Source organism: Pseudoalteromonas atlantica, assembly GCF_043641955.1.
Classification (GTDB): Bacteria; Pseudomonadota; Gammaproteobacteria; order Enterobacterales; family Alteromonadaceae; genus Pseudoalteromonas; species Pseudoalteromonas atlantica_A.
The window spans coordinates 115,343-230,685 of record NZ_JBHZRV010000005.1 but is presented as its reverse complement, the minus strand read 5'-3'; the positions used below and the strand labels follow the sequence as shown (position 1 = coordinate 230,685).

Genomic DNA, 115,343 nt, shown 5'->3' with positions numbered 1-115,343 from the left:
TTAATTGGAATTTCACGCAATACTGGAATACCGTAAATAAGCGCAACAGCAAACACATTAAACATAACATGCACAAGTGCAATAGTTAGCGCCACTTCAGCCATAGGACCAGTTATAGATGTTGCAGCTAATAAAGCAGTGATCGTCGTACCAATGTTTGCACCCAAGGTGAACGGGTAAATTTGGCGCGTAGTAAATACACCACTTCCTGCAAGTGGGATCATCAAGCTTGTCGTTGTTGACGACGATTGTACCATCACAGTTACAGCCGCACCCGATGTAATGCCCGCAATTGGACCACGGCCTATTGCGCCATGTAATATGTCTTTTGCCTTACCAACAAGTGCCTTTTTAAGAAGCTTACCTAACGTTGTTACTGCAAATAAGATTAAACAGATACCCGCAACAACCATTGCTGCGCCCAACATTTTTGTATCTAAGAAGCTAAATGCGTCTTTTATTACACCCACAGCAGGTTTTACTAAAGGTTTTACAAAGTTATAGCTCTTTAATGATAAGTCAGCGTCACCAACAAACAAATGCGATAACATGGCTGAAAGCTTTTGTAATAAACCAAACATTATTTCAAGCGGTAAGAAGATAGCAACCGCGAACAAGTTAAAAAAGTCATGAACTGTTGAGGCAGCAAACGCACGCTGAAACTCATCTTTTGAGCGAATATGACCAATAGATACCAAAGTATTTGTGATGGTTGTACCAATATTTGCGCCCATTATCATTGGGATAGCAATACTTAAAGGTAAACCACCTGCCACAAGTCCAACGATGACTGACGTTACAGTAGAAGACGATTGTACTAAAGCGGTTGCTAAAGCACCTAGTAATAAAGCGATAAACGGGTTAGTTGCAAACGCAAAAATTTCTTGTGCGCCTTGAGTACCACCTGACGCTAACTTAAAACCACCACTGACTGTACCTACGGCAACCAGTACTAAATAAACTAAAAAGGCAATGGCCGCCCAGTTAAGTGTTTTAATTAATAGCGTGTTCTGCTTTGATTCACTCATGTTTAAATCTCAATTGTTGTCTTGCCGATTGTGGCATTTTGATGACGTTTTTGTTTCAGAGCGCATTAGAACACCCCAATATTACAGAAATATTTCATTCAAATTAACAAGCGCTCGTAAAACAGCCACTCATGATATGAGAGTACTAAAATGAGATTAAACAGCTCTAAAAAATTAAATTTAAGCCATTATTATCAAACAGTTAAAACAGACATTGAGTTTTACATTGATTTACAGAACAACTGATAACGCGTTATTCTATTTATCAAATAAATTGTACTTTTTTATCTAAGAGGTATTGTAATTAGTCGGTGGTTTAATGCTATACGCACAACAAAATGGTAATAACAGGTAGGTAAAAAGAGAGGGGGTATTATACAAGGCACACACCATAAAACGCTTGTAATGAGGAAGGCACAGCTCTTTGGATATTTAAACCCGTTTAACGAGTGCGCCCCTTATGTATACCCAAACCACCTCAAGATGCGAGCGTCGTTGGAATTAAAAGCGATTTAGGCAAAGCATTGGTTGCAAGTAATAGTGATTCTATTGTTAAAATCAATAACGTAGTATAAATCGCTTTTAAACCAACCCTTTGGGCGTTTCATAGGCACTTACTCTCATCGTTGTTACTTCTTAAAAGGGACTGCCATTCTTGCAAAGTAACGCCTTGATATAAGCCCCTATGAAACGCTGAATTCTGCATCTTGAGGTGGCTTGGGTATATACACAACACTAACGGTGTTTATATTGGGTTTTACAGTGACTGCGCATAATGGCTGGATCACGTAACTTTAAATGCTTTGTAGTACGGCCACTATGTCGCTTGCGCCATACTTTAAATGAACCATTTGATACATTGCTGCGCATGAAGGAAACAAGTTGTGAGTGGTTTAAACCAAACAGATCTTCAATAGCCTCAAATGGCGTGCGGTCTTCCCATGCCATTTCAATAATCCGAGAGGTATCACTTTCATTAAATTGCATATTTCACCCAAATTACTTTAATACGCAGTCATTTCTACTTTAGCTCACCTTATTGAACACTTATATCCACTCGCCATGGTGGATTTAAACGGTTATGTCCTGCCCAATACAGCTTAATTTGGTTTCCTGATGGGTCTGTCAGTTTAGCTTCATGCCATAAGTAACGTTGAGCAATAACCTCAGTATTAAATTCAATACCTTTGGCTTTTAATGACGCGACCCACTTTTCTAGGTCTTCGCTTTCAAAGTATATTATCGCACCATTACTAAACGTATCATTGGTTAATAACAAAGAAAACGTGGCATTATTTGCACACTCAAAACGTGAATAATGGGGACTTTTAACAATTTGTGTAAAGCCTAAAGTAAGATAAAAGTGGTTGGCTTTTTCAATGTCAGTGACAGGTAAAGTGATTTGATTAAGATTCATAGTCGCTACCTAAATATAAAGTTAGATAACGAGTTTAAAACCTTAACCAAACATGAGGTCAATTAGTAATTTGCACCTAGGTATTAAGAAGCCTGATAGCGATTAGCTTGCTTAATACTAGCAAAGTCGTTAAAGCGAACGCCGTGTTTTTTCATTACCTCAAGTGCTTTTTTACTTAACATCTGGCGCAAATAAAACGGCTGATTCGGCACAAAGTGATGAATAGTATGGGTATGACCAAAGTTAAAGCAAAACAAATTAAATGGGGCAAATAAACGGCTGGTTATTACGTGGGTTTGCTCCAGCATGTTATTAACACCGCCGTAGTAGTGCATTGATGAAGTCACAAAGTTAAGTGAGCTTGAGCGTACAATATTTGGCACAATCAACACCACCATTAAAAACTCAAACACTGCCATCACATCTAACAGTAAAACCGGTGAGTTTGCTTCAAGTGGTACAAATAGATTAACTAAGTGAAAAATAATAACGGTGTATAAAACTGTAAAATATGCAGTAGTTACTGGGAACCCTGCATTGAATACTTTAAAAAAGCTAAAGCCTTTAATTTCTTTACTAAAACGCTTTGTGTTAATGAGTAAACCAAGTAAGCCATCAACAATCACTAAAACGCGTAAAAATGGATTTTTAATGCCGTTGCCGACTAAGCGCTCTTCTAAATCTTGCTCGGTGCCCGAGGTTTTATGGTGATGTAAATGCATCTTACGGCGATACCAAGGACTAATAGTGTTTGGTCGCATTAACCAAACTGTGAGCATCATAAAGTTATGTAAAAATGGCTGATTACTAAAATATTGTTTATGAATAAGGTCATGTTCTAGTTCATGAGAAATTGACGCAGCAATGGCCGCTAAAATAATGCATAACCAAGCGGGAATAATAGCAAAGTAATAAAGTGCACCTACACCTATTAACGCTGCCAGCGAGAGTAAAAGAATAGCCATTCCTAAGGTATTTTGATGGGCTAACAGCGGGTGTTTTTGACGAAGCCTCGCTTCTTCCGCTTTAATCGCATTCACAATGGCTTGAATATTTTCTTTGGCACTTAACGTGTTCATAAATAGCAACTGAAAATCAAAGTTGCGCAGATCATACCCGAATAAATAAAAAGCTGCTATAGCGAGATTAGCGCAAGCGCAAGCCAAAAATAAAAAAGTAGTAAATTTAAAACGACAGTCAGTTTGATCGACTTTAACTACATTTGCTTAAGGAAACAGAAGTTAAAAATTATGAAAAAAAGATAAGATACTTCTATTTTGATTTAATCGGATATTTCTATTATATGTGAAATACAAAAGTGAGCTTGCTTTTATTGGTGCTTGATCAGCTAATTACAATTGAGATGGATTGAGACCGTCACTCAATCCACCCTCTTAAGCTACGTAATTTTACTCTTGTCCCCCTTGAACACCGTAAATTGCAGGGCGTTTTAACTGGGCATTTAAAGGCAAATAACACGCCAGTGCGCCAAGGCAGATTACAAACAATAACGTTATAAATAACATAGCAAACTGCATAATTTGCGGTATGCCACCAGCAATGAGCTGTAATGGTTGCTGTAAAGTAAGCAATAACGCCATACTGAGTAGTATTCCTGTTACAATTGCGCTGCCATTTTGCTTAAACACTAACAAAAACAGCGCCATTGGTTTTGCGCCTACACACAAATGAATACCAATTTCAGCACGCCTTAAAAGTACTGAATAACGCATAATACCTATCAAACCAATACTAGTTAAAGCAATCGTAGCAATAATGATCATTAGTGTTGTGCCTGATACCACATATTGACGAAATAACGCATTATTTCGCTGATTACTTAATGGCTCCAATTGATGAACAGATAAGCCCGAATCAATAGATTGTAATAAGGTATTAAGCGTATTTTTTGTTACGTGCTGGGTATGTTTAAACTCTATGATAAATGAATTGTAACCTGCGCGAGTAAGATAAGCTTTAGGCTCAAGCGACGTTTTTCCCGGTATTGGCATTGCTTTAACTACACCAATCACGACTAAATCGTTTTCGCGCCCAGAAGTTATATCAAAACTTAAATGCATACCCAATGCATTACCATTACTTGACATTTTTCCTGCAAGTACTTCATTGATAATTATAACATTTGCATTACTTTCAACATCTTCACTTGTAAAACCACGCCCTTGTAATATGGGCTGTTTCAGGAGTGAAAAATAAAGTTCATCAACAGATTTCCCATAGGGTAATAGGATTTTATTACTCGCTACTTCAACCAATGACCAAGTAATTAAGTTATCATTAATGGGTGATGAGGACCGACTGACTTGCGCTACCCCTGGCAATAAAGCAAGCTCGTTAGCCACTTGTTTTAGTAATTGATTTACCTTGTCTCTATCTGCTGCTAGATGGCTTGCTAGATTAACTTTTAAACTCGTTAATTGCTCAAGTGGCAATGTGAAGGCCTCGTCAATATTACTTTTATTTACGCTAAAAACTAAAAAGTTAATAAACAATAATGTACACGCCACACTGACCTGAAAGGCGACTAAGCCCTGCCACACACGCTTACCTACCTGCACTGACATACCTTTACCCGCTGATTTTAAGCTAGTTATTAACTGTTGATAATTTATAATCCGCGTGCACAGAAATGCAAAAAGTGTTGTTAATATTAGACCACTAACCAATGTGATCAGCAGTGATACTTCATTGATAGCAAGCTCATTAGCGCGCGGCAATATCGCCATAGCAAAATCACTCAGAGTTACCAAAAAAAACGCAGCTAACGCAAGTCCTATCAAACTTGCCAAACCAATTAGTAAGGAAATTTCCTGCCAAAACTGTTTAAACAAAGTAAATCGGGTTGCGCCCAGTGCCGCACTGAGTGCTAATGTGTGCTTGCGCGATGCTGTTCTTACAATAAACACGTTACTAATATTTACGCAGGCAATAATAACCAAACCAGCTACGGCTAAAATAAGCCAATAAATATTTTTCGGTGTCTCTTTTAATATCACTTTTTGCAAGGAGTTAAGCTCAAGTTCGATATGCCAGCCCGCAAAGAACGCTTCATTCGTAATATGCTGTTGCCATACATTATCAACATACTGCGACAACTTTTTACTCGCCTGTTCAATACTTATATCGCTGGGTAGCTTAGCCACAAAATGGCTGCGCGAATAACGATTCCACCAAATTGGTTTTGCCTCTGCTGAGGTTAAATTGTAATCCCACGGCAACCACACATCTGTAATTTGGCCTGTTTTAATCAGTGCAGGCGATTTAAAACCTGCGGCAGCCACACCTATAATTTTGAATTGTTGGCCGCTCACACTCAGTGTTTGACCTATTATGTTTTCTTTACTGGCAAAGTCATTTTGCCAAGTTTGATAACTGATAACTGCAACGGGGTTAAAACTATCTAAGGTTTCAGTTTGCGTAAAACCACGCCCTAAATGCAGCTTAATGGCGAATATATCAAACCATTGTGGAGTAACAAATGAGGTGTTTACTATAGGCAAACCCGCTACATCATCGAGCCGTTGTTCGGCGTAATATACCAATGCAGTTTGTTCAAATAAATTATGGTTTTTATATAGGTCTATTAATGCTGGGTAATTAAAAGCACGGGTATTGAGTGAGCCTGTTTGGTCAATTTGAGCATATTCAGCTTTTACTAGCCGCCCTTGTTCAGGGTATGGCAATGGTTTTAATAGCATAATGTAAGCAAGCGTTAATACTGTAATTAACGCTGATAAAACAATGCTTAACGTTGTAACAACACTCAAGCTGTAAACTTTATGATTAGCTATATTAAGTAATGCATTTTTTAAATTATACGTCATTGCAATACTCCGTTAAGTTATATCTAAATAGTCGTCGGCACTTTATTACTTTTGGATATTTCATTTTACTCTCTCAACAAGTTATTTAAGCACTTAACTGCTCTTTTATACCCAAAGCACCTAACATCTCACCATCTAGCAACTTCAGCTTTCTTGTAGCCATATCACAGTAACGCGGATCATGTGTCACCATGCAAATAGTGGTGCCAGCGGCATGTAGCTCACTTAACACCTGCATTACCTGATCGCCCGATTTTGAGTCTAAATTACCCGTTGGTTCATCAACTAATAGTATTGCAGGCTCAGTCACCAGTGCCCGAGCGATCGCCACGCGTTGCTGCTGCCCGCCCGATAACTGGTTAGGTTTGTGACTCATACGATGTCCAAGCCCCACCTTTTCAAGGCACACCTTTACTTTTTCAGCAATAACTTGCTTGCTCGGTTTCGTGTGATGGTAACGTAGTGGCAATGCCACGTTGTCAAATACGCTCAGCTCGTCAATTAAATTAAACGACTGAAAAATAAACCCTATTTTTGCATTGCGAATGTCAGCAGCCTGATTAAGCGAAAGTGAAGACACGTTTTTACCTTCAATAAAATATTCACCGCTTGTTGGCATATCAAGTAAACCCAAAAGTGAAAGTAATGTTGATTTACCACAACCAGATGGCCCCGATATCGACAAATATTCACCGCGATAAATACACAAATCAATGCTACGCAGTGCATATGTTTGCAGCTCTTGTGTTTCGAATACCTTACTAATTCCGTTCATTGCTAATACGACATCCGTTTGAGTGTTCGTTACTTTTTGCTCTGTCATTACTTTCGTCCTGCTTATTAATTAATTAATTAATTAGAATTTCGCTATTGCGGCGAGTAAGGTTGGTTAAATCTGAAATAATCAATTGCTGATCTAACTGCGCACCACTGAGTATTTCGATGAAGCGCCCAGCCTCGCGACCAAACTTAATATCAACTAAATACGCACTTTGTTGCTGTGAGTTTACCTGATAAAGCGCGCTTACACTGTGTGGTTTAACGTTTGCAGGGCGCTCGATATAAGCAACATTTTTTAATTGCGCAATATTGATATTGGCATCAACTGTTAATTGCGGGCGCACATTTTCAGGGAGCTCTTTAGGCAAGGATAACTCGACCTCTACGGTATTGTTGACTACCACAGGGCTGATGCGCGCGACCTTTGCTTTAACAACCCCTCGACGGGTGTCGACATGGGCAAGCTGCCCTAATCGAATATCATCCACTTGATTTTGTGGTACTTGAATTATCGCAATGAGTGAATCAACCGAGCCGATAAGCGCAATTTCTTGCCCTGCGTTTACACTTTGCCCAAGCTCAACCGGTAAGCGCTGGAGTACGCCATCGATTCCCGCTGCAACAGATAGATTAGCTAGCTGTGTTTGTGCCATCGCCACAACCCCTTGTTGCTGTTTGATTTGCTCAAGCTGAATATTTTCAGATTCTATGTGCACAGACTCTAATTGCTCTGCACGTTGCTTCGCTATAGCTAATTGTTTACTTAGTTGTTGCTCGTCTAATCTGCTACGCTGATAGTTAAGTGTTGAGACGATCCCCTGTTCAACTAAACTGGTTTCAGCTTTTAATTTTAGTTTGGCATTTTCATAAGCGGCATGGCTTTGTGCCACATGAGAAAGTTCGTTTAATTGCTCGCGGGTATTGTTTAATCTTAACTGACGCAAATTAGCATTGAGTTTTTTAAGCTCTTGCTGCGCACTTTCAAGCTGTTGCTCAAGCGCTGGATTGGCTAATTGCACTATTACAGAATCACTAGTCACAATTGCACCGGGCTTTAATAAAATAGCCTGTACTGTGGCGGGAGTTTTTGCCGTTAACAATTGCTGCTGCGCAGATTTAAGCTCACCATAACCTGTAACCGTAATTGAAAGCGCACCTTGGCGTACATCACTAATAATTATATTACTGCGCGATACAGACACACTCCCTTGACTGTTGCGCTGATAAATCACTCCTACAATTAAAATAACAGCCAGTAATAAAATTAGCTTATGCCAAAGCGATAACTGCTTTACTACTTTTGTTTTTACTATGTCCATCTTGCACCGTATTATGCTTTGTATATATAAGCTTTAGCGAAACACGTGCCAATATTAAAAACCAATAAATACAATAAATTACAAGCATTCACTATTTAAAAAGCCTTATAAAGCGGCGATACCGGACTGCTCAGTGCCAGTTTGAAACTGCTCAGGCACTAACGATTTAAATACACTTAATACTGCAACTTCAAAATCGGACTCAAAGAGTCCGAAATCGGAATAAAACACCTTATACAACCACCTTTAAATAACTAACAAGCTGAAATACAATAATAAAATCACTGGCATAGAAATCGCTATACGCTACAATCATGCTGCGCCTACTCACCTATTTGGAAGTTTATGTCTGCCACTATTTTGATCATTGAAGATAGCCCTGAAATTCGCCTAAGCGCGCGTTTTATATTAGAGGATAACGGCTATCAGGTACTCGAGTGCGACTCGCCTTTTACAGCACAGACTCTGATTGAAGACAGCCTGACAATTGACCTTATTTTGCTTGATATGAATTTTACCCGCGACACCACCTCTGGTGACGAAGGTATGGCGTTTTTAAAGCACTTACATAAACAGCAATTAGATATTCCCGTCATTACAATGACGGCTTGGTCGAGCGTAGATCTAGCAGTGCGCGCTATGCAACACGGTGCGTGTGACTTTATTGAAAAGCCATGGCAAAACCAGCGCTTATTAAAACTAGTTGATCAACAACTCACGCTTAAAAAGTTAAATAAACAAAACCAAAAGTTGCAGCAACAGCTTAGCGATCATGACACGCCTGCATTTGTGTATCAGTCACGCGCTATGCAAGAATTAATAAGCCAGTTAGCTAAAGTGGCTAAAACCGATGCTAATATTTTACTGACAGGTGAAAATGGCACAGGTAAAAGCCAGCTAGCACAATGGCTTCATCAGCAGTCTTCGCGTCATACACACCCGTTTATCGCGGTAAATATGGGAGCAATTGTTGAATCGTTATTTGAAAGCGAAATGTTTGGCCATAAAAAAGGCGCATTTACCGATGCCAAAAGTGAGCGTATTGGGCGCTTTGAGCTGGCCGATAACGGTAGCTTATTTTTAGATGAAATAGCCAATATACCGCTGCCACAGCAAGCTAAGCTATTGCGGGTACTCGAAAGCCAAGAGTTTGAAATGGTCGGTTCGAGTCAAACCCAAAAAACTAATGTGCGTTTAATATGCGCTACCAATGGCGATATTGCCACACTGATAAATCAAGGCCAGTTTAGAGAGGATTTATACTATCGCGTCAATACCTTGGAGTTTGTGATCCCGCCGCTTCGCGAACGCACTGAAGACATAGTCCCTTTGTGCGAGCACTTTATAAATTTACATACTAAAAAATACTCAAGTACCGTACTTATATTGAGTGAATGCGCTAAACAGGCATTAAACCACTATTCTTGGCCGGGTAATGTACGCGAGTTAAGCCATGTGATAGAACGCGCAATATTATTATCAACAACCGATATATTAACTGCCGATGACTTAAACCTACAAAACAATCAAAACAGTAACGTGTTGCCACTTATGACACTAGAGCACGCAGAGCGCCAATTAATTGATCTAGCCCTTAAGCAAACTCAAGGACATATCCCTAACGCCGCTAAGTTATTAGGTTTAGGTAAATCATCTATGTATCGTCGCCTAGAAAAGTACGGTATTAGTGGATGAAAAACACGATAAAACCGAGTTGCCTTTATCAATCATCGCTTGAGCGCAGCTTAATCGGCTTTGCGCTATTGAGCGGTCTTTTTGCCACACTAGGCAGCTACTTGATTGCTCAGTATTTTGCTTTATCTATTGTTACTTCAGCTGGGTTCTCACTCCTATTTTTAGGTATTTACTTTAAGCTGTTTATTCGTACCTACAAAAAAGTAATCAACAGCTTTAACCGCAATCATGCCCACTTAGATGCCATTTTAAACGAAGATTATAACCAGCTCGTTAAACCCAGTTATCAGGCAGGGAGTATTCACCAATTACAGCAAAGTTTGATTTCACTAAGTGAAGAGTTATTTAAAAAGAAGTCGCGCTACGATCAGCATGTTTTTTTGGTGTACCAATTAATTGAGCATTTTAATGTGCCTATCATGGTGCTAGATCAACATAATAAACTCAGCTATGCCAATAATGCGTTTAGTGAATTTAAACAGACTCAATGGCAAACTTTACGCTATTCAAACGCTGAACAATTAGGGCTTACAAAGCAAGACGAGCATTGGCAATTTAGCGACGTTATTACAGCCCAGCAATGGCAAATACGCCACAGTGAATTTATAGAGCAAGGCAGCTGCCATCAACTTATTGTTATGATCGACATCACTTCTGCGCTTCGAGAAAGCCAACTGCAAGCATGGCAGCAAATTATTCGCGTACTCGGTCACGAAATTCGTAACTCACTCACCCCAGTCACTGCAATGGCTGAAAATCTCGCCGTGAAGCTCACCGAACCACGACAAGTACAAGCACTTAATGTAATAAGTGAGCGCTGTAATTATCTTAATGAATTTGTCACTCGCTATGGTGATATAAATAAACCACTGGCACTCAATATAGTTGAAATAGACACTGCTGCATTTTTAAAACAAGTCTGTGCAATTTACCCTGATGTTGTATTTAGCTGCGTAGCTAAAGCTACAACCTTTAAAGCCGATCGCACGTTTATTCATCAAGTGATGATAAACTTGATAAAAAATGCCATTGAAGCCAGCACTCCACCGATGAAAATTGCACTAAGCATTCACCAGCAAGGCAGAGTAAACTGCATCACCGTTGACGACAATGGACAAGGCCTTGCCAACCCTGACAATATTTTTGTGCCGTTTTACACTACTAAACAACAAGGACAAGGGATTGGTCTGAGCTTTTGTCGCAACGTGATAGAGCAGCATCATGGTAGTTTAAGTTTAGCCAATAAAGAAAAACACCAAGGCGTAATCGCAACAATATTGTTACCTGTTTAGCTCGATTCGAACAGAAGTACTTTGAAGAGCGATTAGCTTTATCAGTAAAAAGCTTGAATTAGGCATGTAAACATACCTCATTAACTTTAGTAAAAAGTCTAACTTAAACGGGAGTTTTTAAGTTAAGCACTCTCATTTCTGATCAGCGCTAGCTTTTCAATGCCGTGTTCTGGGGTCCATCGTTTAAACTCTACAAAGTCATATTTTTTATATAACCTAATCGCGGGTTCGTTTACTACAGCGGTTTCAACAACAATAGTCGTTGGCTTAATTGGAGCGGTACTCGCGAAGTCATTAAGTACAAAGTGCATTAATCTATTCGCAATACCTTTGCGAAAGTGTTCAGGGTCGACCACTAAGCTATTAATTTCTAATTGATTATCATTACTTTCCAGCTCAATAACCCCCGCAAGCTGCGTATCGTCATAAAATCCATAAAAAAGCGTTTGAGAATTTTGTATATCAGTAACAGTGCGCAATAACGGTGGGAAATTCAGCGTACCTATTAACTCCGCTTCAATCTTATAAGAACGTTGGAAAACACTGTGGATTTCCCTCGTAATTGTGTAACTTGAGTTATCTAGCTGCAATATCATTTATTTAGTCTCAGTTAATAGGTTATTAGGTACCTAATCTAATATTAACTAATAACAATTAATTACTAGCTTATACTTTATCTGACTTGAACTATACGCTACGACTTTATTCCAGACAAAAACTTAGCTGTAAGTACGAAGTATTAAACGCGCGATAAACAGACTGACTTAACTTACAACAGAACTACTTTGGGATGCTCGGATTCTAAATCACTTTTCTTTAGACATAAAAAACCCGAGCAATTTGGTCGGGGCTATCAAAAGTGGTACCAGCGAGCGGACTTTAACTCGTAACAGTGCCACATCTAGTGGCGCTCGAGTCCGTATTTCATTTTATTTCAGACATAAAAAAACCCCAACCAATTTGGTCGGGGTCATCAAAAGTGGTACCAGCGGGCGGGCTTTAACTCGTAACAGTGCCACTCCAAGTGGCGCTCGAGTCCGCATTGCACTTTTCTACAGGCATAAAAAAACCCTTGCTAAAAAGCAAGGGCTATCAAAAGTGGTACCAGCGGGCGGACTCGAACCGCCACTCCTTTCGGAAGGGGATTTTGAATCCCCCATGTCTACCAATTTCATCACGCTGGCATCATTTTTCTTTAACCTTCTAAACACGAGAAGATAAAGAAAAACCACTTTAGAGCTAGGACTTATAAAACTGTCTTCGTCTCTATGCCAAGCATTATACAAACAATGGCCTTAGCGGCAAGCCTTTTTTACAAAAGCGTGAACAACCGCTTAACAATTAAGCAACCATTAACATTCTGTGGTTTTGCGGTCCTAGTATTTGTCACCCTATTTGCTAAACTAGCGCGCATATCAACTTTGTGAGTATATTTATGTCTGGTGATTTTCCAAGTGCGGGCTTTTGGCGCCGCTTTGCTTCATTAATTTACGACTCATTAGTCGTTATTTCATTATCTATGCTAACGGCTATTTTATACTTTGCCGCGATACAAAGTTTTATTGCTCTGGGTATTATCGCGCCTACAGAAGACCCAGCAGCTTTAATTCAAGACTCTCCACTGTTGTATGGTATCCGCAGTGCATTATTTGTTGCTGTTAATATTGTGTTTTTTGCTTATTTTTGGACAAAGAGCGGTCAAACAATTGGTATGCGCGCATGGCGCTTAAAAGTTCAAACACGCGACGGTAATCTGATCAGTTGGCCACAAGCTATTATTCGTAGCCTTAGTGCATTATTAGGGTTGGGTAACTTGGTGGTGCTGGTTGATTTTAAAAATAAACGTGCGCTGCAAGATTACATTGCTAAAACAGAAGTTGTGGCATTATCAAAAGAAGAGAACAAACGAATTTATCGTTCTTTAGATTAACCCTACAAAAAATAAAGGAGCTATTATCTAGCTCCTTTATTATCAATTTCGTTTATTTAGTAGGTAAGTTGCAAAACCGATAAATATAACACTCGGTACTGTTGCACCTATAATTGCAGGTATTTGATACACCATCACTACTGGACCAAAAATTTCATTAGTTAAGTGAAACACAATTCCGGTCACAACCCCCATCACTATACGTGCTCCCATAGTCACTGTTCTAAGGGGGCCAAATATGAATGACAAGGCAACCAATAACATAACGGCAATAGACACTGGCTGCATAATTTTACGCCATAATGCTAATTCGTAAGTACTGGTGTCTTGCTCATTTTGTTTAAGGTAATCTAAGTATGACCACAGCCCAGTAAACGACAATGACTCAGGTTTAACAGACACCACCCCAAGCTTTTCAGTTGTAAGCTGTGACTCATAAAATTCTTCATCGAGCTGCTCGGTAATAATTTGCTCTTCGCCTATTTCTACCTTGCTTACATCACGTAATAACCAGCCATCATTCCTGCTCACAGCTTCTCGCACTTTGGTTATCTTAGTTAGTTGTAATGACTTGTCAAAGTGGTACATGTTAACGCCATGCAAAACACCATTTTGATCAACATCTTCAATATTGATAAAGTTATTGCCATCTTTTGCCCAAACACCTTGTTGTGCATTAAATACATCACCACCGTAAATTGCTTGATTGCGTATTTCTTTGGCTTTTTGCTGCGCCTCAGGTGCGCCCCACTCGCCAAGAGCCATCATGCAAATAGCCATAAAGACGGCGGTTTTCATTACTGATATAATAATTTGCAAACGCGACATACCCGCCGCCTGCATCACAACCAGCTCACTATTGGAAGCAAGCGCTCCCAAACCTGTGAGACCACCGATTAAGGCAGCCATTGGGAAAAACACCACTAAATCACCCGGTAGGCTGTAAAGAGTGTAAAGCAGCGCAGTTGCAATATCATAGCTACCACGACCAACCGATTTAAGTTGCTCAATAAACTTAATTAAAGTGCTTATGCCCACCAATACCATAAGCGCAAAACCGGTAGTTTGAATAATGCTTCGACCCAAGTATAAATCGAGAGTTTTCATCATGCGCCTAACTCCCGCTTAGTTACAATCGCTTTGAGCCAAGCCCCCACTGGTCGCCCTTTGATAATTAAAAACCCACCAATGAATAGGGCTGTAATATGAATCCACCACAAACCAATTGATGGCGGTATTTTGCCATCTTCAACCGCAAATTTTGCCGCATTAAGTAATATAAAATACCCCAAGTAAAGGCTGATGGCAGGCACTAATTTTGCAAATTTACCTTGTCGCGGGTTTACAACACTTAACGGAACTGCAAGCAATGTAAGTAATGGTATTGAGAGCGGAATTGCTAAACGCCATTGCCATTGCGCTACAGCTTCTGGCGTATTCATCGAGATTAAATTCATCGTTGGCACAGCCTCTAATTTACGGCGCTGGTGCTCTACCTCCTGCTCGCGTATTTGCACGCTGTAACCATCAAACTCTGTTAGATTTAGCGCTGGTGACTGGCCATCAGTTTCATAGCGTTTACCTTCGCTAAGCACGAGCTGTTGCTCACCGTTTTCTTGCTCAACAACAACACCACGCTGTGCATAAACCAAGCGAGCTAAGTTATCTTTTTCACTGTCTGGTAATTGTGCAACAAATACTTTATTGAGTTCTTTCCCGCCATTATCAATATTGTGAATAAACACCACGGCTTTTTCATTACCCGTTTGTTGAAAACGACCTGCTCTTAGCGCGGATAAGCCCGCATCTGCTTTGGCCTGCTCTTTTAATTGGTATTCAAGTTCGCTGGCCCAAGGCGCTACATAGAGTGTTAAAAATCCAGCCATTATTGCCAAGCCAAAGCTTGAAATAAGAGTAACACGAACAACATACCACTCACTGACCCCACAGGCTTTTAGGACTGTCATTTCACTGTCTGCGTAAATACGGCTATAGGCGAGGATAATCCCTAAAAAAATACTTAGTGGTAAAATTAATGAGGCTAGTTGTGGAAGTTTAAGCGCAATCATCGAGAGCACTAGCTTAGCGGGAATGCCACCTTCGGACGCATCGCCTAAAATAACCACAAATTTTTGCGACAAAAAGATGGTCATTAGGGTTAAAAATACAGCGACCTGAGACTTTAAGACTTCAGTGGTCAAATAACGGAAAATTAGCAATGCTTGCCCCTGTTAAACATCGTGTTTTACTTCAATAGCGGGAAAAACTAAGTAAACTTAGCATTTTACTCTATTTATTATATGCCATCAGTATCAAATATCATACCTAACAACACGATATATTGCCGCTTTAGTGGTATTAATCGAGTCAAAGGTATAAAGTTCAAAAACACATAATGAGTTAACGTTTTTAGACTAAGATTAAACATATAAAGTTGCTTAGCCCTAGAAATTTATTAAATTACCCATATTAAGGGTTCTATGACTCAAAATTAGGAGTGACAATGGAATTTAGCGTAAAAAGTGGTAGTCCTGAAAAGCAGCGTAGCGCATGTATTGTAGTTGGCGTTTATGAGCCACGTCGTTTATCCCCCATTGGTGAACAACTCGATAAAATCAGTGATGGTTATATCTCTAATTTACTTCGTCGTGGTGACCTTGAAGGCAAACCAGGACAAGTGCTGTTATTACACCATGTGCCAAATGTGCTAAGTGAACGCATTTTATTAGTTGGTTGTGGTAAAGAGCGCGAGCTTGACGACAAACAATATAAACAGATAATTTCAAAAACTATTAATACCTTGAATGAGACGGGTTCAATGGAAGCTGTTTGCTTTTTGACTGAGCAACACGTTAAAAGCCGCGATACCTATTGGAAGGTACGCCAAGCAGTTGAAACAACACAAGACTGCTTATACACATTTAACCAGTTAAAAAGTAAAAAGAGCGACCCACGCCGTCCACTGCGTAAGATTGTATTTAACGTACCAACACGTCGCGAATTAACCATTGGTGAAAGCGCCATTGAACATGGCTTAGCCATTGCCGCAGGTAGTAAGCTGTGTAAAGACGTAGCAAATATGCCACCAAATATTTGTAACCCTGCGTATTTAGGCGAACAAGCAAAAGAACTGGCAACCAGTTTTGACAACGTGAGCGTTGAGCTTATCGGCGAAGAAAAAATGGCTGAACTTGGTATGAACTCATACTTAGCCGTTGGCCGTGGTAGTGACAACGAATCGGTTATGTCGGTTATCAACTACCAAGGGGGCGCAAAAGATCAAGCCCCTATCGTTCTTGTTGGTAAAGGCCTTACTTTTGACTCTGGCGGTATTTCTCTTAAGCCAGGCGAAGGTATGGATGAAATGAAATACGACATGGGTGGTGCAGCCGGTGTTATTGGCGCAATGCGCTCTCTTGCACAAATGCAATTACCTATCAATGTGATTGGTATTTTAGCCGGCTGTGAAAACATGCCTAGCTCAAACGCTTATCGCCCAGGTGATATTTTAACGACTATGTCAGGACAAACAGTTGAAGTGCTCAATACCGATGCAGAAGGACGTTTAGTATTATGCGATGCCCTTACGTATGTTGAGCGTTTTGAACCTGAAACCGTGATTGATGTAGCAACTTTAACTGGTGCGTGTATTGTTGCATTAGGTGCTCATGCCACTGGTTTGCTATCAAACCATAACCCACTTGCTCATGATTTATTAAAAGCCTCTGAGCAAAGTGGCGATCGTGCATGGCAGCTACCATTGTGGGATGATTATCAAGATCAACTAGAAAGCCCATTTGCTGATTTTACTAACTTAGGCGGACGCGCAGCTGGCACAATTACCGCAGCCTGCTTCTTATCTAAGTTTACTAAAAAGTATAACTGGGCACATTTAGATGTAGCCGGTACAGCGTGGCGCAGTGGCAAAAACAAAGGTGCGACAGGTCGTCCTGTGCCTATGTTGACGCAATATTTGCTAAATCGTGCTGGTGTAAGCGATGCAGCACAAGACTAAGTATTCATACTTATAGTCATCTAAAAGGCGCTTGTTTAGCGCCTTTTTTGTTCCCCACTAATTAATGAGTAACGTAGTGTATTCATTGAAGCAAACCCTGTTTTATGGCAAAATCCTTGCTCTAATTTATGTGTGCTAAAAAGCCACATATGCAATGCAATGGGAAACCCCGATACAATGAGCATCAATGCCCAATTTTTTGTTCTAAAGCAACAAGATGAGTCACAAGCGAAAGCGGATGATCATTTTGCCTTAGCCGCACAAATTGCCGCAGAACAGTATCGCCTTGGTCACCGTGTTTTTGTTTTTGTTGATAACACAGAAACAGCCCATGCCATTGATGAAACGATTTGGTCATTTGACCCTGACAGCTTTGTGCCTCACAACCTCCAAGGTGAAGGGCCAAAAGGCGGTGCACCTGTTGAAATTGGTATGACACCTCCGGTCAGTAATCGAAAAGTTTTAATAAATTTGGCCGCACAGCTTCCGGATTTTATTCGTCGCTTTAACCAAGTTTTTGATTTTGTACCCGTAGAGGCAGTCGCTAAACAAGCTGCTCGTGAGCGCTTTAAAAAACTGCGCCAACTAGGTGCCAATATCACCACGCAAGATATTAATAGCTAGTCGCTCTTAGAAAGACTAACTAACCAACTCATTTAAGTACTTATTTAAGGTTCTGTGTAATGGATAAAACCTACAATCCGCAAGATATTGAACAGTCGCTATACCAAGACTGGGAAGAAAAAGGCTATTTTAAACCATCTGGCCAAGGCGACGCATATTCAATTATGATCCCACCGCCAAATGTCACGGGTAGCTTGCACATGGGCCACGCCTTCCAAGATACCATTATGGATACCTTAACGCGTTTTAAGCGTATGCAAGGCAACAATACGTTATGGCAAGTAGGTACTGACCACGCAGGTATCGCAACTCAAATGTTGGTTGAACGTAAACTGTCTGCCGAAGAAGGTAAAACACGCCACGATTTAGGCCGTGACGCATTTATCGATAAAATTTGGGATTGGAAAAATCAATCTGGTGGCACGATCACCAAGCAACTTCGTCGTCTTGGTGCATCAGTTGATTGGGATCGTGAACGCTTTACTATGGATGATGGCTTATCTGAAGCGGTTAAAGAAGTATTCGTGCGCCTGCATAAAGAAGACTTAATCTACCGTGGCAAGCGCCTAGTAAACTGGGATCCTAAATTACACACCGCCATTTCAGATCTTGAAGTTGAAAACAAAGACAAACAAGGCCACATGTGGAACTTACGTTACCCGCTGGCGGATGGTGTTAAAACTCAAGACGGTAAAGACTACATTGTTGTTGCAACAACTCGCCCTGAGACCATGCTAGGTGACTCAGGTGTTGCAGTAAACCCAGATGACGAACGCTATCAAGATTTAATCGGTAAAGATATTTTACTGCCAATTGTTAACCGTCGTATTAAAATTGTTGCCGATGAACATGCCGATAAAGACAAAGGCACGGGTTGTGTAAAAATCACCCCAGCCCATGACTTTAACGATAACGAAGTGGGTAAGCGCCATCAAATGCCGATGATCAATATCTTTGATAAAGATGCTGCGGTATTAGCCCAAGGTGAAACTTACACATTTGATGGTAAAGAACTTGAGTTTGACGCACCAATTCCTGAGCGCTTACACGGCCTTGACCGTTTTGAAGCGCGTAAAGTAATTATCGCTGAGTTTGAAGAACTTGGTTTACTTGAAAAAATCGAAGACCATGCGTTAACAGTACCTTACGGTGACCGTTCTGGTGTGGTTATTGAGCCACTTCTTACTGACCAATGGTATGTACGTGTTGCACCTCTTGCTGAGCCTGCAAAAGACGCTGTTAAAAATGGCGACATTCAGTTTGTGCCACAACAGTATGAAAACATGTACTTCTCGTGGATGAACGACGTACAAGATTGGTGTATTTCTCGCCAGCTTTGGTGGGGTCACCGTATTCCAGCTTGGTACGACAGCGAAGGCAATGTATTTGTTGGTCGTGACGAAGCTGAAGTACGCCGTGAAAACAACATCGCTGATGATGTCCCTCTTAGCCAAGACGAAGACGTACTTGATACTTGGTTCTCGTCAGCACTTTGGACATTCTCAACTCAAGGTTGGCCTGCGAACACTGATGATTTAAAAACTTTCCACCCGTCTGACGTGTTGGTAACCGGTTTTGATATTATTTTCTTCTGGGTGGCGCGTATGATCATGATGACCATGCACTTCATTAAAGACGAAAACGGTAAGCCACAAGTACCTTTTAAAACGGTTTATGTTACCGGTCTAATTCGCGATGAAAATGGCGATAAGATGTCTAAGTCAAAAGGTAACGTACTTGACCCAATCGACATGATTGACGGTATCGATCTTGAGAGCTTAGTGACTAAGCGCACCAGTAATTTGATGCAAGAGAAAGTCGCTAAAAAAATCGAAAAAGATACTCGTAAAACTTTTGATAACGGTATTGAGGCGCACGGTACCGATGCCCTGCGCTTTACTTTGGCAGCAATGGCGTCAACAGGTCGTGATATCAACTGGGATATGAACCGCCTTGAAGGTTACCGTAACTTCTGTAATAAGTTATGGAACGCAAGCCGTTACGTACTAATGAATACCGAAGATCAAGACTGTGGCTTTGCAAACGATGCAGCAAAAGAGTACTCGCTAGCTGATCGTTGGATTTTAGGTCAGTATGAAGCGACTGTTAAAACGTATACCGAGCACCTTGATAACTACCGTTTTGACCTTGCCGCTAATACGCTTTATGAATTCACATGGAACCAGTTCTGTGATTGGTACTTAGAGCTTACTAAGCCGGTGTTATTCAAAGGCAATGAAGCACAACAACGTGGTACGCGTCATACGCTAATCACTGTACTTGAAAGCTTACTACGCTTAATGCACCCAATGATGCCATACATCACGGAAACTATTTGGCAGCGCGTTGCGCCTCTAGCAGGCCTTGAAACAGAGAACACCAGCATTATGGTTCAAGCCTTCCCTGTTTATAATGCTGCAAGTGTTGATGCTAAAGCGATGGAAGATTTAGAATGGGTTAAGCAATTCATTGTCGCTATTCGTAACATTCGTGGTGAAATGGACATCAGCCCAAGTAAGCCGCTTTCAGTGTTACTTGCCAATGCATCAAGCGATGACAAACGCCGTATTGAAGAGAACGAAAGCTTCTTAGCGTCACTTGCTAAAATTGAAGCATTCACATTGCTAGAGAACAAAGATGATGCTCCAGCTTGTGCCACATCGTACGTTGGTAACCTTGAGATCATGATCCCAATGGCAGGCCTAATTGATGTTGATGCCGAGCTTGCGCGTATTGCTAAGCAACTTGAAAAAGCTGAAAAAGGCCTTGCTCAAGTGCAAAATAAACTTGCGAACGAAAAGTTCGTTATTAATGCACCTGAAGCAGTACTTGCCAAAGAGCATGAAAAACTGGCTGAGTACTCAGACGCTAAAGCCAAGTTGCTTGAACAAAAAGAAAAAATTGAAAGCTTATAAGCACTGACGCTTATTTACCTTCTTCAAAAAGCGAGCTTGATAGCTCGCTTTTTTTGTTTCTATTTAAAGTCCATCTACTTATACTTACTGTGAAAATTATAAATCACAGGAATCTTTAAACAGTGAAAAATAAACTATTTATTTTTGTACTATTGGCTTTATCATTTTGCTGCACTTCGGTTATGGCAAAAAATACGTTCTCTGCTGGTGCTGGGTTCTATGAGTTTGGCGGTCATGCTGGAGTTAAATACAAATATTCAATTGACGATTTACACGCTCTTTCTGCTGCTGTAGGTGTTGTTGGTTATTCAGTTGGTTACGAGTACTCTATGTCAGCATATACCACTGTTGGTTTCAGTGCTGGTCAACAAGTTGCAGTTGCTGAAGATGGCTATGTTGTTGCTAAGTTAAATTACTACTTCCAAGGTATTGATAATACGAGTTGGATACTAGGCTTAAGTGCAGGTGTAAAAGAGGAAGATGGGGACTGCTTGGTGTTTTGTGAAAAGAAAGACACTGAACAAATAGAAGGTACCGTAGGTATACATGTCGGCTATCAATTTTAAAAAAGGCAGCGAAAGCTGCCTTTAATCTTTATTAACTAACTTAAAAAGTGTAGTTGTATTGCGCACCAAATAAGTACGCGTGGCCATTTGACTCAAATCCCCACTGTTGCATTAATTTATCAGGCTCAGTGAACTTTTGCGTTTTACCACGTAAAATGCTCATACCGATATCTAAGTTTGATTGCTCGCTCATAGTGTAATTAACACCAAACGAGTACCAAAAACGGTCTGTATCTGGGATAGAGATAGACATGTGGTTTTTATCCGCAGGCGACTCATCATAGGCAATACCGGCACGCAATAATACAGCATCGTTGAACTGGTAATCAGCACCAATAGAGTAACGCATTGCGTCAGAGAAGTTCTCTTCTTTAGAGAATACAGGCGTATCACGACCTTCAACTTGCGCTTCTAACTTGTCAAAGCTTTCCCAACCTGTCCACATTACACTGTAATGTAAACCTGTTTTATCATCTAACTGATGAGAACCAGAAAACTCAGCAATCGCTGGTAAAGTGATTTCAACACTGCCAGGAATACTTGCCCCAGCAAGGCCATTGAATGGCGCTGACGCAGGCAGTTGATTTGAATATTGACCATCAAAAGTAATATCAGTTTCACTGCGGTAGTTAAACCCAAAACGGCTATTTTGGTCTAGTTGGTACATTGCACCCACGTTCCAACCAAAGCCTGTATCGTCACCTTCTAAATGAACCGCTTCTGTTTGAGCTGGCACACCAAACGGGTTAGCACCAAAGTTACGAATAATTTTTGCATCAGCATAAATATAATTTAAGCCTAAACCAACGCTAAATTGTTCGTTGATTTTATATGAACCACTTACGTTCATATTAACAGTGACAATTTCTGTTTCACCCGCTAATTGACCTGCAGGATAATCCGCATCAAATTCAGTAGCTAAACCAAAGTTAGAAAAGGCGCCAAAACCAACTGAAAACTTATCATCTACAGGCATAACAAAGTAGCCCGCTGGAATAACAGCTGAAGGCGCGATGCTGCTATCATTTAATTGATTAGGGTTTGTTGATGCATTGCTCGCTTGTGTGCCGCGTAAACTAACATCAGGAATTACCGCAATACCTGCGACACTGAGTTGTTTTTCTTTAAAAACTGACATCAACGCAGGGTTACGCGCTACAACCGATGCATCATCAGCAACAGACGCTTCACCTGCGTATGCGCGCCCTAGGCCTGACGCATTTTGCTCTGCTAACTGAAAGGCAGCGGCAAAGCTGTCGGCAGACACAACAGCAAAAGATGCTGCAATAAGAGTTTTAGTAAATTTCATTGTGTTTCCTTAACCAAACAAAGTTTGGATACCCATGTGTATTATTTTTAACCTGAGTACAGGTTGTTTAGGATCAAGTCACTATATTCAAAACTTTGCTACACTACCTTAATTTTTATCGAAAAACTGTAACAATTCGTTATAAAACCACATAAAACCTGTTTTTTAACACCTAAGTAACAGTTTTTTAAAACTCATCGGACAAGATGGACAACCACGCAAATACAATTAATTATCATTTGCGTTGACTTGAGGTTTTTAGCCTATTAGACTATTTGCAATGTTCTATTTTGAATGGAAAAGCAATGGAGATTGGATTTATTGCTGCGGCACTTATTTTTTGTGGTGCCAGCGTGTACTGCTTTTGCAAAGCCAATTTTTGCGCCTGCACGAGAGCCGGAGAATGCGATAATCCCGTTAACCATTATTGGTTAGGCGCGATTGCGGCTGCATTTGTCGCACTAATGTGTTGCTGCGCAGCTCTTCACTCTGAGCAAGGCACCTTGCTGTGGCTGGTATTGATGGTGAGTTGTTTTGGCGGAGCATTACTCTCGGCCAAGCATTCAGCCAAAAAGCGCTGCAAAAATACTAAGCGAGCAAATGCTCTTTTAACAAACGAGCCAAATTAAGCTGATAATCCAACGGCTTGATACTTGCTATGATTTTTAAATCATGACCTTCTGCCGATAAGTCGACGTCTTTTGGTGTAATATGGTGGTTATGTTTTGCATTATAAAATACTTTAACACTGGGTTTGATTGGATTTTCCTGATTTCCTTGGGTAACCAGACCTAACCGTTCATTGGTCAGTTTTACAACAGTGCCAACAGGGTGAACACCTAAACACTTTATAAAACGTTGCACCAATTCACTGTCAAAAAGATCTTTATTACTGAGTAAATAACGTAACACGTTGATTGGCTCAGTGCCAAGTTGATGAGGCCTATCTGAACTCATTGCATCATACACATCAACAATCGCCATGATCCGCGCCGGACGACTAAGCTTTTCTGCGCTGATCCCTCGAGGGTAACCGCTGCCATCAAGTCGTTCATGATGATTGACTATCATATCAAGCATCAATGGCGTTATGCCTTTTTCGCCCTTAACAAGCCCCAAGCTCTGCACAACATGCTTTTTGATAGCTTGCATTTCAAGGTCATTCACTTCTTCTGTTTTTGAGAAAATACCTTGAGGCAACTTTGCTTGACCCAAATCATGCAGTAATGCACCCATCGCAAGCTCTTGCACAATCGCTTCTTTGTAACCTAAGTACTTAGCAAAAACAGTGACTAAAATGGCGCAGTTGGTCATATGACGCCAATTATACATATCTTTATCTTTTATACGGGTAAGTATTGCCATGGCATTGTGATTACGAAAAACTGATGCCACGATATCTTTGGCAATATCGTCTATCAGCGCAAGGTTCATTTTTAAGCCTGAGGTCACATCGCCATATAAATTTTGTAACTTTCGATTGTGCTGCTCGTAAGTCACACTTGCCTTTGTAAACTCCTGCTCAACACTGATTGCTTTTTTTGCTTTTGCTGGCTTCGCTTTTACCGCAGGCTTTTTTTCGGGGGACGCTTGTGGCTTAGGTTGGTACTTAGCCGGAATCTTAACATCGCTTTGCGTGAAATCTATCACAAGCTCAGCAACACCTTCAGCGACTAATCGCTTAATAATCGACTTATCACGCACCAATCCACGTGTTTTTATTTTTATGCTATCGACACCCTCATATTGCTTGCTGACACTGTCTACAAACATACCTGGTACAAGCTCGGAAATAGGAAGGGTAATGAGCATAAATGTGGCTGTGTTACTTTTATAAAAACGAATATATTATTATCAACTAATAACAATAAATGTCTACAGGTAAAACACCGAATACGAATTATGGATTGGTTTTTGAATTGCGTGACAAACATAAAGTTCGTTGAAGTGGATTAAGTAGGTTGGTAATAAAGCGTACCTAGGCTCTTGTTACCAGAACCTAGGTGGAATCAATTTACTCTTGGAAGTAGGTGCCCCAGCCGTCGTACTCAACGCCTGTATCAATAGCGAGCTGTGCAAGCTTATCAACATCTTCCATGATTACATCAACATCAAGCTCAGCTTCAACAACAATGTCAAAACCCCAGATTTTTTCGCCATCTTCAAGCTCTAGCTCAGCAGGCTCTTCCACGTCATAGCCTAGTTTAAATGCCGCTAACGCTGCTTGTTCAAGCTTTACAAAGTCTTCACAAACAAAGTGGTGCTCTACTTCGTAAAGGATTTCAGGATCAGAGCCATCTTCTAATAAAGAAGATACGATGTCTTCACTAATTTCACGCCAATTTTCCATCACTTTTCTCTCACTTGGGCATCTAATTCGGTTATTCTAGCAGCCATCATAGTATGAATACGACTTGCGTGTTCACGCGCACCGATTTCTTTATCAAGGTGCTGAGGTGCTAACATGTCTATATAGATTGTACCATTGTCCCAACGATTTAGCTTAATGGTTTTATCGGTTGTGCTCATACAAACGGGTACAACTGGTACATCTGCATTCATGGCTGTATGAAATGCTCCCGTTTTAAATGGCAGTAAGCCGCGCCCATAGCTTCGAGTGCCTTCTGGAAACATCCAAATAGACAATCCTTTATGTTTAATTTTTTCAGCTGTTTTAGAAATTGTCCCTGCTGCTTTAGAGCGATTACCTCTATCAATGAGTATATTGCCAGATAGCCAATAAAGCTGACCAAAAAATGGGATCCACTTCAAGCTTTTTTTGCCCAAGCTAACACAGCTTTGCGGCACTGCACCGGGTATTGTGAATAAGTCATAGCTATTCTGATGATTTGCAACGTACACAGCTGGGCCTGTATTTTGTGCATCAGGGTGGCGCGTAATTACAACCTTTACACCCAACATTTTAGCCATTGAGCCAAACCAACTTGATATAACATGTACATTGTTTCTATGGAAGGGTTTAACTACACACAGTAATAAGCCACAAAAACAACTTACTAATATAAACAAAGCCATGATTAAAATACGAATAAAAGCTAACACAAATACACTCCAATAATAAAAGCGTCGGCATTATAACTTTATTTTAGCCGCTAAACGAGCTTTAAGCGCACACTTGTACGCTTAAATTCCTCATCATTAAAAATAAAACGGCCCGCATTGTGCGGGCCGTTTGTGAACAGATAAAAGTATCGCTATTCTGCCTGTGCCGGATCAGTACCTTCATCATTGTCAATCAGCTCGACCTCAGCCTCATCAACGCGCTGCAAGCCTCTGGGTAACTTATTACCTCTGCGCCCGCGCTCGCCATGATAATGCTCAAGATCGCTCGGTTTCAGTGTTAACTTACGCTTACCGGCATGTAGTGTGACACTCGAGCCTTGTGGGACAACGGCAAGCACTTTTACAAATTCTTCTCGGGCTTGTACCTTAGCACTAGGTATAGAGATAATTTTATTGCCCTTACCTTTACCCAACTTAGGTAAATCACGAAGTGGGAATAGTAGCATCCTGCCCTCGTTTGAAATCGCCATACAATAATCTGTAGCAACATCATTAACCCGAATAGGTGCTAATAACTGCCCACCTTTTGGCACACTAACTAGCGCTTTACCGTTTTTATTCTTACTGACTAAATCGATAAAATCAGTAATAAAACCATAGCCAGCGTCTGAAGCCATTAGTAAGGCTTGCTTATCTTCTCCCATTACAACGTGCTCAAAATTAGCACCTGTAGTGAGATTAAAGCGCCCTGTCATTGGCTCACCTTGACTTCGTGCTGAAGGCAAACCGTGCGCATCAGTGGCAAATGCACGCCCTGCAGAGTCTAAAAATACTGCGGGTTGATTACTCTTACCCCGTGCCGACGCTTTATATTCATCCCCTGCTCGGTAGTTAAGGCCTTCAACATCTATATCATGGCCTTTACCAACGCGTGCCCAGCCTTTTTCAGACAGCACTACAGTCACTGACTCTGACGGGATGAGATCTTTCTCACTAAGAGCTTTAGCCTCAATACGTTCAACTACTGGAGAGCGTCGATCATCGCCGTATAACTCAGCTGCTTCTTGGATCTCTTTTTTAAGTAACGTTGACATACGGCGATCTGAACCTAACGTTAACTCAAGCTTGTCACGCTCTTTTGCTAACTCGTCTTGTTCACCACGAATTTTAAACTCTTCAAGTTTTGCTAAATGACGTAACTTTAACTCTAAAATCGCTTCAGCTTGAATATCTGTGATACCAAAACGCTCCATAAGAACAGGTTTTGGCTTATCTTCAGTACGAATTATTTCAATCACTTCGTCGATATTTAAAAAGGCCGCTAATAAACCTTCTAAAATATGTAACCGAGCGAGAACTTTATCCAAACGATGCTGCAAGCGACGACGCACTGTTTCACGTCTAAATACCAGCCATTCAGTTAAAATACTGCGTAAGTCTTTTACTTGTGGACGACCATCAAGGCCTAGCATGTTTAAATTAACACGGTAATTTTTTTCAAGATCGGTAGTAGCAAATAAATGAGCCATCAGTGGCTCTGCTTTTATTCGATTTGACCGTGGGATAATAACAATGCGTGTTGGGTTTTCATGATCTGATTCATCACGTAAATCAGCAACCATTGGCAATTTTTTGGCATTCATCTGAGCTGCAATTTGCTCAAGTACCTTACTACCAGAGCACTGATGCGGTAACGCAGTGATAACAATATCACCTTGCTCCTGTGTATACACAGCGCGCATTTTTATAGAGCCACGCCCCGTTTGATAAATCTTTTGAATATCAGCTTTAGGAGTAATTATTTCAGCATCTGTTGGGTAATCAGGCGCATGAACAAGTTCTAGAATTTCATTCAGCTCTGTCTTGGGCTTATCAAGTAATAAACAACAGGCGCTGGCCACTTCGCGTACATTGTGAGGTGGAATGTCAGTTGCCATACCCACAGCAATACCTGTGATACCATTAAGCAATATATGCGGAAGACGCGCAGGCAGCACTTGCGGTTCATTCATAGTACCGTCAAAGTTTGGAGTCCAATCGACAGTACCTTGGCCTAACTCTTTAAGTAATACTTCTGAAAACTTAGATAAACGAGCTTCGGTATAACGCATTGCAGCAAATGATTTAGGATCATCAGCAGCACCCCAGTTACCTTGACCATCCACAAGCGGGTATCGATATGAGAATGGCTGTGCCATTAACACCATAGCTTCGTAACAGGCACTATCACCGTGTGGGTGGTATTTACCAAGTACGTCACCAACGGTACGCGCTGATTTTTTATATTTAGCCGCAGCTGATAAACCCAGCTCACTCATAGCATAAATAATACGACGCTGAACTGGTTTTAAGCCATCACCAATATGTGGTAATGCTCTATCCATGATTACATACATGGAATAATTCAAATAGGCGTCTTCGGTAAAACGCCCCATTGTTTGTTGCTCAATTCCTTGCATCAGCAAGGTATCTGTATCACTCATCAAAGCCTACCTAATTTTTTTTATAGCTTACACGGTAGATCACATTGGCATAATCATCGGAGATCAATAAGCTGCCATCGGCAAGTTCTGCAAACGCAACCGGACGACCCAACGTTTCTTCGTTTTTCATAAAGCCCGTTATAAACGGCGTGTATTTTATCACACGTCCTTGCTCAATAGTGGCAACAGCCACTTTATATCCTGATTTTTTACTGCGGTTCCACGAACCATGTTCAGCAACAAATAACTGCTGCTGATAGTTTGCTGGAAATTGTTTTGACTTATAAAAATGCATACCTAATGGAGCAACATGGGCACCAAGCGCTAAAGCCGGTGCTTTATAATCTGTAATACTTTTACCTATACCAAATTCGGGATCCAAGATTGAACCAGCATGAACATACGGAAAGCCAAAATGTTCACCCTCTTCGCTAACACGGTTAATTTCACAAGGTGGCAGGTCATCGCCCATCATATCGCGGCCATTATCGCTGAACCAGAATGCTTGCGTACTAGGGTGATAATCAAACCCAACTGAGTTTCGCACCCCTTTGGCAATGGTTTGAATCTCTTTTGTGTCTACATTTAATGAAAATATACGCCCATATTTTTCGTTTTCAGCACACACGTTACATGGTACGCCAACAGGCACTATCAACTCACCCGTTGGTGAAAAGCGAATAAACTTCCAACCATGGTGGCGATCTGTAGGAAATTTATCATAAACCACTTCATACGTTGGTTTTTTTAAGTGTTTATCGATATCTTTAAAACGGATGATTCGCTCAACTTCCGCAACGTACAAGTCACCGTTTTTCATTGCCAGACCCGAGGGCATATTCAAGTCTTTAGCAATCACTATTTTTTTATCTGCAACGCCATCGCTATTGTGGTCAATCAACGCATACACGTTACCCGCTTTGCGAGACCCCACATATACTATGCCTTTTTTTGATACCGCAAGTTGCCGTGCATTTTCAACATCATCTGCAAACAAGCTAATTTTAAACCCGTCAGTGACAGTTAGCTCTTTAAGTATGTCCATAGCAATAGCTGGCATACTTAGGCATCCTAGTATAACGAATATCATGCGTAATTTATTCATACACTTCTACCCTATTTCGGCCCTTTGTTTTAGCTGCATACAAGGCTTTATCTGCTTGCTTCAGTAAGTCTTTAAATGTGTCAGTTTGACTGCTTTTTTGAGTAACTCCCAAACTAACAGTGACTTTTGCTGTTTGACCATTTTCACAATCTATTGTCTCTTTTTCGATTGCGCTTTTGATGCGATATGCAATTTCAGTTGCTTCTATTTGATTTGTATTATTTAGCACAACTAAAAACTCTTCTCCGCCAATCCTTCCTAAACAATCATTATCACGAATAGCTTGTTGAGCTAATATCACCACTCTTTTTAAAACAAGATCCCCCACAGGGTGACCATATTCGTCATTAATTCTTTTAAAGTGGTCCAAGTCAAAACTAATAAGAGAGAAATGAGTGTCAGTTTTCGATAGCTCCTGCCATTGCTGCTCTGCTAAGTCCATTATTTTTCTACGATTTGCAACACCTGTTAAATAATCTGTATTAGCAAGTACGCTAAACTTTCGCTTAAGTCTGTATTGGCGCCATGCAAAAAGCAAAAACACCACGGATAGTAATAATACGCTTACCATGATTGTTTTTTGGAGTACTTCCTGTTGCTCAAACTCTGTTAGTCTTGCGTCTTTTAGCTCTTTATCTTTTTCTAATAGTTGATTTTCAAGTTCGGTTTTTTTCAATTCAAATTGTACTTTATAGCGAGAGCGCGACAACTCTCTCATTTGATTAAAATACTGCTCATTGAGGTTAATATAAGCTTGTTGAAAAGCGACGGCTTGTTGAAACTCTCCTGTTAAAATGGCATGTCTACTTTGTAACTCAATGAGCTGGAGTCTAAAAGTAATACTATTTTGGACTGGGATGCTTTTAATTTTTTCTTCAACGCTGTCAAATGTTTGCAACGCTAAATCTAGCTCATTTTTTTCAATTTCTATTTGGGCTTGAATTAACTGGTATCTAATAATGCTTTTAATATCTTCGATTTCTGGTAACCAAGAGGCACTTAAATTCAAAAAATGCTCGGCTTCTACCAAATTGTCCAATGCTAGATAACCTTGAGTCAGTATAATATAAGCATAGTAATCAAAACTGGGGGTATTTAACTTATCATTTATTGTTAAGATCTTATTGGCTAGGTCATTTGCATCGTCAGCTCGGCCAACATTTAAATACGTTTTAGCTAAGTAATAGTATGACACCATAATGTCAAACTTAAGGTCGTTTTCTAAAAAATATTTAAGCGCCTTTTCTTGTAGCTCTATCGCTTTATCATAATCAAACAACGCCTCATACGTCCGTGCAATACTACCATCAAGGTACGCTAACTTGAGTTTATTACCCGTTGTTCGGCGCAATGCGTAAGCCTTATAAAAGTAATCTATCGCATTAACTTCATCATGGTTATTTAAATAAAAATCACCTAAAGCCGCGTAAACATCTGCAATTAAAACGGTATCATTGAGAGGTTCAACCAGCTCCTTCGCTTTATTTAAGTTTGCTAATGCAAGTTCAGCATCCCCCAAATACATGTTTATATCTGATCTTATCATCCAGAAAGAAATCTGAGTTGTTATATCCAGCTCATCCAAATGCTCACTAATTTGCTGCTCTAAAACTTGAGCCTCGCTCAACTGACCATTAAAAAGGTAGTTTCTTGCGAGTTCAATTTGCAGCTTCGAATGTTGTAAATCAGTTAATTTCCCGGCATTTTTGCGAAGTAGATCCAGTAGGTAATCAATGGCTAAACTTGGATGTTTAATACTTTTTTTATCAGCCGTTACTATTTTTTCCTCTAACCATTTATCTTCTTGCATGGCGCCAATACTAGCGGCTGATACAAACAAACAGCAAACAAATAAGCAGCTTATTGTTAAGCGATATACACTAGCTAGTGGTAAACTGCCATTTTGTTTTCGATACATAATATACCTTCGAGTTTATACTTGAGCGCGGTTTCCATGATCTTCTAACCATTGGCGTCGGTCAGAGGAGCGCTTTTTAGCTAGCAACATATCCATCATTTCTAAGGTCTGCTCTTCTTCATCCAGCGTCAGCTGCACTAATCTGCGTGTATTGGGATCCATGGTTGTCTCACGCAATTGTAAAGGGTTCATCTCACCCAACCCTTTAAATCGCTGTACATTCACTTTACCGCGTTTCTTTTCTGCTTCAATGCGCGCTAATATGCCCGTTTTTTCATCTTCATCGAGTGCGTAATACACATCTTTGCCAATGTCGATTCTAAATAGGGGTGGCATAGCTACATACACATGCCCTTCTTTAATTAAGGTAGGGAAGTGGCGCACAAATAATGCACATAAAAGTGTCGCAATATGCAACCCATCCGAGTCAGCATCAGCCAATATACATATTTTATTATAGCGCAAGCCTGAAATGTCATTTGAATCAGGGTCAATTCCTAGTGCAACCGAAATATCATGCACCTCTTGAGACGCTAATATTTGTCCTGACTCAACTTCCCATGTATTTAAAATTTTACCGCGCAGGGGCATTATCGCTTGAAACTCACGATCTCGCGCCTGTTTAGCTGATCCTCCAGCTGAGTCACCCTCCACTAAGAAAAGCTCAGTACGGTCATTATCAGCTGCACTACAATCAGTTAATTTACCTGGCAATGCAGGCCCTGCTGTTACACGTTTACGGACTACTTTTTTCGCTGCGCGTAGGCGACGCTGCGCATTGGAGATACACAGTTCGGATAACAGCTCTGCGATATCTGTATGTTCATTTAGCCAAAGGCTAAATGCATCTTTAACTATCCCCGATACAAATGCTGAACAAGAACGTGACGATAGTTTTTCTTTGGTTTGACCGGCAAACTGTGGGTCTTGCATCTTAACCGATAAAACATAGCTACAACGCTCCCAAATATCATCAGGCGTTAGCTTTACACCTCGAGGAAGCAGGTTTCTAAATTCACAGAACTCACGCATTGCTTCAAGCAAACCTTGGCGAAGGCCATTAACGTGTGTACCGCCTTGTGCAGTTGGTATTAAATTCACATAACTTTCAGCAATTGATTCACCGCCTTCTGGCAACCATACAACCGCCCAATCAGCGCCTTCTGTCGAGCTTGAAAATTCACCAGTAAACGGGTCTTTAGGGATTACTTCATAGCCTTTTACAGCTTCATTTAAATAATCGCGCAAGCCTGTTTCGTAATACCACTCTTGGGTTTCTTTTGTTTGCTTATTGATAAGCTTAATACGCAAGCCTGGGCATAAAACCGCTTTCGCTTTCAATAAATGATGCAGCTTGGTCAGAGAAAAATTTGCCGAGTCAAAATAGCTTACATCAGGCCAAAACCTAACAGTGGTACCCGTGTTGCGTTTACCAACGGTACCAATCACGTTTAAGTCTTCAACTTTATCGCCATTTTCAAACGCCATCATAAATTGCTGGGCATCGCGACGAACAATCACTTCAACTCGCGTTGATAATGCATTTACAACTGAAATACCTACACCATGAAGACCACCAGAAAACTGGTAGTTTTTGTTTGAAAACTTACCACCAGCATGTAATTTGGTAAAAATGAGTTCAACACCCGGAATACCTTCTTCAGGGTGAATATCAATAGGCATACCACGGCCATCATCTGAGACTTCTAACGAGTTATCTTCATGCAGAATGACGTCTATTTTACTCGCGTGGCCCGCCATAGCTTCATCAACACTGTTGTCTATGACTTCTTGACCTAAATGATTCGGACGTGTGGTATCAGTGTACATACCCGGACGACGTTTAACTGGTTCTAAGCCATTTAATACTTCAATGGCTTCGGCGTTATAATTTTGCTGACTCATAGTTTTTATCTTTTTATGTGCTTAGCTATTTTTTACGTGATTTTAAGAAAGTCTACAATGCTTTCAAAGGTACTCTCAAAGTTTTTAAAACTATGATCACCTCCAAATTCAATATGTTGTTTGCATTGCAAATAATATTTTACTGCCTGCTCAAATCCGAGTACTTCATCACCCGTTTGCTGTAATAAATACAGTAACGAGGGCTGCTTCAACTGTGCTACAAAGAGTGCTTTTAACGCATTAATATGGCTTTTATTTAGTTCGTAATGGGTATCCTGATACGGATTATAATTCGCCCCTAAAAATGAACTTAACAATAAAAACGGCTTAACCGCAGGATTTATTAGCACTGCAGGAAGCTGATACCTTTGTGATAAATAAGTGGCATAAAACCCACCTAATGAGCTGCCTATTAAAACCGAGTTTGGCGTTAATAATTGCTCTAGTTGAATTATTGCATGCAATGGTTCGTGACTTAAACGCGGTACACAATATTCTACATTGTAGTGTGCCATATACTCGCCGAAGCGCACAGCTTTATATGACTTTTCACTGCTATTAAAACCGTGAATATAGATTACTCTTTTAACCATATCACATCCGTTTCACAACACACGCTACCTGTTTCAAGACTTTTAGACACTGTAATCAATCGGTACGCAGGCCCGAGATTTTGCTGTGACCACTGCGGAGTATTTTTTGTAAATTGCACTGAACTGGCCGGTGTGGCAACTACATTTATGTCTCGAAAATGAAAGTTATAGTCATTATGAACATGACCATGAAAAAGCCAATTAACTTGATTGCTGTTGTTTAATACATTGAGTAATTGCGGACCATTTTCCAACATATGTTTATCTAAATAGCCATTAATAGACAAAGGGTTATGATGGCAAAAAGCAACACTTTGGCACTGTGATGATGCCAAGTAAGTAATAATGTCGTCCAAGTGATGCTGAGTGACCCATCCCGCAGGTGTGGCACCTTTTGAATTAAGAAGCATAACATCAAAACCATCTGCGCTAAGAAGCTTAGCATTTGAAATCTGCTTGTTACTTAACTGTGTCAGTAACTCAATCTCGTCATGATTACCTGGCAACCAAACGACTGGGCAGTCTAATGCTGATTGCTCAATTAATTGAGCAAATAAGTTATATGACTCTTGGCTGTGATCTTGTGTTAAATCCCCGCCAAAAATTACACAATCTAGGTTTTTCTTGGCCATATGCGACAAGCAAGCGGCGAAATGTTCAGCGGTATTTACGCCAAAATATTCACCATCAGATTGTGCAAATAAGTGACTATCAGTAATGTGCGCAAGTTTTAACGTCTTTGTCTCGAACTTTAAGCTCTCATCAAACCAAGCCATTATTTACATCCCAATTAAGTACAGAACGCCCGCTTTCAACGCATGCCACTAACCAGTCATAAAGGAATGCATTAAGCTGATATTTTTCATCTTTTTGATGCATTAGTGGATTGGGGTAACCATAAGAAGGCTTAATTCTTTGATGGTAATCATGATGAATAATTTCAGCCACCTTAGCGTCGTGATAAAGTCTGACCGTTAAAAAAAGAGGATTCATCCCTTTAATAGTACCCGATAGTTGAGTAATTGAGATATCCATGGTGTATTTAGCACAACCATCTATGTTTATTTCAAACTGATGCTCACCTAATTGAACCTGGCGTTTTTCTGCTACCTCTTTTTTAGCAGGCAATAACTTTAATGCCCGCAAGTAGTTGTGCTCACATAAAGTAAGATACTTAGGTAAACTTTGAATGTATCGTTGTTTCACTGCTGTTGCTGTCAAATTTGCGCCCTAAAGTTAGAGGTTAAAGGTAGCTTATTAAGATTGATTTAGTATGCGCTCACGATTTAACGCCAACCACTGCAATGAAATTACAGTAGCGGCATTGTCTATTTCGCCATTATTTAAGCGCGTCATGGCATCATTAAAACTTATAATGTGTGTTTTGATATCTTCACCTTCAGTTTCAAGACCAAAAATACCACTTTGTAAATTACTTAAATCAGCAAACGCTAAATACAAATATAACCGTTCCGTTGTCCCACCAGGACTAGATAAATAAGATAACATATACTCTAGATGCTGTAATTCAAGCCCTGCCTCTTCAAGTGCTTCGCGTTTGACCACGGCTTCATAATCGGTGCTTTGGTCTGTCATTCCAGCTATACATTCAAGCAACCACGGCGAGTCTTTACTACGCATAGCCCCTATACGAATTTGCTCAATAAGTAAAAGTTGATCTGTTTTAGGGTCATATGGCAATACAGCCACCGCATCTCCGCGCTCTAAAATTTCGCGTTTGATGGTCTCAGATTCTCCACCTGCAAACAGCGCATGCTTAAACTGGTATAAGTTAATTTTAAAAAAACCATCATAGAGGTTTTCAATTGGCTTCAGTTTTACATCATCATTGCTAAACTGATTGATTGTTTTGATCGCCATTACAGCTCCATTATTTGTTGCTTAACTCAAAATGTTTGTGAACTATTATATTCTGTTACACTTGTTTGCGCTGTTTTACACAATTTTTTTGTTGTTATTTTACAAAACAGGTTAACATGCTTTTAGTACGCAAATTGTCTAAGGACTGAACGACCAATGAAAAAGAACATTTTATCTGCGCTGATCGGTTTATCATGTGCATTGACTGCTACAGCATCAAATGCTGAAGATCTATTACAAGTATACGAAATCGCCACTGCAAATGATCCCACTGTTTTAAAAGCAAAGGCCCAAGCTGATGCTCAAGCTTACAACAGTGACCGTGCTTTAAGTGCCCTACTTCCTCAAATCGGTTTCTCGATGGGTTATGAAAAAAGAGATGGCACGTCATATGATGGCACCGATGCCCTTGGTTATGCAAAAATAGATAGTGAATCTGACACGTTCAGTCGTGGCTTAAACTTAAATCAAACTCTTTTTGATTTAGGTGCATGGAACTCCCTTGGTATTGCAGATAAACAAGCTTTACAAGCAACAGCACAATATGACTTTGCACAACAAGACTTAATAGTACGTGTAGCTGATGGTTACTTTAACGTATTAAGCGCAATTGATAAGCTTGAATTTGTACAATCAGAAAAACGCGCTATTGAACGCCAGTTAGAACAAACAAAACAGCGTTATGCCGTCGGCTTAACAGCCATTACTGACGTTCATGAAGCTCAAGCACAGTTTGATAACTCAGTCGCGCAAGAAATTGTTGCAAAAAATGGCGTTGAAACAGCACGTGAGTTACTTCGTGAAATAACCGGTAAATATCATGCAAAACTTGATATGTTAAATACTGAAACATTTTCTACTGTTAAGCCAAACAAACAATCAGCTGATTTCGTAAAAATAGCTGAGCAAAATAATTTAAATCTTCAAGTTGCAAAAGTTACTGTTGATATTGCTAAAGATCAGATCGATTTAGCTCAAGCTGGGCATTATCCAAAATTAACCCTAAGCGCAAGTTATGGCGATTCATTAAGTGATACTGCTCGCAACAATATGAAGCCTCGTGGTGATAGCACAACGGTAGGGCTTAACTTTAGTGTACCGATATACTCTGGTGGAGCAACAACGGCTGCCACAGACCAAGCACGTGCGTTTTATGTCGCAGCAAGTGAAGATCTAGAATCTTCACTACGTGGCGTAACCCGCTCTGTGATTACATCTTACAACCAAGTTGTATCAGATATTGCGACCTTTAAAGCGCTTGAGCAAGCTGTTGTTTCTGCTGAAAGTGCGCTAAAAGCAACTGAAGCAGGCTTTGAAGTTGGCACACGTACTATTGTTGATGTACTTATCAGCACACAGAATCTATTTAATGCAAAAAGTAACTTAGCGAATGTTCGTTATCGTTATGTTGTTTCAACACTGCGCTTAAAACAAGCTGCAGGCACATTAACGAGTGAAGACTTAGTTGCTATTAACCAAGGGTTAAAAGAGATTTAATCTCAACCACTCCTAGTTAAAAGCCAGCATTATGCTGGCTTTTTTGTATTTTTTATCGCATACAGTTAAACTGCTTCTTTTAATTTTTGAGATGTGTTTTGTGGTTAACTCTTCCTCTTTTAAGCTATCTTTTTTAGGTCCCCGTTATTGGCTAACGTGGGTAGGTGTGTTTTTTCTTTACTTAATTTCATGGCTTCCGCAAAAGTTACAGTTAACCATGGGTAAAAATTTAGGTAGATTAGTTCATCGCTTTATGAAAAAGCGCAGGCATATTGCCGAAGTAAACGTCAAACTTTGTTTTCCAGAGTTATCAGCCCAAGAACAGCAGCAGCTTGTTTTAAAGAATATGGAAAATACAGGCATCGCGATGATGGAAACAGGGATGGCCTGGTGGTGGCCACAATGGCGAATAAACAAAGCATGCGGTTCTATCAAAGGCATTGAACACTTAGAGAGTATTCAGCGTTCAGGAAAAGGCGCGTTACTGTTAATACCTCATATGCTGCATTTAGAAATGACTGGCCGTGTAATGGGCATAAAGTGCCAAGGTGTTGGTTTTTACCGCCCCCACAACAATCCATTAATGGAATACTTTACTACAAAAGGCCGTTTACGTTCCAATGAGTATCTCGTTGGCAAACGAGATGTAAAAGGTCTATTACAAGCGCTTAAAAATAAAAAGGTTTGTTATTATTTGCCGGACCAGGATTATGGCCGTAAACGATGTGAATTCGTGCCATTTTTTGCTGTACCCGACGCAGCCAGCACGACTGGAACCTTACTTTTTTCAGCAAGTAAACATTGCGACGTTGTCAGCCTTACAAGTCGCCGTGATGAACAGGGTAAATATCATCTGGAAGTATTACCAGTGCTCAATAACTTCCCTAGCGGCGATAATAAAACAGATGTCACGCGGGTTAATCAACGCATAGAGCAAGCAGTAAATATAGCACCAGAGCAGTATATGTGGTTACACAGGCGTTTTAAAACTCGTCCTGATGAAAATGCACCGTCTTATTACAAGTAGCAGGTGACTTTGCGTTTTGAATATGATTTTATAAACAAAAATAAACAAGAGTATTAATTATGTGGTTTTGGGTTAAGCATTTATCATTAGCTGTTATTCTCATATTGGCTGCTCTTTATTTTTTATTTGGCCACGGCCCTGTCGTTAACGTAAAAGAATCGACCAATGCCGCTGCGCAAGGGCTGTCTCGTTTTTACGCATCATTACGCAACCAAATAAACAAAAGTAATGAGCGTGATAAATATGTATTAAAACTCTCTGCGCCTGACGTAAATATTGATGCTGCATTGATTGAGCGAGCCAAAGTTGTTGAGCCATCAACGCCCAATTGGTCTGGAGAGTTAATGCCAAGACGTTTTGAAAATGGATCTACATTAAAAAAAGTGCTTTCTGATTACGCCCGTGAAGAAGACATTGTTTTGTATTGGTATCTAAGTAAAGATTATGTTGTTAAAGATCATTTTCGCGTCGACAGTAATTTTAACTCCACCTTGTATCAAGTTGGCCGTGCAATCAACGATGACTTTGAAAATGAGGTTTACACGTTTTTTTGTTATAAACAAAGAGCAGCCGTTATTACCGAACTACCCTCTGAATATGTACGTGAAAACTGCCGCCGTTTAAAAAGTTAGGGTCTGTTGACCCTATTTGTCTAATGCAAAAATGCTGTGCCAAGCATTAACCACTAAATCAATATGTTGCTTAACATGCTCACGTTCAATACAACGCCCTTTTTGATCAAGACTTAGGACATGATAGTGCGAGCGATAATCAATATAGGCCGCTATCAGCCCTTCTTTAGTCTTTTGACTGATGCACCCTAATTTGGCGGCGTCAGTTAAAATTCTAACATTGTCTGAATAAGTTGTTAGCTGCTCAAATGTATGCGCATTTTTAAGTACCAAATATTGTGTTATGAATTCAATATCAGTCATTGCACCTGCATCCTGCTTTAAATCAAATAACAGACTACTGCCCTTGGCTAAGTGACCACGCATTTTTTCCCGCATTTTAATAACGTCATCGCGCAATAATTGTTGCTCACGCGCTTGGCATAATATTGCAAGACGAATTTGTGCAAACCGCTCCACCAGCTCAACTTGCCCAAAAATCATGCGTGAACGAACCAACGCCTGATGCTCCCATGTCCATGCCTGAGTTTGTTGATAGTGGTTAAAGCTTTCTAGATTAATCGCCATTAACCCTGACGCGCCTTCAGGCCTGAGTCGGGTGTCGAGCTCATAAAGAATACCCGATGCTGTGCGAGTGTTGAATAAGTGCATCAAACGCTGAGCTAACTTCAAATAAAATTGCCTAGAAGAAATTCCTTTATCACCATCAGTATGACTTGTGCCATCGTGATTATGAACGAAAACGAGATCTAAATCGGAATCATAGCCAACTTCAAAGCCACCCGTTTTACCATATGCAATCACCCCAAACCCTTTGTTTTCATCATTTGTATTAGGCGGGGTGCCGAATCGTAACGCCATTTGCTGCCAAGCTATATTTACCGCTTGCTCTACAATTGCTTCTGCAAGTGCTGTCAGGTGATCGCTCACTTTCATCACATCAAGTACGCCAGTTGCATCGGCTGCTGCAATTCGCAACTGATGAGTTTGTTTGAATTGACGTAACGCTTCCATTTGCTGTTCTAAATCTTCGTTATCGATACGTAAAAAGTATTGACGAATTTCATCTTTATAAGCGCTCAGCGATGTAGGTTTATAAAGCACTGCAGGGTCAATAAGTTCATCAAGTAAAATTGGATAACGAGAAATGTGCTCACCAATCCATTTGCTGTGACTGCATAAAGACACAAGCTGTTTCAATGCTCCTGGGTTTTCAAAAAGTAACTCAAGATATGCAGTACGCGAAATAATTTTATTAAGCACTTGGCTAATCATACTAAACACATCACCTGAAGCACTGCACTGCGACAGCTGCTTGAGCAACAATGGCATTAGTTTGTCGAGAATATCACGGCCTCGTAGACCTATTTTTGCCTTAGCTAACCGCCCTTTAAAGTCATTTAATGGTTGCTGCCATGCATCATTTGGCTCTGTAAGCAAACTTACATCACCATGTTCCCAGGCACTAACAAAAGCACTTTCACAGGGGTCGTCAGGCTCATTTTCACCCCCTATAACTAATTCGAACTCACCATGGATAGCGGTCATTTTGATATTTATATCTGCGAGCGTTTGCTCAAAATCGGGGCAGTCCGTTAAGAAATTTAAACGCTGTTGATTGACTTCATCATCAGGCAAAGTCTGAGTTTGCTGATCATCAAAAATCTGTAAGTACTGCTCTATCTTTCGTAAATATAAATAATTTTGCTCTAATAGCTGCGCTTCACTTTGCGCAATAACTTGGTTGTTACTCAGTTGAGCCAACGCTTTAAGTAATGATTGCGTTTGTAAATTCGCTTCTCGACCGCCTCGCACCATTTGCAGAGCTTGAACTACAAACTCAACTTCGCGGATCCCCCCAGCCCCCAGCTTTATATTATTTGTTAGGCCTTTACGGCGAACTTCTTGGGCTATCATTTGCTTCATTTTTCGTAATGATTCAATGACGGAAAAATCAATATATCTTCGGTATACGAACGGTTTTAACAATTGATAAAACTCGTTAGTGTAGTTAGTTGGTGCTCCAATCAAACGCCCTTTGAGCATGGCATAACGCTCCCACTCTCGGCCCTGCTCTTGATAATAATCTTCAATGGCATTAAAGCTCATCACTAAAGGACCACTTTCTCCAAAGGGTCGTAATCGCATATCCACACGAAACACTTGGCCATCTGCCGTGTTTTGATTAAGAGCTGCAATTAGTTTTTGAGCTACTTTAGTGTAAAACACTTGAGCTTCTAGAGAGCGCCTGCCACCTTGCGTCTTACCTGAATGAGGGTAAGCAAAAATCAAATCGATGTCTGAAGAGTAATTGAGTTCTCGTCCACCGAGTTTACCCATTCCTAAAACGAGCATAGGGATTGGATTGCCATCTTCATCTTCAGGCTGCCCATTCACTTTAGCTACCTGTGAAAATGCCCATTGATTAGCGCCGTTTATGAGGCTATCAGCCAATCGTGAAATATAGTTAATGCTATCGGCAATATCATTGCCACAGCATACATCTAAAAAGGCAACTTTAAGCCAATAACGTTGTCGGTATTGGCGCAAAATCTTAAATCCAGCGGCTTCTTCAAGTTCTGTTAAGTCATAATCTAAAAATGGACATGGGCAGTCACGAAGAGACATTTCATGCTCAGATAGTAACATATCAATGAGTTCAGGCTGAGCGTCAAGACAGCGCCATGCAAAGTCACTTAACCCCAATAATTGGACTATTTTTTTATTAATCGTCCGCTGCCCATAAAGCGCTGAAAACCGTTCTTCGCCAAGTTTTTGTAATTGCTGGGGGAATTGTGCACTCTTACTCATTAAAAACTCTCTTTTATATCAAGCATATCCATACTAGAATAACTAACATACTAAAACCAATTAGGTTAACCATGTCATATTTGTCTTTATCTAACACTAGTTTAGTGGCTATTGCTATTTGTTTTACAGTTATTTGTATCGCAGTCTTTAGTTTACGTGGATTAAACCATTTAAAGGCAAAACAAGCTTTAAAAGAAGAGCTTGCACAACATGATAACTTTGCAATGGGTATTAGTTTTGCCTCTGAGATAACTGTAGTCATTGCAACCATTGCCTATTTATTTGATGAAATAAGCCTCAGTACCGCACAATCGAATCCATTAAAGATTGTGACTCTAATCGTACTCTTGTTCGCGTTTATTAAAGTTGGTCACCTCATTCATCGAAAATGGATTTTGTACCGCTTTAATGAAGAAGCCGCAATTTTAAAACAAAATGTATGCGCTGCTATGGTTGATTCTGGTATGCTCATGGCTAACTGTATAATTACACTTGGTTTATATAACTGGTCTCACACCCAAGGGTTTAGTAGCTTATTAATTGCCTTTGTTAGCTTCTTTTTGCTACAAGGTTTTTTTGCCTTAGACAGCAAAATACGAGAATACCGTTTTGCAAAAGCAAACCAAGGAGCTTCATTACAAAGCAACTTTAACCTAGAAAATACCTCTATTGGTATTCGTTATGCGGGAAAATCAATTGGTCTTGCATTAGCAATGTACGCTGGTTTAGCAAGCGCTACTTTCCATAACGGCAAAATGGTCGAAAACTTATTCACATTAGCTTTACATTGCGGCTCGATGTGGTTATTACTGTATATATTAACGTCCATCATCAAGTACATCTCATTACCTAATATTGATACTGCGCTTGAGATTGATCACCAAGATAACATTGGGATAGCCTGCATTGAGTTTGCAGTTTTTTGCGCTATAGGCTATTTACTAATAAGTATGTTTTCAATTTAATTATTGAAAATACCCAAAATGCGGGGCCTTATGCCGTTTCAAGTAAGTAATTTTTTATTGATTGATAATGACAGTGAATTTAGTAGACGATTTACTGAGCACTATTTTGGCGCCTCAAAAAACAGTACATTAGTGACAGCTGGTGCAAATACTCGCCAGTTAGTTAGGCTGATGTTTGATCAACTTATCAAAGATTATTGTTACTGCGACTTCGCTAATGAAATTAGCGTCTCTGAATTGGCAACCTACCTACATGAACATCACGAAATTGTTGGTGTTTTATTCAACCAAACAGATTATCTTTTAGCTGATGACAATCAACGTTTTATCTATAACTCGCTTCATAGCGTGCGCTTCTTAGTCAGTGAAAATGAGCAAGGTTTTCAATTTACACCTGTCGCAGACGAGGCGCAAAACAACCACTTATCATGCCAAAGTGACATTGCAGAAACACCTCAAGATTTAGAGGCTCTAAGCGAAAAGCTCAACAGTTAGCTCTGATCCAGTAACAATAGTATTTGCACCTAAGCGCAGCCTTTCATACCATAGACCTATTAGCTACTTATCTTAAGGTTATCATGCGCGTTCCTCATATTTACCAAGCAAGCGATATTGCTTTATCAACCCCTGTTCAACTAGATGACGATGCGGCAGGACATATCGGTCGCGTGCTTCGAATGAAAGTTGGTGAGCAAGTTTCTCTATTTAATGGCCAAGGTGGCGAATATTTATGCGAATTGATAGAGGTTGGTAAAAAGTCTGTGGTTGCGATGCCAATTACGTTCAATGATATAGACGTAGAGTCACCGTTACGTATTCACCTAGGACAAGGAATTTCTCGCGGTGATAAAATGGATTTCACCATTCAAAAGTCAGTAGAATTAGGAATTACAGAAATAACACCTATTTTTAGCAAGCGATGTGGCGTTAAATTAACTGCCGAACGCTTAGCCAAAAAACACCAGCAATGGCAAAAAATAGCGATTGCTGCGGCTGAGCAATCCGGCCGAAACCGTATTACAACTATTCACCCGCCGATTGATATCAGTGATTGGCTTGGTCAAAAAAGCGAAGAAATAAAATTAACATTGCACCCACGAGCAGAACATTCGATAAAAACAATTACCGTGCCCGATAGCGGTGTGCGCTTTTTAGTAGGCCCTGAAGGCGGTTTTACCGATGAAGAAATCATACAAACTAAAGAGCAGGAATTTGTCGATATCCGTATTGGGCCACGAGTTCTGCGAACTGAAACTGCGGCTTTAACGGTCTTAAGTGCATTACAACTGCAGTTTGGTGACTTAGCGAATTGAAATTACTAAAACTACCCTCATATCAATAACACTGTATTTAGTAAGGTAACAACATGGCGATTAAATTAGGTATCATTTCAGACCCTATTAGCGGGTTTAATATTAAAAAAGACACGGGCTTTGCAATGATGATGCAAGCTCAAAGCCGTGGTTACGAAATCTACTACATGGAAATGGATGATTTATCGCTGCGTAAAGGCAAAGCTTATGCAACAGCCGCTAAAGCAACTGTATTTGATGATGAAAATCACTGGTATGAGTTAGAACAAAAGAGCACAATTGCATTGGCCGATTTAGACGTAATTTTAATGCGTAAAGATCCACCATTTGATACCGAATATATTTATGCAACCTACATTCTTGAACGCGCAGAGCTTGAAGGCACGTTAATTATCAATAAACCGCAAAGCTTACGCGACGCCAATGAAAAGCTATTCACAGCCTGGTTTAGCGAGCACACGCCAGATACTTTGGTAACACGCGATAAAAATCAAATTCGTGAGTTCCTCAAGGAACATAAAGACATTATTCTCAAGCCTTTAGATGGTATGGGTGGCGCATCTATCTTCCGCGTGACTGAAAATGATGCCAATTTTGGCGTGATCTGTGAGACATTAACAGAGCATGGAACTCGCTTTGCTATGGCACAAAATTTTATTCCAGAGATCAAACAAGGTGACAAACGCGTATTAGTCGTTAATGGCGAAGTTATTCCGTATTGTTTAGCGCGTATACCTCAAAATGGTGAAACACGTGGAAATCTAGCGGCAGGTGGGCGCGGTGAAGCTCGTCCGATTAGTGATGCAGATCTTAAGATTGCTCAGGCTGTGGCACCAACACTTAAAGCTAAAGGGCTTATTTTTGTTGGTTTAGACATAATTGGTGACAAACTTACTGAAATAAATGTTACCGCTCCAACGTGTGTAAAAGAAATTGAAGCAGCGTTTGATATTTCTATTACAGGGATTTTATTTGATGCAATTGAAGAAAAATTAGGCCGTAGTTAAATAAACTATGCCATACTTCAATTACTAAAAACGTGAGCTCTGGTGTTAGAGTTATTTCTAACAGCTTAATATTTCATTCTATTTGTTTGTGTATTTAATCCAGAGCTTTCGACATCACAAAAATCTTGATGCACTAAGCTTTCCTATTTAACTGAAATAAATGCAGCACACGTTAACGTGCTACTAAATTAAAGTGACTCCCTGCAATGGGGCAAAATAAGGGGTATCGTTATGCAATCATTAGAAAATCACTTTTTAATCGCAATGCCATCAATGCAAGACCCTTTTTTTAAACGTGCTGTTACATATATTTGTGAGCACAATGAAGATGGGGCTATGGGCTTGGTGATTAACCAACCTATTAATATCACCGTTGGTGACTTACTTGATAAAATTGAAATCGATAACGACAAATCAAATCAATCTGCACAAGTAGCAGTGTACGCGGGTGGACCAGTAAAAACTGACCGTGGGTTTGTTTTACACTCACCCAAACCTGGCTACTCTGCAAGCCAAGAGCTTAGCAGTGACATAATGATTACTACATCTAAAGATGTATTAGCCAGCCTTACAACAACACAAGCACCTGAACAATTCATAATTACTTTAGGCTATGCAGGTTGGGAGCAAGGCCAGCTTGAGCAAGAGCTACTGGAAAACTCTTGGCTTATAATCAAAGCTGACCCTGATATTATTTTTAATACTCCCGTGGAAAAACGCTGGGAAAAAGCGGTTGAAACTCTTGGTTTTAATATTGGCCAACTCAGCACTGAGGCTGGACATGCCTAAACACTCAAGCTTTATTGGACAAAATAGAAAATACAATGACCAAAAGACAACTCAAGCCCAAAGGTGAACGCACCGTAATGGGCTTTGACTTTGGCACTACCAGTATTGGTGTTGCCATTGGCCAAGAATTGACAGGCACGGCATCAAGCCTCAGTGCCGTGAAAGCAAAAGACGGCATACCAAACTGGGATTTTATAAAGAAACATGTTGATGATTGGCAACCCGATTTACTAGTTGTTGGCTTACCATTAAATATGGATGGCACTAATCAAGAGGTTACTTTCAAAGCTAAAAAGTTTGCAAATCGCCTCCACAACAACTTTGGCCTACCTGTAGAGACTCAGGACGAGCGTTTGACCACAGCAGATGCAAAGGCGCGTTTATTTGAACAAGGTGGCTACAAGCGCTTAGGTAAAGGCAATGTGGATAATATGTCTGCCGTTATTATTTTGGAAAGCTACTTTGAACAAGCTTACGGTTAAGCGGTAAGTTGATAATAACCTGATCGTTAAGCTGTGGTATAAACCCAGCTTGGCGGTACGCTTTTTCTATTGCGCCTTGCTCGCGTAAAGTTTTCAACCCTTTTTGCAGTGCTTTAAAAGCCCGCAAGCCATCAGGGTGTAGCTTAGATACTACAAAGTGACGACTGTCGTCTAGCAACACTAGCATATCAGGCACAGCGGTTAGTTTAATTCCCTCTAGTTCATATTCATTATTCATCTCAGGCATTAGTGGCATCAACATAAAATCAACCCATTGCATAGACACCATTCTAACCTGGCTCAGCCATTCATCTTCCCGAATTAACTCTTTTAGAGGTAATTGCGAAAGTGTATGCCAATCGGTTCGCCAGCGAGGTGTTGAAACACTAGTAAGGGTATTAAAATCAGACAGTTTTTTTATTTTAAATACGGCTTTATTATCAGGCGAGGCAAAGATACCAGCAAAATACTCCCCTTTACGGATCACCGGATCGCTTATATACACTTCATCATTAAGTGATTTAGTATCTTCATACCAATAGCTATCAAAGCTGATTAACAGCTCACCTTTTTCCAATAACCGTGTATTACGAAAGTTTATTTTGCCAACTTGATAATCAAAGTTTTTTGTAAATCCACCTAAGTGTAAGGCTTGCTGAGCGATGATCATATCAACCACATCACGACGGATAAACTGAGTATTAAAATCTTTAACTTGAATGGGCTTTTTACCAGCTAAAAAACGCTTATAGTCATTATAAACATCGTCTCGAAGGTAAATTGCAATGGATTCAGACTGAGAAACAGCAAAAAATGGTGCACACACACAATAAAAAAATAAGAAAGTACAAAACCACTTTTTGCCAAACTGCATACAGCTAACCTTTGTTGTCTAAGCCATCAATGGTCACGCCTTGTAAAAAGCCAGCTCCTTGCTGTTCATTGTTTCTAAGTTTAATCATCAAGCGTAAATCGTTCGGTGAATCTGCGTGATGAAGCGCATCTGCGTAATTAATGCGTTGTTGCTTATAAAGTTCAAACAATGCCTGATCGAACGTTTGCATGCCCATATCTTTGGCTTTTGCCATGGCTTCTTTAATTCCGCCAATGTCGCCCTTTTTAATTAGCTCGCCTACAATCGGAGTATTGAGCAGAATCTCAATGGCAGCAACGCGGCCATTACCATCAGAGGTTGGGACCAATTGCTGTGCAATAATCGCTCGTAAATTTAATGATAGATCATATTTAAGTTTGTCGTGTTTTTCTTTTGGCACCAAATGCATAATGCGGTCAATAGCTTGGTTGGCATTATTTGCATGTAATGTCGCGACACAAAGGTGACCCGTTTCAGCAAAACTAAGTGCATACTCCATGGTCTCTTGTGAGCGTATCTCACCGATTAGAATAACATCAGGGGCTTGGCGCAATGAGCTTTTTAAAGCAGACTCAAAGCTTTCTGTATCAAGACCGACCTCACGTTGAGTAATAATGCTCTTACGGTGCTCATGCACAAATTCGATCGGATCTTCTATTGTTAGAATATGTCCTCGTTGATTTCGGTTACGATAACCAAGTAGTGCAGCAAGTGACGTTGATTTACCCGTACCAGTTCCACCAACAAATAAGACTAGCCCGCGTTTAGCCATGATCACATCAGTCAAGGTTGAAGGCAGGCCTAGGTCATTCACGTCTGGTATTTGGGTTACGATACGGCGAATGACCATACCTGCACGGTCGCGCTGCCAAAAAGCAGAAACCCTAAACCGGCCTTCGTCTGTCGCTATGGCAAAATTACACTCTTTCGAGTTGTAAAATTCTGCTTTTTGCTTTTCGCTCATTGACGATTCAACAAACGCAAGAGACTCCTCATCAGTAAGTTTATCATCGCCTAAGGCAATCAATTCACCATTTATTTTAGCACTGACAGGTAGTTGGCTTGATACAAATAAATCAGACCCTTCCTTATCTATCATCAACTTTAAAAAGTAATTTAGAGAATGAGACATACTATTCCTTATTGCATGGGCAAAGGGCTAACCGCCAAAGTTAGCTTTATCTTGCGCTTTAGCGCGCGCTTCAGCGTTAGAAACAACACCATGATTCACAAGATTAATTAAACATTGATCCATGGTTTGCATACCATGAGATGACCCTGTTTGAATTGATGAATACATTTGCGCAATTTTATCCTCTCGGATTAAGTTTCTTATTGCTGGTACGCCTATCATAATCTCGTGTGCTGCAACTCGTCCTCCCCCCACTTTTTTAAGTAAGGTTTGTGATATAACTGCTCTTAATGATTCAGAAAGCATGGATCTCACCATGTCTTTTTCTTCACCCGGGAACACATCGATAATACGGTCAATAGTTTTTGGCGCTGATGTAGTATGCAAAGTACCAAACACTAAGTGGCCTGTTTCAGCAGCCGTCATTGCAAGACGAATAGTTTCTAAATCACGTAATTCACCCACTAAAATAACGTCAGGGTCTTCACGCAACGAACTTCTCAGTGCATTGGAGAAACTATGTGTATCGCGATGAACTTCACGCTGATTAATCAGCGATAGTTTGTTGTCGTGGACAAATTCAATTGGATCTTCGATAGTTAAGATGTGATGGTGCTTATTTTGATTAATGTAATCAACCATAGCTGCCAGAGTAGTTGATTTACCTGAGCCCGTTGGTCCAGTGACAAGCACCAAACCTCGCGGGTTATCTGAAATCGTTTTAAATATATCTGGTGCACCTAAATCATCCAGTGTGAGCACTTCACTGGGGATGGTACGAAATACAGCAGCAGGTCCGCGATTAGAATTAAAGGCATTAACACGAAAACGCGCTAAGTTAGGCACCTCAAAAGAGAAATCCACTTCCAGGTTTTGCTCATAATCCTTTCGTTGATTATCATTCATAATGTCGTAAACTAAGCTGTTTACATCTTTATCTTCCAGTGCTGGAATGTTTATACGACGCACATCGCCATCAACACGGATCATAGGGGCAACACCTGATGATAAGTGCAGATCCGATGCTTTATGTTGAACACTAAAGGCCAATAATTCGGTAATATCCATTTATGACTCCACAACCAACTGATAATTATATGGTTACAATACCAGAACGACTTAACGCCGCCTATGCAAGAATTGTAAATGCAGCAAAAAAAAGCCACCGTAATGAACACGATATCAGCTTACTTGCGGTATCAAAAACAAAACCTGCTGAATACATTTTAGCCGCTTATCAGCAAGGGCACAGAGAATTTGGTGAATCTTATGTTCAAGAAGCCGTTGATAAAGCCATTCAACTTGAAAAATATACAGATATTATTTGGCATTTCATTGGCCCTATTCAATCTAATAAAACGGCTTTAGTCGCTAAACATTTTGATTGGGTGCAAAGTATTGACCGTGAAAAAATTGCTAAACGTTTAAATGATCAACGCCCAGAAAATAGCTCTCCACTGAACGTATTAATTCAAGTAAATATAAGTCTAGAGTCGGCTAAATCGGGCTGTCACCCAGACGAGCTAATGGATTTAGCAAAATATGTTGATGATTGCGCAAATTTAACATTGCGTGGAATTATGGCTATCCCCGCAAAAACAGACGATTCACAGCAGCAAACACAATATTTTGAGCAATTAGCGACTTGCTTTGATAGACTTAAGGCCTTATATCCTCAAATAGACACCTTGTCGATGGGTATGAGTGGTGATGTAGAAGCAGCAATCGCTGCAGGCTCGACCATGGTACGGATCGGCACGGATATTTTTGGCCAACGAAGCTAAGGTGATAACTAAAGTATGATAGATAAAACAATTGCGTTCATAGGCACAGGTAACATGAGCTATGCCATTATTGGTGGCATGGTTAAAAACGGGTTTGCAGCATCGAATATTATTGCGACAAACAGAAACCAAGAAAAACTCGCTAAGGTAGCAGCAGACTTCGGGGTTAAAACCACCGCCGACAATAACGCAGCACTGCGTGATGCCGATGTAATTGTGTTATCAGTTAAGCCACAAATGATGGGCGACTTATGCCAATCTTTTCAAGATTCTGGGGTCGACTTTAGTGATAAGCTGTTTATCTCTGTTGCAGCTGGCTTAACAGTTAATCGGTTACGCGAAATGCTTGGCCAAAAAGTGAAGATGGTGCGCTGTATGCCTAACACTCCTTCTTTACTGGGTCGAGGTGTATCTGGCTTGTTTGGCGCAGATGAAACAGCTGAAGAGCATAGCTTTGTACAACAAGTATTTGAGTGTACAGGTATTGCGGTATGGGTTGAGCAAGAGTCACAAATTAACGATGTCATTGCCGTCACCGGTTCATCGCCTGCTTACTTCTTTTTATTCATGGAAGCCATCGAAGAAAAAGCAAAAGCCTTAGGCTTTAGTGACGAGGATGCACGCCGCTTAGTGCAACAAACTGCACTGGGCGCTGCTGAAATGGCATTATCACAGCCTGATATTAGTTTATCTCAATTGCGTGCTAATGTGACTTCGAAAGGCGGAACAACACATGCTGCTGTTGAGCACTTAAAAGAACAAGGCCTAACGGGTACTGTTGCTGATGCAATGGATGCTTGTATTGCCCGCGCTGAACAAATGGAACAAGAACTTTAATCAGGGTCTATTGACCTTTCAAGGTTAAATTTGCAGCAGCCTTTTGGTATTTAGACAACGCAGCGCCTATGTTGTGTGGTTGTTCCCTATAAATAGGTGATAACGCAGCATGAATACCAAACAGGCGCTGCCTGAAAGGTTCTGCCTAGGGGCGGATTTACTCTTTGTTGCCTACATGGATGTAGATAAGGGGCGTGAGCAGGACGCGCAAGCTTTGCTCGGTTTTTACTTAGTCCACTAGGTTACAAACCTCGCGCCGCGATTAAACCTCCCCTAGTTTGAATAAATTTTAATCCGCAAAGGTCAACAGGCCCTAAAGCGATAACGCTTATTTTTCGAGGTAAATTATGAATGCCATGCAATTTTTAGTCGGGATTGTATTTGATCTGTTTCTGATGGTGGTGCTGCTTCGCTTTTGGCTCCAAACAGCCAAAGCTGACTTTTACAATCCATTGAGTCAGTTTGTTGTTAAAGCAACCTCATTTGCTGTTAACCCACTACGCAAAATTATTCCCGGTTTTGGTGGCTTAGATTTAGCCTCATTATTGTTGGCATTCATTGTTGCAGTAGCTAAAATTTCAACCTTAATGCTTTTGTTTTATGGTGGTTGGGCTGCACAAACGGTTTTCGTATCAGCTTTTATAACGGTAATAAAAGAAGCACTTAACCTCATGTTTTGGGTCCTAATTATTCGTGCTTTATTAAGCTGGGTAAGCCAAGGTTACAACCCTATCGAGGCTGTTTTCCATCAGTTAACTGAGCCAATGTTGAAACCAATCCGTAGAATAATACCGCCATTGGGTGGCTTTGATCTATCTATAGTTGTACTCATTATTGCTCTACAATTTGGTCAAATCCTCTTTATGGATTTAATCGGTTAACACATTTGCATGTTCGAGGCCGTTAGGCCTCTTTTTTTAAAGGTCAAACATGAAAAAGCTAGTAAGTATTTTATTTTTTGCATTAGCAGGTATCACGTTTAGTGCGCATAGTGAACAGCAACAAGGAGGCCAATATAAAGAACTTGGGCCTTGGCAAGTTCATTACATTGCATTTCCCTCAACATTTATTCAACCACAAATAGCGAAAGCATACGGCTTAGAACGCAGTGATTACAAAGGCATTGTTAATATTTCAATTTTAAAAAACAATGCAGATAAAACAGCACAAACCGCTACTCTTACTGGCACAGCTAAAAACTTACTTGGCAATAAACAAACTCTCACATTTAAAGAAGTGATTGAAGGCGAGTCTGTTTACTACCTTGCACAAGTGAAGTTTACCAATGAAGAGATTTTACGTTTCGATATCGAAATAAAACAAAGTAATCAATTTCAAAAGTTACAGTTTCAACAAAAATTTTATGTAGATTAAATCATGACAAAAACCTTAGTTTTAGCCACAGGTAACCAAGGAAAGGTTAAAGAATTAGCACAGATGCTCACCCCCCTCGACATTAACGTAGTCCCGCAAAGTGATTTTAACGTTTCTAGCGTGCCAGAAACAGGCACGACGTTTGTTGAAAATGCGATAATAAAAGCCCGTCATGCAGCAAAAGTAACCGGATTACCTGCTATTGCTGATGATTCAGGTTTAGAGGTTGACGCACTAAATGGTGCTCCAGGCGTATACTCTGCTCGCTTCGCTGGTGACAACGCCACTGACCAAGACAACATAGATAAGCTATTAGCTGAATTAGATCAAAATCCAACACGCAGTGCTCGCTTTTGGTGTGTATTAGTTTTAATGCGCCACAGCGATGACCCTACTCCACTTATTTGCAGTGCGAGTTGGGAAGGTCAAATAACGCAAAGCCAAGATGGCGAAGGTGGCTTTGGTTACGACCCCATTTTTTATGTCCCTGAACTTAATTGCACAAGTGCGCAGCTAACGAAAGAGCAAAAAAATGCTATCAGCCATCGTGGCCAAGCATTAAACGCTTTGCTAGCAGAGCTTAAACTTAAAGGCGGCCTGTGAAATTACCCCCTCTAAGTTTATATGTGCATGTTCCTTGGTGCGTGCAAAAGTGCCCTTATTGTGACTTTAATAGCCATGGCCAAAAAGGCGATATTCCTGAAAAAGAATACGTACAACACTTAATTGATGATTTGAAAGCTGACTTACACCTTGTCCAAGGGCGTAAAATTCATTCAATCTTTATCGGCGGTGGCACACCTAGCCTACTGACAGGTAACGCGTATGTCAGCTTATTAAATGCGGTAGATTCATTAATTGGTTTAGCAGACAACTGTGAAATTACTTTAGAAGCAAACCCGGGAACCGTTGAAACAGGCCGCTTTAAAGAATATGTCGCGGCAGGTATTAATCGTATATCGATTGGTGTGCAAAGCATGCAAAACGATAAGCTCAAAGCACTTGGTCGCATTCACGGTGCTGATGAAGCAGTTTATGCTGCACAGCAAGCCCATGAAGCCGGTTTAAATAGCTTTAACCTTGATCTAATGCATGGTCTTCCAGGACAGTCTTTAGACGATGCACTTAGCGACTTAAAAAAGGTCATTGCATTAAATCCACCCCACATATCTTGGTATCAACTAACTATTGAAGCCAACACACAGTTTGCTTCAAAGCCGCCTATTTTACCGCCGGACGACACATTGTGGGATATTCAAGAGCAAGGCCAAGCCTTACTGGCTGATGCAGGCTATCAACAATATGAAATTTCAGGGTATGCGAAACCGGGTTATCAATGCCAACATAACTTAAATTATTGGCGCTTTGGCGATTACTTGGGAATTGGCTGTGGTGCGCATGGTAAAGTAACAGACGCAGCCACGGGGAATATCACACGTACCATGAAAGTAAAGCACCCTCGCGGCTATATGGACTTGGCTAAACCTTATTTATTCAAGCAATGGGCGGTTGAAAAAGACGACTTACCTTTTGAATACTTTATGAATCGTTTTAGACTTTTCGAAGCCTGCCCTAAAAGTGATTTACATGCACTTACAAATTTATCGTTACAAAGTCAGTCGCAAGCCTTGAACAAAGCGATAAATAAGGGCTTACTTATTGATATGGATAACCACTGGCAAGTAAGCCAAAAAGGTCACCGTTTTTTAAATGACCTGCTAGAATTGTTTGTGTAGTGGTGAGCATCTTACTTGCCGCCTCATACTAATAATAATTAATTTATAACCTTTATTGGTTTCTAACAACAAAAGGGAAAACATGCGTAAACTTACCTTTATCGCTGCCGCAGTGAGTATTGCACTGCTAGGTGGCTGCCAGCAAATGACTGAGCAAAAAAGCACTCAAACAGTTCAAGTGCAACCTGTTCAAAGCGAAATTGACAAAGCCAATGCGTTTTTCGAAGATACTTTCAACCGTGACGTGATGAGCAGCCCTGTTTATCAAACTTACATGGGTATCAAAAAAGATTACGACAAATGGGATGATGGTAGCGAAGAAAAAGCGCTTAAAGATCTTCAGCAAACTAAAGATGACTTAGTGGCATTAAATGCGATTAACCGTGACTTGCTCGATGAAAGTACAAAAGTAAGCTACGACCTTAAAAAGCAAGACCTTGAAAACAGCATCGCTGATTTTAAATGGCGCTACCATAACTACCCAGTAAACCAAATGTTTGGTGTTCACTCGATGATCCCTGCGTTTATGATTAACCAGCATCAAGTGTCTGACTTATCAGATGCTAAAGCGTATATCTCGCGTCTGAACGGTGTAACAACCGTAATTGATCAGTTAATTAAAGATTTAGAAACACGCGCTGACAAAGGCATTATTGCGCCTAAGTTTGTGTTTCCACATGTGATTGACTCAAGCAAAAATATCATTGTTGGCGCGCCATTTGAAAAAGGCGAAGATTCAACGTTACTTGCTGACTTTAAGCGTAAAGTAGCTGCACTAGAAATCGATCAAGCACAGAAAGATAGCCTGATCAGCGATGCTGAAGCAGCACTTAAGTCAGCTATAAAGCCATCATACTCTAAGCTTATTAATTACTTAGCGCAGCTTGAAAAACGTGCTGACGACCGTGATGGTGCATGGAAATTCCCTGATGGTGAAGCGTTCTACAACAACGCATTAGCACGAACAACGACGACTGACCTAACAGCAAAAGAAATCCACACTATTGGCCTAGCTGAAGTGTCTCGTATTCATGATGAAATGCGTGAAATCAAAGACAAAGTCGGCTTTAAAGGTGATTTAAAAGCGTTTATGCAGTTTATGAAAACTGACAAACAATTTTATTACCCGAATACAGCTGAGGGTAAGCAACGCTACCTTGACGAAGCAACAGCAATGATTGATAACATGAAGACGCGTTTAGACGAGCTATTCATTGTTAAACCAAAAGCTGATTTAAAAGTAAAAGCAGTTGAAGCATTCCGTGAAAAAGCAGCGGGTAAAGCATTCTATCAGCAACCTGCACCAGATGGTTCACGCCCTGGTATCTACTACGCAAACCTATATGACATGGAAGCGATGCCAACGTATCAAATGGAAGCACTTGCTTATCATGAAGGTATACCGGGCCATCACATGCAAATAGCTATTTCACAAGAGCTAGAGGGTGTGCCTAAATTCCGTAAATTCGGTGGCTACACAGCGTACATTGAAGGCTGGGGTTTATATTCTGAGTTAGTACCAAAAGAAATGGGCCTATATGAAGACCCATATTCAGATTTCGGCCGTCTTGCTATGGAACTATGGCGTGCATGTCGATTAGTTGTAGATACGGGTATCCATGAAATGAAGTGGACTCGCCAACAAGGTATCGACTACTACGTAAATAACACGCCAAACGCGACTTCTGATGGCGTAAAAATGGTTGAACGTCACGTTGTAATGCCTTCACAAGCAACAGCCTACAAAGTGGGTATGCTTAAGATTTTAGAGCTACGTGAAGCTGCGAAAGTGAAACTTGGTGACAAGTTTGATATTCGTGAATTCCATGACGTTGTGCTAAAAAATGGCGCAGTACCATTAAACGTACTAGAAAACTTTGTTGACCAATGGGTAGCGAGTAAATCAGCTGCTTAACAACACCTAAGTTAGTATATTAAAGGCCGCAATTGCGGCCTTTTTGCTGTTTGTAAACCTAGTTAACAGCTTGACCTGCAAATGGTTTCAGCTAGGATAGAATAAACGATAATGAGGGAATACCAATGGATACATGTATAAAACAACTAACACAACAATTACAGCACCACCAGCTACAAGCTGTTGTGGATGACTTCCCTACATTATCGTCACAGCAACAAAGCATGCAACTGGTACATTTATATCAAAGTGCACAGCGGATGGATGTTAAGTACAGCTACTTGCAAAATGTAGCGACCCGAATACTTACAGAGCATCCATTTCCTAAAGATTTGATTAGTGAATTTAAAAACTCTGACCTATTAAGTTTCTTTACTCCTGGGCTTAAATTTAACAATGGCTTTGCACTGCAAAATGACCAAAATAACAATGTGATTCACACATTATTTAGCCACTGCGCAGCTAATAAACTTCCCTTTAATTATGTTCGTTCATTAATGCTATTTGAAAGCAACGAAAGTCTCTTACTCGCACTTACACAAGCTAATAATGCAGGATTAACGCCTGTTGCATGTTACATCACGTGTAATGTTGAACAAGCCAGTTTACCTAAGCACGAATTTTCCGCACTGCTCGCGCTGATGGAGGCCCAGTTTAAACAGCATGAAGACATTAATACTGCTGCATTTCTAAAGGCGCTGATCATGCTAAAAAACACACTAAAAAGTCAAAACCTTAATGAGTACACAGTGCTGTTAGCAAGCGCTTACCTGCGCTGTAAGACAGACAAAATTGAAAGCTACTTACAACAACACGCCTAATGGCTAACAGTATAATGTATAAAAATTTCTTCTCGTTGAGTGCCTTTACAGCTCTTAATCATTTTAGCCGCATTATACTCACTTTATTTTTAGCGCGATTAATATCACCAGAACAATTTGGTACTTTTGCGGCCTTACTGGCCTTATGTGAAATTTTACTATTACCAGCAAGCATGGGATTTCCATCATCTTTAATGCGTTTGAGCCACCCTCTTTTTAAAAATCAGCAACATGATTTACTTCAAGGTTTAAAGCATACTTACCTAGCTGCATCGTGCTTATTCGGCGTATTATTTGTTGCCTGCGTAGTTACTATTTTTACGCATATATCACCCCATCAAAGTGCCAAAGAGCATGTATTCTATTTGCTGTTAATTGTTCCAATTGGTGCTGTAATGCAAAGCCAAGCAGCATTTTTAATTGCCTTAAATAAAACTAAACTTGGGTTGTTAACTCAGCAATGCCTGTTTGAATTGCTCACTACGGCTTTTTGTTTACTTGTTGTATTGTTTTTTAAAGAACTGTCACTTGAAGTGATATGCCAACTACTTTTTGCAGCTTTATTCTGTGTTGTTGTTTATCAATACTGGTTAATAAAACCGCTTCTTGTAACTACACCTGCAAGCTATAAAACTAAAAGCTGGTGTAAATACTCGCTAATTATGCTTGCAAGTGGGGCCGGTACTGTAATAGTAGCAAAATTAGACGTGCTTTTAGTGCATCATTGGTTTGGTGCCACTGGAGTGAGCGTATTTTTTCCTGCAATTGTGATCGTAGGCTTATTAACCATTCTTGCCAATGCTGCAAGCCAATACTTAAAACCTATTTTACTTAGTGAACAAGCTAACGATCAGCAGATAGTTGAACTTATGAGGTTATTATGGCGCGTAAATACTATTGCAATCATTTTCTTATCACTGCTGGCTCACCCTCTACTTTATTTATACGGTGAAAAGCAGCTTGAAGAAGGCCATCATTTATTAATTATTTTACTCATTGGTCAATTGCTATTACCCGCCAGAGTATTGGCAAGTAATATTATAAAGCTCAGGGGCAACCCTCTACATAACCTATATATTTTATTAGCAGCAACCAGCATCACACTGCTCTTGGCGAGCTGGCTTAAAAACGATTACGGTATTACCGGTGTTGCTGTTGCATTTAGTATCGGTTTTGCATTAGGCGCACTAAGTAGAATCAGCTTAGTGCTGTTTAAAATGAATACGCCTGTTGCCCTTTTACTCGGCAACAATATTCAATCTGATAAGTAGTATTCTACGCTCGTCACTACACGCACTTTTTTAAGCTGAGGTGTATTTGAATCTCTGTTCGAAATACTAAACTGCCCCTGACGCGCTGTTTTTATTTTACCTAGCTTAGATTTTGAGTCTTTAGCAAACTTAATAGCCACCTCTCGCGCTTTTTCTGTCGCTTCTTGCACCATCGCAGGTTTTACATCATTTAGGCCTGTAAACAAATATTCAATGCGGGTTTCGTAACTATCTTGCACTATTGCAATGCCTTGCTTGGCTAATTGGCTTACTTTTGCTAAAGCATTTTGTACTTTTGAGGGCTGCGATGAATAAACCGTAATATTGGCACGGGCTATGTATCTAAATTGTTGGTTTTCACCGCCGTATTCTCGCGCTTGTTTATCAACGATAGACTGAGCCCCACGACTTATTTCGTTATCATCAAAACCATGTAATTTTAAAAATGCGATAACTGCATCATTTTTTTGTTCAATTCGCTCAACTAACTTTTCAAGATCGTTATCCGCATCACTAAATTGTAATGGCCATATCACTGTATCAGCTTCGACCTCCATCTCTGCAAGGCCTTTAACCGTGACTGTACGCTCCATGCTTTTTACATCAATTGCCGCACTTTTTAAAATAACCCCCAACCCTAATAGACCAATTACAAATGCAACGGCTGCAATTGCAATATGAGTACTTTGTGTTTTACTCATTTATAACTCCTTGATATAGATCGCGAAAAATAGCACTAAAGCGTGTTTCATTAAAATTTAAATGCTAGAGTTTAAGTGATTAACCTTAACCGCCACTTTACAGCAAAGGAAAAGCCATGAGTGTTAAGCGTATTAGCCAATTTTTTAACCCAAGCTCAGTCGCCGTAATTGGTGCATCAAACAATGCATCCCGCGCAGGCTTTATTGTCATGCGCAACTTACTTCAGGGTGGCTTTAAAGGCCCTATAATGCCTGTCAGCCCAACACATAAAGCTGTGCACGGTGTATTGGCCTACCCATCAATCACTAAATTACCCATGGTGCCTGATCTGGCCGTTATTTGTACCAACAAACATACAGTCACGGATATTATAGTTGAGCTAGGTGAGTTCGGTTGCAAAAATGCAGTAATCATCGCCGCAGGATTGAGTATAGAACAAAAACAAGCACTGCAAAGCGCAGCGAAAGCAGCCAATGTATCACTGCTTGGGCCAAATTGTTTGGGCTTGCTCATTCCACATATTGGACTAAATGCGAGCTTTTCGCACACGGTAACTTCACCTGGTAAAATTGCTTTTATCTCGCAATCTGCAGCCGTATGCTCAACAATTTTAGACTGGGCAAAAAATAAAGAAATTGGCTTTTCGTACTTTGTATCTGTGGGAGACTGTTTAGATATCGACTTTGCTGAGTTATTGGACTTTCTGGGTCGAGATGCAAAAACCAAAGCAATATTACTTTACATAGATAACATAGAAAATATCAGAAGCTTTATTTCAGCTGCACGTGCAGCAGCATTTAGTAAACCTGTCATTGCAATTAAAACAGGCAAAACGGCTGCTGGCGCTCTCGCTGCTGAAATTCATACTGGTGGAAAACAAAGCTCAGATGCCGTTTATGATGCGTTATTTCAACGAGCTGGTATGTTAAGGGTAAGCGATTTAACAGAACTTTTTGCAGCAACTCAAACGCTAGCGATGCATCCTAAATTACTACAAGTAGAACAACTTACTATTTTAACGAATGGCGGCGGGCCTGGTGTAATGGCAGTTGATAGCTTATTACAAAGCTCAGGGAAACTTACTCAACTGAGCGAAGAAACTCGCGCAGCACTTAATAAAGTTATTCCACAATCGGATATGACATCTAACCCCGTTGATATTTTTGGCGACTCTTCCCCTGCGCGCTATAAACAAGCACTTGAAATTTTATTACACGCAAAAGAAGTTAAGAATCTTTTAATTATTCATACCCCCTCAGCGATTGCCCCAAGCGAAGAGTACGCGCAAATTATCGCACAAACCTTAAATACCTTGCCTAAAATGGCACGGCCCTATGTTATCACTAACTTTATGGGCGAAGATGCAGCTTACTCTGCAAGGAAACTATGTAGCACCCACGCAATTCCCACATACCGAACCCCGGAAGGCGCGGTAAGGGCGTATATGCACCTAGTTATTTACCGACGAAATCAAAAGCACCTAACTCAAACCCCGGAGTCAAATACCGACAATGCAAAAATAAATAAAAACGCTGCGAAAGAGTTAGTGCATCAATTTTTAGACGACCAACAAAATTACTTATCAACTCATCAATCGAGCCAAATCCTTGCTCATTATGGTATTGAGTGTATTCAAACTGAAGTCGCTTACACGCCAACAGAAGCAAAAGAACAAGCAATCGATTTAGGCTTTCCCGTTGCCTTAAAGCTTATAAGCCCAAGCATTCCCTCTAAATCAGAAGTTGGGGGAGTAGTACTAAACCTTAATGATGCGCAAGAAGTTGAACAGACCGCTTTTGCCATGTTATTGCGAATTAAAAACACTTACCCAGATGCTATTATTGAAGGCTTTTCATTACAAAAAATGGCGCCACGTGCGGGTGCTAATGAACTACGTATAGCGGTAAAAACTGAGCCTAATTTTGGCCCAGTTATATTGCTTGGAGAAGCCGGCACAGGACTTGAGTTTGCTCAGGCTGCTGTTGCGCTACCACCATTGAACATGAATCTAGCAAAATACTTAATTGCTGCCGCACATGATAAAGGTGTACTTAAAGATCGTATTTTGCCTGAAAAAGTTGATAAGTACCGTCTTTGTGCTCTACTGACGCGAATATCACAACTGGTCATTGATCAACCCGATATAACCTCGGTTGAGTTAAACCCTATTTTAGCGAGTAACGGACAGTTTTTGGTACTTGATGCAACCATCACACTGAGTCACTACCAAGTACAATCAAACCGTAAGCGCTTATCTATCCGCCCTTATCCAATTGAGCTGGTTAAAAATGTTACGTTAAAAAACAACACTGAGGCAGTGCTACGCCCTATAAAACCAGAAGATGAGCAAGCACATCAAGCATTTGATCAATCCCTAAGCAAAGAAGATCGTTATAAGCGTTTTTTTGGTGAGTTGCCACAGTTTAATCATGATCAATTAGCAAAAATGACACAAATTGATTATGACCGTGAAATGGCTTTTATTGTCACGCAAGAGCAAGCAGGCCAAAACCTTACTTTAGGTGTATCGCGAGTATTAATGGATCCTGATAAAATTCGAGCTGAATTTGCGATTGTAGTGCGCTCAAACTGCCAAGGATTAGGGTTAGGCGGTATGTTAATGCAAGCCGCAATTGAACACTGTAAAAGCCAAGGAGTGCAAGTTATCGAAGGCATTACGCTACCTGAAAATACCGGTATGATTGAATTAGCCCGTAAGTTAGGCTTTAAAATTAGTCGTGATTTTGAAGAGGGTAGTATCAATATGGTACTAAAAATATAAGGGGCTCTAGTTGAAAGTATCAAGCTGGAAGCACTGGCCTAATATCGACTTAGATGCTGACTTACTCGCAGAGTCAGTTATTAAATACCAAGATATTCATGACCATTTCTTTATAAAACTGAGCTGTAATAGTAATAGTGTATGTAGCGCGTTTGGTATTAAACGACACTTCAATTACAGCCCTTTAGGAACCGTTGATAAAAACAGCTCCCTCTATAACTTATCAGCTCTGTTGGATGATAAAAAAAGCCCAAAAGAATTAAATGATTGCCCACAACTGCTCATAAATATTGCAGCTCACAAACGTGTTAGCGAGCACTTTAGCAATGGGAATAAACTGTGTTTTGCAACTGTTTACTCCCCTCTTTACCATTTAAGCTCAATGCTTGCAGGTGCATTAACACCAACCAAGCTTGAGCACGAACCTTACAAAAAGATGTTATCTTTATTGAGCGATATAACAGCGCAGTATATTGACGCCTCACTTTCAATTAAGAATGTTAGAATTTACTATTGTAGCTTTCATGCGTGCAGTGCATTTTGCAGTTATGAGCAATTTAAAACACTTGTTGCTCCTTATGACGAACAATGCATTGCGAGGCTAACAACTCAGAGTCACCTTCTTCACTTTCATTGCAGCTCTACCATTTATTTGGATTACCTTAATAGTAACAAGTTCTCCTTACTATCAATTGATAACTGCTACGATATGATTGCTATCAAGAATTTACTAACTCGCTTTACTGATATTAAATTTGTCGGTTTATTGGATAAGTTATTATTACCGAATCCACTTACAGCGAAAGAAATTAAACAGCTTTTCGCAGACTATAATCATCACTTAGACCTTAACAGAATCATTATCGCACCAAGCTGTACTTTACCTTTAAGTATTAAAAACAATACATTATTAAAAACATGTTCTATTGTAAAAGGACTATGATTTAAACCTATGGCAACGGAAGATAATCAATTGAATACAATACATGCTAGGTTGATAAAGGGCATTGAGCTATATCAGCAAGGCCAATATAAGTTAGCGCAAGTGCAATTTGAATATGTACTGAGCAAAGATAACTCATGTTTGATTGCACATCGTTCTTTGGCTGAAATTGCACTGATAGAAGGCACAGCAAAAAATCACATAAAACCATTACAAGCGTGTTCGGCGATACATCCAGCCTCAAGTGAGGTTAGCCATACCTTAGCTATGTGCTACCAACAAGCACGTGAGTTACCTTTAGCCATTGAGCAATATCGTAATGCTCTGGATATTATTTTAAACACCCCACCGAGCCACAGCTATAAACCAAAGCCAAAAAATAAATTCGATACTAAAATACATGAAAATCTACTATGGAAAACGCTCGCCCTTTTTCGGCAAGCAAATATTAAATCATTTGCCACCGCTGGTAGCCTATTAGGCATAGTACGTGAAGGTACAATTCTCCCTTTTGATAAAGATATTGATATTGGAGTTGATTGGGGGCAAATGGAGCAAGCAATTGCACTTTTACAACGCCATGGCTGGCATGAACATATGCGTTCCTATGATTTGATTAACCCAAGGAGCTTTGCGCATCCTGATGGAGTGACCCTGGATCTTTGTGGCTTTGGAGTAGATAGCGCTAGCCAAAAAGCTATATGCGGGCTTTGGATGAGCGGCATTCCCTTTGGATGGAATAGAATTACAGAGTACCCAGCTATAAATTTAGTCGATAGAACAACCCCCTTTGGCAAGGTGTGGCATTTAGCTCAACCAGAACTCACTCTCAATGCGCTTTATGGAGACTGGCAAACACCCGACCCACTTTTTGATACTATTTTATGTGCAAAAAACATTCGTTCATTTTCGTTATTAACACAGTGCTTTGTGTATTCAAGACTTTATAAATTATGCCTCATGAACGAATGGAATAAATTAGAGCACACATTAAATTTACTTTCTTTTTTTGATAAGCACGACGTTTTAATAAATAAACTAACCGATAAAGCCAAGTGTATGCAGATATGACTCTAATTCCAGATTATACGAGTAACAACAATACACGCTGCTTAGCACTGGGAGTATTTGACTTATTTCATATTGGTCATTTAAATTACCTGGAGTTTGCTAAAGCGCAAGGGAACGAACTATTTGTTGCTGTTGCACCAGATGAATTATGCTTTGAAAATAAAAAGGCGTTTCCTACCATTAACCAACATGAAAGAATGACCATAATAAATGCACTGGCGGTAGTGGATTATGTTGCCTTAGTACCATGTCCCATTATTGAGACGAAAAACGCTTGTAAATGGATACAAGCGTGGGGAATAAATAAAGTGGTTGTTGGCGGACAATGGCAAAATAGTGACCGTTGGAATAAAGCTGCAGTTGCATTAGAAGCACAAAATATCGACATTATATTTGCACCACAAACAGCTAATATTTCAAGCTCGGATGTTAAACAAAAAATAATCTCATCCTACTTAAATAATTTATAAAATGCGTTTATATGCGCATCTAATAGAACAATATAAAATCTGGCATAACCGTCTATTTATAGACTTTGCTGTATATCTACACCTGTATCATTTTAAAAAGCACGGATTTAATTTGAATAATTTACGAAAACGCACAGCGCTATTTTTTGAAGGTAATGGGGCATACCGTAAGGCGGGGCATTACATTGATATATTTCTAATATCGCTAATTATGATTAATGTAATTGCAATTGTGCTTGAATCCGTTGCAAGTTTGGCTCAACAATATAAACATGAGTTTTTATTACTTGAGCTAGTCTCTGTTAGTATTTTTGCTATCGAGTATTTACTTCGCCTTTGGTCATGCGTCGAACGTGCCCAGTACAAAACTCTTGATTGTGGTAATTTCCAGCGTCGTTTAAAATATTTACTCTCTCCTTTAGCCTTAATTGATCTCGTAGCAATCCTCCCCTCTCTTTTAATGATGTTTATCACCTTTGATTTACGTTTTTTAAGAGTACTCAGGCTACTGCGTGTTTTTAAGCTTACTCGTTACTCTCGTGCAATGCAGCTACTCTTACAATCATTTCGTGATGAAAGCAGTTCGCTTTTAGCAGCATTTTTTATCATGTCAGTGGTGCTTATTTTAGCATCATGTGGAATATACCTGATAGAGCACGACATTCAGCCCGATAAGTTTGGTTCGATACCAGCAGCGATGTGGTGGGCAATGGCAACTTTAACAACTGTTGGCTACGGTGATGTTGTACCAGTGACTCCTCTGGGACGCTTTTTTGGTGGCATGATCACCTTAGTAAGCATGGGAATGGTCGCTATTCCAACGGGGTTACTCGCCTCCAGCTTTTCTGAGCAATTACGAAAACGTCGTTTACATTTTAGTGATGCTGTACACGAGAGTCTTCATGACGGTAAGCTCGACGATGAGCAAGTTGAATATTTAGAAACCCTACGCATTAAACTGGGGTTGAGTAAACAAGAGGCTAATAAAGTCATAAAAGAACAACTCAATGTACGAAATCAACACTTATATTGTCGTCATTGTGGTGCAAGACAAGATTAGCCTTGTTTAAATGATATACACAAAACAACATACTAATTTTGATTTGGAATCGAAACTAGCTGCAACTACACATACTAAGCTAGAGACTTATAAAAATTTTTATTATTTAGTAACACTACATCTATTAACCTAAATTCAGGTTCATAGATGTAGTGTTACAACTGTTCTAAAAAATAGTATAAATCAGATACCCGTCAAACGGCGTTTAATCTTCACTTAATAAAGACTGCCAATCTTTCTTTAATAAAGCTGTAACGTCATCACCAGGAATAGGCTTACTAAACAGATAGCCTTGGAACATATTACAGCCAAGTGCACGTAAAAAGTTTAACTGCTGCTTCGTCTCCACCCCTTCAGCAACACATTGTTTGCCTAAGCTTTTTGCTAATGCCATGGTGGATTCGATAATCGCCTCATCACCATTATCTATACCTATGTCTGCCACGAAACTACGGTCTATTTTTAACACATCAATGGGAAAGCGTTTTAAATAAGTGAGTGACGCATACCCAGTGCCAAAATCATCCATATATAAACGACATCCTATATCTTTTAATTTGAGCATGCTCTTTAACGCATCTTCTGAGTCATCCATTAATACTGACTCTGTTATTTCAAACACGACGGTATCAGGGTTAACACTCGCGCTTTTTAGGGCTGTGCTAATCTCATCAACAAGTCCTTTATACTCAAAGTCGAGTGCTGATAAATTGATCGAGACGTACAAATCAGGGTTAATCAACTGCCATTGTTTTAACTCAATAAGTGCCCGAGATAATGTTTGTAACATGATCTTCGTTATCAAACCTATGCTTTCAGCCACGAGTGCAAACTCTTGTGTTTCATACACATCATTATCTGGCCAGCGTAACAGCACCTCTAACCCTTCTACCTGCTGTTTGTTAGCATTTACGATAGGCTGATAATGATTGCAAAACTCGTGCTCTTTATAGGCTTTATTTAATTGCGATTCTAAATGTAATGCTCTTTGAACATGTACATTCATCTCCTGCTTATAAAATTGGTAACTTCCTTCCGCGCTTTTTTTCGCATGATAAAGTGCAACATCACTGGCTTTAAGTAAACTTTTACTGCAGTTCGCATCATCGGGATAGATAGCAACACCAATGCTTAAGCTCACATTTACGATTTGCTCATTAATTAATATGCCATCATTGACGCTATTCATAATCTTAGCACACAACAAAACCACTTCTTCAATATGCTCTATATCTTCTACTAAGAGCATAAACTCATCACCATTAAAGCGGGCAATACTGTCATTATTGCGCAATCTTGACTTAATACGTTGCGCCACTAATTTAATTATAGTGTCTGCTGCTTCATGGCCTAGAGAGTCATTAAAATGCTTAAAGCGCTTAATATTAACATTGAGTACGGCGACTTTTCGGTGATGTGATTGAGCTTGCTCAAGCGCATGCTCTACACGGTCATTAAAGAGTGTTTTGTTGGGTAATCCAGTAAGGCCGTCATAGTTAGCTAACAAGAACAATTCATTTTCTGCCAGCTTTTGGGCGTGTATGTCGGTTAAAATTACAACATAACTCTCAAGGCGATTATCATTGTCTGCAACAGCGCTTATTTTAATTAATACATGACGTAACTCGCCATTTGCTAACCTTACCGTATCCTGAGCACTGTAATGCTCTCCAACGTGCTGGTCTTTCATTATCCGTATATAGTTCATTCGCTCTGAACGGCTCATACCTAAATGTAAACTTCGGCTAGAGTTAAAATCTGTAGGAAAATCGAAGGCACTTTGTAATGCTTGATTCGTTGCTAATATGCGCAGGTTTTTATCTAAAATAAATACCCAATCACGGGTTTGCTCAAACGCAGCGCCAAATAAGCGCGCATGCTCTTCAAAAACAAGCTCTCTTGTCATATTGGTATAAGTACCAGCCACCTTCTCAGGAGTGCCACTTTGCCATGCCACTACTTTGCCAAAATCTTTATACCAGCGCCAGTTCCCAGCCTTATGACGAAGCCGATACGTGCAGTTGAAGTAACCTTTCTCAGTCGATAAAAACTCAAGCCACTCTAGCCTAAACTTTTGTTTATCTTGTGGGTGAATTTTAGCTAAATATTCATCTAAATTAACCGTATCAAACTCATAGCCCAGTTCGTTTTTCAATCTCGGTTGATAGATAATAGGGCTCGATGACTGCCAATCCCATACTCCAGAGTGACTCCCTTCAAGCGCTAATTTTAATCTAGCTTCACTTTCTTGGCTTTCTCTATGTGCTGCCATCAATATATGTTGAATACGATTTCTGCGCATAACCCAGCCCGCAATGACCGCAAATAAAGTAACGGCATATAAAGCCATAAACAGTGGCGATCGCCATAATGGGTATTTTACTTCAATATCTAATGTGGCGGGGCGAGTAAAATCACCTGTTAATGGATCTTTAGCCCAAATTTTTAGCTGGTAATTACCTGGGTTTAATTTTGGAAACAATACGCGGTTGTTGTTACGGGTATACGATTTTTGCCCATCTGAAAGTTGGTATTCATACACAATTCGCTCTTGATAATTGAACGCCATAGCAGAAAACGCGATTTCTAACCCTATGTCATCGTGCTCTAACGTAACCTTTTTAATAGGCTGCTTTAAATCAACAGATAATTCACGTGACATTATATCGATACTAGTCACATTAACACGATCAATTAAGCCATGTTTTGGACTGTTGTCGTCAGGAAAAAAATAAGTGATGCCTTTTAAAGTACCATATACAATTTGTCCTGTTTTTAACCGGGTAAATGCGCCACTATTAAACTCAGTAGAAACGACACCTTCAGAATCCGTAAACTGCTGAAAATGTTTATTTTCAGGGTTTAAACGCCAAATCCCTTTATGGCTGCTCATCCAAATCATACCTGATTCATCAAGCACCATATCGTACAATAAAGTACCCAATTGGTTTTTATCTAAATCAATGGTGTATAGAAGCTTGTATGTGCTGGCATCAAGACCTATCAAGCCAAAGTTTGAAAGCGAAATCCACAATACATTATTTTTATCAACAATATAGGACATGACATTAACAGCTACATTTTCATGCTGCTCAGGAACCGTGTATATTTTTGAAAGCGCATACGTTTGAGGGTCCACATGGTACAAAACTCCAGCATTATAAAACAAAGGAGAGTCGGGTTTAGTGGATAGTGGTGGTAAAAAGCCATACGCTAAAAATGGTTCAAAATTCTCAAATTCACCTTTTAAAGGTGTAATAACCTGACTTTCCACATTGTACATAAATACCCCATATTCTGGGTGTACATAAAACAGCTCACCATTGGGCATAAGTACAGTCCCATGCACCCAACCTTGAATCAAGTGTTGTTGGCTGGGGTCGTTTGTTTTGGCAGGTAAAATTTCATAACTATTGGGGTCAAAACTGAAGACCCCGCGATTAGTGTGTAACCATAATTTATCTTTGTGTGCTTTAATTTTGTAAACGCTAAATTCAGTTGTAAATAAATCAACCTGATAATCTTTTAAAAACACTTCACTTTGCATTGTCGTTAAATCTACGGCAGTTAAACCATTATGGGTGGCTAACCAAACGCGTTCACCATACTCAGCAATACCCCAAATGGATGGGTGCGACAACCCATCACCTTTAATTTTACTGGCGTCTAAATTTTCAAAGTTATAGTTATCAAATGGCAAGTAAAAGGCACCATCACTTTTGGTTGCTACCCACATAGAGCCGTTTTCATTTTTTACAATATCAATGATACTGGTGTCGGATAAGGCATAGTTACTTTGTTGAATACGGTTATTCTTTTCAAGTTCACCGGTTTTTGCATTATATTTAAATAGCCCTTTATCGGTGCCCAAGTCATACATGCCTTCGTGGCTAATAATTTTCCAAATATTAAGGTTTGGCAATAATGTTCTATTTTTAAACGGGGTGTCTGGGCGCTCAAACATGCTGGGTAAGTCACTAATATCTACTTCATATAAACCGCGAACAGCCCCCACTAATAGTTTATTATTCTCAGCTAAAGCAAATGACTTAACGTAATTTTGATAAATATGATCAGGCTCGGTACTTAGGTGCTCCAAAGAACGGTATTGGCCTGTACTAATTTTGTAAACATAGGCGCCATCACTTGTTGCGATGAAAATATAATCTTGGTAATGAAATAAATCACGAATGACACTACTGCGAGTTCGTTCTGGCAGTTCAAATATAGTTTCAATTTTACTTGTTGCTAAGTCTAATCGGGCAAAGTCCCAGCCACGGCCAATCCATAATGATTTATCATCGGTGGCAAGCATACTGAAAACTGATTGGCTTAAAAATTGCTCTTCACTGACAGGCTTTGATAAAAATTGTTGATAACTATCGGTCACTGGATCATAGCGAAATAATCCAGCTAATAAGGAAGCGATCCAAATATAGCCGTCAGGATCTTGATAAATACGGTCAATAATAACCTCATCCAGCTCACCATTAGGGCCTGCAATATTAATAACTTGGTAACCATCATATCGATTCAGTCCCCCTTCAGTTGCTAGCCAAAGGTAGCCGTTATTGTCTATCAGCATTTTGCTAACGTAGCTTTGAGATAACCCTTCGCTGGGCGATAAACGTTTTACTTTGGCGCCCGCATCAAAGGCCACTCCAACGCCAATAGCGAACACTGTAAAGAGACATACTTTTAACCAGTTACCCATTCACTAACTCACATATTATAAATCTTTATCTAGTCAGCACTGCAAAGGGACAATATTGCGCTGCTCATATGCCTTAAAAAGAACCCTTAATGGCGCGGGTAATGTTAACACAAAGTTAAAGCCAATTGACTGATAGAAATGAATTAAATTTTCATAAGCAAATGTATACACAACATCATGTTGCGAAGAGGTTGCCCGCTTTATTAAATCAGATGCTATACCTTGCTTACGCCAGTGTGGCGCAACCAATACGGTGGATAAAAATAAATAACCATCGCGATTTTGCATACGACAAGCTGCTATAATGTCAAAGCCATCATAAGCAACCCAAACCGCATCCTGTCGGTTTGCTCGTCCTCTTGCATTATGTTGAGCATAAAATTTATTTACCAGAGGGGTTTTTATCGTATTTAATTGCTCAAACCTTGGCATTGCTAGCTCTGCATTAGTGCTAAATATTGTTCGAACTTTTGTTTTAAAAATGCCTGTTCGGCATTCGGTCGACTGTTTATAGTTGAATAAACGTTCTCACGAGTCTTCTTACCTCTTTTAATTTGGTATGCCCAAAATGAGGCCTCATAATCGAGTTGAATTTGATATTTTTGATCACGCGGTAAAGAACACAAATTATATGCCATGACTTCCAACTACTTTAAAACCTATATTGGCCCTGAGTATATCAAACTATTATAAATTAGTAGAAAGAGTCGCTCTCAAACTTGCACTTACGTTAATTTAAACGTAGATTGATGGCGATTTTCCGCCCTATATTGGAAACATATTGTTAAAATTTTATACTATTACAATAATGGCGTGTTGCATGCTTTTTACTGCAGTAAGCTCAGCAACTGTTCGTTCATTACAATTTAATCGCCCAGCGGACACCCCTCAAGCACGTTATGTCATTGAGTTAATGTCTATCGCTTATGGTAATCTCGGTTATGAACTTAAGATAATCGACTTTAACCACCAAAGCGCTTTAACTGCTGCAAATAACGGAATTCTTGATGGGCAGCTAGGCCGAATTAGTACTATTTCTCAGCAATATAAAAACTTAAATTTAGTTAACTTCCCATTATTTGAGTTCAATTTGATCCTGTTAAAAAATTGCGATAAATGCAGCTTTGAGCAACTAAAAAACATTGCCATACAAGCGGGATACCCTGCCGCAAGAAGCTATTTAGTTAATAACCCCTTCATTGGCGAAGTAATCAGAGTAAAAAGTGTCACTGCACAACTTAATTTATTAGCTCAAAAAAAGGTTGAAGGTGTACTACTGTTGGATTTCCTTCTAAAAAGTAAACACCCTAGATTTGACTTATCAACATTTTCATCTGAAGTATTAATGCCTATTTATAGCTTTCACTTTTTACATAAACAACACAAAAATTTAATCCCGTTACTAGAACAGCAGTTAATATTACTTGAACAAGATGGTACGGTTAAAAAGTTAAGAAAAAAGCACCTAAGCCACTAAAAATCAAACCCCTTTTGCTCAGACTGTGGCGTTTTAGTGTCAGCACGTTGCTTTTGTAAATAACGCTTATAACGTTGCTGACATAGCTCTATCACTTTCTTTTTTTGTGTATTGGAAAATGAGTTCCAAGAAAAGCGCTCATCACGGCTGCGATAACACCCCTTACAATAACCCCTGTTATTGACCTCACATATTCCTTTGCAAGGGCTGGGAATTTCAAATATTTCAATTTGTTGCATTCGCAATACACTATTAATTCAATACTAAGTTTAGTATAGCTCGTTTTTCAACCAAAAAAAAAGCCGCTTAATTGCGACTTTTCTCTGGTTATTTAACCTGAGCTCTGGTTAAGAGATATACCCAAGCCACCTCAAGATGCAGAATTCAGCGTTTCACAGGGGCTTAATATCAAGGCGTTACTTTGCAAGAATGGCCATCCCTTTTAAGAAGGAACAACGATGAGAGTAAGTGCCTGTGAAACGCCCAACGGGTTGGTTTAAAAGCGATTTATACTGCGTTATTGATTTTAGCAATAGAACCACTATTACTTGCAATCAATGCCTTGCCTAAATCGCTTTTAATTCCAACTGAAACTTGCATCTTGAGGTATTTTGGGTATTTACTAATGTATTGATATTAAATCACAAATATATTTATTAGTCTCCAGCCGGAAACTTTTAGCGATAACAAGGCGAATTTACGCGTCAATAGCTGGCCTATTGCAAGTAAATTCAACGCAGTTAGCGTTGAAAGTAGCCGCTGGAGATAGATTTATTATCCAGAGTTCAGGTTATTTAGTTATTTGCAGAGCTCATCATTATTAATTTCAGTCTTTCGATGAAAAGGTTTTGCGTACATGGCTGTAACTAGCGCTCTTAGTTCTTCAGGAACACGCGCCAGCCGTTGTTCAAACGCTTGCGCATCTTGTTTATCTATCACGGCTTGTTTGCATCCACCAGCAATGTAATTACCAGGGTGTAAAAAGAATGAATCGACAATTTGTTTATCGATAGTTTTAGCTAATTGCTCTGGAGAATCACACTGTTGTGTTATAGGTTGCCCAAAAGCTAAATGTACATGTCCTTTTGCAGTACTAAACCCTTCTACAATACTGGCAATATCTTCTCCAGCAGATTTTACATATTTGCCATGATGCTGTTTGTGGTAGAGTTCTTTCGCTTTGGCGATTGCGCAAGGCTCATATTGGTAAGAAATGGATACAGGGACTATTTTTAGTTCGCGTATATAATCCGCAAACTCTTTCTTTTGCTTTCGCCCTTGTAACTGTAACATCTTTAATAAAGCTGGATCGGTTTGATCAAACCCATCTTTTGCACGTCCTTCTTTTTGAGCAATCCAAATGGAGTGACCTTCATTCAACGAGTCATAAATATAGGCTGACAGCTGAGAGAGTGCTTTAAGCATTTCTTTGGGTGCTTTTGCAGAGCGTTTAACTATAAAGCTTTTATTGAGTCGCATTAGCTCAGTAATATAAGGTATTTGTAATAAATTATCACCGATAGCAATGCGAACCGTTTTCATATTGTGGCTAAAAAGCCCCCAGTTCACTAACGCAGGATCGAGCACAATATCCCGATGGTTGGATATAAACAGATAGGATTGATTAGGATCAAGTTGATCTAAACCTGAAAAAGTCACTTTAGACGTTGTGCGCTTTACCAACATTTCCAAGTAATAAGCAACTTCTTGCTGAACTTGTTCTACAGAGCGCACATCTCCCCATTTTTTTTGCAATTGACGTTTAACTAAAAAGCGAGCAACAAATGGAATCGTAGATAAAAATCGCGGTAGATTGTATTTAGCTAACACATCTAAAAATGCATTATCATTAATTAAGCGCTCAACAGAAGCAGCTACTTCATCGTCATTATAAGGTCTTATATCGGCGTACTTGTCCACTAATTCACTCATTACTGCATCATATAAAATTAAAAAACTGCGCGTAAAAATACGCACAGTTTAAATCAGAACTGGATTATAACTCAGGCTAACGAAAATGCGAACCAACTCAATATGTCACACTAGGAGCTGCTGAATAATATGCACATAAAAGTACATTTATAACAAACAATTAAGTAATCCTCTTACCAGTTGTGGTGAGTCTGGATATCGTTGCTTTTACCACTAAACGTAACATTAACACCATTAATATCAGGCCACAAACTAGACTAAACCAATAAGGCAGAATTTCATGCTCATGTCCCAACATAGGGCTTACTACAAAACCATATTGCGCCACTAGGTAGTCAGTTAAGAAACCAAAAGCAATTGCAACACCCATTACACCGATTAAGTACGCAGCAACGGCTCGTTTGCCAAGTTCACTTGCTACTACCCCCAAGGTTGCCACATTTGTTGCAGGCCCCGCTAACATGAAGACCAAGACCGCACCAGGTGCAACACCACTAAGCAATAAACCTGCTGCTATTGGCGTAGAGGCTGTTGCACAAATATACATAGGGATACTAATTAAGATCACCACGGTCATGGCTAAAAGTCCGCTCCCCCACTGACTTAAAAACGACTCGGGAACAAATGTTTGTACTAAAGCCGCAAAAAACAATCCAATCATTAACCATGTCATCGTGTCTGACAGTAGTTTATTACAACTAAATTTAATAGCTTGCTGGATTTTCTGCCATTGTGTCGGCGCTGTAACTTGTTTACTTGCACAACAACTAGACTGTTTAGGCTTCGCTGAAGGCTGTGATGTTGATGAACAACAAGAGGTAGTTTCTGGCTTCGGCTTATCCTTGCTTGCACAGCAACTTGCTTGTGAATTTGGCTCTGCAGTGACGTTATCAACTGTATTGCTGTTGATTTTAGTTTCGCGCCCGACTAAAACCCCAGCAACAATAGCACTAGTAATAGCCGCTATAGGGCGGATAATTGCCATAAACGGGCCTAACAACACATACGATACAGATACTGAATCAACGCCAGTTTCAGGGGTTGACACTAAAAATGCAGTGGTCGCACTTTTTGACGCACCAGCTCGACGTAAACCAATAGCTGCAGGGATCACACCACATGAACACAGTGGCATAGGTGCACCAATAAGTGCAGCTTTTACCGTCGTCCAAAAGCCCTCTTTACCAAGGTGTTTATTTAAAAAATTAGCAGGTAAGTAAACATTTAACACACCAGCGATAAATAACCCCAACATGAGCCAAGGGGCTGACAAAAGAAATAGTTGCCAAAAGTTATTAATTAAGTCCATCTAAATCCTCCAAAGTCGATAAGATTGAGCAATTATCTGCAGGCTCTTGCCCTCCACAACATGTTTCAGCCAGTATCGTTAACGATTGATGAAACCGAGTAAGTTCATCAATCCGTGCAGCAACTAGATCACGCTTTTGAACCGTTAACTCTTTTACCTCATTACACGAATGTTGCTGTTTGTGAAACTTTATTTGTAATAACTCTTTTATTTCGGCCAAACTAAAGCCAACATTTTTAGCTCTTAATATAAACCTCATTTGCCTGAGATCCGAATGCGAATAGTCTCGATAGCCTGCACTGGTTCGCTTAGAAGGAATTAACAACTTATGTTTTTCATAGTACCTTAGCGTATCTGTACTTACACCAAGCTGACTTGCAAATTCGCCAATTTTCATCATTGTCTCCACAAATAATTAGTGGGCTGAGCTAGTATGATTACACTATAAACCTTAGAGTACACACTAAGGTCAAGCATTTAAATTGATTAAAAGGAAAATATATGAAAATAACATTACTTGACTCAGCCACACTGGCTGAAACTCCTCTAGCCCCTTTTGAATCACTTGGGAATTTCACTCATTATCCTTTAACAACACCCGATCAAGTTTTACAACACAGCGCTGGCGCAAATATATTAATCACCAATAAAGTAAAATTGAATCGTGAATCAATGCGCATGTTGCCTGACCTAAAATTAATTTGCGTAGCAGCAACAGGCACTAATAATATAGATCTCAATGCAGCAAAAGAGCTAGGGATCGCGGTGACAAATGTGGCTGGTTACTCTACCCCCTCAGTCATACAACATACATTTACACTCATTACCAACTTACTAGGACAAACACATCGCTATGCTGCAGACTGTAAACAAGGACTGTGGCAAAAAAGCCAAATGTTTTGCCGGCTTGATTACAGCATTAATGAAATTGCAGGTAAAACACTGGCAATCATTGGTCATGGTGCGCTAGGTGAAGGTGTTGCAAACGTTGCCAGAGCATTTGGTGCCAATGTTATTGTGAGCGAACGCAAAAATAGTTCACCACGCGAAGGAAGGGTTGAGTTTTACCAAGCAATCAAAACCGCTGACATTATCAGTATTCATTGCCCTTTGAATGATGACACTCTCAACCTAATCGGCACTGAAGAGCTCATGATGATGAAACCTAACGCACTCTTAATAAATACAGCACGAGGCGGGATTGTAAATGAAGCACAGCTTTGCGAGGCACTTGAAAACAATGTAATAGCAGGAGCAGGTTTTGATGTATTAACTAATGAGCCTGCACAATCAACTAACCCGTTGGCAAATTACAACAAAGATAACCTTATTCTTACCCCGCACATCGCTTGGGCAAGTAAGGAGTCAATTATTCGCTTAGTGAATGAAATCTGTTTAAACATTAACGCATATCGAGAAAATGAACATAGAAACAGGCTAGTGTAATTAACCAAACTTTAGCTGTTTATACCAAAGCGAATAGTGTGAATACTCACTTATTATTTCTTAAAATTACAATCAGTTGATTTTAAAGGAAATTAAAAATTGGCCAACTATTTGCTTTAACTAACCAAATTAAAGAAAAACGTAGTTAAATTCAGGATTTTAAAAATGAAAAAGTTAATGTTAATTGCCGCTTTGAGCGCTCCATTTCTTACAGGTTGTGTTATCGCTGTGTCAGACGGCGAAGCCGAAACCCATTGGGCAGGTGATTCGTCGAGCAGCTGGGAAAAACACCATAAAAATAATCGTGAAACCATCGCTAACTTAGCACTCGATAGCAGCTACCAAATGGTGCTAAACCGCCTTAAAACTCCAAATTTCACTGAGCTATTAAAAAAAGATGACGACGTTTACCAAGTGTTATTCTATGCCACACACAGTATTCATTCTGATGGAAAAATGACTAAAGATGAATGCACACCCTTGGTATTTAAAAATGACAAGCTAATCGGGGTAGGCGATACACTATATAAATCATTAAGTAATAACTAGTTTCACCCTCGTTTAACGGACAAAGCTGCGGGCGATGATTTTATCTCTCCCGCAATTTTTTGCTTCATACAAACCAGAATCGGCTTCTTCAAGAAGTTGCTTTTCAATGTTTTCTACCAGTAAGGTCTCGGCTTGAGGATTTTCAATCTGTGTTGTTGCAACCCCTAGACTTATAGTGACGTGATCAGCGTTAAGCGACTCATTGTGAGCAATGTTAAGCAACTTAATAGCATCACGAAGTTTATTGGCAAATGCTAAAGCTTGCTCTTTATTTACACCCGGCAAAACAGCGGCAAACTCTTCTCCACCGTAGCGTGCAACAAATTCCCCACCCCGCTGGCACTGATTAGCTAATGTTTGCGCCACTTTTTTAAGGCATTCATCACCAGCCCTATGGCCATAATGGTCATTATAACGTTTGAAGTGATCTATATCGGCTATAATAACTGACAACGGTGTATGGTTTCTGACACTGCGGCGCCACTCACTGCTAAGTGTTTCGTCTAAAAATCGCCTATTTGGGATCTCCGTTAAGCCATCAATAGCAACCAGCATTTCTAACAAATCGTTTTTTTGTTTAATCAACAATTGGTTCTTAACTCTGGCTTTTACTACTACGGTACTAAAAGGTTTTGTTATGTAGTCCATCGCACCTAACTCAAACCCTTTTGCTTCATCATCATGGCTGGTATTGGCAGAAATAAAAATAACAGGGATAGCTTGCGTGGCTTGATCTTCTTTTAACCGAACCAACACTTCATAGCCATTTAAACCCGGCATGACAATATCAAGTACAATCAAATCAACAGTATTGGATTTTAAAAAGGTAAGCGCCTTTTCACCATTTTCTTCAGAAAATACGTCGTATTCATTGGCCAGCGTTCTTTCTAATATTAACCGATTAAGCGGAGCATCATCGACGATGAGTATTTTCGCTTTTTTCAACATGTTATATATTCCTTACTTGAATAAACGCATAGACCTGTTGTAGCTCTATTATAAGCTCATTATAAAGATTATAGTCAACTTCTGACGTTTTCCTTAGTGCGGCCTCTAACCGCTGTGCTAAATCAGATAAACGTACAAACCCTAAATTCCCAGTAACACCTTTAATATTATGTACAACCTTTCCTATATCTGCAGGTGGTCTATCCCTATTTAAATTTGCTAAGTGACTTTCACATAAATCAGCTAATTTATTCAACATCACTTGTAACAACTCCCTATCGCCAGCAAATTGAGATAAAGCAAAGGACAAGTCAAAAAATGCTGGCTTGCTCACCTCTACTGCACTAATAGCCTGTAAAAGCGAATTGGCAACTATGGGTTTGGTCAAATGCTTATTCATACCAGCCGCAATTGATCGCGCTTCATCTTCCGCTTCACAATGAGCGGTTAACGCAAAAATAGGCAACTGCTGTGAGGAATAGTTTTGTCGTAAAATCTGTGTCGCTTGTAAACCATCTAGCTCAGGCATTTGTACATCCATTAGGATCAGATCAGGTTTTACTTTTTCTACGAGCTCAATCCCCTCTTGAGCACTAGTGGCAAATAATACGTTAATGCCTGCCTGAGAAAGTATATTGTTGATTATATCGAGATTAAGCGGATTGTCATCGACAGCAAGAATAAGTAAACCATTAAGCTCAACTTGCGAGGCATGCTCGACTGATGTGCTTTTAGTTAAAACATGTTGAGAGGCTAATCGCTGGATGAAGGCTGAACGCTTAATACTGATAACACAAATTGACTCATCCTCTAAGGTAGCTATTTGCTGATTGTTTTTTATTGAGTAAATAGGTGTTTTAGATGCTTTTAATTGCATTTTAATAGATTCAATTGCTAATAAATGCGCTAAATCATAGTCATTAATAATGATGTATTCGCAATCGGTTAATTCACTGTCCGTCTTCACTTGAGTTAACGTTTTGCACTTAATATCTGATGATAATAGTTTACAGGCTTGATTAAACTCATTGCTTTTTTCAACATCCGTTATGACTAAACCGTTACACCAATCTATTTGACTTGCTTGGTTATTTTCAAGGCTATTAAAAGTAACGTTAAAAGAGAATTCACTGCCATTGTTCTTACTACTATTAACCACTATCTGAGCTCCCATAAGGGCAAGTTCATGTTTAACGATAGCAAGTCCCAAACCTACACCTTGATGCTGGCGGGTTAACGACTCATCTCCCTGTGTGAACGCATCAAACAAACGCTTTTGATCCGCATCATCAATTCCAACGCCGGTATCTATCACTTTAAAGGCGAGAGTCTGTAAGCCTCCTTGCTCGTCAACTTTTTCTATTTTTAATGTAATCGACCCATGATGCGTAAACTTAGCAGCATTCGTTATTAAGTTACCAAGTACATGCTGTAAAAGAATATAATCACCCACTAACTGGGCAGCAATTGCAGGGTCGACCTCTATGTAAATGTCTATCGGCGTATTTTGGCATAAACCTAACAGCAGGCTTTCGCAGCTATCAACTAATTCAACGAAGTTAAATGGCTTTAGTTGCAGCTGTGCTTGATTACTTTCCACTCGGGCAAAATCCAACATGCGATTGAGCATAACCAGTAAGTTCTGTGCTGCGTCTTTAGCCTGATTAGCATGCTGCACCTGTTGTACTGATAAGCCTTGCTGCATCACCATATCAATTAAGCCCGTAACAGCATTTAACGGCGTGCGTATTTCATGGCTCAAATTTGCAATAAATCGACTTTTCGCTTGAGTCGCTCGCTCTGCATCCTGCTTAGCTTGTGTCAGTGCGCTAATATCTTGAATATGAATAGTGTAATAGTAAGGTGCCAACTGCGCATCCCACACTAACGATATACTTAACTGCCACCACCTCTGCTTTGCTTCTTGTTCAAGAGTAAGGTGATAAACCTTCTGTTTTTCAGTCAGCAAGCGCGCTAGGGTTGTGTTTATTTGTTGCCACTGAGACTTAGGAAAGAGCGTGCTAAAAAGCAGCTTAGATTCATTTTTATCAATATCAAATAGCTTTCTAGCAGCCCTATTTAACTGAAGAATAGTGTGTTCTAAAGAAAGTAATATCACACCGTTAGCGGCGTACTCAATAGCACTTCTAAATTTTGACTCAGAGCTTTTTAAGGCGTTAAGCGCGTACTCTTGCGCAGTAATATCTCTGCCAATTGCCATCGAGCCTAACAATTGATTTTGCTCATTATAAAAAGGCGATATGGTCAGTTGGTAAACATGACTATCGTTTTCAATACGCTGCTCTGCACGACTTTTATTCTTAAGGACCTCTTGCTCTAATTCGCTTATTTTTCCACTGTCATCACTAATATCACATAGCTGCAGGCCAACCAACTGCCCTTGTTCAACACCGATATATTTTTCATACGCTCGGTTACAACCCAAAAATGAGCCATCAATGTTCTTAAAATAAATTAGATCTGGAACACTGTTTAACATAGTGTTCAATAAAGCGAGATGGCGCTCTTTGGCTTCATAGCTTCTTGCAAGTTCGCGCGTTTTTATTTTTACTTGTGAATCCAACTCGGCATTTGCTTGCTGCAATGAATCTACCAACTGCGCATTCTTATTAAATATTTTTTTTATTCTGCTGAACCAAGGCTGCCAATTTTTCGGTATTTGATAATGTGACGGCTCAGAGCTTTGCGTTTCATTATGCTCAAGGTACGCCATTAAGTGGGTAATAGGTTTAACAAATATACGTTGGCTTAACCAAAAAACAGCACTGAACATAGACACTAAAAATACACTAAGAAAAACAAATTCAATCAACACTTCATATCGAATAGCCGCTGTTAGTTGATCATTTGATTCATAGAAAGCTAAGGTGACTGGTTGCTTATTTGCTTGCTGAAAAAGAAGTAATTGACTGTCATTATCTTGCTCTTGAAAAGCGCTACCGGTCAATAAAACCTGAGACCAGTAATGCTCAAGAAGTTGTGTTGATTGTATTGTCTTTGTAGAACTGGCAATAACGTGACGTGACTCTGTTAGAAAAATATATTCCCCTCTATTAGAAGAAATTTTATTTAACCAAGCAGATACCGCCTGCAAATCATAAATTAAAATAACATAATCATTGCTGTTCGAACTTCGCCGCTGCCCCAAAGCAAAGTATGCTTTATCATCGAGCTGAATAATTTTGCTGGATGCCAGCATATTATCTCTAAATTGAGGTCTAAATTGGTTATCCAGTATCTGAGTAAGGAAAAAACTCCCATTATCATTACGCCGTTTTACATAAGCAAAGCCTTGCTCATTAACATATGCGATCGCCGATAACGATTGAATGAGCGATAAAGTAGTACTAAATGCAGGCCCAAGTGCAGTAACTTGTTGCCACTGAGCTATAGCTCGCGGACTCGATGAAAAGCGCCCTTGCCCTACAATTTCTCCGCCTTGTGCGGGTATTTTGCGGTAGTAGTAGTCATTAAACTGGTTTACATCATTTAGCCATTGACGATCAAACCGATAAAAAAGTGGCTGCTCGTATTGTGCTAATAAGGTGGTCACTAAATTTGCGGCGGCGTCCATTCTATACGCCAGTTGAGCAGATAAATTACTAAACTCCGCTTGGCGTTGAGTGATTGCTCGGTCAAATTTAATATTATAAAGGTGCAGGCATAGAAGGAAAGCAACAAGTAAAGGTACAACCAAAGCAACGGCAAGTGAGCGGTAATAATGTTTTAAGGGTAAAAATTCCAACCTAAAATCCGTTGTATGGCCCAATAATCTTTTCTAGACTATCGAGCCAAGCACTCGGACGCAAGTTATAAATTCTCTTCTGCAAATGATGCAAGACGACTGCGGACCACGCCATTTAAGTTAACCGTTGCACTGCCTTCAAAATCTTTAAAACGCTCTACAATATAGGTTAAACCTGATGTTACAGGCGTTAAGTAATTACTGTCTATTTGCGCAAGGTTACCTGAGCAAATAAGTTTAGTACCTTCACCGCAACGGGTAATAATAGTTTTAAGCTGCGATGCTGTTAAGTTTTGGCTTTCATCGAGAATCACCACTGCATTTTGAATGCTCCGCCCGCGCATGAAATTGACCGATTTAAACTGCATGTTGGCTTTTTCCATGATGTAGTTACGGCTTGATACGGGGTTTTCATCGCCTTTATGTAGCACCTCTAGAGTATCTGTTATTGCAGCAAGCCAAGGCGCCATTTTTTCTTCTTCTGTGCCTGGTAAAAAGCCTATAGATTCTGCTATCTCCGGCGTATTACGAGTCACAATGACCTTATCGTAAATACCTTTTTCAATAATCATTTCAAGGGCACTGGCAAGTGCAAGTAAAGTTTTACCGCACCCCGCAGGGCCCGTTAATATAACGAGTTCAATACTGGGGTCCAGCAATGCATCCAACGCCATGCCTTGATAAATATTTTTAGGCTTAACCCCCCATGCTGATTGATGCATTAAACGCTCAACGCCCATGTCTTTGAGCATGATGTTGTCATCGTCATAAGATTTAACACGCGCAGCAAAATGACCACTATCATCCAACAAGTATTCATTGCAAAATACGTCAGGTATTAAACTTTTAGCTACTTTATGAAACGTATCTCGGCCATGCTGCTGTGTTTCACACTCACCCACATGTTGCCAAAAGTCACCTTCAACTTTTTTATAGCCGGTGCTTAATAATTCAATATCATCAATAAGCTGATCAGTTCGGTAATCTTCAACAAATTTAAGCCCCGCGCCTTTTGCTTTTAAACGCATGTTTATATCTTTTGTCACAAGTACAACTTTGGCATCGCTGTGTTGCTTTTGTAGATGAACAGCACAATTGATTATACGGTGGTCGTTTTCGTTGCCGGGTAACCCTGAGATTGAATCCGCAAAAAGGTGATCATTAACAATAATTAAGGTACCCGTGGAAGACACCTTAGCTTTTTTGTTTGTTGGCAATGCAACCCCTTTTAGCATTTGCTCTGGTGTTGCATCTCTTAGCACATCATCTAGTCCGCGAATCGCAACACGCGCATCACGACTAACATCATGCTTGCGGTCTTTGATGTGATCTAATTCCTCCAACACCGTCATAGGAATAACAACATCATGCTCTTGAAAAGATAAATAGGCGAGAGGTTCGTGAAGTAGTACGTTGGTATCTAGCACATACATTTTACTATCAAGGTTCGAAGCTTTTTCCATAGCACTTTCCTTACGTTTTATGATTTTTATGCTATACCCAACTAATCAGGTTTAACGGGCTAGCTATTCGCCCTGTAAAACTTAATTGCTAAGGTATATTCTAAGTTTAGCTTAGATGTCATAAAAGTCTGTTTTATGACAAACCTTTTTTTGTTTTGAATTAGTCTGCTCAGTCACCACTGAAACAAGAATAATTCACAGTTATAAAATTAATTAAAAGTGAGCTAGTTAGCGCCTTGCAGTGGTGTTAGGTAACAGGTAACATAGCCGCCTTTTTCTTCATAGACGAGACATACATGAATTTTTCCTTAGGTCAGCGTTGGATCAGTGATACAGAGTCAGATTTAGGATTAGGCACAGTCGTTGCCCTTGAAGGCCGTCAGGTCAGCATATTATTTCCCGCCAGTGGCGAAAACCGCGTTTATTCGATGACAGAAGCGCCGGTGACTCGCGTGGCATTTAATCCTGGCGATGTGATCAAAAGCGTTGAAGAATGGGAACTTGAAGTCGAATCTATTGAAGTTCAAGGTGAACTACTGTGTTATCACGGCACCCGTGTTGATAACGGTGAGCAAGCACAACTAAAAGAAACCTTTCTTGATCACTTTATCAAGTTTAATAAGCCACAAGACCGCCTTTTTGCAGGTCAAGTAGACCGTTTTGATCGTTACACATTACGTTATCAAACGTGGCAACATCAGTTTGAACGCCAGCAATCACCAATTAAGGGTTTAATAGGTCAACGTGCAAGCCTGATCCCTCATCAGTTATACATAGCCCAAGAAGTGGGTAAACGTTTTGCCCCTCGCGTATTACTTTCTGATGAAGTAGGCCTGGGTAAAACCATTGAAGCAGGTATGATATTACACCAGCAAATTATCAGTGGCCGCGCTAGCCGTGTTCTTATTGTGGTGCCTGAAAACCTGCAGCATCAATGGCTTGTTGAAATGCTACGCCGCTTTAATTTACATTTTTCTATTTTTGATGAAGAACGTTGTGATGAAGCCTTTGCTGACTCACCAAATGTATTTGAAACTGAGCAGTTAGTACTTACTAGCCTTGAATTTATCACCAAGAAAAAGCGTTGGTTCGAACAAGCCACTTTGGCCGATTGGGATCTACTGATTGTTGATGAAGCTCACCATTTAAGTATCAACAATGGTAAACCTAGCACTGAATATCAACGCATGGCTGAACTAAGCCAAGATATTCCGGGGCTTATTTTATTAACCGCAACACCAGATCAACTGGGTCATCGTAGCCACTTCGCTCGCTTACAATTACTCGACCCAGATCGTTTTTATGATTACGATGCATTTGTTGAAGAAGAAAGTAATTATAAGCATGTTGCAGAAGCAGCAAACCAGTTATTGCAACATCAAGCACTTGACGACAGCTCCAAAGCAACCCTTATTGAATTGCTAAAAGAAACCGACATCACCTCGGTATTAGCACAAGCACAAAGTGGTGATGACGCAGCCCGCAAAGAAATTTTATCTATGCTGCTTGACCGTCATGGCACAGGCCGTATTTTATTTAGAAATAGCCGTAGCGGTATTGATGGCTACCCAAGCCGTAAGTTACACGCCTATTCAATGACAATGCCTAAGCAGTATAAAACGGCAATCTCAGTATTGGGTAATATGAGCGGTATTCAAAGCGCTGAATTAAGTGCACAACGTGCTTTATTCCCTGAGAAAATATTCCAAGAGTTTGAAGGTGAAAGTGCCAGCTGGGGCGCATTTGACCCGCGTGTAGATTGGTTAATCGACACACTTAAAACACTTAAGCACGAAAAAGTATTACTGATTTGTGCAAAAGCAGAAACCGCAATTAGCCTTGAACAAATCCTGCGCGAGCGTGAAGCGATCAAAGCCTCTGTATTCCACGAAGGTATGTCGATTATAGAACGGGACCGCGCAGCTGCATTCTTTGCCGATGAGTACGATAATGCGCAAATCCTACTTTGCTCTGAAATTGGCTCAGAAGGACGTAACTTCCAGTTTGCTCATCACTTAGTGTTATTTGACTTACCACTTAACCCTGATTTATTAGAGCAACGTATCGGTCGTTTAGACCGTATTGGTCAAACGCAAGATGTGAACATTCATGTGCCATACTTTGAAAACACAGCACAAGAAGTACTGCTGCGTTGGTACAATGAAGGCCTAGACGCATTTGAAACAACGTCAACCACTGGGCAATTGCTGTATAAAGAATTTAGCGAAGACTTGCTTGAATTTATTGCCGCGCATAACTGTGATGAAGACGAGTTAGACCCACTTCTTGAGCAAGTTGCCAGCCAAAATACGAAGTTGCGTAAGCAAATGGAAAGCGGTCGTGACCGTTTACTAGAGCTACATTCATCAGGTCAAGGCGCAGCTGATTCATTAGTCACTGATATTGAAAAGCTCGATAATCAGTTTGAATTACCAAGCTACATGATCAACGTATTCGATACATTCGGCGTAAGCCAAGAAGATAAAGGCGAAAACACCATTATTTTAAAGCCAACGGAGCACATGCTAAACCCATCGTTCCCAAGCTTAAAAGATGATGGCATCACCGTTACTTTTGACCGCGACACCGCACTTTCACAAGAAGACGTGCACTTTATCAGCTGGGATCATCCAATGGTTCAGGGTACGCTTGATATGATTTGCGATGATGACTTTGGTACTGCCTCTGTCGCACTGTTGAAAAACAAAAAGCTACCTGCTGGTACTTTCTTTGTTGAGCTTATTTTTGTTGGTGAAGCCATGGCACCTAAATCCCTACAGATTGGCCGTTTCTTACCTCCGACTCCGATCCGCATATTGCTTGATAAAGCGAGCAACAACCTAGGTGATAATGTCGGTTTTGATGGCTTTAATCAGCAACTTTCAGCGGTGGGTCGTCAAACGGCCAGTAAACTTGCGGGTGCACTGCAAAGCGCGATTCACCCAATGATTAAGTCAGCACAAGAGATGGCGCAAGCTAAATTGGAAGTTATTCGCACCGAAGCTCTTGAGCAAATGCAACAATCATTAGCACTAGAGCAAGCGCGTTTAGCAGCCCTGAAGCAAATTAACCCGAATATTCGTGAAGAAGAGCTAACTTTTTACGATAAGCAACGCAGTGAATTAACCACGCATATTGAAAAAGCCCAGTTAAAGCTCGATGCGATTCGCTTGATTGTGGTATCACACTAGGGGTGTAGCCGTTAGTTAGATATTATTAAACCATTTCAAAAAGCGCGGTATAAACACCGCGCTTTTTATATTTAATTCTACAGTTTGGCTCACATTACATACTTATCTTGTAGGTATTTGCTACCTCAAGTTATAGATTTACAACCATTCATCAGTATCTTGGCCGCCTAATATTGCCATTATTTCAACATCAGTTTCTGTCATTTTGTAATAAATGCTGCCTGAGCCGCAAACAGCGCGCCGATAGCCTGTACGTATATGGTCAACTGATTGGTAGGAATAAGGATTTGCAGCTAGTTTTTCAAACATAGCGAAGAAACTGTAAAAGTAAGTATCTGCTTGTTGCTGTGAAAACTCTTAGCAACCGTATTGATAAATACGACGTAAGTCTTCTTTCGCATCATTTGAGAGCTTAAATGTTCGCATTACTTAGTCTTTGATTTGAATTCTGCCAACATTTCATCGGCGGACTGAGCGCTAAAGCCACTTTGTTCTGACTTAGCAAGCTTACTATTTATCGCCTCAGCCCTTCTTGCACGGCGTATTAAATCATTTACCAGTTCACTTTTATTTGCGTAGTCACCGATATTTTCTACATGATTACGTAGCCATAAATCATTTTTTTCAGTAAGAGAAATACTTTGTCTTGCCATAATAAACTCCTGCAACTTTGATCTGATGTAACTTTACACCAGTTCAAAAAGCATGCAATTAAACTTTTACCTTTTTCCTTGAGCCTAATGACTCACTCAACTAAAATAACGCACTTAAAAATCACTAAGGTCTGCCGTGCTAATTAATTACAATCCCCCGCTCGATCCGTATTTGACTATTTTATATCAAGATGACGATTTACTGATTGTAAATAAGCCCAGTGAATTATTAACTGTTCCCGGGAAAGATCCTAAACATGCCGATTGTTTAATTGCACGCGTGAACCGTGTATTCCCAACCGCTAAAATTGTCCACCGTTTAGACATGGCAACTTCTGGGATACTCTGCTTAGCTATGAATAAAGCCGCGCACCGCCATCTGAGTATGCAGTTTCAGGAACGTCAAACCGCAAAACGTTATATTGCACGCGTTTTTGGTAAATTAGCGCAAACAACAGGCTCTGTTGATTTACCGCTTATTTGTGATTGGCCTAATCGCCCAAAACAAATGGTTGATCATGAAAACGGCAAACCTTCTTTAACGCATTATCAGGTGCTTGACTACGAGCAACATGCGACCCGTGTAGAGCTAACACCTATTACGGGGCGATCCCATCAGCTAAGAGTGCATATGTTGTCACTGGGCCACCCTATTTTAGGTGATCGCCTTTATGCTCACCCTGATGCATTAGCAGCAGCTTCACGCTTACAACTACATGCGCAAATGTTACAGCTCACTCACCCTATTACTGAGCAGCTAATGACTTTTGAAGCGCAACCTTACTTTTAGACGACATAAATCCGTTAAACTTTTGCGCCTTATTGCCGATATATATTTATTAGTTTTAATAGGCCATGATGATATATGTGTTCAGCAACTTCTCTTTTGCAGCTTCTACATGCAGGTTTAATTACTTGCACAATAAGTATTTGCATAGTAAGTCAATCTATCAATGCAGCTGAACACATTGCCCCCACTTCTTGGTCGAGTATTGTTAGTAGCGACTTATCGCGATTAATGCCCAAAAGCGAAATAAGGTCATTAAAAGTAGGTGAGACTGAATTTGTCAGTTTACATCGTGAATACATGAGTGCCGCGCAACGTGCGGTGGTTTTAATTATTCCTGATTGGCAAAACCTGCCCACCAACAACGCGGGTATTAATTTTTTACGTACCCATCTAAATGACTTAGGTTATACAACACTAGCAATGACAGTGCCTGATATTGATTGGCAAGCAAGTAAAAAAGATTCCCAAACTGAAAGCTCTGAAACTGACACAACAGCAGCAGATAGCCAACAAAACACAGATACGAATGAAGAAAACTCCACCTCAGAGCAAGCCGCTACGAACGCAGACGATATGGTAAAACATGTTGATGTGATTGAGTATGTCAGTAATGATGTAATTGATGACTACAAAGAAAACTTAATTGCTCGTTTTGAAGTGCTCTATCAAACAGCACTTAATGATGGGGACAAAATCGTACTGGTTGCTCAAGGAGCCAGTGCTGGAGTGCTTTTAGAGCACTATGCCAGCTTCCCTAATGATGATTTAGAAGCATTTATTAGCTTGAGTAGCTACTTACCAAACAATGAGCGTAACCAACAGTTAAATACCCTTGTATCAACTATAAGCCCACCTTTATTAGATGTTTTTTACAGCAATGATAACCCTGACTTATTGATGAGCATTACTGACAGAAAACGCTGGGTTAAGCGCCACAGCAAGTATGACTATCGTCAGAGGGAGTTATTCGGCCTTCGTTCAGCACCTGAGCAACATGCGCGTTTAACTAAGGAAATTGACGGCTTTTTACGCCGCCTTTTTTAAAAACTCATATGCAGATTGAATATCCTGGCTTTTTTTAACTGCTAGCTCCATCATATGTTTAGGTAAACCTTGCGATACTAGTTTATCAGGGTGATGCTGAGCCATCAGTTTTCTGTATGCCACTTTTATATCGCGTGCACTAGCTTCATTGTTAAGCCCTAATAATGCTAAAGCTTGAGTACGACTCATACCATTATTGTTAGGCGGCACATGGTGGCCTGAACCTTCACGGTAACTGCTGCTATGGCCTTGCTGGCGTTGTTGCTGTTGATTAAAGCGCTGTTGTTGCTGGCGAAAATTAAATTCAGCTTGATAGCGTTTTAGTACGAACGAAAAATGAGTCTTTGAAATACCTAATTGCTTACTCACTAATTGTAGCAGCTCTTTTTCTTGAGTCGCTAACACGCCATCAGAAAAGGCCATCTGAATCTGGATCTCTAAAAATAACTGGATTAAATCATGGCGCCGAGCAAACCGTTCTTTAAAGTCATATACTGTTTCTTTTAATGAAAAGTCAGCGTCTTTACCTGCTTTGAATGCATCTTGCGCTTCTTTTCGATTTTCACCGGTTAAGCCCATTTCATCCATAAATAGACTGGCGGCGCGGATATGCGTTTCACTGACTCGTCCATTTGATTTTGCTATGTGACCCATAACAGCAAAACAGCTAGTAAAAAATAACGCTTGGCGCTGATCAATATCATCATCACCATTAAACAAGCTTGAAAAGCCACCTGCTTTATCAAAGTTTTGCTTTAAGCTTTTATCAAACATATGGCCTAAATACAGACCAATAAACAACCCAATAATGCGCCCAAACATAAAGCCAAAACAGGCACCTAAGATTTTACCCCACATGCGATACTCCTTTTAGCATTTCATTTAATTGTGATAGTCGCTCAGGTGTACCAATATCATTCCACATGCCTATATAAAGCTCTGTTGATACATCAGCCGAAGCTAAGCGCTCGCGTAATAGAGGCCCCAGCGGTAATACACCATCTGGTATGCCTTGGAAAAAAGACGCTTTAAACCGACTAATACCAGAAAACGTATACTTTTGGCTTTGTGGCCCAAGGTGGCGCAACGTAAAGTCACCATTTGGATTATGCTCTGGGTTTTCAACAAGCACGATATGGCCTTCACCATCATCTAAATGTAGTGCCTTTAATGCACTCACATCATAATCGGTAAATACATCACCATTAATTACAATAAAGTCATCACCTAAAAGTGATAACGCACGAATTATCCCACCAGCCGTTTCAAGGCCTTGTTCGGGCTCTTGGCTATAATGAATTTGAACGCCAAACGCTTGACCATCTGCAAAGTATTCTTTGATCTTATTACCTTGCCATGCAAGGTTAATAACTATTTCTGTAATACCCGCAGCTTTTAAGCGTTCAATATGGTGTTCAATTAATGGTTTATCCATTATTTTTAACATAGGTTTTGGCATTGCTGCGGTCAATGGCATCATTCGTTGTCCACGACCTGCGGCTAATATTAGTGCTTTCATATTAATCACCTAGATGTTCGCTTATAGCATTTGTCATAGCCGGTATGACATCAGACTCAACCCACTGACCTAATTCACTTAGCTCGTTATATTTTTTAGCTATTTCTACAACATAACTTAGGGTAGGTAAAATATTTTTTATGTATCCTGACTTACCATCTCGCAGATTAAGACGACAAAATATTCCCGCTGCTTTAAGGTGGCGCTGAATGCCCGTTAAATCAAACCAACGAGTGAACTGAGCATAATCACTTGTACTGATTAACCCTTGTTTAGAAAACTCAGTAAAAGCGTAGTTGAGTAAACTGTTTAACTCATCATCTGGTAACTTAAAGTAGCAGTCACGCAATAATGACACTAGGTCATAACATACAGGTCCCGTGACTGCATCCTGATAATCAATAATTGCCCATTGGTTATCACTGCGCATAATATTTCTGCTATGGAAATCACGATGCACCGTTACTTTGGGCTGCATTAAAAAATTATCAACGAGCACAGCGCAGCTGTTTTGCCATAATGTTTTTACTTGAGCATTGAGTGGCTGTTGTAAAACACCTTCAACTAACCACTCGATAAATATATTCAGTTCAAATTGAATAAATTCAGCATCATAGTCTTTCATGTGTTCAGTTGCAGGCACTTTTGCCCATTCTGAGCTCAAAGTAATCAATTGCTGGTAATACGCTTTTCGTTCAGTATCTTGCAGTAAATCGGCTAGATGTATATTACCCAAATCATTTAAGATAAAAAAACCTTGCTGTTCATCTGAATTTTTTATTTTGGGAAGTATAAAACCATGCTTTGCAAACAGGTGATTTAGCTCAACATACGGTGTGTTGTTAACCACTTGAGGATCCGAGTCCATTACGATGTAGTTTTTAGTACCAAAACTTACACGATAGTAACGGCGAAAACTCGCATCCCCTGTAATCAACGAAAGCTGGTATGGTTCATTATTGAAGTGCTGGTTTAAAAATTGTTGTAAACATTTATAACGGTTCATTGGGTACGATATCTATTTTTCACTAAGTCAAATACTGTATTTGCCATTAATTTCCTTTATTATGTCAGTCCTATATTCAAAGACACCATATAAAGGTTACTAAATGAGCAAAACCTGGGGCATTATGATGCTAAGCGTTCTGAGCGCACCATCGCTTGCCGAAACTGAACTGGCACACAACTTTTGTGGCAATTCAATGCAAACCAGTGCTTGGCAACCGCTTATTGGCCTTGATTTTGGCATGGTCGATATCCGTTCAGATGATATAGAGCTGCTTGGTACCCAAAGCGCTGAATTTACTGGTAACGTTGATATTAACACCCTTAATATGAGTTTGTCCGCACAAAGTGCATTAATTGACAAACAACGTGGCTTACTAAATGCTACGGGACCTATTACCTATCGCGATGCAATTAGTGAAGTTAATAGCGCAGGGCTTAATGCCGATTTAAACAACTCAGAGATTAGCCTGCTTGGTGCTGATTACAAATTAACGGAGCAACAAGGTCACGGTGGCGCTGAGAAGCTTACTGTTAATCAGTCTGGCTTAAACTTACTGAATGCAAGCTTTACTACTTGTCCAAACGAAACTCCTTTATGGGCAATTCAAGCCGAAGAAATTTTATTATCGAGTGAAAGTGGCTGGGGTGAAACACATGATATGGTGTTGCGTATAATGGATACGCCTGTACTTTATCTACCCTACTTTACTTTCCCTATTGATGAACGCCGTAAATCAGGTTTGTTAACTCCTAAAATTTCTAGTTCAGACCGCTACGGTGTAGAAACTATAACACCCTATTATTGGAATATTGCCCCTAACTTTGACGCCACAATTACACCGCGCTATATGTCTAAAAAAGGGGTTCAGCTCATTAATGAATTCCGCTACTTAACTGAAAATAGTAACGGTTTGTTAGGGTTGGAGTTTTTACAAAAGGACGATTCTGAGCCTGAGCTTAAAGAACGTTTCTTATTTCACTGGCAACAACAAAGTTATTTTGGTGATAAATGGCGCGCTAATATTGATATAACAAATGTAAGCGACGATAACTATTTAACTGATTTAGGTTCAGATTATGCGACGCGTACTGACACTCAGCTTTATCGTACGGGGTCATTATCATATTTAGGTGAGCGTTGGCGCACAGACATAAAAGTACAAAACTTTGAAGTACTCGGTAACCATTTAGACTCCTATGCTGCGTGGCCACAAATTAGCTTTTCGCAAACAGAACCATATAAATTGAGTAATGTTGAATTTACGCTTGATGGTGAAATCAGTCACTTCACAAATAATGATGCAGTTATTGATAAAGCCACCCGCCTTCATCTAGAACCAAAGGCAAGTTATGGCTATCAAGAATACGCATGGTCATTTTTGTCTGAGTTAAGTCTATTACATACCAATTATAAGCAAGAGGGCGACTTAACGGGCAGTGACTATGCTGATTCAGTATCAAGAACATTACCTAAGCTACGCTTGTATAGTCAGTTAAACTTTGAGCGTGACACCTCACTGGTTAAGAGTGGGATTCAAACTCTTGAACCCCAACTGCAATATTTATATACACCAGATAAAGATCAATCCGACATAGGGCTGTACGATACAACAAAACTGCAAGATGACTTTTTTGGTTTATTTCGTGATAAACGTTTTTCAAGTGTAGACCGTATTGCAGCTGCCAATCAATTTACATTGGGTGCAACCACTCGTTTGTTCAGTGAAAGTAATGAAGAGCTATTCAACTTCAGTGCCGGACAAATATTTTACTTAAATGATTCAGCCAAACCTTCGGCGCAAGGGATAAACCCTAATACTAACTATAATGCCTTGTTTGCAGCACAAACCATGGTACATTGGCACCGTCGTTGGTATTTATCAGGTGGGATTCAATATGACGCTGATGGTAAGCAAATTATTCAGTCAAATGTAACTTTAGACTACAAAGGTGACAATAATCAGCTAGTCCAATTGAACCATCGCTATGCAAATGATGTCTCAGGCAATACAATCGAACAAGTTGGCTTGTTTACTAGTTTTCCAATTAGTGAGCAATGGCAATTTGTGAATAGCTACCACCGCGACCTTGATACCGGACGTAGCATTGAGATATTCAGTGGATTGCAATATGAATCGTGCTGTTGGGCTTTTCAACTCACAGCCCGTCGCCAAATCGAAACTGATTTAAATCAATCGATAGGCCAAGAACAAGCTACATTTGACTCAAGCATTGGATTTAATATTGTCTTGAAAGGATTAGGTAGTAAAAGCCGTTATGATGCACAAAAATTATTACAACAAGGTATTTTTGGCTATCGTAGACCGTATTTTCTTAATAACTAGTATTAGCAGAGTATTAGAAAAAGTATGAATTTAAAAAAATTATTAGCATCAGCATTATTAGGTTTTGGTTTATGCCAAAACGTTATCGCAGCACCTGTAGAAATTGACAAAGTAGTCGGCATCGTTAACCAAGGTGTAATTTTACAAAGTGAAGTAGACACCATAGTTAACCGCGTTAAAACGCAAGCAAAAGAGCAAGGCCAAGAACTTCCATCAGATGAAACGTTACGTATTCAAGCGATGGAACGTCTAGTTAACCAAACGCTTATGATGCAGCTCGCTGAGCGTATGGGCCTTGAAATTTCAGATAGTCAACTTGATCAAACATTAGTTGGTATGGCAAAAGAGCAAGGTGGTTCTATTGCTGATTTGCGCCGTACAATTGAAGAGTCAGGCGAAAGCTTTCAATCGTATCGTGAAGAGATACGCAAAGAGATTACGACACAGCAAGTAATGCGTGCCAATGTAGATCGTCGTATCTATATAAGCCCGCAAGAAGTAGATAACTTATTAAAAATAATGGAAAGCCAAGGGCAAAACACTGAAGAATTTGATATTGGTCACATATTGATTGATATTCCAAACAATGCAACGGCCGATGAAATTAGCAGCGCAAAAACACGTGCAGATAAAGTTATTGAATTCTTACAAGACGGTAAAGAATTTAAACGTATTGCCATCTCTTCATCAAGTGGCTCAAAGGCGCTTGAAGGCGGCCAGCTAGGTTGGATGAGTATCAATGAAATGCCATCATTGTTTGCTGAAGCAGTAAAGGGCACTAAAAAAGACGCAATCATTGGGCCTCTTCGCTCTGGTGCAGGTTTTCACATTGTTAAAGTTCAAGATATCCGTGGACGTCAGGTTGTTGAAACAACAGAAGTTCGCTCACGTCATATACTAATCAAGCCGTCAATTATCCTAAGTGAAGAGAAAGCCCGCTCAATGCTTAATGGTTTTGCCAAAGAATTACGTGAAGGCACAGCCGACTTTGCCGAGTTAGCTAAAGAGCACTCAGAAGATCCAGGCTCTGCACTTAAAGGCGGTGAGTACGATTGGACAGATCCAACAACATACGTTCCTGCCTTTAGAGATACATTACTTTCACTTGATCAAAATGAAATCAGTGATCCATTTAGAACTACATTTGGTTGGCATATTGTACAGCTGCTAGATAAACGTGTAGCTGATAAAACTGAACTTGCTAAGCGCAACCGTGCTCATGGCATGTTGTTTAACCGTAAATTTAAAGAAGAAAGCTTTAACTGGCAGCAAGAGATGCGCGAACAAGCCCATGTTGATATTTTCCCAATTGAAGATTAACCAATGACGTTACGTATTGCGATTACCCCCGGCGAACCCGCCGGGATCGGCCCTGATTTATTACTCAAGCTAGCTCAACATGATTGGCCTGCACAGCTTGTAGTGATTGCTGATGGTCAGTTATTAAAACAACGCGCTAAACAGCTGGGTTTATCTATTAACTTAATTGCATTTGATGAATCAGCGCCTGCAACAACCTGCCCAGCTGGAACTGTGTATTTACATCAGGTTGATTTGGGTGCACAGGTCGAATTGGGCATACTCGATGATGCTAACGGTCAATATGTTCTCGATACACTGCGCATTGCTTCTGAGAAGAATATGGACGGCACATTTGATGCCGTTGTAACCGGGCCCGTACATAAAGGCATTATAAATAAAGCCGGTATTTCATTTAGTGGTCATACAGAGTATTTTGCTCAGCAATCAAATACTCCTGATGTCGTCATGATGTTGGCTACAGAAGGCCTGCGTGTTGCTTTAGTTACTACGCATATTCCTCTTGCTTATGTGTCACGTGCTATCACTGTCGAACGGTTATCTAAAGTTGCAGGTATTTTGCACCACGACCTAAAAACAAAGTTTGGTATTGAAAACCCACGAATTTTAGTCTGTGGGTTAAACCCGCATGCAGGTGAAGATGGACATTTAGGCCGCGAAGAGATTGAAACAATCACGCCGACTCTTAAGTTATTAAACAACCAAGGCATGAACCTAATAGGCCCTCTTCCTGCTGATACACTGTTTCAAGATAAATATTTATCTCAAGCAGATGCCGTGCTTGCAATGTATCACGATCAAGGTTTACCTGTGCTAAAATACAAAGGATTTGGTAAGTCAGTAAATATCACTTTAGGTTTACCTTTTATTCGCACGTCAGTTGATCATGGTACAGCGCTAGATTTAGCCGGTACAGGTGATGCTGATGTTGGTAGTTTTGAATTAGCGATCCGCGAAGCAATTAAGCTCGCCCATGAAAAAGCACAGAATCAATGACAGATAAAGTACACTTAGGTCACCGCGCCCGTAAACGTTTTGGACAAAACTTTTTGTTCGATGAGTCAATCATCGATAAAATAGTTACTGCAATCGATCCGAAACCTGAAGACAACCTAGTAGAAATCGGCCCTGGTTTGGGCGCTATTACTGAACCTGTCAGCGAGTTAAGTGGTCACTTAACAGTTGTAGAACTCGATAAAGACCTTGCACAACGTTTAACAGAGCACCCATTTTTAGGTCCTAAATTAACCGTGCATCAGGGTGATGCGATGAAGTTTGATTTTTCAAGCTTGGTTCGTGATGACAAAAAATTAAAAGTATTTGGCAACCTGCCTTACAACATTTCAACGCCATTACTATTTCACTTGTTTGAGTTTGCAGACAACGTTGAACATATGCACTTTATGCTACAAAAAGAAGTCGTAAAACGTATGGTTGCAGGCCCTGGCAGTAAAACATTTGGTCGCCTAAGTGTTATGACACAATATTACTGTAATGCAATGCCTGTTGTTGAGGTGCCGCCTGAGTGCTTTAAACCTGCGCCAAAAGTTGACTCTGCAGTAATTCGTCTCATCCCAAAAAAACCAGAACAGCGCACTGCCAAAAGTGTAAAAATACTCAATACTGTATGCTTAGAAGCGTTTAACCAACGCCGAAAAACGCTTCGTAATAGCTTGGGTAATTTATTAACTGCTGATGAGCTAACAAGTATTGGCATTGATATTACTCTTCGCGCTGAAAGTCTTTCATTACAACAATTTATAGATATAGCTAACTGGATTTATGACAACAAGCAGTAATTTGGGCTCTCCCATAAAAGTGTCGGTTGAAACTTTCTATGTCGAAGGACAATCTCAACCTGAACTTGATAAATACGTTTTTGCCTACTCGGTAACCATTAAAAACCATAGTTTGTGCAGTGCAAAATTAGTAAGCCGCTATTGGTTGATAACTGACGCTAACGGTAAAGAAATTGAAGTACAAGGTGAAGGTGTGGTTGGAGAAAAACCAACTATAGCTCCTGGTGAGAGCTACAAATACACCAGTGGTGCTGTAATTGAAACCCCAGTGGGTACCATGCAAGGTTATTACACATTAAAGAATGAATTTGGCACTGAGTTTGATGCGCCAATTAATGTGTTTAGATTAGCTCAACCTAATATTCTGCACTAAGCTATATGGCTGACTATGCTATAGGTGATTTACAAGGCTGTTATGACGAATTTCAAGCCTTGTTAAAGTTGGTAAATTTTAACCCAGCTAAAGACCACCTATACTTGGTCGGCGATATTGTTGCAAGGGGCCCAGAATCCCTTGCCTGCCTAGAATATCTTTATAAAAACCAAGACAGCGTTACTATTACATTAGGCAATCATGATTTACATATGATTGCATGCTATTTATTAGGCAAGCCTGTTAACCCTAAAGATAACCTAGGTGCTGTATTTAGCTCTGAAAAACTTTCTCACTATATTCATTTTTTACGCCAGCAACCACTTGCCTTATGGTTAGAAAAATATAAAACCTTCATTTCTCATGCTGGTTTAAACCCCGATTGGTCAATATCTAAAGCACTTAAACATGCTCAGTTTGCCACACAATGCTACCAAAGCGATGAAGTAAACTCTTTTTTGGAGGGGATGTACGCACAGCACCCACCACAAATGAGTAAACAACTAACAGATATTGAACGATTTCGTTTTATTGTTAACTATTTTACACGAATGCGCTTTTTAACTTTAGATGGGCAGTTAGAGCTGAAATCTAAAGGCGCAATTAATGATAAAAATACAATAGTACCCTGGTTTTCTCATCCACGTTTTCAATCATTAGATTGTGAGATTGTTTTTGGTCACTGGGCCGCACTTGAGGGGAAAACACCCTTATCAAATTTACATGCACTGGACACAGGCTGTGTCTGGGGTGGGGAAATGACACTAATGGAACTTAAAAATAAACAATGCTTTAGTGTTAATTCTAATCAATTCATCTAAATTAACTGAAAAAAAAGCCATTCTCTGTTAGATTTAGTATAATAAATGTTAAAAGTAATTAAATTTAATTACTTAACTTATCTGCAATTAAGCCGATAAAGTCTAATCATTACTCTTTTATGGAAATTCATATGAACTTAACTGTTAGCCAACGCATCTGGGGTGGATTTATCTGCATCACCTTATTGCTTCTCTTAATTGGTGGGAACTCTCTGTTCAGAATTGCAAACATTAATAACTCTGCGCAACAGGTCAACCAGTTATCTTTACCTGCTTTGGAAGAAAGCTCAGAGCTTCAGGTTGAGTTCATCCTTATGAGTAAGGCTGCACAAGCTAGTTTTTACACTACATCTAATGCAGAGTTGGAACCAATAAAAAAATCGCTACAAGAGCGTAAAGTACTATTCGACCGTTCTCAGTCTCAACTCAAACAAGTGGTTGCTAACAATGCGCAACTTAGCAAAAGCAGTCGTGATGTAGAGCAAACCTACAATGGGTTTATCGCGTCAGTGGAAGGCCTATTAAACGATAAAGCAGCTGAACTAAGGCTCAATAAAGAGCTAAAAATGCAGTTGGAAACAATTGAATTAGCGGCTGAAGATGCTAACTCTGTTGTCCTTGATATCATTGATATTGATGGCCTAGAAGAAAGTGACTCTCGCGCATATCAAGCTGCAAATATGCTCGAGAACAACTTTTTATCATTAGTAACAACCAGCACTGACATGCTAACAGTAAAAACACAGAACACGCTTGATATAGTAAAAAATGAACAAGTTTACTTCCTTGAAGAAATTGAAAGAAGCATTAGCCTATTAAAGCCAGCGGTTGAAGCAAATGACCCTGACCTGTTTGATGACTTAAATAATTACTTTGTATCAATAAAAGATAATGTTAAAGGTAACAACAGCCTATCAGCTAACAAAAAGCGCTTAATTGACACAATTGCACTGACTAAATCTGAGCTGGCGGAAGCTGAAACAGCAACAACGAAAGCACTTAAACAACTTAATGAACTGGTGAGTCAAGCTAGTAACGTTGCTTTTGAATTGCAGAAAGGCGTTAGCAGTGATGTAACCTCAGCAAATTTATGGACATGGGTAGGCATGATAAGCGCCACCTTACTTGCTATTATCGTAGCATATATTACGGTTAGCCGAATTACCAAACCATTAGCTGAAGTTAACCGTGTACTTGATATTGTAGCGAGTGGCGATATGACACAACGCCTTGACGATTCAGCACAGGATGAATTTGGTGAACTATCTCGCAGCTGTAACACACTTATTGATAGCTTGAGAAGCTTGATAAGGGGCATTATATCGCGTTCAACTCAACTTGCCGCAGCTTCAGAAGAAACATCAGCAATTACTGGCGAATCTAGCCAAGCAATTCGTAATCAACAAGCGCAGGTTGAACAGGCTGCAACTGCAACAACCGAAATGAGTAGTACATCTCAAACTGTAAGCATCAGTGCCCAACAAGCACTTAAAGAAATAAAAAATGCAGATAAAGAAGCTGACCGCGTCAAAGGGATTTCAAGCCAGAACAAAGCAACAATCGAACAGCTTGCCCGCGAGGTAGACGATGCTTCGCAAGTTATTAATAAGCTTCACCAGGACAGTGCATCAATTGGTAGTATTCTTGATGTTATACGTGGAATTGCAGACCAAACCAACTTACTCGCACTTAACGCTGCTATAGAAGCTGCTCGTGCAGGTGAGCAAGGTCGTGGCTTTGCCGTTGTAGCTGATGAGGTACGCTCTCTTGCCAGCAAGACGCAAGAGTCGACTCAAGAGATTCAAGCTATGATTGAGTCTTTACAAAGCGGTGCTGAGGCTGCTGTTTCTGCTATGTCTAAAGGCAAGCAACAAGCTGAGTCATGTGTTGAGCAATCTGATTTAGCAAACACAGCCCTAGACTCAATTACTGCCGCGGTGGCACAAGCTCATGATGTCAGTGAAGAGATTTCAACAGCAGCGCAGGAGCAACAACAAGTATCTCAAGAGATCAGTGAGCGACTTGAATCGATTGTTGCAATTGCAGAACAAACTGCTGAAGGTGCGAATCAAACCAACATATCAAGTTCAGAAGTTGCAAAACTAGCTGAAGAGCTACGTTTATCTGTTGATGAATTTAAAGTGTAATTTATCAGTTAAATAGAATAGCAAAAAGCCGCATTTGAGCAATCAAATGCGGCTTTTTAATACCTAATTTACGCACCAAATAATAGTTGAATATAGCTCAATAACACTACAGCGGTTATTAAAGTTAAAAAACTGATGGCGCAAAGCCGGTGTGGAATGGTGTGATATAAAAGCCCGGGCATTTGCTTTAGGTTCGCAAAGCTTGGAATAAAGAATAAGGAGTAGGATTCAAACTTACTGAGTTTGTTGAGCGTGTTTTTACATGCTAACCTTAGCCCCGAAAAATACATTAACACAAAGCTGGAAGCGCCCATTACCTCTACTAATGCCATTAGTTCCATACTAATTAATACCTCTGGCCCAGCAACAAACATTACAATTATAATTGCTAATGACCGCCATAGCCCCTTACTAGTATATCCCTTTAATTTATTTAGCATTTTATAATCTTCCCTTATTTTATGCATACCTCACTTTAGCGTAACGTTAGATTAAAATATAGATACAGAATAAGATAACAATTCACGTGACTTACTAACTTGCATGTAATCAACTGGGTCAGGTCCTTAAAAGATTTCACTCAAAGTTAAAGTAATAGAAATTAAGCTAATATAAGTAGTAGACACAAAAAAACCACGACTAGCGTGGTTTTTTTTCAAAACAATGTAGGTGTATTATAAACCTGCACGGTCCTTGATAACAGCGATCAATGCTGAACCACCATGGCCATTAGATTCAGCCCATGAGATATCTGCACCATCCTCTAAAGAGCTTTTAGAAAGGTTTTTAACAACATACTCACCTGCATCAACTGCATTGCTCGCAATTGCGTGACGTAGTAAATTGTTTCCATTACATTTTACTGCATCGTAAATGTTACGAATTTTAACTCGTGAACTTTTTAACTTGCTGCGTAAACGATTTTTATCATCTGCAGCTATATACTCACAAATAGACACAGCTAACTGATCATTCGCTTTAGCTGGTGCACTAAAAGCAAGAGATCCAGAAACAACCGCAGTAACAACTAGTAATGTTGATAATTTAACCATGAAAGACCCTTAAGTAATACTTTTTACCTATATCGATTGTTTAATATTGTACCAATCTATAAGATTAATCGCAATAATGTTACTCAACTTTATCTAAAGTTACGAACTTATACTGATGTAAATTCTTATCATCGGGTGTATTTACTTGCTCTTCAACAATCTGCCAATTGGCTACTTTTTCATAATCGGGAAATTGAGTGTCGCCAGCTACATCCAGCTCAATAAACGTTAAGTAAAGTGTAGTCGCTTTCTGTAAAAACTGCTGATAAATATTTCCACCGCCAATAATCATTACCTCATCAGTATTATTAACTAATGCTAATGCTTCATCTGGTGATTTAACTACCTCAATACCAGGTGCACGATATGCTTCATTACGACTAATGATAATATTTTGCCTGCCAGGAAGTGGGCGCCCAATAGACTCAAATGTTTTTCGTCCCATGATCACCGGCTTACTCATAGTTACACGTTTAAAGTGCTGTAAGTCAGCAGGTAAATGCCATGGCATTTTATTATCATTACCAATAATTCGATTATTCGCCATTGCTGCAATCATTGAAATTTTCACAAAACCACCTAATGCTTTTTTACTAACCAAGAAAAAAGGAGCAAAAGCTCCTTTTTAAAATTTATTTTGTATTAACGCTCGTAAACAACTTCTACGTCGTAATCATCTTCGTCCCAATCTTCCCAATCATCATCATCGGTATTCTTAGTTGCGTCCTTATGGTATGTATCCCATTTAAACTCAACTTCCTCATCTTCAATTGGAACAAACTTTTCTTTAGGCATACTATCAAGTAATGCCATAATGTCATGGCAAAGAGCTTGCGTATTTTGCTTATTAACTGCAGAAATACGATAGATATTTGTCTCTTCACCCAACTCTTCTGCTATTTCCTCACACAATGCTTGTGCTTCGTCTTCTGGGAGTAGATCAATCTTATTAAATACTAACCAACGTGGCTTTTCAGCAAGCTTTGGACTGTACTGATGCAACTCGTTGATAATAGCAAACGCATTTTCAACAGGGCTTGAGCCATCGACAGGCATAATATCGATAATATGTAATAACACGCGGCAGCGCTCAAGGTGTTTTAAGAATCGAATACCTAAACCTGCGCCATCAGAAGCACCTTCAATTAGCCCCGGTATATCAGCAATTACAAAAGACTTATTTGCATCAGGTCTAACAACCCCTAAATTAGGGATAAGTGTTGTAAACGGGTAATCAGCAACTTTTGGCTTTGCAGCAGATACACTGCGAATAAAAGTAGATTTACCTGCATTTGGTAACCCAAGTAAGCCAACATCAGCTAATAACATTAGCTCAAGCTTAAGCATACGCACTTCACCTGGTGTACCTAATGTTTTCTGGCGTGGTGCACGGTTAGTACTTGATTTAAAACGTGCGTTTCCTAAGCCATGAAAACCACCTTTAGCAACCACTAAACGCTGACCATCTTGAGTAAGGTCGCCTAACGACTCTTGCGTATCAACGTCAGTTACACGCGTGCCCACAGGCACTTTTATATAAAGGTCTTCACCTTTTTTACCAGTACAATTACGGCTTTGACCATTCGTACCACGCTCAGCACGATGGAAGCGCTCGAACTGGTAATCAATTAAGGTATTTAAGTTTTCATCTGCTTGTAGATAAACACTGCCACCGTCACCGCCATCGCCGCCATCAGGCCCACCATCCGGCACATATTTTTCACGACGGAAAGACACGATGCCGCTGCCACCGTCACCAGCTTCTGCGCGAATTTCTACTTCATCTACAAACTTCATGATTACTCACTTTAGGATTGGCTTGTTAATAACTCTATTATATACCTAAGTGGCCTATTGAGCACACTATGCATAAAAACACTTGGATATATAGTTTGATGGGCTTAAAACAAAAAACCCCGCAAAGGCGGGGTTTTTTAAGAACCGGCTCTGATTACTCAGATACGATGCTTACGTATTTACGGTTTAAAGGACCTTTTTGTTCAAACTGAACTTTACCATCTGCTTTCGCGAAGATAGTGTGGTCTTTACCGATACCTACGTTTGAGCCAGCGTGAAAACGAGTTCCACGTTGACGTACAATGATGCTACCCGCTAGAACTGATTCGCCACCAAAACGCTTAACACCTAGGCGTTTGCTTTCTGAATCGCGACCGTTACGAGTACTACCAGCTGCTTTTTTATGTGCCATTTCTAAGTACCTCTAATTAAGCGCTAATGCCAGTGATTTTAACTTCTGTGAACCATTGACGATGGCCCATTTGCTTACGAGAATGCTTACGGCGTCTAAATTTAACAACCTTAATTTTCTCACCGCGACCATGTGAAACAACCTCAGCTGTTACTTTACCACCGTTTACGAACGGTACACCGATCTCGATTTTCTCACCATCAGCAACTAAAAGTACTGAATCAAATTCAACTGCTGCACCAGTCTCAACGTCTAATTTCTCAAGACGAATTGTTTGACCTTCAGTCACACGGTGCTGTTTACCACCACTTTGGAAAACCGCGTACATAATTAACTCCGTCTGTGCGCCCTCAAATCGACGCAACTAAAATATTCTTCAATAGGGCGCGAAGTTTACGCTAATGTGCAAAAACTAGCAAGCCCGTTTTTTAATTAAATGAATAAAAAATAGCTGCTTTGAGAGCAATTCAATATTTTCACCTATTTTATATTAAATTAGCATTATGCCAAGTGCTTTTTTGTCCACGATGACAAATAAATTACAGCAACTAAATATCGCTTGATGAATAAAAAACAACCGCGTGAATTATCACCACTTTTAAGTTATCTCTCGTAATAAAGGCTAAATTTAGTATTTTAAACCTGTTTTTTCAGCGAATTGTCACAAAATATCGAGCAAGCGCGTTTTTTGTTGTACAATCGGCACCGTATACCCATTAAAATTGGCTCGGAGATCAATGGATATAAAAGCTATCCAGGCGTTAATCGAAAACGATATGAATGACGTCAATCAACTTATTCACGCACAAATGCGCTCTGATGTGGCATTAGTCAATCAACTTGGCTTATATATAGTAAATAGTGGTGGCAAGCGAGTTCGCCCTATGTTGGCTATTTTAGCAGCTAAAGCACTTGGCTATAAAGGGTGTGATCATATTACACTGGCAACCATTGTAGAGTTTATTCATACAGCAACCTTGCTGCATGATGACGTTGTTGATGAATCTAATTTACGCCGTGGTACACCAACAGCAAATGCTGAGTTTGGTAATGCTGCAAGTGTACTTGTTGGTGACTTTATCTACACACGCTCTTTTCAGCTAATGGTTGGCATTGGCAAAATGCAAGTCATGCAAATACTTGCTGATGCAACCAACGTAATCGCTGAAGGTGAAGTCCTGCAATTGATGAATTGCAATGACCCTGATACGACTGAAGACAGCTACATGCAGGTTATCTACTCAAAAACAGCTAAGCTATTTGAAGCAGCAACAGGGCTTGCTGCTGTTATTACTGAACAAGACGAAGCAACGCTAAAAGCGCTCAATCTGTACGGCATGCATTTAGGCACCGCATTTCAGTTAGTAGATGATGTACTTGACTACAATGCTGATGCTGAACAATTAGGCAAAAATATTGGCGATGATTTAGCGGAAGGTAAGCCTACCCTGCCACTTATTTATGCAATGCAGCAAGGCAATGCAGAGCAGGTTCAGTTAATCCGCGATGCGATAGAGCACAGCAATGGAATGGATCACTTAGAAGCAATTCTATGCGCTTTACGTGAAACAAATGCACTTGAGTTTACTATGAATAAAGCAGACGAAGAAGCAGATAAAGCCATTGCCTGTTTATCTGTGTTAGCTGATTCGCCTTATAAAGAAGCGCTAGTTAGCCTAGCCCGTATTGCGGTTGATCGTAGTCACTAAAATTAATGATTTGATTTCGAGCATAAAAAAAGCCTGCTTTTGCAGGCTTTTTATTACCGCCAACTACTTGGCAGTAATAGCAAGATTATGCGTTGATAAAATCAACACCTTCTTGAATGTCTTTTTTCAGTGTGTCTAGCATGTCGTTTTTAGCTTGTTGCTCAAACGCACTTAGTTCACCGTAAGAAAGAATTTCTTCTACGCCGTTTTTGCCTAAACGTACTGGGTGTGCGAAGTATTCTGCATCGCCATCTTCAACAGCTACGTATGCATAATCTACAACGTCTTCACCTTGTAGGCCTTTTACTAAAGACATACAGAAGCGTGCTGCTGCTGCACCCATTGATAATGTAGCTGAACCACCACCCGCTTTAGCATTTACTACTTCAGTACCCGCATTTTGGATACGTGGAGTAAGTGCCGCAACTTCTTCATCAGTGAAAGTAACACCTTCAACTTGAGAAAGTAATGGAAGGATTGTTGTGCCTGAGTGACCACCAATAACAGGTACTTTAACTGAAGCAACATCAACACCTTTAAGCTCAGCGATGAATGCTTCTGAACGAATTACGTCAAGTGTTGTGATACCAAAAACACGGTTTGCATCGTAAGTACCCGCTTTTTTGAATACTTCAGCAACAATTGGTACTGTACCGTTTACTGGGTTAGTGATGATACCTACTAATGCTTTAGGACAGTTAGCAACAATACCTTCAGCTAATGTTTTAATGATACCAGCATTTACGTTGAATAAATCAGCACGGTCCATACCTGGCTTACGTGGCATACCAGCTGGAATAAGTACAATGTCACAACCCGTTAATGCTTGATCAAGTGCATCAGCACCGAAACCAGCAACTTTAACATCAGTTGGGATGTGAGAAAGGTCAACAGCAACACCAGGAACAACTGGGGCAACATCATAAAGTGATAACTCAGAACCTGCTGGTAAACCTGTTTTTAGTAATAAAGACAACGCTTGACCGATACCGCCTGCAGCACCTAATACAGCAACTTTCATTGGAATTCTCCGTAATTTAAGGTAGAAAATATTTGTGGCACTAAGATAAAGAAATTAACGGCTAAAGACAAATTTATCCTGCTTATTTTGCATATAATTTCGACCATAGTTGTAAATAACTTGAGCAAGAGATAATAAATCATTCTCAAGCAGCTATTTATGCCTTTTATTCAGTAATAAAAACAACTACTGCATAAGTATGCATTTTTGTGTAGAATTTAGAGCATCAAATAACAAAGCAGACCACAACATGCAACCACAAGATAAACAAGAAGCGCTAGTTAAAGCTTTTAAATCACTTTTAAAAGAAGAAAACTTTGGGTCCCAAGGTGAAATTGTTGACGCATTAAAAGACCAAGGTTTTGATAACATAAGCCAAAGTAAAGTGTCACGCATGTTAAGTAAATTTGGTGCCGTACGAACTCGTAATGCTAAACAAGAGATGGTTTATTGCTTACCGGCCGAGATGGGCGTGCCGACAGCAAAAAGCCCACTTCGTCAGTTAGTCATTGATATCATGCATAATGAAATGATGATTATAATCCGTACAAGCCCCGGTGCTGCACAGTTAATAGCCCGTTTATTAGATTCATTAGGTAAAGCTGATGGCGTACTAGGAACAATTGCAGGTGATGACACCATTTTTATTGCACCCGCCAAAATATCTGAAATTGACGTGACATTGGAACGTGTGCGAATCTTATTTGATACAGTTTAAAGCTGTTTTAAAAAGTTAATCGATGGGGCAAAAAATGCGGATCCCATGTCTGCTTGAGTAAAATCAAGCCAGTGGTCATAACATTCCCCCTGCCCCAATCGGCTTTGCAGCACCTTTTCAAATACACTACCATTTGCAGCACAGTGTATTGCTAAAACGCCCTGCTCATGAACATCCCCATATGGCATACTTTGGTTAAGCAATAATGGATGTCCTTGCTCATCTTTGAGCTCCGTTCGTACTGCATGACTAGTTTGAACTTCAGGATTCAATGGCGTATTTTCGAGGCGGGTTCGCCCCATTATTTGCTCTTGCTCATGTAACGATAAATGCTGCCATACAGTCAAATCATGTTTATAACGCTGGACATGTATATAACTCCCCTGATCTTCGAAGTTATCAGCCTTATGAACCAATGCGGTGGCTCGCTTTTGTCGCCCATGTGGTGTGTCGCCACCAAGTATAAAACCATTAAAATCACGGCCATCTAAAAACCTAAAATTACGAACTTGCTCAACCAACTCAACATCAGGTGAAAATAGCTTTAGAATCTGTAACGCAAATAAGTGATTTACATCCTCTCTATCTGAGCGGATCTGAACAAACAAATCGAATGGCTGTGCTGCCATAACATGATCATTATGAGTAATATTAGGAAAGCTTTGTAGTTGACTAGGAATAAACTCAGGGAGTATGTGGGGCCAATATTGCGCACCTACAGCAACAAAACTTGAGAGCATTGATTCTGAAAACTGATCTGAGAATTCATCTTGAATAATGCTAACACGCTTTAGCTTTTTACGTAGTGACTCGTCATGACCATCAAATACATTAAAAAACAAATGCAAACCGTGTAAGTTTGCTTCAGCACAAATCCCTGATTGCGCTTGCGCCATGGTGATTCCTTAACTCTAGGTTGTACACAGCATTACACTTTGATAATTAATCAGCGAAAAAATTTACCGTGTGTGGTTTTATTTTTATTGTTACCTGTTCATTTATATTAAATGACTGGCTTAGCTCGGCAGCAACTTCTATCTCTTGACCACATAATGCCACTTTAAACACATTAGATGAGCCAATAAAGCGCTGACTTAATATAGTCACAGGGTGGCTATCCGATTCTGAAACAGCAGATAAAACTAAATGATGTGGGCGAATATATAACTGCCCTTCATCTGATTTATGGTTATGTGCTTGCAAGGATTTAACCTGCCCAAAACAAGTTGAATACTCTGTTGCTGTAACTGCTTTCGCATCTAAGTATATGCCCTGACCGAGAAATTCCGCAACTACCTTTGAATTTGGCATACTAAAAAGCTGTTCAGGCGAGCCTTGTTGCGCAATTTTACCTTCGTGCATGACAGCTAAACTATCTGAAAATGCAAATGCCTCTTCTTTTGAGTGAGTAACAAATACCGCTGAAACTTGCTGATTTTTTATTATACGGCGAATATCTGCGATTAACTCAAAGCGTACCTGCGTGTCGATATTAGAAAATGGTTCATCCAGCAACAATAAACTAGGTTTGTACGCGAGTGCTCTAGCTATGGCTACACGCTGCTGTTGCCCACCAGATAATTGATGAGGGTATCGTGCAGCACAGCCAAGTAAATGAACTAGCTCTAGCATTTCAGTCACACGTTCTTTTTTTTGCGCTTTAGTCATGTTTGTTAGGCCAAAAGCAATATTATCAGCAACCGTTAAGTGTGGGAATAACGCATAATCTTGAAACATCATGCCTATATTACGATGCTCTGGTGCTAAAAATGACTGCTCATCCGACACTAACTTTGAGTCAATAAATACTTTTCCCTGCTTCGCTTCAATAATGCCTGCAATAGCTTTTAACGTGGTCGTCTTACCACAGCCACTGGCACCAAGCAGGCAAACAATCTCATCCTTTGCAACAGTTAAGTTTAAGTGTTCAATCACTGAAGTACCGTTATATTGGTACGATAAATTTTCTAAAACTAAACTACTCATTTAACTACGTTGCTCCATTGAGCGGTTAACAAGGTACAATGGCACAAGCCCCACTAAAACAATCGAGAGCGCTGAAATTGAAGCAAGCTCTAACTGTTCATCACTCACATATTGAAACACATGCGTTGCAAGGGTTTCAAAATTAAAAGGCCTAAGTAACAATGCAGCGGGGAGCTCTTTCATACACTCAATAAATACCAACAAACCAGCGGTTAGAATACCACGGCGCAACAGAGGAATATGCACCTTTGTTAACGTTTGTCCTTGGCTTTTTCCCATTGATTGGCTAGCCATATCTAACGAAGGGCTAATACGCATAAAGCTCGCTTCAACAGCGCCATGGGCTATAGCATAAAATCGTACAACATATGCAAAGATTATGGCAAATAAAGTACCGCTAAGTAGTAAGCCTGGCGAAAACCCAAATGGTTCCAGCCAAATATTAAGGCGATCATCAAGCATTGTTAAGGGTAATAACACTGCAATAGCTAAAACAGTGCCAGGTAATGCGTAGCCCGTACTGGCCAGTCGACCAGGGATGAGTGGATATTGCTGCTTTGCGATGCGTTGATAAAAAACAACTAATAGGCTTAATACAATGGTGATAACACACACAATCGCAGCCACTTTAAAACTTTGCCAAGCATATAAGAAAAAAGCATCATTCCATGCTTGGTCAGCATACGCAAAAGCATAATTGAGCAGTACAGCAACAGGTAATATAAAAGCAAAAAATAACACGGCACAACAAAACAGCGTTGCTAACCAGGCGTAAAACCCTTTTAAACTATACAGTGTTTCACTATTAACACCTGACTGACGTTCATAAACAGCTTGCTCACGGCGACTAAAGCGCTCTAACATTAACGCTAAAAATAGCATTAATAACATAATACCTGATATTTTAGCGGCCGCTGTTAAGGAATAATAGCCAAGCCATGTATCGTAAACAGCCGTTGTAAGTGTACTCACCGCAAAGTAATTAACTGTGGCGAAGTCAGCCATTGTTTCCATGCTAATTAACGCAAGACCTGCAACAATAGCACCACGTGCTAACGGCATACTGACACGGTAAAAACTTTTAAACGGTGATAACCCCATAATTTGGCTAGCTTGTACCAACTTAAATGATTGTTCACGTAAAGCGGTTTTAAAAATTAAATAGAGATATGGATATAAAACAAGGGCAATCATAATAATCGCGCCGGGTAGCGTTCGAATATCAAAAAACCAATAATCACTTGGGGATTGCCAACCAAACCAATCACGAAGCGCAACTTGTATCGGCCCCGCATAATCAAATAAATCGGTATATACATAGGCAATTATATAGGTTGGCATAGCAAGGGGCAGCATAAGGGCCCATTCAAACTGTTTTCTACCGGGGAAATCACAATAAGCGGTGATCCAACCTAGCGGTAATGCTATTGCGCTACTGACAATACACACACCCAGGATCAACAATAAAGTATTGCGTACGTAATCCCACAACACGGTATCCCAAAGGTGGCTAAAAACATCTGAATCGCCTTGCAGCGATTCAAATAAAAGAAAGCATAGCGGAGTTACCAATACAACACCGATAACCCACGCAAATAACTGCCATCGAGACAGTGAAAATTTTAAACTCATTAAAGGTCGAACTTCACCTCATCAATCAACTTAAGCGCTAACGGACGATATTTGCTAATTTCATCCAGTGGTAAACTGTCTTCCGTAAAGTTACCCCAAGATGCCACTAAACTTGATAATTCCACACCTGGTTTAACCGGATATTCCATATTGACCGAGGCATACATATTTTGCGCCTTATTGTCGGTCATAAACTCGATGAGTTTCAAGGCATTTTCTGGATTTTTAGCGTATTTGGTCATTACCACACCAGATACATTAATATGTGAGCCACGATCACCTTGATTTGGGAAGTTTATATTTACAGCATCAGCCCATGTTTTTTGAGCTGGATCTTGAATCATTTTGCCAAAATAATAACTGTTGCCTAAAGCCAAATCACATAATCCCTCTTTTACAGCTTTCACTTGAGCACGATCATTACCTTGAGGCTTACGGGCTAAATTTGCTTTCACACCTTCAAGCCATTGCTTTGTTTGAGCTTCGCCATGATGCGCAATCATAGAAGCAACAAGGCCTAAATTGTAAGGATGTTTACCCGAACGAGTACACAGCTTTCCTTTATATTTTGGTAAGGCTAAATCTTCATAATTTAAATCAGCCAGTGGTCCCATTCTATCTTTAGATGAATAAACATTTCGCACCCGCTTGGTTAATGCAATCCACTGTCCTTCATTATCACGGAACTTTGCAGGAACATTTTCATTAACTGTTTCACTGTTAATCGCTTGTGTTAAATTAAGCTCGTCTAACTGGACTAAGTCACTAAAATTGGACGTTAAAACTAAATCTGCTCGACTGTGTTTACCTTCGCGCTTAACTCGTTCAATAAGCCCTTTTTTAGCGAAAACGACATTGGTTTCAATGCCCGTCTGCTTAGTAAAATCATCCAGAATAGGCTGGATTAAAAATGGCTGACGAAAAGAATAAATATTTACTGCATCATCAGCCAAGGCAGGGGCTGATACTGTAAGTCCAATCAAAACTGCTAATGTTTTTTTCATAAATCGTGCTCGCACAAATAGTAATTATTATCAATCAATAATACCTTTTCCCCACTTAAAGTGCACCTAAAATCTAGTTTGAGGGCATATACAGAAGTTGGCTGTGAGACATCTCTTACGCTACTGGCAGCTATTGAGTATAAATATAACGAATTATCACCCAAATAAAAAATAAGCAACTGATTTATATAAATTAAACTTACATTCAATTCAAACAGCAAAATTTTTAATGTAGTTTTTCGCCTATTTTGTTTGCATAAACTCTCTATACTTATTTCATCGGTTAAGCAGACAACTTAGATAAGTTTGCAACAAGGAATAGTAGCTCAATAATCGTTAAGAAAGGTTTAGTTGGAAACTAGGATATACGGACAGGCTCAGGAAGAGTAACACAAGGGATTGGTAAAAAAAGGACAGCATCATGATGATGCGAAATGGACTAACAACAGGGCTCGAAAGAGAGTTGTTATACAGGATGTAAAATAGGGAAAATCATGGACAGGCCTTTAAGGCACCACAATGGAACTGTTTTATAAATGGATAGCATCAGGATGATGCGTAAAGGACGGGTAATAGACGTTACCAAAATGGAGTATGGATACAATTGGATATAGGCCCGGATAGCCTAAATTGTGCAGAACGAATAAGTAACAGCGCAATAACATGGATTAGTAAAAATTAGGAGTTGATTAAGTTCAATTGCAGGATGCAGAAAATTAGAAGATTCCGCAAGCGCGACTAGAGATAGTACGCGCTTTTCTTTTGCCTAAAATTCACCACTCAGATAAGCCTACCCAATAAATACACAAGCTTTACTGTGGCCGGCCCTTATTTCGTTTACCTAATAAGTAAGCATCACGGAACTTCATAAAATGCTGCTCAAGTTTGCTTGAGGCATCTAGTTCTCCGGCTAATGCTAAAACCATGATTGCCACTTCAGCTGTTCCTAACTGATGGGCATGTGGTGCAACACGCAAGCGGTAATCAGAGAGTTTTTCAGCACTGATAGACAGGACAGGTAAACCATCTAGGTAAGGGCTTTTACGGATCATTTTTTTTGCTTCACGCCACGTGCCATCTAAAAAGATAAATAAAGGACGTTTATTTGGCAGACGCTCTACAGCTGTAATTACACGAGAGGCATCTTCAACATCAGTGGCAGGAAAAATTACTATAGGCTGATATTGCGGGTTATTCAATAACGCTAATAACTTTTCATCAGGCTCTGTTCTGTCCCAACGAAAAGCGAAGTTATCAGGCACTATTTCAGCTATTAATCGCCCTGTATTAGAAGGTTTAAAGCTTTCATTATGGTACATCAGCATACAAACCGCAGCAGCGCATTGAGCCTGCTCTACACCGTCACAAATACAGTAATGTTTTGCGATTAAGCATTGTTCACAGCGATCCATCTTGCCACCACGAGCATTAAACTCACGCCGAGATTCACTTATTTGCTGAGCTCGTAAAGCAAGTACTGAGTTAGTAGAGCGGTTAGTCACGTGATTTAATACCTAAAAAATGATCGGCGCATATTGTAGCACACAGTTCGCCCTCCCAGCCTACATATTCGTAGCAGCGATTTTATATCGCGTTTAAGGAGATTTTATATCGCGTTTAAGGAGGTTTTATATCGCGCGGGGTAAACCTGCGCCTACAAAACAAAAAACCCAAGCCGAGGCTTGGGTTTTTAAACAATTAACTAAAAGAACTTACTTCTTCTTTTTAACAGCTTTTTTGTTTGGTAAGTCAGTGATTGAACCTTCAAAGATTTCAGCCGCAAGGCCGATTGATTCGTTCAGTGTTGGGTGAGCGTGAATGGTAAGTGCTAAATCTTCGCCATCAGCGCCCATTTCAACAGCTAGGCCGATTTCACCAAGCATTTCGCCTGCATTGATACCAACCATAGCACCACCGATTACGCGGCCACTGTCTTTATCAAAGATAAGCTTAGTTGAACCCTCAGTACGAGCAGATGCAATTGCACGACCTGAAGCAGCCCACGGGAATACCGCAGTTTCAATGCTCAAGTTTTGCTCTTTTGCTTCTTTTTCAGTAACACCTACCCATGCGATTTCTGGGTCAGTATATGCAATTGAAGGAATGCACTTAGGATCAAAGTAATGTTTTTGACCAGAAATAACTTCAGCAGCAACATGACCTTCATGAACCGCTTTATGAGCAAGCATAGGTTGGCCAACGATGTCACCAATTGCAAAAATGTTATCAACATTCGTTTTAAGTTGCTTATCAACATTGATGAAGCCACGCTCATCAACGTTAACGCCGGCTTTATCTGCATCAAGCAATTTACCATTTGGTGTACGACCAACAGCAACAAGTACTTTGTCGTAACGTACCGGCTCTGCTGGTGCATTTTTGCCTTCAAACGTTACATATAAACCGTCATCTTTTGCTTCAACGCCAGTTACTTTAGTAGAAAGCATTACATTAAACTTGTCTTTAACGTAGCGTTGGTAAATTTTGATAATGTCTTTATCTGCAGCTGGTACTAATTGATCAGCAAACTCAACAACATCAATATTTGAGCCTAGTGCGCGGTAAACAGTCCCCATCTCAAGACCGATAATACCACCACCTAGTACAAGTAGTTTTTCTGGTACATCTTTAAGCTCTAATGCGCCAGTTGAATCAATTACACGGTCATCTTCTGGGATGAAAGGTAAGTTTACTGGTTGTGAACCGGCTGCAATAATAGCGTTATCAAAGCTAATCGTTGTTGCGCCATCAGCACCTTCAACTGCGATTGTGTTGCTGCCAGTGAATTTACCGTAACCGTAAACCACTTTAACTTTACGCATTTTAGCCATGCCGTCTAGGCCGCCAGTTAACTGACCAATTACAGAGTCTTTCCATGAACGGATTTTGTCTAAGTCAATTTGTGGCGCGCCAAAAGTAACACCATGAGATGACATTTCAGCTGCATCATCAATTACTTTAGCTACGTGCAATAATGCTTTTGAAGGGATACAACCAACATTAAGACATACACCGCCTAATGTATCGCGAGACTCTACTAATGTTACTTCTAAGCCCAAGTCAGCAGCACGGAAAGCCGCAGAATAACCACCAGGACCACCGCCTAGTACAACAACTTGAGTTTTTAATTCGTTGCTCATGCTATTACCTTAATTGTTTGAACGGGACACTGCCCTAAAGTTTAACTGCCATGTTTCTGCATGGGCAGAAAGCCAGAGCAGATCAAAAATTTATGCAAATATACCAATAGTGTATCATTGCAAATGGTAAAAATCCCAGCAAAAAACAACTGGCTGGGATTTGATTCTATTTATTTAACTACATGCATCAATTGCTGCATTACATCACTAGTTGGCGAATATCGCTCATGTAGCTTGCAAGCGTCACAGTAAAGCGTGCTGCTAATGCACCGTCAATCACCCTATGGTCGTATGACATTGAAAGTGGAACCATTAATTTAGGTTCAAACTCTTTACCATTCCATTTTGGTTTCATTTCAGATTTAGACACACCTAAAATAGCAACCTCTGGCGCATTAACGATAGGCGTAAATGCAGTACCACCAATACCACCAAGGCTTGAAATAGTAAAACAACCGCCTTGCATATCAGAAGAGGTAAGCTTACCTTCACGCGCTTTAACCGAGATATCCATCAGTTCGCGTGATAATTCAATGATGCCTTTCTTATCAACATCTTTAAATACTGGTACAACCAAACCATTTGGCGTATCAACTGCAACACCGATATTGATGTACTTTTTAAGAATTAAGCTTTCACCATCTTCAGATAAAGATGAGTTAAATGTAGGGAACTCAGCTAATGCTTTTGCTGCTGCTTTCATTACAAATACTAAAGGTGTAATTTTAACACCCAGCTTTTTCTTCTCGTTAAGTGCATTTTGCTCTTTACGGAATTGCTCAAGAGTAGTGATATCAGCTTCATCAAACTGGGTAACGTGTGGGATTTGCACCCAGTTACGGTGTAAGTTCTTGCCTGATAGCTTTTGAATGCGAGACAGTTTCTTCTCTTCGATTTCACCAAATTTAGCAAAATCAACTTTAGGCCATGGGATTAAACCAAGTTCACCGCCACCAGCATTACCTTTGCCAGCTGATAATTGACCAGACTCAACTTGCTTCACTAGGTTTTTAACATAGTTTTGCACGTCTTCTTTAATAACACGGTTTTTACGGCCTGAGCCTTTTACGTTCGCAAGGTTAATACCAAACTCACGAGCTAAACGGCGAACAACTGGCGATGCATGAGCATAAGCACTGTTGTTTTCAAAGCTTTCATTACTTGCTTTTGCAGGTGCTGCTTGCGCTGGCGCAGGTTTTGATTCTGCTTTTGGCGCTGGTGCTGATTTTTCTGCAGGTGCTGCAGCTGGCGCGCTACCGGCAACTTCAAAAACAAAAATAAGTGAACCGGTCGATACTTTATCGCCTGCGGCTACTTTT

102 protein-coding genes and 1 tRNA gene (2 of these 103 running past the window's edge) are annotated in these 115,343 nt (G+C 40.0%); 46 read left to right on the top strand and 57 right to left on the bottom strand.

The genetic code is table 11. The features are described from left to right. From ACHUE3_RS12365 to ACHUE3_RS12330, 8 genes are all read right to left on the bottom strand, one after another. Nucleotides 1–1,028 carry the 5' portion of a Na/Pi symporter gene (locus ACHUE3_RS12365; protein ID WP_394192716.1) on the bottom strand. It extends 112 nt beyond the left edge of the window, so the window shows 1,028 of its 1,140 coding nt (coding positions 1–1,028); the start codon lies at nt 1,026–1,028; its stop codon lies off the left edge, out of view. Nucleotides 1,029–1,763: 735 nt separating this feature from the next. Continuing rightward, entirely contained in the window at nt 1,764–2,015 is a 252-nt protein-coding gene (locus ACHUE3_RS12360; RefSeq protein ID WP_394192715.1) for a TIGR03643 family protein, read from the bottom strand. A gap of 49 nt (nt 2,016–2,064) precedes the next feature. After that, the gene (locus tag ACHUE3_RS12355) at nt 2,065–2,445 is read right to left on the bottom strand and encodes a VOC family protein (protein WP_394192714.1); all 381 of its coding nucleotides are present in this window, start codon (nt 2,443–2,445) and stop codon (nt 2,065–2,067) included. A gap of 83 nt (nt 2,446–2,528) precedes the next feature. Next, nucleotides 2,529–3,524, bottom strand: coding sequence for a fatty acid desaturase (locus tag ACHUE3_RS12350; RefSeq protein ID WP_394192713.1), 996 nt, complete (start codon nt 3,522–3,524; stop codon nt 2,529–2,531). Between the two features lie 330 nt (nt 3,525–3,854). Next, entirely contained in the window at nt 3,855–6,290 is a 2,436-nt protein-coding gene (locus ACHUE3_RS12345) for an ABC transporter permease (RefSeq protein ID WP_394192712.1), read from the bottom strand. An 85-nt stretch (nt 6,291–6,375) separates the two neighbouring features. Beyond that, nucleotides 6,376–7,113, bottom strand: coding sequence for an ABC transporter ATP-binding protein (locus ACHUE3_RS12340; RefSeq protein WP_394192711.1), 738 nt, complete (start codon nt 7,111–7,113; stop codon nt 6,376–6,378). A 25-nt stretch (nt 7,114–7,138) separates the two neighbouring features. Next, nucleotides 7,139–8,389: an HlyD family secretion protein gene (locus tag ACHUE3_RS12335; protein ID WP_394192710.1), complete on the bottom strand. Its 1,251-nt coding sequence runs from the start codon at nt 8,387–8,389 to the stop codon at nt 7,139–7,141. A gap of 105 nt (nt 8,390–8,494) precedes the next feature. Further along, entirely contained in the window at nt 8,495–8,620 is a 126-nt protein-coding gene (locus ACHUE3_RS12330; protein WP_394192709.1) for a hypothetical protein, read from the bottom strand. A 114-nt stretch (nt 8,621–8,734) separates the two neighbouring features. Here ACHUE3_RS12330 and ACHUE3_RS12325 point away from each other — a divergent pair, with 114 nt between their 5' ends. Together ACHUE3_RS12325 and ACHUE3_RS12320 are read left to right on the top strand one after the other, a co-directional pair. Beyond that, the gene (locus ACHUE3_RS12325) at nt 8,735–10,084 is read left to right on the top strand and encodes a sigma-54-dependent transcriptional regulator (protein ID WP_394192708.1); all 1,350 of its coding nucleotides are present in this window, start codon (nt 8,735–8,737) and stop codon (nt 10,082–10,084) included. Next, the gene (locus tag ACHUE3_RS12320) at nt 10,081–11,376 is read left to right on the top strand and encodes a sensor histidine kinase (protein WP_394192707.1); all 1,296 of its coding nucleotides are present in this window, start codon (nt 10,081–10,083) and stop codon (nt 11,374–11,376) included. The genes ACHUE3_RS12325 and ACHUE3_RS12320 overlap by 4 nt, the downstream gene beginning before the upstream one ends. A gap of 122 nt (nt 11,377–11,498) precedes the next feature. Here ACHUE3_RS12320 and ACHUE3_RS12315 read toward each other — a convergent pair whose 3' ends face one another. Continuing rightward, on the bottom strand, nt 11,499–11,972 hold the full coding sequence (locus ACHUE3_RS12315; RefSeq protein WP_394192706.1) for a GNAT family N-acetyltransferase: 474 nt from the start codon (nt 11,970–11,972) through the stop codon (nt 11,499–11,501). Nucleotides 11,973–12,475: 503 nt separating this feature from the next. Beyond that, a tRNA-Leu gene (locus ACHUE3_RS12310) sits at nt 12,476–12,560 on the bottom strand. 251 nt (nt 12,561–12,811) lie between these two features. On the opposite strand from ACHUE3_RS12310, the gene ACHUE3_RS12305 reads away from it, so the two are divergent. Then, nucleotides 12,812–13,306, top strand: coding sequence for an RDD family protein (locus tag ACHUE3_RS12305; protein WP_394192705.1), 495 nt, complete (start codon nt 12,812–12,814; stop codon nt 13,304–13,306). Nucleotides 13,307–13,348: 42 nt separating this feature from the next. On the opposite strand, the gene lptG is transcribed toward ACHUE3_RS12305, so the two are convergent. Both lptG and lptF read right to left on the bottom strand, forming a co-directional pair. Then, a complete protein-coding gene (lptG, locus tag ACHUE3_RS12300; RefSeq protein ID WP_394192704.1) occupies nt 13,349–14,416 on the bottom strand; it encodes an LPS export ABC transporter permease LptG in 1,068 nt (355 codons plus the stop codon). Further along, nucleotides 14,413–15,525, bottom strand: a complete 1,113-nt coding sequence (lptF, locus tag ACHUE3_RS12295; RefSeq protein WP_394192703.1) for an LPS export ABC transporter permease LptF — start codon at nt 15,523–15,525, stop codon at nt 14,413–14,415. The genes lptG and lptF overlap by 4 nt, the downstream gene beginning before the upstream one ends. A 284-nt stretch (nt 15,526–15,809) precedes the next feature. On the opposite strand from lptF, the gene pepA reads away from it, so the two are divergent. The 4 genes from pepA to ACHUE3_RS12275 all read left to right on the top strand — a co-directional run bounded on the left by pepA (nt 15,810) and on the right by ACHUE3_RS12275 (nt 21,426). Next, nucleotides 15,810–17,321, top strand: a complete 1,512-nt coding sequence (pepA, locus tag ACHUE3_RS12290; protein ID WP_394192702.1) for a leucyl aminopeptidase — start codon at nt 15,810–15,812, stop codon at nt 17,319–17,321. 177 nt (nt 17,322–17,498) lie between these two features. Continuing rightward, nucleotides 17,499–17,945 carry a DNA polymerase III subunit chi gene (locus tag ACHUE3_RS12285; RefSeq protein ID WP_394192774.1) on the top strand — a complete coding sequence of 149 codons (447 nt, stop codon included), beginning with the start codon at nt 17,499–17,501 and terminating at the stop codon, nt 17,943–17,945. A 59-nt stretch (nt 17,946–18,004) separates the two neighbouring features. Then, the gene (locus tag ACHUE3_RS12280) at nt 18,005–20,860 is read left to right on the top strand and encodes a valine--tRNA ligase (protein WP_394192701.1); all 2,856 of its coding nucleotides are present in this window, start codon (nt 18,005–18,007) and stop codon (nt 20,858–20,860) included. A gap of 122 nt (nt 20,861–20,982) precedes the next feature. Further along, nucleotides 20,983–21,426: a hypothetical protein gene (locus tag ACHUE3_RS12275; RefSeq protein WP_394192700.1), complete on the top strand. Its 444-nt coding sequence runs from the start codon at nt 20,983–20,985 to the stop codon at nt 21,424–21,426. A gap of 40 nt (nt 21,427–21,466) precedes the next feature. On the opposite strand, the gene ACHUE3_RS12270 is transcribed toward ACHUE3_RS12275, so the two are convergent. Continuing rightward, the gene (locus ACHUE3_RS12270; RefSeq protein ID WP_394192699.1) at nt 21,467–22,735 is read right to left on the bottom strand and encodes an outer membrane protein transport protein; all 1,269 of its coding nucleotides are present in this window, start codon (nt 22,733–22,735) and stop codon (nt 21,467–21,469) included. Between the two features lie 305 nt (nt 22,736–23,040). Between ACHUE3_RS12270 and ACHUE3_RS12265 the strand changes: the two genes are divergently transcribed. Next, nucleotides 23,041–23,364, top strand: a complete 324-nt coding sequence (locus tag ACHUE3_RS12265) for a hypothetical protein (RefSeq protein WP_394192698.1) — start codon at nt 23,041–23,043, stop codon at nt 23,362–23,364. Here ACHUE3_RS12265 and ACHUE3_RS12260 read toward each other — a convergent pair. The 11 genes from ACHUE3_RS12260 to ACHUE3_RS12210 form a co-directional block, all read right to left on the bottom strand. Then, entirely contained in the window at nt 23,324–24,547 is a 1,224-nt protein-coding gene (locus ACHUE3_RS12260) for an HD-GYP domain-containing protein (RefSeq protein WP_394192697.1), read from the bottom strand. The two genes, ACHUE3_RS12265 and ACHUE3_RS12260, sit on opposite strands and share 41 nt — an antisense overlap. 202 nt (nt 24,548–24,749) lie before the next feature. After that, a complete protein-coding gene (gene rraB / locus ACHUE3_RS12255; protein WP_394192696.1) occupies nt 24,750–25,085 on the bottom strand; it encodes a ribonuclease E inhibitor RraB in 336 nt (111 codons plus the stop codon). Next, nucleotides 25,085–25,798 (bottom strand): 1-acylglycerol-3-phosphate O-acyltransferase, encoded by a 714-nt coding sequence (locus tag ACHUE3_RS12250; RefSeq protein WP_394192695.1) that lies wholly within the window; start codon nt 25,796–25,798, stop codon nt 25,085–25,087. The genes rraB and ACHUE3_RS12250 overlap by 1 nt, the downstream gene beginning before the upstream one ends. 152 nt (nt 25,799–25,950) lie before the next feature. Next, a complete protein-coding gene (gene parC, locus ACHUE3_RS12245) occupies nt 25,951–28,242 on the bottom strand; it encodes a DNA topoisomerase IV subunit A (RefSeq protein WP_394192694.1) in 2,292 nt (763 codons plus the stop codon). 10 nt (nt 28,243–28,252) lie between these two features. Then, nucleotides 28,253–29,347, bottom strand: a complete 1,095-nt coding sequence (locus ACHUE3_RS12240) for a PQQ-dependent sugar dehydrogenase (protein WP_394192693.1) — start codon at nt 29,345–29,347, stop codon at nt 28,253–28,255. After that, complete coding sequence (locus tag ACHUE3_RS12235) at nt 29,340–31,265, bottom strand: tetratricopeptide repeat-containing diguanylate cyclase (protein WP_394192692.1); 1,926 nt, start codon at nt 31,263–31,265, stop codon at nt 29,340–29,342. Before ACHUE3_RS12235 ends, ACHUE3_RS12240 begins: the two co-directional genes overlap by 8 nt. 15 nt (nt 31,266–31,280) lie before the next feature. Further along, nucleotides 31,281–33,170, bottom strand: coding sequence for a DNA topoisomerase IV subunit B (gene parE / locus ACHUE3_RS12230; protein ID WP_394192691.1), 1,890 nt, complete (start codon nt 33,168–33,170; stop codon nt 31,281–31,283). A gap of 32 nt (nt 33,171–33,202) precedes the next feature. Further along, a complete protein-coding gene (locus ACHUE3_RS12225) occupies nt 33,203–33,763 on the bottom strand; it encodes a YqiA/YcfP family alpha/beta fold hydrolase (RefSeq protein WP_394192690.1) in 561 nt (186 codons plus the stop codon). After that, complete coding sequence (locus ACHUE3_RS12220; protein WP_394192689.1) at nt 33,748–34,539, bottom strand: metallophosphoesterase; 792 nt, start codon at nt 34,537–34,539, stop codon at nt 33,748–33,750. The genes ACHUE3_RS12225 and ACHUE3_RS12220 overlap by 16 nt, the downstream gene beginning before the upstream one ends. After that, nucleotides 34,526–34,984, bottom strand: a complete 459-nt coding sequence (locus ACHUE3_RS12215; RefSeq protein ID WP_394192688.1) for a DUF1249 domain-containing protein — start codon at nt 34,982–34,984, stop codon at nt 34,526–34,528. Before ACHUE3_RS12215 ends, ACHUE3_RS12220 begins: the two co-directional genes overlap by 14 nt. A gap of 36 nt (nt 34,985–35,020) precedes the next feature. Further along, on the bottom strand, nt 35,021–35,644 hold the full coding sequence (locus tag ACHUE3_RS12210; RefSeq protein ID WP_394192687.1) for an NUDIX domain-containing protein: 624 nt from the start codon (nt 35,642–35,644) through the stop codon (nt 35,021–35,023). A 156-nt stretch (nt 35,645–35,800) separates the two neighbouring features. On the opposite strand from ACHUE3_RS12210, the gene tolC reads away from it, so the two are divergent. From tolC to ACHUE3_RS12195, 3 genes are all read left to right on the top strand, one after another. Continuing rightward, nucleotides 35,801–37,141: an outer membrane channel protein TolC gene (gene tolC, locus ACHUE3_RS12205; RefSeq protein WP_394192686.1), complete on the top strand. Its 1,341-nt coding sequence runs from the start codon at nt 35,801–35,803 to the stop codon at nt 37,139–37,141. A gap of 100 nt (nt 37,142–37,241) precedes the next feature. Continuing rightward, nucleotides 37,242–38,168 (top strand): LpxL/LpxP family Kdo(2)-lipid IV(A) lauroyl/palmitoleoyl acyltransferase, encoded by a 927-nt coding sequence (gene lpxL / locus ACHUE3_RS12200; protein ID WP_394192685.1) that lies wholly within the window; start codon nt 37,242–37,244, stop codon nt 38,166–38,168. A 59-nt stretch (nt 38,169–38,227) separates the two neighbouring features. Continuing rightward, nucleotides 38,228–38,800, top strand: a complete 573-nt coding sequence (locus tag ACHUE3_RS12195; protein ID WP_394192684.1) for a TcpQ domain-containing protein — start codon at nt 38,228–38,230, stop codon at nt 38,798–38,800. Between the two features lie 12 nt (nt 38,801–38,812). Here ACHUE3_RS12195 and glnE read toward each other — a convergent pair whose 3' ends face one another. Beyond that, complete coding sequence (glnE, locus tag ACHUE3_RS12190) at nt 38,813–41,611, bottom strand: bifunctional [glutamate--ammonia ligase]-adenylyl-L-tyrosine phosphorylase/[glutamate--ammonia-ligase] adenylyltransferase (protein ID WP_394192683.1); 2,799 nt, start codon at nt 41,609–41,611, stop codon at nt 38,813–38,815. Between the two features lie 71 nt (nt 41,612–41,682). Here glnE and ACHUE3_RS12185 point away from each other — a divergent pair, with 71 nt between their 5' ends. The 6 genes from ACHUE3_RS12185 (at nt 41,683) to ruvX (ending at nt 46,167) form a co-directional block, all read left to right on the top strand. Beyond that, nucleotides 41,683–42,576 carry a DUF350 domain-containing protein gene (locus tag ACHUE3_RS12185; protein ID WP_394192682.1) on the top strand — a complete coding sequence of 298 codons (894 nt, stop codon included), beginning with the start codon at nt 41,683–41,685 and terminating at the stop codon, nt 42,574–42,576. A gap of 30 nt (nt 42,577–42,606) precedes the next feature. Continuing rightward, nucleotides 42,607–43,071 carry a hypothetical protein gene (locus tag ACHUE3_RS12180; protein WP_394192681.1) on the top strand — a complete coding sequence of 155 codons (465 nt, stop codon included), beginning with the start codon at nt 42,607–42,609 and terminating at the stop codon, nt 43,069–43,071. A gap of 83 nt (nt 43,072–43,154) precedes the next feature. After that, on the top strand, nt 43,155–43,889 hold the full coding sequence (gene rsmE / locus ACHUE3_RS12175; RefSeq protein WP_394192680.1) for a 16S rRNA (uracil(1498)-N(3))-methyltransferase: 735 nt from the start codon (nt 43,155–43,157) through the stop codon (nt 43,887–43,889). Between the two features lie 53 nt (nt 43,890–43,942). After that, entirely contained in the window at nt 43,943–44,896 is a 954-nt protein-coding gene (gene gshB / locus ACHUE3_RS12170) for a glutathione synthase (protein WP_394192679.1), read from the top strand. A gap of 231 nt (nt 44,897–45,127) precedes the next feature. Continuing rightward, nucleotides 45,128–45,685, top strand: a complete 558-nt coding sequence (locus tag ACHUE3_RS12165; RefSeq protein WP_394192678.1) for a YqgE/AlgH family protein — start codon at nt 45,128–45,130, stop codon at nt 45,683–45,685. A 35-nt stretch (nt 45,686–45,720) separates the two neighbouring features. Further along, on the top strand, nt 45,721–46,167 hold the full coding sequence (ruvX, locus tag ACHUE3_RS12160) for a Holliday junction resolvase RuvX (protein WP_394192677.1): 447 nt from the start codon (nt 45,721–45,723) through the stop codon (nt 46,165–46,167). Here ruvX and ACHUE3_RS12155 read toward each other — a convergent pair. From ACHUE3_RS12155 to ACHUE3_RS12145, 3 genes are read right to left on the bottom strand one after another with little or no spacing between them, the layout of a single operon-like run. Next, nucleotides 46,130–47,041 carry a hypothetical protein gene (locus ACHUE3_RS12155; RefSeq protein WP_394192676.1) on the bottom strand — a complete coding sequence of 304 codons (912 nt, stop codon included), beginning with the start codon at nt 47,039–47,041 and terminating at the stop codon, nt 46,130–46,132. The two genes, ruvX and ACHUE3_RS12155, sit on opposite strands and share 38 nt — an antisense overlap. Before the next feature lie 4 nt (nt 47,042–47,045). Beyond that, the gene (locus ACHUE3_RS12150) at nt 47,046–48,173 is read right to left on the bottom strand and encodes a PilT/PilU family type 4a pilus ATPase (RefSeq protein ID WP_394192675.1); all 1,128 of its coding nucleotides are present in this window, start codon (nt 48,171–48,173) and stop codon (nt 47,046–47,048) included. 27 nt (nt 48,174–48,200) lie between these two features. Continuing rightward, the gene (locus ACHUE3_RS12145) at nt 48,201–49,241 is read right to left on the bottom strand and encodes a type IV pilus twitching motility protein PilT (protein ID WP_099296268.1); all 1,041 of its coding nucleotides are present in this window, start codon (nt 49,239–49,241) and stop codon (nt 48,201–48,203) included. 2 nt (nt 49,242–49,243) lie between these two features. Here ACHUE3_RS12145 and ACHUE3_RS12140 point away from each other — a divergent pair, with 2 nt between their 5' ends. The 9 genes from ACHUE3_RS12140 to ACHUE3_RS12100 all read left to right on the top strand — a co-directional run bounded on the left by ACHUE3_RS12140 (nt 49,244) and on the right by ACHUE3_RS12100 (nt 57,911). Then, entirely contained in the window at nt 49,244–49,957 is a 714-nt protein-coding gene (locus ACHUE3_RS12140) for a YggS family pyridoxal phosphate-dependent enzyme (RefSeq protein ID WP_394192674.1), read from the top strand. Nucleotides 49,958–49,972: 15 nt separating this feature from the next. Then, nucleotides 49,973–50,794, top strand: a complete 822-nt coding sequence (proC, locus tag ACHUE3_RS12135) for a pyrroline-5-carboxylate reductase (protein WP_394192673.1) — start codon at nt 49,973–49,975, stop codon at nt 50,792–50,794. Nucleotides 50,795–51,141: 347 nt separating this feature from the next. After that, nucleotides 51,142–51,675, top strand: a complete 534-nt coding sequence (locus ACHUE3_RS12130) for a YggT family protein (RefSeq protein ID WP_394192672.1) — start codon at nt 51,142–51,144, stop codon at nt 51,673–51,675. A gap of 49 nt (nt 51,676–51,724) precedes the next feature. Beyond that, nucleotides 51,725–52,168 carry a DUF4426 domain-containing protein gene (locus ACHUE3_RS12125; RefSeq protein WP_394192671.1) on the top strand — a complete coding sequence of 148 codons (444 nt, stop codon included), beginning with the start codon at nt 51,725–51,727 and terminating at the stop codon, nt 52,166–52,168. A gap of 3 nt (nt 52,169–52,171) precedes the next feature. Continuing rightward, complete coding sequence (locus ACHUE3_RS12120) at nt 52,172–52,771, top strand: XTP/dITP diphosphatase (protein ID WP_394192670.1); 600 nt, start codon at nt 52,172–52,174, stop codon at nt 52,769–52,771. Next, on the top strand, nt 52,768–53,904 hold the full coding sequence (gene hemW, locus ACHUE3_RS12115; protein WP_394192669.1) for a radical SAM family heme chaperone HemW: 1,137 nt from the start codon (nt 52,768–52,770) through the stop codon (nt 53,902–53,904). Before ACHUE3_RS12120 ends, hemW begins: the two co-directional genes overlap by 4 nt. 82 nt (nt 53,905–53,986) lie before the next feature. Next, the gene (locus ACHUE3_RS12110) at nt 53,987–55,819 is read left to right on the top strand and encodes a DUF885 domain-containing protein (protein ID WP_394192668.1); all 1,833 of its coding nucleotides are present in this window, start codon (nt 53,987–53,989) and stop codon (nt 55,817–55,819) included. 125 nt (nt 55,820–55,944) lie between these two features. Then, nucleotides 55,945–56,640 carry a hypothetical protein gene (locus tag ACHUE3_RS12105; RefSeq protein WP_394192667.1) on the top strand — a complete coding sequence of 232 codons (696 nt, stop codon included), beginning with the start codon at nt 55,945–55,947 and terminating at the stop codon, nt 56,638–56,640. 14 nt (nt 56,641–56,654) lie between these two features. Then, on the top strand, nt 56,655–57,911 hold the full coding sequence (locus ACHUE3_RS12100; RefSeq protein WP_394192666.1) for a lipopolysaccharide biosynthesis protein: 1,257 nt from the start codon (nt 56,655–56,657) through the stop codon (nt 57,909–57,911). Here ACHUE3_RS12100 and ACHUE3_RS12095 read toward each other — a convergent pair. Next, complete coding sequence (locus ACHUE3_RS12095; RefSeq protein WP_394192665.1) at nt 57,896–58,612, bottom strand: SIMPL domain-containing protein; 717 nt, start codon at nt 58,610–58,612, stop codon at nt 57,896–57,898. The two genes, ACHUE3_RS12100 and ACHUE3_RS12095, sit on opposite strands and share 16 nt — an antisense overlap. A 116-nt stretch (nt 58,613–58,728) precedes the next feature. On the opposite strand from ACHUE3_RS12095, the gene ACHUE3_RS12090 reads away from it, so the two are divergent. The 5 genes from ACHUE3_RS12090 (at nt 58,729) to ACHUE3_RS12070 (ending at nt 64,939) form a co-directional block, all read left to right on the top strand. Further along, nucleotides 58,729–61,395: a bifunctional acetate--CoA ligase family protein/GNAT family N-acetyltransferase gene (locus tag ACHUE3_RS12090; RefSeq protein ID WP_394192664.1), complete on the top strand. Its 2,667-nt coding sequence runs from the start codon at nt 58,729–58,731 to the stop codon at nt 61,393–61,395. A gap of 10 nt (nt 61,396–61,405) precedes the next feature. Further along, on the top strand, nt 61,406–62,338 hold the full coding sequence (locus tag ACHUE3_RS12085) for a uroporphyrinogen decarboxylase family protein (protein WP_394192663.1): 933 nt from the start codon (nt 61,406–61,408) through the stop codon (nt 62,336–62,338). Nucleotides 62,339–62,347: 9 nt separating this feature from the next. Beyond that, nucleotides 62,348–63,409 carry a tetratricopeptide repeat protein gene (locus ACHUE3_RS12080; protein ID WP_394192662.1) on the top strand — a complete coding sequence of 354 codons (1,062 nt, stop codon included), beginning with the start codon at nt 62,348–62,350 and terminating at the stop codon, nt 63,407–63,409. Then, complete coding sequence (locus tag ACHUE3_RS12075) at nt 63,406–63,879, top strand: FAD synthase family protein (RefSeq protein ID WP_394192661.1); 474 nt, start codon at nt 63,406–63,408, stop codon at nt 63,877–63,879. The genes ACHUE3_RS12080 and ACHUE3_RS12075 overlap by 4 nt, the downstream gene beginning before the upstream one ends. Nucleotides 63,880–63,991: 112 nt before the next feature. Continuing rightward, a complete protein-coding gene (locus tag ACHUE3_RS12070) occupies nt 63,992–64,939 on the top strand; it encodes an ion transporter (protein ID WP_394192660.1) in 948 nt (315 codons plus the stop codon). Between the two features lie 205 nt (nt 64,940–65,144). Here ACHUE3_RS12070 and ACHUE3_RS12065 read toward each other — a convergent pair whose 3' ends face one another. Genes ACHUE3_RS12065 through ACHUE3_RS12055 form a run of 3 tightly spaced genes read right to left on the bottom strand, consistent with a single transcriptional unit; the run spans nt 65,145 to nt 70,291 of the window. Next, a complete protein-coding gene (locus tag ACHUE3_RS12065; RefSeq protein WP_394192659.1) occupies nt 65,145–69,653 on the bottom strand; it encodes an EAL domain-containing protein in 4,509 nt (1,502 codons plus the stop codon). A 33-nt stretch (nt 69,654–69,686) separates the two neighbouring features. Beyond that, on the bottom strand, nt 69,687–70,085 hold the full coding sequence (locus tag ACHUE3_RS12060; RefSeq protein ID WP_394192658.1) for a GNAT family N-acetyltransferase: 399 nt from the start codon (nt 70,083–70,085) through the stop codon (nt 69,687–69,689). Between the two features lie 2 nt (nt 70,086–70,087). Next, complete coding sequence (locus tag ACHUE3_RS12055) at nt 70,088–70,291, bottom strand: DUF3283 family protein (RefSeq protein WP_394192657.1); 204 nt, start codon at nt 70,289–70,291, stop codon at nt 70,088–70,090. A 182-nt stretch (nt 70,292–70,473) separates the two neighbouring features. On the opposite strand from ACHUE3_RS12055, the gene ACHUE3_RS12050 reads away from it, so the two are divergent. After that, entirely contained in the window at nt 70,474–71,130 is a 657-nt protein-coding gene (locus ACHUE3_RS12050) for a hypothetical protein (RefSeq protein ID WP_394192656.1), read from the top strand. Here ACHUE3_RS12050 and ACHUE3_RS12045 read toward each other — a convergent pair. From ACHUE3_RS12045 to zntR, 4 genes are all read right to left on the bottom strand, one after another. Continuing rightward, nucleotides 71,127–71,369, bottom strand: coding sequence for a DUF1289 domain-containing protein (locus ACHUE3_RS12045; protein WP_394192655.1), 243 nt, complete (start codon nt 71,367–71,369; stop codon nt 71,127–71,129). The genes ACHUE3_RS12050 and ACHUE3_RS12045 overlap by 4 nt on opposite strands. 559 nt (nt 71,370–71,928) lie before the next feature. Next, nucleotides 71,929–73,062, bottom strand: coding sequence for a 1-acyl-sn-glycerol-3-phosphate acyltransferase (locus ACHUE3_RS12040; protein WP_394192654.1), 1,134 nt, complete (start codon nt 73,060–73,062; stop codon nt 71,929–71,931). A 160-nt stretch (nt 73,063–73,222) separates the two neighbouring features. Beyond that, nucleotides 73,223–74,371 carry an SO_0444 family Cu/Zn efflux transporter gene (locus ACHUE3_RS12035; protein WP_394192653.1) on the bottom strand — a complete coding sequence of 383 codons (1,149 nt, stop codon included), beginning with the start codon at nt 74,369–74,371 and terminating at the stop codon, nt 73,223–73,225. After that, complete coding sequence (gene zntR, locus ACHUE3_RS12030; protein WP_394192773.1) at nt 74,358–74,768, bottom strand: Zn(2+)-responsive transcriptional regulator; 411 nt, start codon at nt 74,766–74,768, stop codon at nt 74,358–74,360. Before zntR ends, ACHUE3_RS12035 begins: the two co-directional genes overlap by 14 nt. 104 nt (nt 74,769–74,872) lie before the next feature. On the opposite strand from zntR, the gene ACHUE3_RS12025 reads away from it, so the two are divergent. Together ACHUE3_RS12025 and ACHUE3_RS12020 are read left to right on the top strand one after the other, a co-directional pair. Then, complete coding sequence (locus ACHUE3_RS12025) at nt 74,873–75,817, top strand: D-2-hydroxyacid dehydrogenase (protein ID WP_394192652.1); 945 nt, start codon at nt 74,873–74,875, stop codon at nt 75,815–75,817. Between the two features lie 165 nt (nt 75,818–75,982). After that, a complete protein-coding gene (locus ACHUE3_RS12020; protein ID WP_394192651.1) occupies nt 75,983–76,366 on the top strand; it encodes a DUF3192 domain-containing protein in 384 nt (127 codons plus the stop codon). Between the two features lie 12 nt (nt 76,367–76,378). Here the strand turns inward: ACHUE3_RS12020 and ACHUE3_RS12015 are convergent, their stop codons facing one another. The 3 genes from ACHUE3_RS12015 to ACHUE3_RS12005 all read right to left on the bottom strand — a co-directional run bounded on the left by ACHUE3_RS12015 (nt 76,379) and on the right by ACHUE3_RS12005 (nt 82,543). Further along, complete coding sequence (locus ACHUE3_RS12015) at nt 76,379–77,314, bottom strand: diguanylate cyclase (RefSeq protein ID WP_394192650.1); 936 nt, start codon at nt 77,312–77,314, stop codon at nt 76,379–76,381. A 1-nt stretch (nt 77,315) separates the two neighbouring features. Then, a complete protein-coding gene (locus ACHUE3_RS12010) occupies nt 77,316–81,080 on the bottom strand; it encodes a PAS domain-containing hybrid sensor histidine kinase/response regulator (RefSeq protein WP_394192649.1) in 3,765 nt (1,254 codons plus the stop codon). A gap of 65 nt (nt 81,081–81,145) precedes the next feature. Beyond that, a complete protein-coding gene (locus ACHUE3_RS12005) occupies nt 81,146–82,543 on the bottom strand; it encodes a PhoH family protein (RefSeq protein WP_394192648.1) in 1,398 nt (465 codons plus the stop codon). Nucleotides 82,544–82,839: 296 nt separating this feature from the next. Here ACHUE3_RS12005 and rapA point away from each other — a divergent pair, with 296 nt between their 5' ends. Next, nucleotides 82,840–85,734 carry an RNA polymerase-associated protein RapA gene (gene rapA / locus ACHUE3_RS12000; protein WP_394192647.1) on the top strand — a complete coding sequence of 965 codons (2,895 nt, stop codon included), beginning with the start codon at nt 82,840–82,842 and terminating at the stop codon, nt 85,732–85,734. A 138-nt stretch (nt 85,735–85,872) separates the two neighbouring features. Here rapA and ACHUE3_RS11995 read toward each other — a convergent pair whose 3' ends face one another. Further along, nucleotides 85,873–86,043: a type II toxin-antitoxin system RelE/ParE family toxin gene (locus ACHUE3_RS11995; protein ID WP_394192646.1), complete on the bottom strand. Its 171-nt coding sequence runs from the start codon at nt 86,041–86,043 to the stop codon at nt 85,873–85,875. A 116-nt stretch (nt 86,044–86,159) separates the two neighbouring features. Continuing rightward, entirely contained in the window at nt 86,160–86,387 is a 228-nt protein-coding gene (locus ACHUE3_RS11990) for a ribbon-helix-helix domain-containing protein (RefSeq protein WP_394192645.1), read from the bottom strand. A gap of 136 nt (nt 86,388–86,523) precedes the next feature. On the opposite strand from ACHUE3_RS11990, the gene rluA reads away from it, so the two are divergent. Both rluA and ACHUE3_RS11980 read left to right on the top strand, forming a co-directional pair. Then, a complete protein-coding gene (rluA, locus tag ACHUE3_RS11985; protein ID WP_394192644.1) occupies nt 86,524–87,177 on the top strand; it encodes a bifunctional tRNA pseudouridine(32) synthase/23S rRNA pseudouridine(746) synthase RluA in 654 nt (217 codons plus the stop codon). A gap of 75 nt (nt 87,178–87,252) precedes the next feature. After that, entirely contained in the window at nt 87,253–88,221 is a 969-nt protein-coding gene (locus ACHUE3_RS11980; RefSeq protein WP_394192643.1) for a DUF3530 family protein, read from the top strand. On the opposite strand, the gene djlA is transcribed toward ACHUE3_RS11980, so the two are convergent. Genes djlA through ACHUE3_RS11965 form a run of 3 tightly spaced genes read right to left on the bottom strand, consistent with a single transcriptional unit; the run spans nt 88,204 to nt 90,746 of the window. Beyond that, on the bottom strand, nt 88,204–89,079 hold the full coding sequence (gene djlA, locus ACHUE3_RS11975; protein ID WP_394192642.1) for a co-chaperone DjlA: 876 nt from the start codon (nt 89,077–89,079) through the stop codon (nt 88,204–88,206). The genes ACHUE3_RS11980 and djlA overlap by 18 nt on opposite strands. Next, complete coding sequence (gene murU, locus ACHUE3_RS11970) at nt 89,069–89,740, bottom strand: N-acetylmuramate alpha-1-phosphate uridylyltransferase MurU (protein WP_394192641.1); 672 nt, start codon at nt 89,738–89,740, stop codon at nt 89,069–89,071. The genes djlA and murU overlap by 11 nt, the downstream gene beginning before the upstream one ends. Before the next feature lies 1 nt (nt 89,741). After that, nucleotides 89,742–90,746: an aminoglycoside phosphotransferase family protein gene (locus tag ACHUE3_RS11965; protein ID WP_394192640.1), complete on the bottom strand. Its 1,005-nt coding sequence runs from the start codon at nt 90,744–90,746 to the stop codon at nt 89,742–89,744. 103 nt (nt 90,747–90,849) lie between these two features. On the opposite strand from ACHUE3_RS11965, the gene lptD reads away from it, so the two are divergent. The 7 genes from lptD to ACHUE3_RS11930 all read left to right on the top strand — a co-directional run bounded on the left by lptD (nt 90,850) and on the right by ACHUE3_RS11930 (nt 99,553). Continuing rightward, on the top strand, nt 90,850–93,093 hold the full coding sequence (lptD, locus tag ACHUE3_RS11960) for an LPS assembly protein LptD (protein WP_394192639.1): 2,244 nt from the start codon (nt 90,850–90,852) through the stop codon (nt 93,091–93,093). Between the two features lie 12 nt (nt 93,094–93,105). Further along, nucleotides 93,106–94,413: a peptidylprolyl isomerase SurA gene (gene surA, locus ACHUE3_RS11955; protein WP_394192772.1), complete on the top strand. Its 1,308-nt coding sequence runs from the start codon at nt 93,106–93,108 to the stop codon at nt 94,411–94,413. Nucleotides 94,414–94,416: 3 nt separating this feature from the next. Then, complete coding sequence (gene pdxA / locus ACHUE3_RS11950) at nt 94,417–95,409, top strand: 4-hydroxythreonine-4-phosphate dehydrogenase PdxA (protein ID WP_394192638.1); 993 nt, start codon at nt 94,417–94,419, stop codon at nt 95,407–95,409. After that, nucleotides 95,406–96,212: a 16S rRNA (adenine(1518)-N(6)/adenine(1519)-N(6))-dimethyltransferase RsmA gene (gene rsmA / locus ACHUE3_RS11945; RefSeq protein WP_058561674.1), complete on the top strand. Its 807-nt coding sequence runs from the start codon at nt 95,406–95,408 to the stop codon at nt 96,210–96,212. The genes pdxA and rsmA overlap by 4 nt, the downstream gene beginning before the upstream one ends. Continuing rightward, nucleotides 96,196–96,585, top strand: coding sequence for a Co2+/Mg2+ efflux protein ApaG (apaG, locus tag ACHUE3_RS11940; protein WP_394192637.1), 390 nt, complete (start codon nt 96,196–96,198; stop codon nt 96,583–96,585). The genes rsmA and apaG overlap by 17 nt, the downstream gene beginning before the upstream one ends. A gap of 5 nt (nt 96,586–96,590) precedes the next feature. Next, on the top strand, nt 96,591–97,406 hold the full coding sequence (locus ACHUE3_RS11935; RefSeq protein ID WP_394192636.1) for a symmetrical bis(5'-nucleosyl)-tetraphosphatase: 816 nt from the start codon (nt 96,591–96,593) through the stop codon (nt 97,404–97,406). A 131-nt stretch (nt 97,407–97,537) separates the two neighbouring features. Continuing rightward, complete coding sequence (locus ACHUE3_RS11930; protein WP_394192635.1) at nt 97,538–99,553, top strand: methyl-accepting chemotaxis protein; 2,016 nt, start codon at nt 97,538–97,540, stop codon at nt 99,551–99,553. 674 nt (nt 99,554–100,227) lie between these two features. Here ACHUE3_RS11930 and ACHUE3_RS11925 read toward each other — a convergent pair. The 5 genes from ACHUE3_RS11925 to rplU form a co-directional block, all read right to left on the bottom strand. Beyond that, nucleotides 100,228–100,605, bottom strand: coding sequence for a DUF3718 domain-containing protein (locus ACHUE3_RS11925; RefSeq protein ID WP_394192634.1), 378 nt, complete (start codon nt 100,603–100,605; stop codon nt 100,228–100,230). A 79-nt stretch (nt 100,606–100,684) separates the two neighbouring features. Further along, nucleotides 100,685–101,176 carry a type 3 dihydrofolate reductase gene (gene folA, locus ACHUE3_RS11920; protein WP_394192633.1) on the bottom strand — a complete coding sequence of 164 codons (492 nt, stop codon included), beginning with the start codon at nt 101,174–101,176 and terminating at the stop codon, nt 100,685–100,687. 71 nt (nt 101,177–101,247) lie between these two features. After that, nucleotides 101,248–102,402 carry an Obg family GTPase CgtA gene (cgtA, locus tag ACHUE3_RS11915; RefSeq protein ID WP_394192632.1) on the bottom strand — a complete coding sequence of 385 codons (1,155 nt, stop codon included), beginning with the start codon at nt 102,400–102,402 and terminating at the stop codon, nt 101,248–101,250. A 154-nt stretch (nt 102,403–102,556) separates the two neighbouring features. Beyond that, a complete protein-coding gene (gene rpmA, locus ACHUE3_RS11910; protein ID WP_058561666.1) occupies nt 102,557–102,814 on the bottom strand; it encodes a 50S ribosomal protein L27 in 258 nt (85 codons plus the stop codon). A 16-nt stretch (nt 102,815–102,830) separates the two neighbouring features. Then, nucleotides 102,831–103,142 (bottom strand): 50S ribosomal protein L21, encoded by a 312-nt coding sequence (gene rplU, locus ACHUE3_RS11905; protein ID WP_004587921.1) that lies wholly within the window; start codon nt 103,140–103,142, stop codon nt 102,831–102,833. A 409-nt stretch (nt 103,143–103,551) separates the two neighbouring features. Between rplU and ispB the strand changes: the two genes are divergently transcribed. Then, nucleotides 103,552–104,523 (top strand): octaprenyl diphosphate synthase, encoded by a 972-nt coding sequence (gene ispB / locus ACHUE3_RS11900; RefSeq protein ID WP_394192631.1) that lies wholly within the window; start codon nt 103,552–103,554, stop codon nt 104,521–104,523. 85 nt (nt 104,524–104,608) lie between these two features. Here ispB and mdh read toward each other — a convergent pair whose 3' ends face one another. Then, nucleotides 104,609–105,544 (bottom strand): malate dehydrogenase, encoded by a 936-nt coding sequence (gene mdh, locus ACHUE3_RS11895; RefSeq protein ID WP_099294685.1) that lies wholly within the window; start codon nt 105,542–105,544, stop codon nt 104,609–104,611. A gap of 250 nt (nt 105,545–105,794) precedes the next feature. Here mdh and argR point away from each other — a divergent pair, with 250 nt between their 5' ends. After that, nucleotides 105,795–106,262, top strand: a complete 468-nt coding sequence (gene argR, locus ACHUE3_RS11890; RefSeq protein ID WP_002957753.1) for a transcriptional regulator ArgR — start codon at nt 105,795–105,797, stop codon at nt 106,260–106,262. On the opposite strand, the gene ACHUE3_RS11885 is transcribed toward argR, so the two are convergent. The 7 genes from ACHUE3_RS11885 to aceF all read right to left on the bottom strand — a co-directional run. Then, nucleotides 106,259–107,158 carry a Dyp-type peroxidase gene (locus ACHUE3_RS11885; RefSeq protein ID WP_394192630.1) on the bottom strand — a complete coding sequence of 300 codons (900 nt, stop codon included), beginning with the start codon at nt 107,156–107,158 and terminating at the stop codon, nt 106,259–106,261. The genes argR and ACHUE3_RS11885 overlap by 4 nt on opposite strands. Before the next feature lie 46 nt (nt 107,159–107,204). Continuing rightward, complete coding sequence (locus tag ACHUE3_RS11880) at nt 107,205–108,248, bottom strand: ABC transporter ATP-binding protein (RefSeq protein WP_394192629.1); 1,044 nt, start codon at nt 108,246–108,248, stop codon at nt 107,205–107,207. Then, nucleotides 108,249–109,880, bottom strand: a complete 1,632-nt coding sequence (locus tag ACHUE3_RS11875) for an ABC transporter permease (RefSeq protein WP_394192628.1) — start codon at nt 109,878–109,880, stop codon at nt 108,249–108,251. Further along, nucleotides 109,880–110,884: a Fe(3+) ABC transporter substrate-binding protein gene (locus ACHUE3_RS11870; protein ID WP_394192627.1), complete on the bottom strand. Its 1,005-nt coding sequence runs from the start codon at nt 110,882–110,884 to the stop codon at nt 109,880–109,882. The genes ACHUE3_RS11875 and ACHUE3_RS11870 overlap by 1 nt, the downstream gene beginning before the upstream one ends. An 812-nt stretch (nt 110,885–111,696) precedes the next feature. Further along, a complete protein-coding gene (locus ACHUE3_RS11865) occupies nt 111,697–112,386 on the bottom strand; it encodes a tRNA-uridine aminocarboxypropyltransferase (RefSeq protein WP_394192626.1) in 690 nt (229 codons plus the stop codon). Nucleotides 112,387–112,596: 210 nt separating this feature from the next. Further along, entirely contained in the window at nt 112,597–114,024 is a 1,428-nt protein-coding gene (gene lpdA, locus ACHUE3_RS11860) for a dihydrolipoyl dehydrogenase (RefSeq protein ID WP_394192625.1), read from the bottom strand. Nucleotides 114,025–114,223: 199 nt separating this feature from the next. Beyond that, on the bottom strand, nt 114,224–115,343 hold the 3' portion of the coding sequence (gene aceF / locus ACHUE3_RS11855) for a pyruvate dehydrogenase complex dihydrolipoyllysine-residue acetyltransferase (RefSeq protein ID WP_394192624.1). The gene runs 794 nt beyond the window's last position; 1,120 of the gene's 1,914 nt are visible here — the last part of the coding sequence; its start codon lies beyond the right edge, outside the window; its stop codon occupies nt 114,224–114,226.

Excerpts from the sequence above, each read along its gene's own strand:
- mdh (WP_099294685.1), bottom strand. The coding sequence starts at position 105,544 with ATGAAAGTTGCTGTATTAGGTGCTGCAGGCGGTATCGGTCAAGCGTTG.
- ACHUE3_RS12025 (WP_394192652.1), top strand. The coding sequence starts at position 74,873 with ATGAAAATAACATTACTTGACTCAGCCACACTGGCTGAAACTCCTCTA.
- ACHUE3_RS12260 (WP_394192697.1), bottom strand. The coding sequence starts at position 24,547 with ATGCTCATTACCCTTCCTATTTCCGAGCTTGTACCAGGTATGTTTGTA.
- ACHUE3_RS12045 (WP_394192655.1), bottom strand. The coding sequence starts at position 71,369 with ATGCAACAAATTGAAATATTTGAAATTCCCAGCCCTTGCAAAGGAATA.
- lptD (WP_394192639.1), top strand. The coding sequence starts at position 90,850 with ATGAGCAAAACCTGGGGCATTATGATGCTAAGCGTTCTGAGCGCACCA.
- ACHUE3_RS11870 (WP_394192627.1), bottom strand. The coding sequence starts at position 110,884 with ATGAAAAAAACATTAGCAGTTTTGATTGGACTTACAGTATCAGCCCCT.
- ACHUE3_RS12125 (WP_394192671.1), top strand. The coding sequence starts at position 51,725 with ATGAAAAAGCTAGTAAGTATTTTATTTTTTGCATTAGCAGGTATCACG.
- tolC (WP_394192686.1), top strand. The coding sequence starts at position 35,801 with ATGAAAAAGAACATTTTATCTGCGCTGATCGGTTTATCATGTGCATTG.
- glnE (WP_394192683.1), bottom strand. The coding sequence starts at position 41,611 with ATGAGTAAGAGTGCACAATTCCCCCAGCAATTACAAAAACTTGGCGAA.
- ACHUE3_RS12065 (WP_394192659.1), bottom strand. The coding sequence starts at position 69,653 with ATGGGTAACTGGTTAAAAGTATGTCTCTTTACAGTGTTCGCTATTGGC.
- ACHUE3_RS11925 (WP_394192634.1), bottom strand. The coding sequence starts at position 100,605 with ATGGTTAAATTATCAACATTACTAGTTGTTACTGCGGTTGTTTCTGGA.
- ACHUE3_RS12220 (WP_394192689.1), bottom strand. The coding sequence starts at position 34,539 with ATGGCTTGGTTTGATGAGAGCTTAAAGTTCGAGACAAAGACGTTAAAA.
- djlA (WP_394192642.1), bottom strand. The coding sequence starts at position 89,079 with ATGTGGGGTAAAATCTTAGGTGCCTGTTTTGGCTTTATGTTTGGGCGC.
- ACHUE3_RS11930 (WP_394192635.1), top strand. The coding sequence starts at position 97,538 with ATGAACTTAACTGTTAGCCAACGCATCTGGGGTGGATTTATCTGCATC.
- ACHUE3_RS12005 (WP_394192648.1), bottom strand. The coding sequence starts at position 82,543 with ATGGAAAAAGCTTCGAACCTTGATAGTAAAATGTATGTGCTAGATACC.
- ACHUE3_RS12080 (WP_394192662.1), top strand. The coding sequence starts at position 62,348 with ATGGCAACGGAAGATAATCAATTGAATACAATACATGCTAGGTTGATA.
- ACHUE3_RS12145 (WP_099296268.1), bottom strand. The coding sequence starts at position 49,241 with ATGGATATTACCGAATTATTGGCCTTTAGTGTTCAACATAAAGCATCG.
- cgtA (WP_394192632.1), bottom strand. The coding sequence starts at position 102,402 with ATGAAGTTTGTAGATGAAGTAGAAATTCGCGCAGAAGCTGGTGACGGT.
- ACHUE3_RS12055 (WP_394192657.1), bottom strand. The coding sequence starts at position 70,291 with ATGGCATATAATTTGTGTTCTTTACCGCGTGATCAAAAATATCAAATT.
- argR (WP_002957753.1), top strand. The coding sequence starts at position 105,795 with ATGCAACCACAAGATAAACAAGAAGCGCTAGTTAAAGCTTTTAAATCA.
- ACHUE3_RS11990 (WP_394192645.1), bottom strand. The coding sequence starts at position 86,387 with ATGGCAAGACAAAGTATTTCTCTTACTGAAAAAAATGATTTATGGCTA.
- ACHUE3_RS12035 (WP_394192653.1), bottom strand. The coding sequence starts at position 74,371 with ATGGACTTAATTAATAACTTTTGGCAACTATTTCTTTTGTCAGCCCCT.
- ruvX (WP_394192677.1), top strand. The coding sequence starts at position 45,721 with ATGACCAAAAGACAACTCAAGCCCAAAGGTGAACGCACCGTAATGGGC.
- ACHUE3_RS12130 (WP_394192672.1), top strand. The coding sequence starts at position 51,142 with ATGAATGCCATGCAATTTTTAGTCGGGATTGTATTTGATCTGTTTCTG.
- ACHUE3_RS12020 (WP_394192651.1), top strand. The coding sequence starts at position 75,983 with ATGAAAAAGTTAATGTTAATTGCCGCTTTGAGCGCTCCATTTCTTACA.
- ACHUE3_RS12210 (WP_394192687.1), bottom strand. The coding sequence starts at position 35,644 with ATGGCGATCAAAACAATCAATCAGTTTAGCAATGATGATGTAAAACTG.
- ACHUE3_RS12335 (WP_394192710.1), bottom strand. The coding sequence starts at position 8,389 with ATGGACATAGTAAAAACAAAAGTAGTAAAGCAGTTATCGCTTTGGCAT.
- pepA (WP_394192702.1), top strand. The coding sequence starts at position 15,810 with ATGGAATTTAGCGTAAAAAGTGGTAGTCCTGAAAAGCAGCGTAGCGCA.
- ACHUE3_RS12095 (WP_394192665.1), bottom strand. The coding sequence starts at position 58,612 with ATGAGTAAAACACAAAGTACTCATATTGCAATTGCAGCCGTTGCATTT.
- ACHUE3_RS12140 (WP_394192674.1), top strand. The coding sequence starts at position 49,244 with ATGACTCCACAACCAACTGATAATTATATGGTTACAATACCAGAACGA.
- ACHUE3_RS12040 (WP_394192654.1), bottom strand. The coding sequence starts at position 73,062 with ATGAGTGAATTAGTGGACAAGTACGCCGATATAAGACCTTATAATGAC.
- ACHUE3_RS12090 (WP_394192664.1), top strand. The coding sequence starts at position 58,729 with ATGAGTGTTAAGCGTATTAGCCAATTTTTTAACCCAAGCTCAGTCGCC.
- ACHUE3_RS11880 (WP_394192629.1), bottom strand. The coding sequence starts at position 108,248 with ATGAGTAGTTTAGTTTTAGAAAATTTATCGTACCAATATAACGGTACT.
- rraB (WP_394192696.1), bottom strand. The coding sequence starts at position 25,085 with ATGGAAAATTGGCGTGAAATTAGTGAAGACATCGTATCTTCTTTATTA.
- ACHUE3_RS12060 (WP_394192658.1), bottom strand. The coding sequence starts at position 70,085 with ATGCCAAGGTTTGAGCAATTAAATACGATAAAAACCCCTCTGGTAAAT.
- ACHUE3_RS12355 (WP_394192714.1), bottom strand. The coding sequence starts at position 2,445 with ATGAATCTTAATCAAATCACTTTACCTGTCACTGACATTGAAAAAGCC.
- proC (WP_394192673.1), top strand. The coding sequence starts at position 49,973 with ATGATAGATAAAACAATTGCGTTCATAGGCACAGGTAACATGAGCTAT.
- ACHUE3_RS12100 (WP_394192666.1), top strand. The coding sequence starts at position 56,655 with ATGTATAAAAATTTCTTCTCGTTGAGTGCCTTTACAGCTCTTAATCAT.
- lptG (WP_394192704.1), bottom strand. The coding sequence starts at position 14,416 with ATGATGAAAACTCTCGATTTATACTTGGGTCGAAGCATTATTCAAACT.
- ispB (WP_394192631.1), top strand. The coding sequence starts at position 103,552 with ATGGATATAAAAGCTATCCAGGCGTTAATCGAAAACGATATGAATGAC.
- ACHUE3_RS11965 (WP_394192640.1), bottom strand. The coding sequence starts at position 90,746 with ATGAACCGTTATAAATGTTTACAACAATTTTTAAACCAGCACTTCAAT.
- ACHUE3_RS12075 (WP_394192661.1), top strand. The coding sequence starts at position 63,406 with ATGACTCTAATTCCAGATTATACGAGTAACAACAATACACGCTGCTTA.
- pdxA (WP_394192638.1), top strand. The coding sequence starts at position 94,417 with ATGACGTTACGTATTGCGATTACCCCCGGCGAACCCGCCGGGATCGGC.
- ACHUE3_RS12050 (WP_394192656.1), top strand. The coding sequence starts at position 70,474 with ATGCTTTTTACTGCAGTAAGCTCAGCAACTGTTCGTTCATTACAATTT.
- ACHUE3_RS12105 (WP_394192667.1), top strand. The coding sequence starts at position 55,945 with ATGGATACATGTATAAAACAACTAACACAACAATTACAGCACCACCAG.
- rpmA (WP_058561666.1), bottom strand. The coding sequence starts at position 102,814 with ATGGCACATAAAAAAGCAGCTGGTAGTACTCGTAACGGTCGCGATTCA.
- ACHUE3_RS11885 (WP_394192630.1), bottom strand. The coding sequence starts at position 107,158 with ATGGCGCAAGCGCAATCAGGGATTTGTGCTGAAGCAAACTTACACGGT.
- ACHUE3_RS12320 (WP_394192707.1), top strand. The coding sequence starts at position 10,081 with ATGAAAAACACGATAAAACCGAGTTGCCTTTATCAATCATCGCTTGAG.
- rsmA (WP_058561674.1), top strand. The coding sequence starts at position 95,406 with ATGACAGATAAAGTACACTTAGGTCACCGCGCCCGTAAACGTTTTGGA.
- rsmE (WP_394192680.1), top strand. The coding sequence starts at position 43,155 with ATGCGCGTTCCTCATATTTACCAAGCAAGCGATATTGCTTTATCAACC.
- ACHUE3_RS12265 (WP_394192698.1), top strand. The coding sequence starts at position 23,041 with ATGGAGATTGGATTTATTGCTGCGGCACTTATTTTTTGTGGTGCCAGC.
- ACHUE3_RS12165 (WP_394192678.1), top strand. The coding sequence starts at position 45,128 with ATGCAATCATTAGAAAATCACTTTTTAATCGCAATGCCATCAATGCAA.
- ACHUE3_RS12325 (WP_394192708.1), top strand. The coding sequence starts at position 8,735 with ATGTCTGCCACTATTTTGATCATTGAAGATAGCCCTGAAATTCGCCTA.
- zntR (WP_394192773.1), bottom strand. The coding sequence starts at position 74,768 with ATGAAAATTGGCGAATTTGCAAGTCAGCTTGGTGTAAGTACAGATACG.
- ACHUE3_RS12340 (WP_394192711.1), bottom strand. The coding sequence starts at position 7,113 with ATGACAGAGCAAAAAGTAACGAACACTCAAACGGATGTCGTATTAGCA.
- ACHUE3_RS12285 (WP_394192774.1), top strand. The coding sequence starts at position 17,499 with ATGAGCATCAATGCCCAATTTTTTGTTCTAAAGCAACAAGATGAGTCA.
- ACHUE3_RS12015 (WP_394192650.1), bottom strand. The coding sequence starts at position 77,314 with ATGTTGAAAAAAGCGAAAATACTCATCGTCGATGATGCTCCGCTTAAT.
- ACHUE3_RS12180 (WP_394192681.1), top strand. The coding sequence starts at position 42,607 with ATGCCGTTTCAAGTAAGTAATTTTTTATTGATTGATAATGACAGTGAA.
- lpdA (WP_394192625.1), bottom strand. The coding sequence starts at position 114,024 with ATGAGCAACGAATTAAAAACTCAAGTTGTTGTACTAGGCGGTGGTCCT.
- ACHUE3_RS12185 (WP_394192682.1), top strand. The coding sequence starts at position 41,683 with ATGTCATATTTGTCTTTATCTAACACTAGTTTAGTGGCTATTGCTATT.
- ACHUE3_RS11980 (WP_394192643.1), top strand. The coding sequence starts at position 87,253 with ATGTGTTCAGCAACTTCTCTTTTGCAGCTTCTACATGCAGGTTTAATT.
- ACHUE3_RS11995 (WP_394192646.1), bottom strand. The coding sequence starts at position 86,043 with ATGTTTGAAAAACTAGCTGCAAATCCTTATTCCTACCAATCAGTTGAC.
- gshB (WP_394192679.1), top strand. The coding sequence starts at position 43,943 with ATGGCGATTAAATTAGGTATCATTTCAGACCCTATTAGCGGGTTTAAT.
- ACHUE3_RS12195 (WP_394192684.1), top strand. The coding sequence starts at position 38,228 with ATGTGGTTTTGGGTTAAGCATTTATCATTAGCTGTTATTCTCATATTG.
- ACHUE3_RS12305 (WP_394192705.1), top strand. The coding sequence starts at position 12,812 with ATGTCTGGTGATTTTCCAAGTGCGGGCTTTTGGCGCCGCTTTGCTTCA.
- ACHUE3_RS12315 (WP_394192706.1), bottom strand. The coding sequence starts at position 11,972 with ATGATATTGCAGCTAGATAACTCAAGTTACACAATTACGAGGGAAATC.
- murU (WP_394192641.1), bottom strand. The coding sequence starts at position 89,740 with ATGAAAGCACTAATATTAGCCGCAGGTCGTGGACAACGAATGATGCCA.
- ACHUE3_RS12345 (WP_394192712.1), bottom strand. The coding sequence starts at position 6,290 with ATGACGTATAATTTAAAAAATGCATTACTTAATATAGCTAATCATAAA.
- apaG (WP_394192637.1), top strand. The coding sequence starts at position 96,196 with ATGACAACAAGCAGTAATTTGGGCTCTCCCATAAAAGTGTCGGTTGAA.
- ACHUE3_RS12280 (WP_394192701.1), top strand. The coding sequence starts at position 18,005 with ATGGATAAAACCTACAATCCGCAAGATATTGAACAGTCGCTATACCAA.
- ACHUE3_RS11935 (WP_394192636.1), top strand. The coding sequence starts at position 96,591 with ATGGCTGACTATGCTATAGGTGATTTACAAGGCTGTTATGACGAATTT.
- ACHUE3_RS12350 (WP_394192713.1), bottom strand. The coding sequence starts at position 3,524 with ATGAACACGTTAAGTGCCAAAGAAAATATTCAAGCCATTGTGAATGCG.
- rplU (WP_004587921.1), bottom strand. The coding sequence starts at position 103,142 with ATGTACGCGGTTTTCCAAAGTGGTGGTAAACAGCACCGTGTGACTGAA.
- rapA (WP_394192647.1), top strand. The coding sequence starts at position 82,840 with ATGAATTTTTCCTTAGGTCAGCGTTGGATCAGTGATACAGAGTCAGAT.
- parC (WP_394192694.1), bottom strand. The coding sequence starts at position 28,242 with ATGAGTGATACAGATACCTTGCTGATGCAAGGAATTGAGCAACAAACA.
- ACHUE3_RS12225 (WP_394192690.1), bottom strand. The coding sequence starts at position 33,763 with ATGGTTAAAAGAGTAATCTATATTCACGGTTTTAATAGCAGTGAAAAG.
- ACHUE3_RS12240 (WP_394192693.1), bottom strand. The coding sequence starts at position 29,347 with ATGAATAAATTACGCATGATATTCGTTATACTAGGATGCCTAAGTATG.
- parE (WP_394192691.1), bottom strand. The coding sequence starts at position 33,170 with ATGAGTCAGCAAAATTATAACGCCGAAGCCATTGAAGTATTAAATGGC.
- ACHUE3_RS12270 (WP_394192699.1), bottom strand. The coding sequence starts at position 22,735 with ATGAAATTTACTAAAACTCTTATTGCAGCATCTTTTGCTGTTGTGTCT.
- ACHUE3_RS11875 (WP_394192628.1), bottom strand. The coding sequence starts at position 109,880 with ATGAGTTTAAAATTTTCACTGTCTCGATGGCAGTTATTTGCGTGGGTT.
- ACHUE3_RS12120 (WP_394192670.1), top strand. The coding sequence starts at position 52,172 with ATGACAAAAACCTTAGTTTTAGCCACAGGTAACCAAGGAAAGGTTAAA.
- ACHUE3_RS12360 (WP_394192715.1), bottom strand. The coding sequence starts at position 2,015 with ATGCAATTTAATGAAAGTGATACCTCTCGGATTATTGAAATGGCATGG.
- ACHUE3_RS12150 (WP_394192675.1), bottom strand. The coding sequence starts at position 48,173 with ATGTCTCATTCTCTAAATTACTTTTTAAAGTTGATGATAGATAAGGAA.
- ACHUE3_RS12155 (WP_394192676.1), bottom strand. The coding sequence starts at position 47,041 with ATGCAGTTTGGCAAAAAGTGGTTTTGTACTTTCTTATTTTTTTATTGT.
- ACHUE3_RS12110 (WP_394192668.1), top strand. The coding sequence starts at position 53,987 with ATGCGTAAACTTACCTTTATCGCTGCCGCAGTGAGTATTGCACTGCTA.
- ACHUE3_RS12235 (WP_394192692.1), bottom strand. The coding sequence starts at position 31,265 with ATGTATCGAAAACAAAATGGCAGTTTACCACTAGCTAGTGTATATCGC.